This window comes from Polaromonas sp. P4_H1 (assembly GCF_056400945.1).
Window position 1 is genome coordinate 452,343 of sequence record NZ_JBFUKG010000001.1, and the last position, 112,821, is coordinate 565,163.

General features: G+C 63.5%; 110 protein-coding genes and 1 pseudogene (2 of these 111 running past the window's edge). 63 read left to right on the forward strand and 48 right to left on the reverse strand.

Translation table 11 applies throughout. The features are described from left to right. The 5 genes from AC1DS5_RS02040 to AC1DS5_RS02060 form a co-directional block, all read left to right on the forward strand. A protein-coding gene (locus AC1DS5_RS02040; RefSeq protein WP_477716575.1) for an enoyl-CoA hydratase-related protein crosses the window boundary here: on the forward strand, positions 1-7 show its 3' portion. It extends 773 nt beyond the left edge of the window; only the last 7 of its 780 coding nucleotides appear in the window; its start codon lies off the left edge, out of view; it ends in the stop codon at positions 5-7. A 1-nt stretch (position 8) separates the two neighbouring features. Continuing rightward, positions 9-1,205 carry a CaiB/BaiF CoA transferase family protein gene (locus AC1DS5_RS02045; RefSeq protein ID WP_477716576.1) on the forward strand — a complete coding sequence of 399 codons (1,197 nt, stop codon included), beginning with the start codon at positions 9-11 and terminating at the stop codon, positions 1,203-1,205. 81 nt (positions 1,206-1,286) lie between these two features. Beyond that, positions 1,287-2,255: a Bug family tripartite tricarboxylate transporter substrate binding protein gene (locus AC1DS5_RS02050; RefSeq protein ID WP_477716577.1), complete on the forward strand. Its 969-nt coding sequence runs from the start codon at positions 1,287-1,289 to the stop codon at positions 2,253-2,255. A gap of 103 nt (positions 2,256-2,358) precedes the next feature. Beyond that, complete coding sequence (locus AC1DS5_RS02055) at positions 2,359-2,832, forward strand: cupin domain-containing protein (RefSeq protein WP_477716578.1); 474 nt, start codon at positions 2,359-2,361, stop codon at positions 2,830-2,832. 72 nt (positions 2,833-2,904) lie between these two features. Further along, on the forward strand, positions 2,905-3,807 hold the full coding sequence (locus AC1DS5_RS02060) for an amidohydrolase family protein (RefSeq protein WP_477716579.1): 903 nt from the start codon (positions 2,905-2,907) through the stop codon (positions 3,805-3,807). Here the strand turns inward: AC1DS5_RS02060 and AC1DS5_RS02065 are convergent. Further along, entirely contained in the window at positions 3,795-4,739 is a 945-nt protein-coding gene (locus tag AC1DS5_RS02065) for a transcriptional regulator GcvA (protein ID WP_477716580.1), read from the reverse strand. The genes AC1DS5_RS02060 and AC1DS5_RS02065 overlap by 13 nt on opposite strands. A gap of 283 nt (positions 4,740-5,022) precedes the next feature. Between AC1DS5_RS02065 and AC1DS5_RS02070 the strand changes: the two genes are divergently transcribed. From AC1DS5_RS02070 to AC1DS5_RS02080, 3 genes are all read left to right on the forward strand, one after another. Further along, a complete protein-coding gene (locus tag AC1DS5_RS02070; RefSeq protein WP_477716581.1) occupies positions 5,023-5,433 on the forward strand; it encodes a thioesterase family protein in 411 nt (136 codons plus the stop codon). 84 nt (positions 5,434-5,517) lie between these two features. After that, positions 5,518-6,954 carry an aldehyde dehydrogenase family protein gene (locus AC1DS5_RS02075; RefSeq protein WP_477716582.1) on the forward strand — a complete coding sequence of 479 codons (1,437 nt, stop codon included), beginning with the start codon at positions 5,518-5,520 and terminating at the stop codon, positions 6,952-6,954. 176 nt (positions 6,955-7,130) lie between these two features. Next, entirely contained in the window at positions 7,131-7,601 is a 471-nt protein-coding gene (locus AC1DS5_RS02080) for a DM13 domain-containing protein (RefSeq protein ID WP_477716583.1), read from the forward strand. A gap of 117 nt (positions 7,602-7,718) precedes the next feature. Here the strand turns inward: AC1DS5_RS02080 and dkgB are convergent, their stop codons facing one another. Beyond that, positions 7,719-8,531, reverse strand: coding sequence for a 2,5-didehydrogluconate reductase DkgB (gene dkgB / locus AC1DS5_RS02085; RefSeq protein ID WP_477716584.1), 813 nt, complete (start codon positions 8,529-8,531; stop codon positions 7,719-7,721). 49 nt (positions 8,532-8,580) lie between these two features. Beyond that, complete coding sequence (locus AC1DS5_RS02090; protein WP_477716585.1) at positions 8,581-9,783, reverse strand: MFS transporter; 1,203 nt, start codon at positions 9,781-9,783, stop codon at positions 8,581-8,583. 150 nt (positions 9,784-9,933) lie between these two features. On the opposite strand from AC1DS5_RS02090, the gene AC1DS5_RS02095 reads away from it, so the two are divergent. After that, positions 9,934-10,818, forward strand: coding sequence for a LysR substrate-binding domain-containing protein (locus AC1DS5_RS02095; RefSeq protein WP_477716586.1), 885 nt, complete (start codon positions 9,934-9,936; stop codon positions 10,816-10,818). Positions 10,819-10,881: 63 nt separating this feature from the next. Here the strand turns inward: AC1DS5_RS02095 and AC1DS5_RS02100 are convergent. Next, a pseudogene (locus tag AC1DS5_RS02100) lies at positions 10,882-11,073 on the reverse strand (alpha/beta fold hydrolase); the annotation flags it as partial. Between the two features lie 325 nt (positions 11,074-11,398). Continuing rightward, entirely contained in the window at positions 11,399-12,166 is a 768-nt protein-coding gene (locus AC1DS5_RS02105) for a YoaK family protein (RefSeq protein ID WP_477716587.1), read from the reverse strand. A gap of 411 nt (positions 12,167-12,577) precedes the next feature. Here AC1DS5_RS02105 and AC1DS5_RS02110 point away from each other — a divergent pair, with 411 nt between their 5' ends. The 4 genes from AC1DS5_RS02110 to AC1DS5_RS02125 are packed head-to-tail and all read left to right on the forward strand — an operon-like array spanning position 12,578 to position 15,752. Beyond that, positions 12,578-12,979 carry a hypothetical protein gene (locus tag AC1DS5_RS02110; RefSeq protein ID WP_477716588.1) on the forward strand — a complete coding sequence of 134 codons (402 nt, stop codon included), beginning with the start codon at positions 12,578-12,580 and terminating at the stop codon, positions 12,977-12,979. Between the two features lie 27 nt (positions 12,980-13,006). Continuing rightward, entirely contained in the window at positions 13,007-13,618 is a 612-nt protein-coding gene (locus AC1DS5_RS02115) for a M17 family peptidase N-terminal domain-containing protein (RefSeq protein ID WP_477716589.1), read from the forward strand. Beyond that, positions 13,615-14,142 (forward strand): DUF421 domain-containing protein, encoded by a 528-nt coding sequence (locus AC1DS5_RS02120; RefSeq protein ID WP_477716590.1) that lies wholly within the window; start codon positions 13,615-13,617, stop codon positions 14,140-14,142. The genes AC1DS5_RS02115 and AC1DS5_RS02120 overlap by 4 nt, the downstream gene beginning before the upstream one ends. Beyond that, a complete protein-coding gene (locus AC1DS5_RS02125) occupies positions 14,139-15,752 on the forward strand; it encodes an MFS transporter (RefSeq protein ID WP_477716591.1) in 1,614 nt (537 codons plus the stop codon). Before AC1DS5_RS02120 ends, AC1DS5_RS02125 begins: the two co-directional genes overlap by 4 nt. Before the next feature lie 533 nt (positions 15,753-16,285). On the opposite strand, the gene AC1DS5_RS02130 is transcribed toward AC1DS5_RS02125, so the two are convergent. From AC1DS5_RS02130 to AC1DS5_RS02145, 4 genes are all read right to left on the reverse strand, one after another. Next, entirely contained in the window at positions 16,286-16,717 is a 432-nt protein-coding gene (locus tag AC1DS5_RS02130; RefSeq protein ID WP_477716592.1) for a DoxX family protein, read from the reverse strand. Between the two features lie 16 nt (positions 16,718-16,733). After that, a complete protein-coding gene (locus tag AC1DS5_RS02135) occupies positions 16,734-18,638 on the reverse strand; it encodes an amidohydrolase (RefSeq protein ID WP_477716593.1) in 1,905 nt (634 codons plus the stop codon). Between the two features lie 87 nt (positions 18,639-18,725). Further along, entirely contained in the window at positions 18,726-19,343 is a 618-nt protein-coding gene (locus tag AC1DS5_RS02140) for an antibiotic biosynthesis monooxygenase (protein ID WP_477716594.1), read from the reverse strand. A 9-nt stretch (positions 19,344-19,352) separates the two neighbouring features. Next, a complete protein-coding gene (locus AC1DS5_RS02145; protein WP_477716595.1) occupies positions 19,353-20,003 on the reverse strand; it encodes a hydrolase in 651 nt (216 codons plus the stop codon). A gap of 111 nt (positions 20,004-20,114) precedes the next feature. Here AC1DS5_RS02145 and AC1DS5_RS02150 point away from each other — a divergent pair, with 111 nt between their 5' ends. Beyond that, positions 20,115-21,020, forward strand: a complete 906-nt coding sequence (locus AC1DS5_RS02150; protein WP_477716596.1) for a LysR family transcriptional regulator — start codon at positions 20,115-20,117, stop codon at positions 21,018-21,020. Positions 21,021-21,611: 591 nt separating this feature from the next. Here the strand turns inward: AC1DS5_RS02150 and AC1DS5_RS02155 are convergent. The 3 genes from AC1DS5_RS02155 to AC1DS5_RS02165 form a co-directional block, all read right to left on the reverse strand. After that, on the reverse strand, positions 21,612-22,607 hold the full coding sequence (locus AC1DS5_RS02155; RefSeq protein WP_477716597.1) for an NAD(P)H-quinone oxidoreductase: 996 nt from the start codon (positions 22,605-22,607) through the stop codon (positions 21,612-21,614). Positions 22,608-22,738: 131 nt separating this feature from the next. Next, positions 22,739-23,827, reverse strand: a complete 1,089-nt coding sequence (locus AC1DS5_RS02160) for a maleylacetate reductase (RefSeq protein WP_477716598.1) — start codon at positions 23,825-23,827, stop codon at positions 22,739-22,741. After that, positions 23,824-24,831: a tripartite tricarboxylate transporter substrate binding protein gene (locus AC1DS5_RS02165; protein ID WP_477716599.1), complete on the reverse strand. Its 1,008-nt coding sequence runs from the start codon at positions 24,829-24,831 to the stop codon at positions 23,824-23,826. Before AC1DS5_RS02165 ends, AC1DS5_RS02160 begins: the two co-directional genes overlap by 4 nt. A gap of 99 nt (positions 24,832-24,930) precedes the next feature. On the opposite strand from AC1DS5_RS02165, the gene AC1DS5_RS02170 reads away from it, so the two are divergent. Next, positions 24,931-25,866: a LysR family transcriptional regulator gene (locus AC1DS5_RS02170; RefSeq protein ID WP_477716600.1), complete on the forward strand. Its 936-nt coding sequence runs from the start codon at positions 24,931-24,933 to the stop codon at positions 25,864-25,866. 81 nt (positions 25,867-25,947) lie between these two features. Further along, complete coding sequence (locus tag AC1DS5_RS02175) at positions 25,948-26,145, forward strand: hypothetical protein (RefSeq protein WP_477716601.1); 198 nt, start codon at positions 25,948-25,950, stop codon at positions 26,143-26,145. Positions 26,146-26,389: 244 nt separating this feature from the next. Here AC1DS5_RS02175 and AC1DS5_RS02180 read toward each other — a convergent pair whose 3' ends face one another. Next, complete coding sequence (locus AC1DS5_RS02180) at positions 26,390-27,592, reverse strand: acetamidase/formamidase family protein (RefSeq protein ID WP_477716602.1); 1,203 nt, start codon at positions 27,590-27,592, stop codon at positions 26,390-26,392. Positions 27,593-27,959: 367 nt separating this feature from the next. Between AC1DS5_RS02180 and AC1DS5_RS02185 the strand changes: the two genes are divergently transcribed. From AC1DS5_RS02185 to AC1DS5_RS02215, 7 genes are all read left to right on the forward strand, one after another. Then, positions 27,960-28,994 (forward strand): porin, encoded by a 1,035-nt coding sequence (locus tag AC1DS5_RS02185; protein WP_477716603.1) that lies wholly within the window; start codon positions 27,960-27,962, stop codon positions 28,992-28,994. Between the two features lie 69 nt (positions 28,995-29,063). Beyond that, complete coding sequence (locus AC1DS5_RS02190; protein WP_477716604.1) at positions 29,064-29,585, forward strand: GlcG/HbpS family heme-binding protein; 522 nt, start codon at positions 29,064-29,066, stop codon at positions 29,583-29,585. A gap of 32 nt (positions 29,586-29,617) precedes the next feature. Continuing rightward, positions 29,618-30,799 carry an acetamidase/formamidase family protein gene (locus AC1DS5_RS02195; RefSeq protein WP_477716605.1) on the forward strand — a complete coding sequence of 394 codons (1,182 nt, stop codon included), beginning with the start codon at positions 29,618-29,620 and terminating at the stop codon, positions 30,797-30,799. A 132-nt stretch (positions 30,800-30,931) separates the two neighbouring features. After that, a complete protein-coding gene (locus AC1DS5_RS02200; protein ID WP_477716742.1) occupies positions 30,932-31,678 on the forward strand; it encodes an ABC transporter ATP-binding protein in 747 nt (248 codons plus the stop codon). After that, the gene (locus tag AC1DS5_RS02205; protein ID WP_477716606.1) at positions 31,675-32,529 is read left to right on the forward strand and encodes an ABC transporter permease; all 855 of its coding nucleotides are present in this window, start codon (positions 31,675-31,677) and stop codon (positions 32,527-32,529) included. Before AC1DS5_RS02200 ends, AC1DS5_RS02205 begins: the two co-directional genes overlap by 4 nt. A 37-nt stretch (positions 32,530-32,566) precedes the next feature. Further along, positions 32,567-33,613, forward strand: coding sequence for an ABC transporter substrate-binding protein (locus tag AC1DS5_RS02210; RefSeq protein ID WP_477716607.1), 1,047 nt, complete (start codon positions 32,567-32,569; stop codon positions 33,611-33,613). 7 nt (positions 33,614-33,620) lie between these two features. Beyond that, positions 33,621-33,950, forward strand: a complete 330-nt coding sequence (locus tag AC1DS5_RS02215; RefSeq protein ID WP_477716608.1) for an NIPSNAP family protein — start codon at positions 33,621-33,623, stop codon at positions 33,948-33,950. On the opposite strand, the gene AC1DS5_RS02220 is transcribed toward AC1DS5_RS02215, so the two are convergent. Beyond that, positions 33,941-34,795 carry a helix-turn-helix domain-containing protein gene (locus AC1DS5_RS02220; protein WP_477716609.1) on the reverse strand — a complete coding sequence of 285 codons (855 nt, stop codon included), beginning with the start codon at positions 34,793-34,795 and terminating at the stop codon, positions 33,941-33,943. The two genes, AC1DS5_RS02215 and AC1DS5_RS02220, sit on opposite strands and share 10 nt — an antisense overlap. Before the next feature lie 181 nt (positions 34,796-34,976). Between AC1DS5_RS02220 and AC1DS5_RS02225 the strand changes: the two genes are divergently transcribed. The 7 genes from AC1DS5_RS02225 to AC1DS5_RS02255 all read left to right on the forward strand — a co-directional run bounded on the left by AC1DS5_RS02225 (position 34,977) and on the right by AC1DS5_RS02255 (position 41,525). After that, a complete protein-coding gene (locus AC1DS5_RS02225; protein ID WP_477716610.1) occupies positions 34,977-35,759 on the forward strand; it encodes an alpha/beta fold hydrolase in 783 nt (260 codons plus the stop codon). 6 nt (positions 35,760-35,765) lie between these two features. Continuing rightward, positions 35,766-36,683, forward strand: coding sequence for an alpha/beta hydrolase (locus AC1DS5_RS02230; RefSeq protein ID WP_477716611.1), 918 nt, complete (start codon positions 35,766-35,768; stop codon positions 36,681-36,683). Further along, positions 36,680-37,726: an Ldh family oxidoreductase gene (locus tag AC1DS5_RS02235; protein WP_477716612.1), complete on the forward strand. Its 1,047-nt coding sequence runs from the start codon at positions 36,680-36,682 to the stop codon at positions 37,724-37,726. The genes AC1DS5_RS02230 and AC1DS5_RS02235 overlap by 4 nt, the downstream gene beginning before the upstream one ends. A 36-nt stretch (positions 37,727-37,762) precedes the next feature. After that, positions 37,763-38,734: a Bug family tripartite tricarboxylate transporter substrate binding protein gene (locus AC1DS5_RS02240; RefSeq protein WP_477716613.1), complete on the forward strand. Its 972-nt coding sequence runs from the start codon at positions 37,763-37,765 to the stop codon at positions 38,732-38,734. Between the two features lie 60 nt (positions 38,735-38,794). Then, complete coding sequence (locus AC1DS5_RS02245; protein ID WP_477716614.1) at positions 38,795-39,574, forward strand: SDR family NAD(P)-dependent oxidoreductase; 780 nt, start codon at positions 38,795-38,797, stop codon at positions 39,572-39,574. Then, on the forward strand, positions 39,574-40,893 hold the full coding sequence (fahA, locus tag AC1DS5_RS02250) for a fumarylacetoacetase (protein WP_477716615.1): 1,320 nt from the start codon (positions 39,574-39,576) through the stop codon (positions 40,891-40,893). The genes AC1DS5_RS02245 and fahA overlap by 1 nt, the downstream gene beginning before the upstream one ends. A 77-nt stretch (positions 40,894-40,970) precedes the next feature. Next, a complete protein-coding gene (locus tag AC1DS5_RS02255) occupies positions 40,971-41,525 on the forward strand; it encodes a VOC family protein (protein WP_477716616.1) in 555 nt (184 codons plus the stop codon). Positions 41,526-41,595: 70 nt separating this feature from the next. Here AC1DS5_RS02255 and AC1DS5_RS02260 read toward each other — a convergent pair whose 3' ends face one another. Continuing rightward, entirely contained in the window at positions 41,596-42,519 is a 924-nt protein-coding gene (locus AC1DS5_RS02260) for a LysR family transcriptional regulator (RefSeq protein WP_477716617.1), read from the reverse strand. A 146-nt stretch (positions 42,520-42,665) separates the two neighbouring features. Here AC1DS5_RS02260 and AC1DS5_RS02265 point away from each other — a divergent pair, with 146 nt between their 5' ends. From AC1DS5_RS02265 to AC1DS5_RS02275, 3 genes are read left to right on the forward strand one after another with little or no spacing between them, the layout of a single operon-like run. Next, a complete protein-coding gene (locus AC1DS5_RS02265; RefSeq protein ID WP_477716618.1) occupies positions 42,666-44,120 on the forward strand; it encodes an N-acyl-D-amino-acid deacylase family protein in 1,455 nt (484 codons plus the stop codon). A 5-nt stretch (positions 44,121-44,125) separates the two neighbouring features. Then, complete coding sequence (locus AC1DS5_RS02270) at positions 44,126-45,268, forward strand: DSD1 family PLP-dependent enzyme (RefSeq protein ID WP_477716619.1); 1,143 nt, start codon at positions 44,126-44,128, stop codon at positions 45,266-45,268. 35 nt (positions 45,269-45,303) lie between these two features. Next, positions 45,304-45,681, forward strand: coding sequence for a RidA family protein (locus tag AC1DS5_RS02275; RefSeq protein WP_477716620.1), 378 nt, complete (start codon positions 45,304-45,306; stop codon positions 45,679-45,681). A gap of 27 nt (positions 45,682-45,708) precedes the next feature. Here the strand turns inward: AC1DS5_RS02275 and AC1DS5_RS02280 are convergent, their stop codons facing one another. Continuing rightward, on the reverse strand, positions 45,709-46,824 hold the full coding sequence (locus AC1DS5_RS02280; RefSeq protein ID WP_477716621.1) for a DSD1 family PLP-dependent enzyme: 1,116 nt from the start codon (positions 46,822-46,824) through the stop codon (positions 45,709-45,711). Positions 46,825-46,852: 28 nt separating this feature from the next. After that, positions 46,853-47,821 carry a Bug family tripartite tricarboxylate transporter substrate binding protein gene (locus AC1DS5_RS02285; protein WP_477716622.1) on the reverse strand — a complete coding sequence of 323 codons (969 nt, stop codon included), beginning with the start codon at positions 47,819-47,821 and terminating at the stop codon, positions 46,853-46,855. A 232-nt stretch (positions 47,822-48,053) separates the two neighbouring features. Between AC1DS5_RS02285 and AC1DS5_RS02290 the strand changes: the two genes are divergently transcribed. From AC1DS5_RS02290 to AC1DS5_RS02310, 5 genes are all read left to right on the forward strand, one after another. After that, positions 48,054-49,343, forward strand: coding sequence for a cytochrome-c peroxidase (locus AC1DS5_RS02290; protein ID WP_477716623.1), 1,290 nt, complete (start codon positions 48,054-48,056; stop codon positions 49,341-49,343). Positions 49,344-49,345: 2 nt separating this feature from the next. Continuing rightward, positions 49,346-51,139, forward strand: coding sequence for a DAHL domain-containing protein (locus AC1DS5_RS02295; protein ID WP_477716624.1), 1,794 nt, complete (start codon positions 49,346-49,348; stop codon positions 51,137-51,139). Between the two features lie 98 nt (positions 51,140-51,237). Beyond that, entirely contained in the window at positions 51,238-54,252 is a 3,015-nt protein-coding gene (locus AC1DS5_RS02300; protein WP_477716625.1) for an ATP-binding protein, read from the forward strand. Next, positions 54,249-55,544 carry a sensor histidine kinase gene (locus AC1DS5_RS02305; RefSeq protein WP_477716626.1) on the forward strand — a complete coding sequence of 432 codons (1,296 nt, stop codon included), beginning with the start codon at positions 54,249-54,251 and terminating at the stop codon, positions 55,542-55,544. Before AC1DS5_RS02300 ends, AC1DS5_RS02305 begins: the two co-directional genes overlap by 4 nt. After that, the gene (locus AC1DS5_RS02310; protein ID WP_477716627.1) at positions 55,541-57,940 is read left to right on the forward strand and encodes a response regulator; all 2,400 of its coding nucleotides are present in this window, start codon (positions 55,541-55,543) and stop codon (positions 57,938-57,940) included. The genes AC1DS5_RS02305 and AC1DS5_RS02310 overlap by 4 nt, the downstream gene beginning before the upstream one ends. Before the next feature lie 258 nt (positions 57,941-58,198). Here the strand turns inward: AC1DS5_RS02310 and gap are convergent, their stop codons facing one another. Both gap and tkt read right to left on the reverse strand, forming a co-directional pair. Continuing rightward, positions 58,199-59,197 carry a type I glyceraldehyde-3-phosphate dehydrogenase gene (gap, locus tag AC1DS5_RS02315; RefSeq protein ID WP_477716628.1) on the reverse strand — a complete coding sequence of 333 codons (999 nt, stop codon included), beginning with the start codon at positions 59,195-59,197 and terminating at the stop codon, positions 58,199-58,201. Positions 59,198-59,251: 54 nt separating this feature from the next. Continuing rightward, entirely contained in the window at positions 59,252-61,309 is a 2,058-nt protein-coding gene (gene tkt, locus AC1DS5_RS02320) for a transketolase (protein WP_477716629.1), read from the reverse strand. 271 nt (positions 61,310-61,580) lie between these two features. Between tkt and murU the strand changes: the two genes are divergently transcribed. The 6 genes from murU to AC1DS5_RS02350 all read left to right on the forward strand — a co-directional run bounded on the left by murU (position 61,581) and on the right by AC1DS5_RS02350 (position 66,545). Beyond that, positions 61,581-62,267 carry an N-acetylmuramate alpha-1-phosphate uridylyltransferase MurU gene (gene murU / locus AC1DS5_RS02325; RefSeq protein ID WP_477716630.1) on the forward strand — a complete coding sequence of 229 codons (687 nt, stop codon included), beginning with the start codon at positions 61,581-61,583 and terminating at the stop codon, positions 62,265-62,267. A 41-nt stretch (positions 62,268-62,308) separates the two neighbouring features. Beyond that, entirely contained in the window at positions 62,309-63,730 is a 1,422-nt protein-coding gene (locus AC1DS5_RS02330; protein WP_477716631.1) for an aminopeptidase P N-terminal domain-containing protein, read from the forward strand. Between the two features lie 32 nt (positions 63,731-63,762). Beyond that, positions 63,763-64,200: a ribonuclease HI family protein gene (locus AC1DS5_RS02335; RefSeq protein WP_477716632.1), complete on the forward strand. Its 438-nt coding sequence runs from the start codon at positions 63,763-63,765 to the stop codon at positions 64,198-64,200. Positions 64,201-64,905: 705 nt separating this feature from the next. Continuing rightward, positions 64,906-65,346 carry a hypothetical protein gene (locus AC1DS5_RS02340; RefSeq protein ID WP_477716633.1) on the forward strand — a complete coding sequence of 147 codons (441 nt, stop codon included), beginning with the start codon at positions 64,906-64,908 and terminating at the stop codon, positions 65,344-65,346. Positions 65,347-65,479: 133 nt separating this feature from the next. Then, the gene (locus AC1DS5_RS02345; protein WP_477716634.1) at positions 65,480-65,971 is read left to right on the forward strand and encodes a hypothetical protein; all 492 of its coding nucleotides are present in this window, start codon (positions 65,480-65,482) and stop codon (positions 65,969-65,971) included. A gap of 103 nt (positions 65,972-66,074) precedes the next feature. Beyond that, a complete protein-coding gene (locus AC1DS5_RS02350) occupies positions 66,075-66,545 on the forward strand; it encodes a hypothetical protein (RefSeq protein ID WP_477716635.1) in 471 nt (156 codons plus the stop codon). Positions 66,546-66,633: 88 nt separating this feature from the next. On the opposite strand, the gene AC1DS5_RS02355 is transcribed toward AC1DS5_RS02350, so the two are convergent. The 11 genes from AC1DS5_RS02355 to AC1DS5_RS02405 form a co-directional block, all read right to left on the reverse strand. Then, a complete protein-coding gene (locus tag AC1DS5_RS02355) occupies positions 66,634-67,032 on the reverse strand; it encodes a VOC family protein (RefSeq protein ID WP_477716636.1) in 399 nt (132 codons plus the stop codon). A 192-nt stretch (positions 67,033-67,224) separates the two neighbouring features. After that, entirely contained in the window at positions 67,225-67,629 is a 405-nt protein-coding gene (locus AC1DS5_RS02360; protein ID WP_477716637.1) for a nuclear transport factor 2 family protein, read from the reverse strand. A gap of 214 nt (positions 67,630-67,843) precedes the next feature. Beyond that, on the reverse strand, positions 67,844-68,314 hold the full coding sequence (locus AC1DS5_RS02365) for an anthrone oxygenase family protein (protein ID WP_477716638.1): 471 nt from the start codon (positions 68,312-68,314) through the stop codon (positions 67,844-67,846). A 116-nt stretch (positions 68,315-68,430) separates the two neighbouring features. Then, complete coding sequence (locus AC1DS5_RS02370) at positions 68,431-68,799, reverse strand: bleomycin resistance protein (RefSeq protein WP_477716639.1); 369 nt, start codon at positions 68,797-68,799, stop codon at positions 68,431-68,433. 224 nt (positions 68,800-69,023) lie between these two features. Further along, positions 69,024-70,460, reverse strand: a complete 1,437-nt coding sequence (locus AC1DS5_RS02375) for an aldehyde dehydrogenase family protein (protein WP_477716640.1) — start codon at positions 70,458-70,460, stop codon at positions 69,024-69,026. A gap of 120 nt (positions 70,461-70,580) precedes the next feature. Continuing rightward, positions 70,581-71,339, reverse strand: a complete 759-nt coding sequence (locus tag AC1DS5_RS02380; RefSeq protein WP_477716641.1) for an SDR family oxidoreductase — start codon at positions 71,337-71,339, stop codon at positions 70,581-70,583. Next, positions 71,326-72,363, reverse strand: a complete 1,038-nt coding sequence (locus tag AC1DS5_RS02385; RefSeq protein WP_477716642.1) for a 4-hydroxythreonine-4-phosphate dehydrogenase PdxA — start codon at positions 72,361-72,363, stop codon at positions 71,326-71,328. Before AC1DS5_RS02385 ends, AC1DS5_RS02380 begins: the two co-directional genes overlap by 14 nt. 12 nt (positions 72,364-72,375) lie before the next feature. Beyond that, entirely contained in the window at positions 72,376-73,548 is a 1,173-nt protein-coding gene (locus AC1DS5_RS02390; protein ID WP_477716643.1) for a fumarylacetoacetate hydrolase family protein, read from the reverse strand. Next, the gene (locus tag AC1DS5_RS02395) at positions 73,532-74,524 is read right to left on the reverse strand and encodes a 2-hydroxyacid dehydrogenase (RefSeq protein WP_477716644.1); all 993 of its coding nucleotides are present in this window, start codon (positions 74,522-74,524) and stop codon (positions 73,532-73,534) included. The genes AC1DS5_RS02390 and AC1DS5_RS02395 overlap by 17 nt, the downstream gene beginning before the upstream one ends. A gap of 30 nt (positions 74,525-74,554) precedes the next feature. Continuing rightward, a complete protein-coding gene (locus tag AC1DS5_RS02400) occupies positions 74,555-75,511 on the reverse strand; it encodes a Bug family tripartite tricarboxylate transporter substrate binding protein (RefSeq protein WP_477716743.1) in 957 nt (318 codons plus the stop codon). Positions 75,512-75,589: 78 nt separating this feature from the next. Then, the gene (locus AC1DS5_RS02405; RefSeq protein WP_477716645.1) at positions 75,590-76,891 is read right to left on the reverse strand and encodes an L-fuconate dehydratase; all 1,302 of its coding nucleotides are present in this window, start codon (positions 76,889-76,891) and stop codon (positions 75,590-75,592) included. A 104-nt stretch (positions 76,892-76,995) separates the two neighbouring features. Between AC1DS5_RS02405 and AC1DS5_RS02410 the strand changes: the two genes are divergently transcribed. Beyond that, positions 76,996-77,991 carry a LysR family transcriptional regulator gene (locus AC1DS5_RS02410; RefSeq protein ID WP_477716646.1) on the forward strand — a complete coding sequence of 332 codons (996 nt, stop codon included), beginning with the start codon at positions 76,996-76,998 and terminating at the stop codon, positions 77,989-77,991. A 5-nt stretch (positions 77,992-77,996) separates the two neighbouring features. Here the strand turns inward: AC1DS5_RS02410 and AC1DS5_RS02415 are convergent, their stop codons facing one another. Beyond that, entirely contained in the window at positions 77,997-78,980 is a 984-nt protein-coding gene (locus tag AC1DS5_RS02415) for a Bug family tripartite tricarboxylate transporter substrate binding protein (RefSeq protein ID WP_477716647.1), read from the reverse strand. Then, entirely contained in the window at positions 78,981-79,862 is an 882-nt protein-coding gene (locus tag AC1DS5_RS02420) for a fumarylacetoacetate hydrolase family protein (RefSeq protein WP_477716648.1), read from the reverse strand. 192 nt (positions 79,863-80,054) lie between these two features. Here AC1DS5_RS02420 and AC1DS5_RS02425 point away from each other — a divergent pair, with 192 nt between their 5' ends. Continuing rightward, complete coding sequence (locus AC1DS5_RS02425) at positions 80,055-80,726, forward strand: FadR/GntR family transcriptional regulator (RefSeq protein ID WP_477716649.1); 672 nt, start codon at positions 80,055-80,057, stop codon at positions 80,724-80,726. 36 nt (positions 80,727-80,762) lie between these two features. Here the strand turns inward: AC1DS5_RS02425 and AC1DS5_RS02430 are convergent, their stop codons facing one another. The 7 genes from AC1DS5_RS02430 to AC1DS5_RS02460 are packed head-to-tail and all read right to left on the reverse strand — an operon-like array spanning position 80,763 to position 86,541. Then, on the reverse strand, positions 80,763-81,668 hold the full coding sequence (locus AC1DS5_RS02430) for an amidohydrolase family protein (protein ID WP_477716650.1): 906 nt from the start codon (positions 81,666-81,668) through the stop codon (positions 80,763-80,765). A gap of 15 nt (positions 81,669-81,683) precedes the next feature. Then, a complete protein-coding gene (gene araD1, locus AC1DS5_RS02435; RefSeq protein ID WP_477716651.1) occupies positions 81,684-82,694 on the reverse strand; it encodes an AraD1 family protein in 1,011 nt (336 codons plus the stop codon). Positions 82,695-82,704: 10 nt separating this feature from the next. Next, positions 82,705-83,505 (reverse strand): transporter substrate-binding domain-containing protein, encoded by an 801-nt coding sequence (locus AC1DS5_RS02440; protein ID WP_477716652.1) that lies wholly within the window; start codon positions 83,503-83,505, stop codon positions 82,705-82,707. Between the two features lie 22 nt (positions 83,506-83,527). Beyond that, entirely contained in the window at positions 83,528-84,256 is a 729-nt protein-coding gene (locus AC1DS5_RS02445; protein ID WP_477716653.1) for an amino acid ABC transporter ATP-binding protein, read from the reverse strand. Next, positions 84,234-84,938, reverse strand: coding sequence for an amino acid ABC transporter permease (locus tag AC1DS5_RS02450; protein WP_477716654.1), 705 nt, complete (start codon positions 84,936-84,938; stop codon positions 84,234-84,236). Before AC1DS5_RS02450 ends, AC1DS5_RS02445 begins: the two co-directional genes overlap by 23 nt. Positions 84,939-84,953: 15 nt before the next feature. Then, positions 84,954-85,637, reverse strand: a complete 684-nt coding sequence (locus tag AC1DS5_RS02455) for an amino acid ABC transporter permease (RefSeq protein ID WP_477716655.1) — start codon at positions 85,635-85,637, stop codon at positions 84,954-84,956. A gap of 16 nt (positions 85,638-85,653) precedes the next feature. Further along, the gene (locus AC1DS5_RS02460) at positions 85,654-86,541 is read right to left on the reverse strand and encodes an NAD(P)-dependent oxidoreductase (protein ID WP_477716656.1); all 888 of its coding nucleotides are present in this window, start codon (positions 86,539-86,541) and stop codon (positions 85,654-85,656) included. 387 nt (positions 86,542-86,928) lie between these two features. Here AC1DS5_RS02460 and AC1DS5_RS02465 point away from each other — a divergent pair, with 387 nt between their 5' ends. Next, positions 86,929-87,588, forward strand: a complete 660-nt coding sequence (locus AC1DS5_RS02465) for a peroxiredoxin (protein WP_477716657.1) — start codon at positions 86,929-86,931, stop codon at positions 87,586-87,588. Beyond that, on the forward strand, positions 87,585-88,625 hold the full coding sequence (locus AC1DS5_RS02470; RefSeq protein ID WP_477716658.1) for an MBL fold metallo-hydrolase: 1,041 nt from the start codon (positions 87,585-87,587) through the stop codon (positions 88,623-88,625). The genes AC1DS5_RS02465 and AC1DS5_RS02470 overlap by 4 nt, the downstream gene beginning before the upstream one ends. Before the next feature lie 51 nt (positions 88,626-88,676). On the opposite strand, the gene AC1DS5_RS02475 is transcribed toward AC1DS5_RS02470, so the two are convergent. Together AC1DS5_RS02475 and AC1DS5_RS02480 are read right to left on the reverse strand one after the other, a co-directional pair. Beyond that, on the reverse strand, positions 88,677-89,297 hold the full coding sequence (locus AC1DS5_RS02475) for a class I SAM-dependent methyltransferase (RefSeq protein ID WP_477716659.1): 621 nt from the start codon (positions 89,295-89,297) through the stop codon (positions 88,677-88,679). Between the two features lie 120 nt (positions 89,298-89,417). Then, the gene (locus tag AC1DS5_RS02480; RefSeq protein WP_477716660.1) at positions 89,418-90,299 is read right to left on the reverse strand and encodes an MBL fold metallo-hydrolase; all 882 of its coding nucleotides are present in this window, start codon (positions 90,297-90,299) and stop codon (positions 89,418-89,420) included. 87 nt (positions 90,300-90,386) lie between these two features. Between AC1DS5_RS02480 and AC1DS5_RS02485 the strand changes: the two genes are divergently transcribed. The 10 genes from AC1DS5_RS02485 (at position 90,387) to AC1DS5_RS02530 (ending at position 97,937) form a co-directional block, all read left to right on the forward strand. After that, complete coding sequence (locus AC1DS5_RS02485; protein WP_477716661.1) at positions 90,387-90,767, forward strand: ArsR/SmtB family transcription factor; 381 nt, start codon at positions 90,387-90,389, stop codon at positions 90,765-90,767. Beyond that, complete coding sequence (locus tag AC1DS5_RS02490) at positions 90,767-91,201, forward strand: YeeE/YedE family protein (RefSeq protein WP_477716662.1); 435 nt, start codon at positions 90,767-90,769, stop codon at positions 91,199-91,201. Before AC1DS5_RS02485 ends, AC1DS5_RS02490 begins: the two co-directional genes overlap by 1 nt. A 26-nt stretch (positions 91,202-91,227) precedes the next feature. After that, positions 91,228-91,668 carry a DUF6691 family protein gene (locus AC1DS5_RS02495; protein ID WP_477716663.1) on the forward strand — a complete coding sequence of 147 codons (441 nt, stop codon included), beginning with the start codon at positions 91,228-91,230 and terminating at the stop codon, positions 91,666-91,668. A gap of 185 nt (positions 91,669-91,853) precedes the next feature. Then, the gene (locus AC1DS5_RS02500) at positions 91,854-92,351 is read left to right on the forward strand and encodes a rubrerythrin family protein (protein WP_477716664.1); all 498 of its coding nucleotides are present in this window, start codon (positions 91,854-91,856) and stop codon (positions 92,349-92,351) included. 215 nt (positions 92,352-92,566) lie between these two features. Next, positions 92,567-92,731 (forward strand): rubredoxin, encoded by a 165-nt coding sequence (locus AC1DS5_RS02505; RefSeq protein WP_477716665.1) that lies wholly within the window; start codon positions 92,567-92,569, stop codon positions 92,729-92,731. A gap of 79 nt (positions 92,732-92,810) precedes the next feature. Next, positions 92,811-93,071: a DUF2061 domain-containing protein gene (locus tag AC1DS5_RS02510; protein WP_477716666.1), complete on the forward strand. Its 261-nt coding sequence runs from the start codon at positions 92,811-92,813 to the stop codon at positions 93,069-93,071. Continuing rightward, on the forward strand, positions 93,068-94,267 hold the full coding sequence (locus AC1DS5_RS02515) for an FAD-dependent oxidoreductase (protein ID WP_477716667.1): 1,200 nt from the start codon (positions 93,068-93,070) through the stop codon (positions 94,265-94,267). Before AC1DS5_RS02510 ends, AC1DS5_RS02515 begins: the two co-directional genes overlap by 4 nt. Before the next feature lie 252 nt (positions 94,268-94,519). Beyond that, entirely contained in the window at positions 94,520-96,838 is a 2,319-nt protein-coding gene (locus AC1DS5_RS02520) for an NADP-dependent malic enzyme (protein ID WP_477716668.1), read from the forward strand. Between the two features lie 180 nt (positions 96,839-97,018). Further along, positions 97,019-97,447, forward strand: coding sequence for a guanyl-specific ribonuclease (locus AC1DS5_RS02525; protein WP_477716669.1), 429 nt, complete (start codon positions 97,019-97,021; stop codon positions 97,445-97,447). A 64-nt stretch (positions 97,448-97,511) separates the two neighbouring features. Beyond that, a complete protein-coding gene (locus AC1DS5_RS02530; protein ID WP_305634851.1) occupies positions 97,512-97,937 on the forward strand; it encodes a barstar family protein in 426 nt (141 codons plus the stop codon). 273 nt (positions 97,938-98,210) lie between these two features. On the opposite strand, the gene AC1DS5_RS02535 is transcribed toward AC1DS5_RS02530, so the two are convergent. From AC1DS5_RS02535 to AC1DS5_RS02545, 3 genes are all read right to left on the reverse strand, one after another. Next, entirely contained in the window at positions 98,211-99,236 is a 1,026-nt protein-coding gene (locus AC1DS5_RS02535; RefSeq protein WP_477716670.1) for a ribosomal RNA small subunit methyltransferase A, read from the reverse strand. 199 nt (positions 99,237-99,435) lie between these two features. Beyond that, the gene (locus tag AC1DS5_RS02540; protein WP_477716671.1) at positions 99,436-100,836 is read right to left on the reverse strand and encodes a peptidylprolyl isomerase; all 1,401 of its coding nucleotides are present in this window, start codon (positions 100,834-100,836) and stop codon (positions 99,436-99,438) included. Next, entirely contained in the window at positions 100,829-103,297 is a 2,469-nt protein-coding gene (locus tag AC1DS5_RS02545; RefSeq protein ID WP_477716672.1) for an LPS-assembly protein LptD, read from the reverse strand. The genes AC1DS5_RS02540 and AC1DS5_RS02545 overlap by 8 nt, the downstream gene beginning before the upstream one ends. A gap of 117 nt (positions 103,298-103,414) precedes the next feature. On the opposite strand from AC1DS5_RS02545, the gene AC1DS5_RS02550 reads away from it, so the two are divergent. From AC1DS5_RS02550 to AC1DS5_RS02560, 3 genes are all read left to right on the forward strand, one after another. After that, on the forward strand, positions 103,415-104,581 hold the full coding sequence (locus AC1DS5_RS02550; RefSeq protein WP_477716673.1) for an aminoglycoside phosphotransferase family protein: 1,167 nt from the start codon (positions 103,415-103,417) through the stop codon (positions 104,579-104,581). Between the two features lie 115 nt (positions 104,582-104,696). Further along, positions 104,697-105,467, forward strand: coding sequence for a 16S rRNA (uracil(1498)-N(3))-methyltransferase (locus AC1DS5_RS02555; protein ID WP_477716674.1), 771 nt, complete (start codon positions 104,697-104,699; stop codon positions 105,465-105,467). A gap of 392 nt (positions 105,468-105,859) precedes the next feature. Continuing rightward, positions 105,860-106,333: a YidB family protein gene (locus AC1DS5_RS02560; RefSeq protein WP_477716675.1), complete on the forward strand. Its 474-nt coding sequence runs from the start codon at positions 105,860-105,862 to the stop codon at positions 106,331-106,333. 79 nt (positions 106,334-106,412) lie between these two features. Here AC1DS5_RS02560 and AC1DS5_RS02565 read toward each other — a convergent pair whose 3' ends face one another. Then, entirely contained in the window at positions 106,413-107,399 is a 987-nt protein-coding gene (locus tag AC1DS5_RS02565; protein WP_477716676.1) for a lysophospholipase, read from the reverse strand. Positions 107,400-107,405: 6 nt separating this feature from the next. Then, positions 107,406-108,881, reverse strand: coding sequence for a M20 family metallopeptidase (locus tag AC1DS5_RS02570; RefSeq protein WP_477716677.1), 1,476 nt, complete (start codon positions 108,879-108,881; stop codon positions 107,406-107,408). Positions 108,882-109,075: 194 nt separating this feature from the next. Here AC1DS5_RS02570 and AC1DS5_RS02575 point away from each other — a divergent pair, with 194 nt between their 5' ends. Then, on the forward strand, positions 109,076-109,957 hold the full coding sequence (locus tag AC1DS5_RS02575) for a DUF72 domain-containing protein (RefSeq protein ID WP_477716678.1): 882 nt from the start codon (positions 109,076-109,078) through the stop codon (positions 109,955-109,957). 43 nt (positions 109,958-110,000) lie between these two features. Here the strand turns inward: AC1DS5_RS02575 and asd are convergent, their stop codons facing one another. Together asd and AC1DS5_RS02585 are read right to left on the reverse strand one after the other, a co-directional pair. Beyond that, a complete protein-coding gene (gene asd / locus AC1DS5_RS02580; RefSeq protein ID WP_477716744.1) occupies positions 110,001-110,855 on the reverse strand; it encodes an archaetidylserine decarboxylase in 855 nt (284 codons plus the stop codon). A 148-nt stretch (positions 110,856-111,003) separates the two neighbouring features. Continuing rightward, on the reverse strand, positions 111,004-111,201 hold the full coding sequence (locus tag AC1DS5_RS02585) for a heavy-metal-associated domain-containing protein (protein WP_477716679.1): 198 nt from the start codon (positions 111,199-111,201) through the stop codon (positions 111,004-111,006). Between the two features lie 234 nt (positions 111,202-111,435). Between AC1DS5_RS02585 and AC1DS5_RS02590 the strand changes: the two genes are divergently transcribed. Further along, positions 111,436-112,821 carry the 5' portion of a heavy metal translocating P-type ATPase gene (locus AC1DS5_RS02590; RefSeq protein WP_477716680.1) on the forward strand. The gene runs 1,065 nt beyond the window's last position, so only the first 1,386 of its 2,451 coding nucleotides appear in the window; its start codon is at positions 111,436-111,438; its stop codon lies off the right edge, out of view.

Sequence of the window (112,821 nt, forward strand, 5' to 3'; positions counted from 1 at the left end):
GAAGTGACATGGGACCGTTGCAAGGAATGAAGGTCATCGAACTGGCCCACATCATGTCGGGCCCGATTTGCGGGCTGATGCTCGCCGACATGGGCGCACAGGTCATCAAGGTTGAAAAGGTCCCCGGAGGCGATGACGCCAGGCGCTTCGCGCCTGTCCTGCCGTGCGGCGAGTCGGCAGCCTTCATGATCGTCAATCGCAACAAGCGGGGCATCGGCCTGAACCTGAAGACCGCAGGCGGCAAGGCGGTTCTGCTCAAGCTCCTGAAAGATGCGGACGTCGTGACCGAGAACTACCGCACCGGCACCATGGAAAAACTCGGGCTCGGGTATGAAACGCTGCGCGAGATCAACCCGGCGCTGATCTACTGCTCGATCTCCGGCTTTGGCCGCACGGGCCCCATGGCCGAGAGCGCCGGCTTTGACCTGGTGGCACAGGGCATGAGCGGCTTGATGAGCATGACGGGCGAGGAAGGCCAGGCGCCCATCAAGGCCGGATCGCCCGTGGCCGACATCAATGCCGGGATTCTGGCGGCACTGGGCATCGCCGCCGCCTATGCCCAAAGGCTGCGCACCGGCCTGGGTCAGAGCGTGGACACGTCGCTGTTCGAGGCCAGCCTGCACCAGATGTACTGGCCGGTGGCCAGTTACTTCACCGACGGGACCGTGCTGCCCAAGATGGGTTCGGCCAACGCGACCAGCTCACCCTACCAGGCTTTCCGCTCCAAGGATGGCTGGATCAACATCGGTGCGGCCAACCAGAGCAACTACGAACGCCTGCTCGAGGTGCTGGACGCACCGGCCCTGGCATCCGATCCGCGGTTCACCACCAACGCGGGCCGCATGGAGCACCGGCCGGAACTGGTGCGCCTGCTGACGGAGCAATTGACCCGGCGAACCACCGCGGAATGGATGGCGCTGTTCGACCGTGTCGGGCTGCCGGCCGGCCCCATTCTCGGCATCGCCGAGGCGGTCGCCCATCCCCAGACGATAGAGCGCGGAATGATCGTGGAGACCCGGCATCCCACGGCCGGCAGTGTGAAAGGGCTGGGCCTGCCCATCACGTTTTCAGAAGGGCGGGACCACAGCGGCCGGCCCGCCCCCCGCCTGGGCGAGCACACCGTCGAAGTGCTGCGCGAGTTCGAATTCTCCGATGAGGACATTCGCACGCTGCGTCAGGAGGGCGCGATCTTCGCCATGGAGTGAGCGCTCCGCCCCCGCATGAAAGAGTTTTTGTTCATGGATTCCGGCGCAAGTTGCGCCAACCATTCAACCCGAGGAGATACCGTGTCTGCATTCAACTTACGCAAATGGTTTATGGCCCTGTGTGCCGTCGGTCTCACGGCCGGCGCCGCAGCGCAGCCGGGCGGCTACCCCAGCCGCAGTATCGAACTGGTCGTGCCCTGGCAGGCAGGGGGTGGCGCGGACGTGGTTGCCCGCGCCTTTGCGGTCGCGGCGCAAAAGCACCTGCCCCAAAGCATCGTGGTGATCAACAAGCCCGGCGCCAGCGGCGTGCTGGGCATGACCGAAGTCTGGAAGGCCAAGCCCGATGGGTACCGGCTTCTGCTGGCCTCCAGCGAGATGACCTTCCTGAACCATCTTGGCCTGGCCAAGTTCTCGTATGAGGATTTCGCGCCGATTGCCCGACTGAACGCCGACCCGGCTACCGTCGCGGTTCGCGCCGATGCGCCTTATGCAACGCTCGAAGAGTTTCTGGAGGCCGCGCGCAAGCCGGGCTCGAACATCCGGGTCGGCAATGCGGGCCATGGCTCGACGTGGCATATGGCGGCGGTCGCTCTTGCAGACAAAACCCGTGCGGCCTTCAACCACATTCCTTACGCAGGAGGGGCGCCGGCGATTCTCGCGCTGCTGGGCGGCCACATCGACGCGGTCACCGTCAGCACGGCCGAGGTTTCCAGCCACGTTGCCACGGGCAAGCTCAAGGTCCTGGCGGTCATGGCCGACCGCCGCGTCAAGGGATTTGAATCGGTGCCGACGCTCAAGGAGCGCGGTATCGACGTGTCGCTTGGCATCTGGCGCGGCCTGGCCGCCCCCCGGGATACGCCGCCCGAGGTGCTGAAGGTCCTGCGCGCCGTCGTCGCGAAAACGGTCCAGGAGCCAACCCTGCGGGAAGCGCTTGAGAAGCTGAACTACAGCACCGACACCTACGCCGATGACGTGACCCTGCAGGCGGTCATGGCCCGTGAAAGCCTTTATTTCAAACAGCTGGCCGGCAAGCTTGAACCCAAGCCTTGAGGCTGCCGGCCAGCGTCACCCCTTGTATGGAGACGAAACGCAACCCTGCCGCCCGTCCCTGTGCATTTTTCGCCCTTAACTTTGAACTGACGAGGAGACATTCATGAAAACTACTGCATCGTACCTACGCGCTTTCTGCGGCGCTTCCCTGTTGGCCCTGGCCTGCATCCCGGCCGCGTGGTCCGCCGACGAGGTCGCGCCTCCCGATATATCGTTCAAGCCGGGCGACGTCCGCTACACCATGAACCCCGCCTCGCCCTCCCAGAGCGCGGTCCTGTTCGGTGACCCGAAACAGCCGGGCCTGTTCATCCTGCGCGTGCGCATCCCGGCGAACACCCGGTTGCCTGTGCACACCCATCCCGACAAGGTCAGGATCGTCTCCATCATTTCGGGCACCCTCTACTTCGGCTACGGCGACAAGTTTGACGAGTCCAAGCTGATCGCCTACCCTGCAGGATCGCTCTTCAAGGAACCCATCGAAGCACCCCACTATTCGTGGACCAAGGACGGGGACGTCGTCTGTGACGTGATCGGCATCGGCCCGTCGTTCACCACGCTGGTACCGCAAAAAAACTGACGGCCCCCGGGGCGAGCGACTGCTTCAACGCATGGTCACTCGCCCCGCCGCCCGCTGCAAGGAATCGCCGGCATGAACTTTGATGAACCCTTTATCGATGCCCACCAGCATTTTTGGAACCTGCGAAACAACCCCTACCCCTGGCTGCAGGGGGAAGATGTCAGCGGGTTCCGGTATGGCGACTATGCCGCACTCAAGCGCGACTACCTGCCCTGCGACCTGGCCCGAGACACCGAGGGCTTTCGGCCCGTCAAGACAGTTCACATAGAAGCCGAATGGGAGCGTGCGACGCCGCTGGGCGAAACGCAGTGGCTGACGCAGGTGGCCCGTCAGACGGGATGGCCTTCTGCCATCGTCGGGCACGCCAGGCTTGATGCACCGGATGTGGATGAAGTGCTCCGCGGGCAGGCTGGCTATGCGATGGTCCGTGGCATACGCCACAAGCCCGTGACCGCCGCACTGCGTGCCGAGGCCCGGCGCGGTTTGCCGGGCTCCATGGATGACGAGCAGTGGCGCAAGGGCTATGCATTGCTGGAGCGCCACGGTTTTTCCTTTGATCTGCAGGCGCCCTGGTGGAACCTCGACCAGGCGGCCGATCTGGCCCGTGATTTCCCCGCTACCCGGCTCATCATCAACCACACCGGACTGCCCGCAGACCGGAGTGCCGAAGGTCTGAGCGGCTGGCGCCGGGCCATGGAACAGGTCGCGCGCCAACCGAATGCCGCCGTGAAGATCTCTGGTTTGGGCCAGCAGGGTCAGCCCTGGACCCAGACGGCGAATGTGCCCATCATTCGCGACACGATTGCGATTTTCGGTGCGGATCGTTGCCTGTTCGCCAGCAATTTTCCGGTGGACAGCCTGGTGGCGACTTATGAAGACATTCTGGCGGGCTTTCTTGCCGCCATCGCGGACCGCCCGCCTGAAGAGCGCCGCATGCTGCTGCATGACAACGCACAGCGCATCTACCGCTTGTAGGCCGCCTCGGCATCTTTTGATTCAGCGGCATTGGCCAGGGCAACCTCGCTGCGAATCCATTCCGCGAAGAGCGTGATGCGCGGGTCGTTGATCCGCTCTTTCGGATACACCATGTAGTAGGAAAACTCGACCGGCAGGCTGATGTCGAACGGGCGCACCAGGCGACCTTGGGCCAGGTCGTGGAGCACCCAGTTCTTCTTTGCAAGGGCAACGCCCAAGCCGTCGATGGCGGCATTGATCACGAGATGGCTGGGCCAGAACGAGGGGCCACGCGTCGCGTCGACGCCGGTGACCCCTGCATGTGCCAGCCACATCGACCAGTCCGGATTGGAGACGTCGGTGTACTTGCTGTCGTCGTGCAGCAAGGTGTGATGTTTCAAATCTTCCGGCTTCAGCAACGGGTGCTCACCGCGCATGAGCGCGGGGCTGCACACCGGAAAGACTTCGACCGACAGGCACACCTCGGAATGCAGGCCGGGATAGTTGCCGCGGCCATAGCGGATCGCCAGGTCGTAGTCCTCGCGCTCGAAATCGACCATGCGCGCGGACGTTGAAATCTTGAGGTCGATGTCCGTGTGCGCTTTCATGAATCGGTCCATGCGCGGAATGAGCCACTTGACGGCAAAAGTCGGAGGAACGCTGACCCTGAGTGCCGGCAGATTCTGGGCATGCAGCTGTTGGGTCGCGGCGGCCAATTGCTGGAACGCTTGCTGCACGCCGGGCAGGTAAGCACGCCCCGCCGCCGTCAACGCGAGCGCCTTGGACTCGCGCACAAAAAGAACGACACCCAGGCTTTCTTCCAGCGCCTTGACCTGGTGGCTCACGGCTGAGGGCGTGACAAACAGCTCATCGGCCGCGCGGGTAAAGCTCAGATGACGCGCTGCCACCTCGAACGCCCTCAAGGGATTGAGGGGGGGAATCTGACGCGCCATCTCTTGTCTCTGTTGGTAATTCAGGCTCGAAGCGAGCCTTTTAATTCTTGGAACCCTGACGGTGAGTTTACTTGAAACACACCCCGGTGTCACATTCATGAGGCCGCTCCTCCGGCCACTGCGCTTGAGATTTCGCTTCGAGTTTCGCTTCAAGTTTTTCTCGTGTCGGGTTCAATTAAATGTCGCTTGTCCGGAGCACCCTGCGACCATAAACTTTGCCGCCATGGCCGCGATGAACGTTTTGCCGGTCGCAAACCTGGAACAAAAGAATGACGAGTAAAAAATGACGAATGACCTGAGCATCGGCACGGAGATATCCAGAACCATCACGGTGGACCTGCCCCGAACCGTGGACTTTCTCGGTGAAGAGCTTCGCGTGTACGCCACACCGGAGCTGGTACGGGACATCGAGCAAACCTGTCTCGACTTTCTCCTCACGCATGTCGGGCCCGGGGAGAATTCGGTGGGCATCGCGATTGATCTCAGCCACAGCGCGGCCACGCTGGTCGGCATGGCGGTGCAGATCACCGCCACGGTCATGGCCATGGAGGGACGCAAGGTGAGCTTCAAGGTCACGGTGGCCGATGGCATGGAAGAGATCTGCAGCGGAACACACAGCCGGTTCATCGTGGACGTGGCCAAACTCCGCGGGCGTGTTCACGACAAGGCCCAACGCGCCCTGGCGGTGCGCTGACCTTATTCCTTATCTCTTATCTCTTCCCGCCACATTCGTTCTGCTTCTTTTTTCTTTTTCTTTTTCTTTGTCTTCTGGATCCCCATGCAACGCTACAACAATCTGATTGCCAGCTGCTGGGTTGCCGGCGCAAGCTACGCACCCAATATCAATCCCTCCAACCTGGCCGATGTCCTGGGTGAGTACGCCCAGGCAGATGCCTCCCATGTCGACGCGGCGGTGGAGGCGGCACGCGCGGCGTTCCCGGCCTGGTCGACCTCGGGTATTCAGTTGCGCAGCGACGCGCTCGACCGGATCGGCACCGAAATCCTTGCGCGAAAGGAAGAACTTGGGACACTACTTTCGCGGGAGGAGGGGAAGACAAAAGCCGAAGGCATCGGCGAGGTCACCCGTGCTGGGCAGATTTTCAAATTTTTCGCGGGGGAATGCCTGCGCATGGCCGGCGAGAGCATGGCTTCCGTGAGGCCGGGCATCGGCGTGGAAGTCACGCGCGAACCCGTTGGCGTGGTGGGGCTGATCACCCCGTGGAACTTTCCGATCGCGATCCCGGCCTGGAAAATCGCACCGGCCCTGGCCTGGGGCAACTGTGTCGTCTTCAAGCCTGCCGACATCGTGCCTGGCTCTGCGTGGGCGCTGGCCGAGATCATCTCGCGCAGCGGCATCCCGGCCGGGGTGTTCAACCTGGTGATGGGCCGGGGCAGCGTGATCGGCGAGGCGCTGGTCCATCACGCCGGCATCGATGCCGTGAGTTTTACGGGCTCGGAGGGCGTGGGCCGGCGCATTGCGCAAGCCTGCGTTGCCAGCTTCAAGAAAATCCAGCTGGAGATGGGGGGCAAGAATCCGCAGGTCGTGCTCGACGACGCCGACCTGGCCCAGGCGGTGGAGCTCTGTGCTCAAAGCGCGTTTTATTCAACCGGTCAGCGTTGCACGGCCTCCAGCCGTTTGATCGTGACTCAGGGCATCTACGGCCAGTTCGTGGAAGCCCTGCAGGCGCGCATCGCCCGGATCAGGGTCGGGGACGCACTGGCCGCGGGAACCGACATGGGGCCGGTCTCGTCGCGGGCCCAGCTCGAGCAGAACCTCAGCTACGTGCAGATCGGGCAATCGGAAGGCGCGACGCTGGCGTTCGGCGGCGATCGCATGAAGGCTGACAAGGACGGCTTCTTCATGGCACCGGCGCTCTTCACCGACAGCACACCCTCCATGCGGATCAACCGCGAAGAAATTTTCGGACCCGTGGCCAGCGTGATTCGCGTGGCGAACTACGAGGAAGCGCTGGAGGTGGCCAACGACACGCCGTTCGGGCTCTCCGCCGGCATCGCGACCACCTCGCTGAAGTACGCCACCCATTTCAAACGCCACAGCCAGGCGGGCATGGTGATGGTGAACCTGCCGACGGCCGGAGTGGACTATCACGTGCCCTTCGGCGGCCGCAAGGGGTCAAGCTATGGGCCCCGCGAGCAGGGCCGGTACGCCCAGGAGTTTTTCACGACGGTGAAGACTTCCTACACGCTGGCCTGAGCGGCTCGACGGGCGCCCCGGCCGCCACCGGCCCTGGGGCATTGCCAGCGCGGGCGGTTGAGCCTTACACTGGTCCTGCAACCGTCATGGCGGCGGTTCAGTTCGACACGGCCGGTCATTCAGCGACGTACATTCACACGCGCCATTGCACGGCTAGCGCACGTTTGGGCCGTCTCATGAAAAAAACCCTGCTTCTCATCGCATCCTATGTCGTGGCGTTTGCCGCGGGCTTCGCTGCGGGCATCTATGCCTTGCCTGTCCTCACGGCGCCACCGGCACCCTCCGCCGCCGAAATCGCCTCCCAGACAAGCCAGGCCACATATACGGGTCAGTTCCGCCGGGACCTCAAAGACAGTGACCTGTTTCACTGGGGCGAGGGCACGGTCTCGGTCAGCCCGCAAAGCATTGCCCTGTCGGGAAGGCTTGCGCCGGGGCCGGACTACAAGCTGTATCTGTCGCCCGAGTTCGTCGAAACCGAGGCGGACTTCGCGCGCCTGAAGGCACGCATGATGCGCGTCGGGGACGTCAAAACCTTCGAGAATTTCGTGGTTCCAGTCCCGGGGTCGGTCGACATCTCACGCTACAACACGGTAATTGTCTGGTGTGAGTCTTTCAGCCAGTTCATCACGGCCGCCAGGTATCGCTAGACGCGGAAAACCGTGCACCGGTTCGCTGGCGCCGAGCGGTCACACAAGCGGTGGTTTTGACGAGGATGCCGGCAAGGCCACAGCCCGCATCTGCCCGGCGGCAGCGCTCTCAATCATTCAATCCCACTTTGGCGCGAGACCGTCCGGATTGGCCAGGCGCTCGCCGCGGTCGAGTGTCGCGATCTGTGCCATGTCCTCGTCGGTCAACCGCAGCTGCTGCGCCAGCAAATTGCCTTGCAGGTTGGCGCGCTGGGTGGACGACGGAATCACGGCGTAGCCCAGTTGCAAAGCCCAGGCCAGCGCCACCTGCGCGGCTGTGGCGCCATGCTGCTGCGCGATCTGCCGGATCACCGGGTCCTGCAACACCTTGCCGTAGGCCAGCGTCATGTACGAAGTAATGTGAATGCCCTGGCTGCGTGCGAAGTCAGCGAGCCGGCGGTTTTGCAGGTAGGGGCTGAGCTCGATCTGGAGCGTGGCGATGCTGGCCGCGCCCACCACCTCGATGGATTCCTGCAGCAAGGCGATGTTGAAGTTGGAGACGCCGATCTGTTTTGTCAGTCCTTGCGCCTGGGCCTGCATCAAGGCGCCCAGCGTGTCGGCCAGCGGCACCGCCTGGCCGGGAGACGGCCAGTGGATCAGCGTGAGGTCCACCTGGTCGGTGCGCAGTTTGGCCTGGCTGTCCTTGAGGCTGGGAATGACGCGGTCTCTGGCGAGGTGTTCGGTCCAGATCTTGGTGGTCAGGAACAGCTCACTGCGCGGCACGCCGCTGGCGGCAATGGCCTGGCCGACCTCGGCTTCGTTGCCATAAATCTGCGCGGTGTCAATGAGCCGGTAGCCGAGCTCCAGCGCGTTGCTGACGGAGTCGACAACGACCTGGTCTTTCAGGCGAAAGGTGCCGAGGCCGAATGCGGGAATGATGGGAAGGGTCATGTTGGTGTCCTTGTTTCTGCTGAATAAATGAATAAGTCAGTGTGATAAGTCAGTGGGCGGGCACCGGGCCCTGGCTGGCCGCGCGGGCCGGCACACCGTCGCGCACGTCGAGGCGGCCGCTCCAGAAGGTCAGCGCCAGCGCCACCAGTACCACCCCGGCGCCTATCCAGGGCGTGTGCATCAGGCCCAGGTGCGTGACCACCAGGCCGCCGGCCCAGGCCGCAAAGGCAATCCCCAGGTTGAAGGCGGCGATGTTCAGGCCCGAGGCCACGTCGATCGCCTGCGGTGTGTGGCGCTCCGCCTGGCTCACCACATACACCTGCAGGCCCGGCACATTGCCGAACGCCACGGCACCCCAGAGCAGCACGGTGGCCACCGCCAGCCACGAATGCGGCGCGGTGAATTGAAACAGCAGCAGCACGGCGGCCAGCAGCGCGAAGATGATCTTCAGCGCGGCAATCGGCCCACGGCGGTCGGCCAGGCGCCCGCCCCAGAGGTTGCCCGCAGCGACCGACACGCCGTACACCAGCATCACCCAGCCGACGGCGCCGGCGCTGAAGCCCGACTGCTGCAGGATGGGTGCGAGAAAGGTGAAGGGAATGAAGGAGCCGCCGTAGCCGATGGCCGTCTTGGCATAGACCAGCAGCAGGCGCGGCTGGGCCAGCACCTGGAACTGCTGCGCCAGCGATGCTGGTGGCGTGTGCTTGATGTTGCGCGGCACGAACAGCAGGCTCACCAGGAAGGCGATGGCGCCGAGAGCCGAGACGGCCAGGAAAGTCTCGCGCCAGCCGAAGTGCTGGCCGATGAAGGTGCCCAGTGGCACGCCAGTGACCAGCGCCACCGTCAGGCCGGTGAACATGATGGCAATGGCGCTGGCGGCTTTTTCCTTGGGCACCAGGCCGGTGGCGATGGTCGAGCCGATGGAGAAGAACACGCCGTGCGCGAGGCCCGTGAGAATGCGCGCGGCGATCAGCGAGTTATAGCCCGGCGCCTGCCAGGCCAGCAGGTTGCCCAGCGTGAACAGGGCCATCAGCCCGAGCAGCAGGGTTTTGCGCGGCAGTTTGCCGGTCAGGGCGGTGAGCACCGGCGCGCCGATGGCGACGCCCAGCGCATACAGGCTGACCAGCAGGCCGGCCGAGGGCAGGCTGATCTGCAGGTCGGCCGCCACCGTGGGCAGCAGGCCGACGATGACGAATTCCGTCGTTCCGATGGCGAAGGCGCTGATCGTCAGCGCCAGAAGGGCAATGGGCATGAGAGGCTCCGGAGGTTTCACGAAGCCTGCAGTGTGGGCTTTTTATCTTTGCAGAATAAGCCATGTACGCGCACAATATAGTTGACTTGAAATCAACAATGCCGTGCCCGTTGCACCCTGAAGTTACCCTGAAGTCACACCCTGAAAACCATGAAGACCACGATTGAAGAGCTGCTGGCCTTTCGCGCGGTGGTGGACACCGGCTCCATCACCGCGGCGGCCGACCAGCTGGGGCAAACCGTCTCGGGCATCAGCCGCGCGCTCGGCCGGCTGGAGAAAAAGCTGGCCACCACCCTGCTGCGCCGCACCACGCGGCGGCTGGAGCTAACCGAAGAGGGCCAAACCTTCCTGACCCGCACCCGCGCCATCCTGGACGCCATAGACGAGGCCGAGGACGAACTGGTGACGCGGCGCCAGCAACCGGCCGGGTTGCTGCGGGTCAATGCCGCCTCGCCCTTCATGCTGCACGGCATCGTGCCGCTGGTGCCGGCATTCAGTGCCCTGTTCCCCAAGATCAGCCTGGAGCTCAACACCGATGACCTCAACGTCGACCTCCTGGCCCAGCGCACCGACATCGCCATCCGCATCGGGCCGCTGCGCGACTCCACGCTGCACGCGCGGCCGCTGTGCAGCAGCCGCCTGCGCGTGCTGGCCAGCACGGCCTACCTTGAAAAACACGGCAGACCCAAACGTGTTGCAGACCTCGCCAGCCATGCGCTCATCGGCAACAGCCAGTTGCCGGCGCTGAACGAGTGGCCGCTGCGCGGGCCGCATGGCGACAGCTACGCCGCAGCCCTTGCTTTCAGCGCTTCCAGCGGTGAGACCATGCGGCACCTGGCGCTGGCGGGCATGGGCATCGTCTGTCTGGCCGACTTCATGACCGAAGCGGATCGCGCGGGCGGCAAGCTGGTGCAGCTGCTAGTGCGCGACACGGTCGAAGTGCGGCAGGCCGTCAACGCGGTCTACTACCGCAACACAGCGCTGTCGTCGCGCATCACGGCGTTTCTGGATTTCATCGCAGCGCGGCTGCGCTGACTCGACAACAGAACCCTGGCTGGGACTGAAATCACGCGGGCCCAGAGCAGCACGGCGCGTAACTTATCGTCCGCTGCCGAGGAACTTCCCAATCAACGCAACGGTCGCATCAGGGCTCTCCTCCATGAGCCAGTGCCCCGCCTTTTGCACCACCTCTTCCTGGACATTCGTCGCCGCGTTGCGCATCACAACGGCCATGGTTGCGCCGAATGATTTTTCGCCTCCGATGGCCAGCACGGGCATGGCCAGTTTGCTTTTGGACCAGGTGACTTCCGTTCCGACATGGCGAAGATCGACGTGCCAACGCTGGTCGTTCATGGCGACGATGACCAGGTTGTTCCATTCGAGGCCACCGGCAAACTCGCGGCCAGCATGATCAAGGGCCCTGCGCTCAAGGTCTATCCCGGCGCGCCGCGCGACCTGCGTCACGAACCAAGACGACATCAATAGGGAGCTGCTGGCCGTCATCAAAGGCTGAGCGTTTCAAGCGCGGTGGCCACAGCCCGGCCCTGCGCCGTTTTAGAAACCCACACATGCCCCACGCAAAAAAAGCCGGGCGCACCTTCCAGGTCAGTGATTTTTACGGAGCCGGGCTTGTTTGCGTCAGCGCGTTCAGCACCAGTGCGAGCGCCGCCACCGGCGCCAGGATGGCCCAAAATCCCATGGGCTTGAAAGCCAGCGCACCGCCGAGCGAGCCTATCGCGAAGGCCGTGATGGCCGGCCACATCGCGTGCACACGCGTCGCCGCAGCTGCGGATCCCGGCGCCTTGGTCAACAGGTCAATCAGGTCCATGGATATCTGGGTCACATTACCGGTCATCACGGTGGACGGACTCATCTTCGAGAAGGTGCTTCGCGACGCCGCGTTCTGCACCGACATGCCGAGCACGCCCAGCAAGCCCACCACGATCACCTGCCAGCCGTCCTGGTGCAGAAACGGCGTGGCGAGCACACCGCTGGCCATGAATGCCAGCAGCAGTAGCAGTTGCACAACCACCACCGCCACGCCAGACGCACGGCCCTCCCGCTCACAACGCAGTTGCCAGGCACGGGTCGCCACCACGCCGGCCACAAAGGCCGGCAGCGCCAGCAACTTGCCCAGCACGGCGGCGCTGCCGGCGCCCGCGATCGCCGCGCCTATAAGCACGAAGTTGCCGGTGACGTGAGCCGTGAACAGCCCAAACAGCGCGACAAACCCGAAGGTGTCTACGAAGCCCGCCGTGAACGAGAGCAGGATGCTCACACGCCGGCTGGCCAGGGGCCCGGAGGCGTCTGGCGTCGCCGGCGCGGGCGCAGGCGCGGAGGAAAACGCCTGCGGCGCGGTGGCGGTGGGATTGGTGGTACTCATGGATATGTCCTCGGGATGTGGAACGCCAGCGCCGGCGGCTTCAGGCCAAGCCTGCTCTTGCAGCAGACGGTGCCCTGCCCGTCGGCAACCCGGCGCCAGGAGTGAAGAGTCAAGAGCTTGTTTCTTGACTGATAGAGAATGGGCTTTCCAAGCCTCCCGGTTTGCGGCTTTTCTGCCCTCACACCGTCATTCTTCATAGATGCCGCGCGCAAAACCGGTACGCGGCAGCCAAAAATCGCACTTTTCAACAAGCCATTCCATGCAGGCTGTCCTATGATGCTAGCACTGTCACCTTTGCGCCGCCCTGCGCGCTGACGGACGTCGCCACGTGGTCATGCCCAAAACCGAATCGGCCACAGTGACGTCCACATCCGCCGGGGTCCTGCCCATATCCTGAGGAAGGAACCGACCATGCCAACATCCGGCGAACACATCGTAGTCAAAGCCCACGAATTCCAGTTGCTGGATGCGAACGGTCAGCAGCAAGCGCGCCTAGGCGCGACCGCTAACGGCGTGGCGCTGACCATGGGCAGCAGTGGCAGCGGACCACAGCTGTGGCTTGGCGCGGACGCGGGCGGAGACGCCGCCCTGCAACTCTTCGACCGGGACACCGGTGCGAAGCGCGTCGAGATCAGTCTGGACGCCAAAGGCACGCACGTGTTTTTGGCTGGTGAAGGCGGGCAGCAAAGCTACTTGTTCCTGAAAAACGGCGGGCCGACCGGCGTAGTGCTGACCGACCAGGCGGGCAAGCGCCGCGCCCAGGTGATGGTCGATGCTGCCGGAAAACCCGACATCAGCACCGATCCATCCTGACCCATTTGCACAACAAGGACCATTGCCATGACATCCACGCACCTCAATCCCGACAGCCCCGAAAGCTTCTCGCACGGGAAAGTAACGTTCAAGGCTGTAGCCATGAGCCCGTCAGCAACGGACACCGCCTTGCAGGTCGTCTGCTTTCCCGACCAGACGCTGAACCAGACCTACGGCGGCGGCACCGAGCTGATAGATGCAGGCTTCAAGGGCGCCATTCGAGACCTGCGCAGCGAGGATATTTTTCGCGGTGAACGGCTCGAAACGCTGCTGCTACAGCCCGCGCGCCAGCAGATCCCCGCGCGTAACCTGCTACTGATTGGCTTGGGCGACCCAACCATGCTGACACTGGACACACTCACAGCCGTGGGTCGTGTCGCCGCGCGCGAAGCCATCAAGCTCAACGTCTGGAGTTTTTGCTTCGCGCCCAGCCTGAAGGACGCGGGGCTCTCGCTGTTCGACGCGTCCGAGGTGTCTGTCGCGCTCGCACGCGGCATGACACAGGCCATTTCCTGGGCACAGACGCTGCATGCGCGAGGTCTGCAGCAAGACTTCCTTCTGGAGGAGGTCATATTCCTGGCAGGCACGCAACATCTCGAAAGCTCACTCAAGGGATTGAGGACCGCTTTCGGCAAATGACCGCATTCATGCTCTCGCCTCTATTCGAGCTGACGGTTTCCCCACTGGACCTGATCGTCCGTACGCTGGTCGTGTACGCGATCGTGTTGGTTCTATTGCGGATAGCCGGTCGCCGTCAGATCGCTCAGATGGGTCCCACCGAGTTGGTGGCGATGCTGCTGATCAGCAACGCCGTGCAGAACTCCATGGTTGGCGGGGACAGCTCGCTCGCTGGGGGCCTGATCTCCGCCGCCACGCTCGTCGTGTGCAGTCGCGCCATCCGCTACCTTACGTTTCACAGCCACGCCATGAGTGCCCTCATCGAAGGCAAGCCCATTACCGTGGTCATCGACGGAAAGATACTGGGCGCTGAACTCCGTAAGGTGCTGATGACAGCGCCGCAGCTCCGCGCATTGCTCATGCTGCAGGGTGTCGAAGACATGGCCGAAGTCCGGCGGGTGGTGCTCGACTCCGAGGGCCGGCTGATCGTCACCCACAAAGGCTCCCCCATCGAGTCGGAAATCGACAAACAAGAGTCGACATGAGCGCATCCAGCACAGCTACTCCCGGCAGCTGGGCGCCCTTGGCGGAACCACTGTTCCGCACCCTGTGGATCGCCACCCTGATCGCCAATACCGGTACCTGGACGCAGGACATGGCGGCCAGCTGGATGATGATATCGGCGACCGACTCGCCGCTGCTCGTATCACTAATGCAAGGCGCGGCCAGCCTGCCTTACTTGCTGTTCGCCTTCCCGGCAGGCGTACTTGCCGACAGCCTTAACCAGCGCACCATGCTTGTCACGGCGGCCTTCTTCGTGGCCTGCGTGTCGGCGCTCATGGCCGGTTTGTCGCTGGTAATGCCCATCGCGCCCTGGATGCTGCTTCTCTACGTTTTCGCCATGGGTGCGGGCGGTGCGTTCTACTATCCGGTCTGGAAAGGCGTGGTGCCACAACTCGTCAAGCCGGAACTGCAGACCTCGGCATTTGGCCTTGACGGCGTTTCCGTGAACCTTGCGCGTGCGTTGGGACCCGCCATAGCCGGTATCCTCATCGGCCTTCAAAGCCCATCGCTCGCGCTGGCCTTCAATGCGCTATCCTTCATCGCCTTGGCCTTGCTTCTGCTCCGCTGGACGCCCGAGGTGCGGACGGTCAAGCCCATCTCTGCCACAGCATTCGTCTCGTCATTGCGCACCGGCATCCAGTTCGCACGCTTTTCGCCTGCGGTGCTGCGCATCCTGAGCAGAAGCCTAATGTTCCTGTTACCGGCCAGCGTGATGTGGGCGCTGCTGCCGCTGATCGGACGTAAGGCCATGGGACTTTCATCGGGCGGATACGGCATGCTGGTGGGCAGCGTCGGTCTCGGCGCCATCGCCGTCATCGGACTGATGCCGCGGCTCAAGAGCCGACTGGGCACGGAAGGCATGATGTTCGCGGGCAACCTGTGCTTCATCGCCAACTTGGCGGCTCTCGCCTACATCCCGCATTTTGGGACCCTGTGCGCGACCATGGCGCTCGCCGGCGCCGGCTGGATACTGGTTCTCTCCAACTTGCAGGCAAGCCTCCTGCCGGCCACACCCACCTGGGTGCGCGGCCGCGTCATCGCCATTTACTCCTTGACGTTTTTTGGCGGTGTCAGCGCGGGCAGCATTGTCTGGGGCTTCATCGCCCAGCTCTCCAGCCCCCAGATTGCACTGACGATCGCGCTGCTTACGCTTGCAGTCACTGCTACCTGTGGTCTCTTTCTGACCCTGCCATCGACCGGCAGTGCCAGCGCCACACCATCGCCGCCGCTCCCCCTGGCCACGATGACGCCGGTCTTCAGCGAGACCCTCGATATACAGGGGGAAGGACCCATCGCCGTCTACAACGACTACCAGGTTCCGCCTCAGAACCGCGCGGAATTTCTCGAAAAAGTCATCATGCTCGGAAGGATCAGACGAAAAAACGGCGCCTACCAATGGGGCATTTTCGAAGACCTTGAGAACCCAGCGCTGCAAAAGGAACGATTCATGGTGTCGTCCCGGACTGAGTATGGGGACCAGAACGACCGGATCTCCGACGAAGACCAGGCCGTGTTGTCCGACATCATCCGGTTGACCGTGACCAGGCAGCCCCCAGCGCAGCGATACTTCAGACTGGAGGCCATCAATTGAGCATGGAGGCTGCCGGCCCCTTCGAGCCGGCGCTTGCACTTTTTACGACCGGGATGTCAACGCAAACCTGTATCAGACATTACCTTGACTCTTTTTTGGAGAACTCGACCATGTTCGCCACACCCAAAACGAATGAGCCAGTCACTCAGTCACTAGATTCTTTTGGGTGCATGTCAGGGCTATTGGGGAAAAATCAGGAACCTGGCTCTGGAATCAGATTTTTCCGTTGACAGGACCGCTCCAGGGCAAGTGCAAACGCCGGCGAGCGACCGAGGCTTCCTAACGGGAGTGTCGCCAGGCGCCACACCGCCGCCGGATTTTTCACGCACACCATGCCTTCGAGCATGACTTCGAGACGAGTTCTGTGTACCCGCGAACCATGACCCCGCAGCAGAACCGGCGCATTTTGCGGATCGACGACATGCCCTCGATCCATGAGGACTTTCTTGTCTTGGGTGTCCCAGCACGCCTTTGAGCGCGCCTTCGCTTTGCGCTTTCATCCAGGCGCAGATTTCTTTGTAGCTGGCTTCACCTTAACGCGCAGTGCGACGGTCCCAGCACAGCGCGGCCACGAGCAGGAGGCCGCCGACCAACCCCAGGTGTTCAAGAAAAGCATTGCGGTTGTGGAACTGCTCCATGCCGCTCATGGTCCAGAACGGGTGGCCGATGACCGTGGCGATCACGGTGAACCCGGCCAGCGCGAGCGCGCCCAGGGCCGACCACAGGCCGCGGCCCAGCAGCATCAGCGCCGCGCCGACCAGCTGCGTGGCGAGCGTCGCGGCGGCAAAGACCGGCGCCGGGCTCAGGCCGAAATGCTGGGCCTCGCCGATCGCTGCGTCAAAATTCAACAGCTTGGACACGCCGCTGTAGACGAAGGCGATCGCCAGCAGGACTTTGGCGGCCCAGAGCGCCTGTGTTGAAAATTGTGGGTTGTGGGTGTCCATGGCGTTGTCCGTGGTGACCATTCTTGTCATTCTTTATCTACAGCCAGCAGGCGCAGCCCAGCGCGCCCCAGAAGCTCTTCTCGTCCGACACCGGCGTGTTGGCCAGCCAGCTTTTCGTGTGCGCATGGCCATGAACGGCGCAAGGCTTGACGCAGCAATCGGCAAACGGCAGCAGGGCCTTGCGTTGCGTGGTTGGGGCGGCGCGGCCCGGCTGGTTGCCACCCAGTGCAGGTTCGCGCCAGTAGCCACCGTAGGCGTTGGTCGGCGCCCAGTCGTTGGCGGCTTTGGGCATCGGTGGCGCGAGCCTGGCGAAGTCGCCGTCGCCATGCACGATGCGGCCGCCAACCACTGTCAGGTGCGAGACCAGGTCCTTGATGTCGGCCTCTGGCACACCGAAGAAGTCGCGCGAGGGCACGATGAAATCGGCCAGCTGGCCGGCCTTGATCTGGCCCTTTTGCCCGTCGGCATTGGCGAACCAGGCGCTGCCGGTGGTCCACAGCCGCAGCGCGGTGTCGCGGTCGAGCAGGTTGTCGGGCCGGTACATCGTGGTGCCGCCGACGGTCTGGCCGGTGATCATCCAGTACAGGCAGATCCAGGGGTTATAGCTGGCGACGCGGGTCGCATCGGTGCCGCCACCGACGGGCAGACCCGCATCAAGCATCTTGCGGATCGGCGGCGCTTGCTCGGCGGCCCGGGCCCCATAACGCTCGATGAAATATTCGCCCTGGTAAGCCATGCGGTGCTGCACGGCGATGCCGCCGCCCAGCGCCTTGACGCGCTCGATGTTGCGCAGGCTGATGGTTTCGGCATGGTCGAAGAACCAGTGCAGGCCGTTGAAGGGAATGTCGCTGTTGACTTTCTCAAACGTATCGAGTGCGCGGCCTATCGATTCGTCGTAGGTCGCGTGCAGCCGGAAGGGCCAGCGCTTTTCGACCAGCAGGCGCACGACGCCTTCGAGCTCGTCCTCCATGCTCGCAGGCAGGTCGGGGCGCGGTTCGCGGAAGTCCTCGAAATCGGCAGCGGAGAACACCAGCATTTCGCCGGCGCCGTTGTGGCGGAACATGTCGCTGCCGGACAGCGGCGGCAACATGTCGGTCCACTGCCTGAAGTCGTCTATCTCCTGCTTGGGCCGCTGCGTGAACAGGTTGTAGCCGATGCGCACGGTGAGCTCATCCGCGTCACGCAGTTTCTCGATCACGCGGTAATCGTCGGGGTAGTTCTGAAAGCCGCCGCCGGCGTCGATCACCGAGGTGATGCCGAGTCGGTTGAGTTCGCGCATGAAGAGCCGGCTCGAGGCCTCCTGCGCGTCGGGGTCGAGCTTGGGGCCTTTGGCCAGCGTGGCGTAAAGAATCATCGCGTTCGGCTTGGCAAGCAGAAGGCCTGTCGGGTTGCCACTGGCGTCGCGCACGATCTCGCCGCCGGGCGGGTTCGGCGTGTCCTTGCCGTAACCGACGGCGCGCAGCGCCGCGCCGTTCAGCAACGCGCGGTCGTACAGGTGCAGGATGAAGACGGGGGTGTCGGGCGCGACGGCGTTGATTTCTTCCAGCGTCGGCAAGCGCTTTTCGGCGAACTGGTGCTCGGTGAAACCGCCGACCACGCGCACCCATTGCGGCGCCGGCGTGCGCGCCACCTGGGCCTTGAGCATCGCCATCGCATCGGCCAGCGAGGGCACACCGTCCCAGCGCAACTCCATGGTGTAGTTCAGGCCGCCGCGGATCAGGTGCGTGTGGCTGTCGTGCAGACCTGGCAGGGCAGCGCTGCCGCCCAGGTCAATCACCTGCGTCTTGCTGCCGGCGTGACGCATGACTTCTTCGCGGTCACCGACAGCGATGAACTTGCCGCCGGCGATGGCCACGGCCTGGGCCACCGGGTTCTGCCGGTCCAGGGTGGTGAAGCGGCCGTTGATGAAGATGATTTCAGCGGGGGTGATGGAAGCGGTCATGCGCGTCTCCAGGAGTTGGTCAAAGGAGGACCAGCAACAGAGTGCGTTCGCGCTGGCCAATTTTTGCGGGGGACTACTTGCGGGGGACTACTCTTTGCGGAATAACCAGTCGTGCACCAGCTCGGTGTAGCGCGGCATGATCAGCCAGACGACGATGGCGACGATGACGGCGGCAAGGATGCCGTGCGCGACTCCGTATGCACCCAGCACAGGAAAAGCTTTAAACACGGGTCCAAACGCCCACGGCACCACCATGGTCAGCGGCCAGATCACCGATGTGGTGATCAGCCACTGCTTCCACGCTGGTGGCTTCACCGCCGGCTCGCCGGCTGCAGGGGACTCGGGCTGGAACCAGTAATCGATGCCGGCGCCGACGCTGACCCGTTCGGCGGCCGCCAGATGAGGCTGCACGGCCTCGATCAGGCGTGCTCGCTCGGCCGACTGGTACCAGCGTGTCGCGTCGTCATGCGTGGCAAAGCTCACGATGATGGTGTAGTCGACGCCGCCCTCGGTCGGACGCACGACCTGCACCCCCTGGTGGCCCGGAAAGGCCGCGGCAGCCCCCATGGTCTCGACAAGCCAGGCCTCATACGCGGCGTGTGCGCCGGCGCGCACACGGTGACGCACGACGAAACTGACGCTGTCGGCGGACGCGCTGACCCGCTGGTCAGCGGCAGCAAGGGGGGTGCTCGCGACGCTGTTCATGGTGTGCTCTCAGCCAACCTTGCGCGCCGGCATCTTGTGCACATGCGTGATCGCGTAGTCGATGCCCGAGCCGTAGGCGCCGGAGTGCTCCACGACGATGCCGGTGGTGGCGGCGTAGGTTTCCTTGCGTGCCCAGTCACGCTGCATTTCCAGCAGGAACTGCTGCCAGGTGATTGGCACGGCGCCCGCCTGAATCATGCGCTGCACCGACATGTTGTGTGCCGCGACCGAGGTGCCGCCGGAGGCATCCTCTACAAAGTAGACCTCATAACCATCCGCCATCGCCTCGAGCGCCGGGAAGTTCAGGCAGACCTCCGTCCAGAGCGCAGCGAGCACCAGCTTTTTGCGGCCGAACTTCTTCAATTCAGCCTTCACGGCCTCGTCATCCCAGGTGTTCATGCTGGTGCGCTCGAAAATCTTGTTATTGGGCAGTACGGCGAGCAGTTCAGGCCAGATGTTGCCCGAGAAAGACTCGGTCTCCACCGAAGTCAGCACCGTCGGTACCTTGAAAGCCTGGGCCGCCTTGGCCAGGCCGATGACATTGTTCTTCAGCAATTGCCGGTCGATGTTGGCGACGCCGAATGTCATTTGCGGCTGGTGGTCGATCAAGACCAGCGCGCAGTTTTGCGGGGTCAGCAGTTCGAGTTTGCCTTGCGTCATGATGCTTCCTTCAGGGGGTGGTTTAAAACGAAATGAGCCTGAATCCTAGACTGCTTCCTATAAGATGACTAGTTAGCAATTTGGAACCAAACTGCATCCAAAGAGGAAACAATGGACCGACTCGACGCCTTGCAGGCGCTGGTACTTTCAAAACAGTTCGGCAGCTTTTCGGGGGCCGCGCGCGCATTGGGTGTGACGCGCTCGCACATCAGCAAGCTCATCGCTTCGCTGGAGGCGGAATACGGCGGCGCTCTCTTCGCCCGGTCGACCCGAGCCCTTGCCCTGACCAGCGCCGGTGCCACCCTGCACGACTACGCAGTGGACCTGCTGGCGATTGCCGCCGAGGCCCGCGAAGCCATGTCGGCCTTGCAGGGTACGGCGTCCGGGCCATTGCGGGTCAACGCGCCGATGTCGTTTGGCCAGCTGGTGCTGGCGCCGCTGCTACCGGGTTTTCTGGCGCAGCATCCCCAGATCGAGCTGCGCGTGGAACTGAACGACCGCGTGCTCGATCCGTTCGAGCATGGCTTTGATCTCACGCTGCGCATTGCAGAGCTGACGGACTCTTCACTGGCGGCGCGGCGCATGTGCGGCGTGCCCCGGGCCATCTATGCGGCCCCGAGTTACCTGCAGGCACATGGGGTGCCGGACTCGCCGCAGGCACTCAAGACGCACCGTTGCCTGAACTACGCACACGTCAACACGGGCCATGTGTGGCGCCTTGGCAAGGGCCGGGAAACCGCGCATGTCGCAGTTGGCGGACCGCTGTGCTCGAACAACGGCGAACTGCTGGTGGAGGCCGCCGTCGGGGGCGCCGGGCTGATATTGCAGCCCGGCTTCCTGGCGGCCGGGCACATCGCGGCGGGCCGGCTGGTGCCGGTGTTGCCGCAGTGGCAAGAGTCTCCGGAAATCGCGCTGTATGCGCTCTATCCCGCGGCCCGTCGCGTGTCCCTTGCGGTACGCGCCCTGATCGACTACTTGATCGAGGTGCTGCCCAACAAGGTGGCGTCAACGAATTAGTGCTTGCCCCGGCCTGGTGCCACCTGGCCTGCGATCCGGCATCGAGTCGGATCCACGAGAGCCCAGGAACGATGTGGTTATGCCACCGGCCTTGACCACATCGGCTTTGCGGACGCCGCCTATGGACCCGGTGGTCTTGGTCTGGCCGACAAATGCGTCTCGCGCACCGTACATGTCGACGCTGCTTTGTGCGAACACGTTTGCACAGACCGTCAATGCCATGGTTGAAACGATGGTCTGTGTTGGTTCCCTGGTGGCTGGTATACCAAATCCTGAGTCACGTCATGGACATCTGACGCAAAGATCGCACGCTGTCGAGGATAGTATTGGTCGGGCGCTTACCCCGGCGACATGTAGACAGCGACCGCCCGTAGCCTTGGCCGGGGCTGTCAAATCAAAGAGACTGGATACCAGGAACGGAAAGGCAGCCGGAAAAACAAGCCGTCAAAAATAAGAGTTCGCGGCACCACCGATCGATCATGATCGCCGGAATGCCGGTCACTCGGTCACGTGGACGGCGTATTGGTCCCGTTCGCCGGAATGCGCAACGCCACGGCAAGAGGACTCTTGGTTGCGGGCAGCCACTGGGCTTTAAGCGCCGTTTCCGAAGGGGATGAGAATAATCTTGCCGACGTTCAAGCTCGATTCCATCCGCCGATGCGCATCCGGCGCTTCTGACAGCGGAAAGACACTGTCGAGCACTGGCGCCAGGTCTCCGCGCCCGAAATGACGCAGCCACTGTTCGCTGAACCTGCGCACCATCGCCTGCTTGACCTGCGGCGGCCGGGATTTCATGACGGTTCCCATGATCTGCAGGTGTTTGTAAAGCAGCCGGTCCAGCGGCAGCGCGGCATTCTTGCCCCCGCCCAGCAGGCCGACCTGAACCAGGCGTCCGCCATCCGCAAGGCTCAGGAGGTTGCGCTCAAGGTAAGGCGCGCCGATAAAGTCGATGACCACATCGACACCGCGTCCGTCCGTGGCCCCGGCGATCACGGCGGCGAAGTCTTCGGTCTTGTAGTCGATGCCCCGGTCGGTGCCAAGTTGCTGGACGCGCTCAAGCTTGCTGGCATCGGCGGTCGCAAATACCTTCGCGCCGATGGCATGCGCCAGCTGCACCGCGGCCGAGCCGACACCGCCTGCCGCTGCATGAATCAGAACGGCATCGCCTGCCTGCAGGCGGCCCAGGTGAACCAATGCTTCGTGCGCCGTGACGAACACTTCTGGAATCGCTGCCGCATGGATGTAATCGAGGCTCTCGGGGATGGGCATGGCCATTCGGTAGTCGATGCGCGCGATTTCCGCATAAGCACCGCCGCCGACGATGCCCATGACGCGGTCACCGGTCTTGAACCCATCGACCTCGGCACCGACAGCGATGACTTCGCCCGCAATCTCCAGCCCCATGATGTCTGAATCGCCGAAGTTGGCACGGCCATAGCCGCCGCGCCTGTGCGTCAGGTCGGCGCGGTTGACGCCCACCGCGTGGTTGCACACGAGCAGGTCATGCGGGCGCAGCACCGGTTCGGGGGCGTCGCCCAGCTGCAATACATCGGCTTCGCCGAACTCCCTGAAATTGATGGCTTTCATGCTGATCCTTGCTGGTTTGATCGGGTAAAAAAACGCAGGTCGCCCAACGCGGCCGATGGCGCCCGGCCCCGCGTGAATTGCGTTGCCGGCAGCTCCAGCCGGATGCTGGACTGCTGGGCTGGCGTTGAATGTCAGGGGGCGGGAGGCGCGCCGTCGAAAGCGTCCTGCAGCAATTGCCGCAGTGCCTTGGCCAGCAACGGGCGCGGGTTCGGGTACTCGTTTTGCATCGTGATCGCACAGGCGCGGTCCAGGTCCGCCGCCTGCATGCCGATGTCCCTGAGCGCCAACGGCGCGCCGTTGGACTGCGCCAGCCGGTACACCGCCATCGCGGCGTTGTCGCCCTGCAAGGCCTTGGCGATGCGCTGCATCGCCGGCTGCGCGGCCGCGCTGTTATAGGCCAGCACATGGGGCAGCACGATGGTGTGTGTTTCGGCATGCGGCAGGTTGAAGCTGCCACCGAGCGTGTGGCACAGCTTGTGGTGCAGGCCCATGCCGACACTACCCAGCACCTTGCCGCAGAGCCATGTACCGTAGAGTGCGTCGGCCCGCGCCTGCAGGTCGCGTGGATACAGATGGATGGCCGGAAGCGCACGTCCCAGCGCAGCGATGCCTTCCTCGGCCAGCAGGCTCATGACCGGATTGCCGTCGGCGGCATACAGGCCCTCCGCCGCATGGGCGATGGCGTTGATGCCGCTGACCATCGACATGCCGACCGGCAATGCCAGCGTGAGTTCGGGATCGTAGATCACGGTTCGCGGCAGGACGCGCAAATCTCTTCCGGTGCGCTTCAGGCCGTTTTCGGTCAGGCCGTAGATCGGCGTCATCTCCGACCCCGCGTAGGTGGTGGGAATGGCGAGAACCGGTAGCCCGGAGTCCAGCGCAATCGCCTTGCCCAGGCCGATGGTCGAGCCGCCGCCGATGGCCACCGCGCAGTCGGCGCCGTGCTGCGCCGCAAACCGGCGCGCATCCTGCGCGCTGGCGAGCGGCACATGCATCACGGCCCCGTCGAAGATGCCGGCAGCGCGCGAGCCGAGCAGGTCGGCCAATTGCTCGGCTTGCGCCCGCTGCTGTGGGGTGCAAAGCAGGATGGCCCTGTGCGCCCCCATGGCATCGAGCTCGGCGCCAGTGCGCGCCAGCATGCCGGCACCGAACGCCACCCGCTGCGGCTGGCTGACGAAGGTGAAGTGCTGCAGGCCGCCCATGCGGTGATCGGCAGTCATTCGGCGACGATGTTGTGGCGCTTGATCACGCGGCCCCAGCGTTCGCTTTCGGACTTGACCAGGCGATTCATCTGTTCCCGCGAGCCTGCCACAACCTCGAAGCCATCATCGGTAAAGCGCTTGGCCACCGCCGGGTCATGCAAGGCCGCGCTCATGTCGGCGGCCAGGCGGTCCAGCACCGGCTCGGGCGTCTTGGCTGGCGCCACCATGCCGACCCACGAATAGACTTCGAAGCCCTTATAGCTCTCGGCCAATGCCGGCACGTTCGGCAGTGCGGGGGTGCGCTGCGTCGAAGTAACGGCCAGTGCGCGCAGCTTACCTCCCTGGACTTGTGGCAACACCAGTGGCAGGCTGGCAATCATCGAGTCCACATGACCGCCGATCAGGTCGGTCAAGGCAGGGCCGCCGCCCTTGAACGGGATATGCAGGCCGCTGGTTCCTGCAGTCTCATGGAAGAGCTCGGCCGCCAGGTGGTTCGAACTGCCTGCCCCCACCGACGCGTAGGACACCGCACGTTTCTGCTTCGCTGCCGCGACGTAATCCTGCAAGGTCTTGAACGGCGACGCAGCAGGCACCACCAGCACCATGGGCGAACGTGCGATGTAAGACACACCCGTGAAGTCGCGTGTGGTCACGTAAGGCAGCTTGGGGTAGATGTGTTGCTCCGTGGCGTACGAGTCGAACACCAGGGCCACCGTATAGCCGTCCGATACGCTCTTGGCCACGGCGGCCATCCCGATGGTGCCGCCCGCACCGCCCTTGTTCTCGATGATCAGTTGCTGGCCCAGCCGGGCGCGAAGCGGCTCCTGGATCTGGCGGGCGACCTTGTCTACCGTACCGCCGGCCGCAAAAGGGACGACCAGCGTGACCAGGCGGGAAGGATAGGCCGGCGTCTGCGCCCAGCTCGAGACACCCAGGCACAGCGCCATGCCGAGCGCCAGCCGGCGTGCCAGCGCAGCAGGGCGGCGAGCCTGGCCGTGGTGTTTTGTAGTGTTCAAATGCATCCGATGCTCCTTGGGTTGGGTACGGGCTGGATGCTAGCAGTTGCAAAATATAGTGACAATAACGTCCATACGCCAAACGCCTTTGCATAAAATGCACAAATGAAATCCGTTAAATTTGCAGAAAACCTGTCGATGTTCGTGGACGTGGCGCAGGCCGGGAGTTTCTCGGTCGTCGCGCGACGGCAGGGAATGGTGGCGTCATCGGTGGCACGCCAGATTGACGCACTGGAACTGGACCTGAAGGTCGCGCTCTTCACGCGTTCCACTCGCGCGCTCGTGATGACCGATGCCGGGCACCTGCTGTTTGACCGTGCCGTCAAGCTGTTAAGCGACATGACCGACGTGCGCGGCGAGGTGGTGTCGCTGGAGCAAAAGGTGCAAGGCGTGCTGCGCGTCAGCTGTGTGCCCGCTTTTGGCCGCCGCCATGTGGTGCCGCACCTCGGTTCGCTGTTCGAGAAGCATCCCGACTTGCGCGTGGAGCTGGAACTCACCGAGCGGGTGGTGGATGCGGTGCTCGAACGCTTCGATCTTGTCATTCGCGTCGGCCCTCAGCCTGACAGCAGCATGATCAGCCAGCGCATCGGCAACCAGCGCTACATCGTCGGGGCCTCCCCGGCCTACCTCGAACGCCATGGGCATCCCACGCACTTCGACGAACTGGCCCGGCACCGGCTGATCGACCGGCAGCACAACACCACTGCACGCGGCTGGCGGGAGCTCGTCGGCCACAGCGGTTTGGTACCGGCGCAGTTTGCTTTCGAGTGCGATGACTGCGATGCGCGCCGTCTGTCGGCGGCCCAGGGGCTCGGCATTGCCTTAATGCCCAACTGGGCCATCGGCGAAGACTTGGCGGCAGGGCGGCTCGTTGAACTTGAACTGGAGGGCCTTCCGGCGCAGCCGGTGGCGGGCATTTTCCTGATGCGGGCCGCGCCGCGCGCCAATTCAAAGACCCGGGCGTTCACGCAGCACCTGCTCGACAGTATCGGGCGCTCCGCGAGCTGGGTGCGCGATGCGGCGACGGCAATGCCGGCCTGACATCATCAGGACCTTCGCTTAGCGCTATCAGCATGGTTTGCGCCAGGCCCCAGCCAGCGGCAGAGAAATAGGGGCGCCGGGTTGATATTGCAGCCCGCGTTCCTGGCGGCCGGGCACATCGCGGCGGGCCGGCTGGTGCCGGTGCTGCCGCAGTGGCAAGAGTCTCCGGAAATCGCGCTGTATGCGCTCTATCCGGCTGCCCGCCGGGTGCCTGTCGCCGTGCGCGCCCTGATCGACTACCTGCTCACGACGCTGCCACGCGTAGTGGCCTCGGCGTGAGGGAGCCCGCCTTATCAAGAATCGAGCAAACTACCCTATCCGATATTCGCGTGGAGTTCGGTGGTTCAAGCAGGGACAGAGATTCGTAGTCGGGGGCAGTTTTAGTTAGGGCGGGTATTTTCAATCCGCCGGTCGGGGATACACCACATGATCGCCACGGCAACGTAAATCGCTGTAGCAATCCACGCATTCACAAACGAGAGTGGAGAGTGGGATTACCGCATCGTGCATTTAACTCATTCACTCATTGACTGCGTAGCGAATTTGCCAATCTGGCCTGAAGCTCCGGCGTGAACAGCGCTTTAGGCAGCATGCAATGCACCCCTTTGGGAGGTATCGAGCTGTAGACTGTTCCAGTCTGATGGGAATATTGTGTAATTCTAAAACTGGCTGCGACACTGCAGATCCCATAGCAATCTTCCAACGAAATTGCAGTTGCTCTTGACATCCACGCTATTAGCTGCCTTAGACAAGATACCAAAGCTGTTTCAAGACTCTCACCGAATCCCAGTCCTATCCAGTGGGTCGGAGTTTCAACCATAGGACTGTTCAAACCAGATTTTTTATGTAGGACGTACTGCACCTGCAAATCTTCCAGTGCGGTCTCAATTGCGGTCTGGTTTACAACACCATCGCCCTGCGCACCGTTGGAGTCACCCGTCCAGATTCTTGCTTTTGCAACTTGAACCGGAAGAAATAGCGAAGTTCCCGCTACTAACTCAGCAAGATCGAGGTTGCCACCATATGAGCCAGCCAATATCCCGCTCGTCGGTTTGTCTCCAACTGGTTGCGCAGCAAATACTCCCTGAAACGGGGCGAGTGGAATAGTGACCCCAGGTAAAAACTCTGCAGCTGTACGCTCTTTATTGAATTTCAGATAACGCAAGTATGGTTTCTGAAAATCTGCGGGCAATGCCCCGACCCCCTTTGGCGAGGAGTTCCAGCCCCAATCGATAGGACGCAGCTTTAGCATCCGGCACTCGACAACATCGCCAGGCATTGCGCCTTCAATTTCGATGGGTCCGATAAGTGAGTACGGACCCGCAGGATATTTCTTTCGGATCGGCTCGCGCTCCTCAAACGACATGCCGTACTTGGCCTCATTTCCCCATTGTGTCCATGTACCGTCATAGTGGACTACGTCACCGCTTCGAATGATGGCTGCGGCGGGCGCGCTTGGGTCCATCTGCCCCACGCGAACCGTGTCTTTGGACGGCACCACGCGATGAGTGCGTCCTGTCGGCGAGACCATTTTCCCCACTGTGTCTGAAGCTAATCCCGGGCTTGCCGATGCTGATGCTGATGCGCATCCTGGAAGGAAACTGATGAAGGGCGCCAAACCGGCTGCAGCAGAAATCTTGAAAAGCGCTCTGCGAACTTGCTGCTGATCGCTGCTGCCGCTTTCATAGGCATCGCCGGATGAACACCCACTGGAAGATTCGGGCATGCATGTCTCCTTTTTTTAATGTAATGAGCGAAATGATTGCTCTCGTCAAATATACGGGCCGACACGCCATGTGATCTGACCAAGCCATTCGACGAGTTACCACATCGTCCGATTTTCTAATTGGTGGCAGCAAGATTTCACGTTGTCCTGGACATACAGGCCGATAAACAAACGCGCCCGGCACAGTCGCGTCCGCTTAGCGGCGCCACACGCACCCGGTCGAAAGAATCGGACTCAGTGGTAACTGAGCGGAACTTCCGGTGCGCCCGGCTATGCAGGTCGCACCTATCCTTCAGCCCGTGACAAGTGAACGCATCGCCTGCATTTACTTGCCCATTCACAAATCATTCACAGGAGACAAGCAAGCATGTTTATCCGTTCAACCATCGTTTCAACCATCGCACTGGCGGCGTGTGCAAACGTGTTCGCACAAAGCAGCGTCGAGATGTACGGTGTGCTCGACGCATTCGTTGGTCAGATCAAAACCACCGCGGCCACGGGATCCACCACCAAAACCGGGGTAGTCAACTCCGGCGGCCTGACCACATCGTTCCTGGGCTTTCGCGGATCCGAAGACCTGGGTAGCGGCTACAAGGCCGTTTTTGCGCTAGAGAGCTATGTGCGCGTGGACACTGGCGCGACAGGGCGCAACGACACAGACCCGTTATTCGCGCGCGCATCGTTCGTCGGGATCCAAAGTCCGTACGGCCAGTTCAGCTTCGGGCGCATGCCCACGCCCTATTCACTGGCCACCACTAACTTCACGCCGCTCGTGGGCACCACCGGTGTCAGTCCGATTTTTGCCAACGCCTTCAAGAACAATGTGCTCGGCGATACTCGGATGAACAATTCGATCAAATACCAGTCGCCACGCATAAGCGGCTTCGAAGCTGACCTGCAACACAGCCTGGGCCGGGAAGAGCCACAGGGCGTCAACCACAAGCGTGAGGTGGCGACGGACGGCGCGGTGCGCTATTTCAACCAGCAGCTTTCCCTGGTTGTGGCGACACGCCAGATCAACCTCAACACCGCCAACGACGGGCACAAGCAAGATGTGTGGATGGTGGGCGGCACCTACGACTTCGGCGTGGCCAAGCTCAGCGCGCAATACCACAAGGTCCGGGAGACCTACCTGAACACCGCGCTCAATGCCACCCGCAAGGTAGGCGAGCTCGGTGTGAGCGTGCCCGTCGGCGCGGGCGCAATCCTGGCGGAGTACGCCACCACGCGGGCAGACGACCGCGTTGCCACGACGATCGATCGCCGCAAGTCTTTTGCCTTCGGCTACGACTACAACCTGTCGAAGCGCACCGACCTGTATACGATGTACTACTCGGATCAGTTGTACAAGCCGGATTCGAAGCAGACGACCGTTGCATTCGGCATTCGACATCGCTTCTGACCCTGATTGCGCGGGGCGAACGCCCCATCCTGCCCGCCCACGCGGCAAGTACGTACCGAGGAGACACGCATGACAAAAATCATTCCCACCATCTTGCTTCTGGGCCTGCAGCTAGTCGGCGCCATAGCGCACGCCCAACCCGAACGCGGCGTGATCGCCAACGCAAACCTGTCGCTGGAGCAGGCCACCGCATTGATGCAGTCAGCCTTCACCTTTGCAAGGCAGAAGAATACTGCCGTCACCGTGGTGGTGGTCGATTCCGGCGGCCATGTGATCACCGGAGCCAGGATGGACGGCATGCCTTTCGGCACCTTCGATGTAGCGCGCGGCAAAGCAATTGCCAGCGTTGCGACCGGAGGGGAGTCTGGAAAGGCGCTGATGGAGCGCTACAAGGCCAACCCGATCGTCTTCGGGCAGATCAGCTCGCTGAGCTACGGCGGCCCCATGTTTCCTTCGCAAGGCTCGTTGCCAATATTCATCAACGGCCTCCTCGTGGGCGCGGCGGCCGGCAGCGGCGCGTCGAGTCAGTTCGACGAAGACGCGGTTCGTGCTGGCATCGCTGCCATTGGCGCATCGTCAACCCGCCCCTGAACCCTACCAAGCCTCATCAAGCCATACCAACCATGCAAAGCCAAAGCTCTTGCGGCGTGTCTCAAGACACGCTTGAAAACGCAGCCCGCTCACTCGGCATTCCGGATACAGGACGACGCCACCTTCTGCGCGGCGCAGCGGCGGCACTTGTTACCCCTCTCGCCGGCTGCACCGCAGCCGGCCGTGCATCCCTGCTTATCGGCGAAGCGCCCACACCCGGCAAGACACACGTTGTTGAATCGAATTCAAGAACCGTTACCGTCGGCCTGCTCGACCCCAAAGCCGCCCCTGCGGCCCTCATCGATTCTGGCGACATCGTGTCTTATCCAAACACGTGGTTGAATTGGGCCAACGAGCCACGGTACGGCATGTCGTTCGCCGAGCGCGAACCGATCCGCCGCCGCTACCCCAACGGTCCATACTCGAACATCGGCCCCGTCATGATCCGCGGCGCCGAGCCTGGCGATTTGGTCGAAATCCGCACGGTACGTGCACGCCCCATCGAATGGGCATGGAATTCCTCGCCGGCCAACGTCGGCGCCATTCCCGAGGACTTCAACAAGCCTTACCTGAGATATTTCAAGTTCGACGCGGATCGCAAGAGCGTGGAGTTCGCGCCCGGCATCCGGCTTGAGTTGCATCCCGGTCAAGGGCTCTTTGCTACCCAGCCGCCCGGCGACAGCCCGGTCAGCGGCATCCTGAACGGTGCCTACGGCGGCAAACTCGGCCTGCACGAACTGGTCGAAGGCACCGCGCTGTTCCTGCCCGTGTTTCATCCAGGCGGCCGCTTGTGGACCGGCAACTCCCATGCCGTGCAAGGCGATGGCATGGTCAACCAGACCGCGATGGAAACTGCGATGGAAGACCTGCGCATCCAGTATGTGCTTCACAAGAAGGTGACCATCGGCCTGCCGCTGGCCGAAACACGGACACACTGGATAGGGGTGGGATTTGGCAAGACGCTGGACGACGCGCTTGTCAACGCGTTGCGCGGCATGCTCGATTGGGTCAGCACCGCACTGTCTATGGACCGCGCCGACGTCTATTCGCTGTTCAGCCTGGCAGGCAGCTTCCGGGCAACAAAGTTCGCGCGCCAGCGCGGCTCGGTTTATACCGAAATGCCGGCGCAGACCATGCACGCCATGCTGCCCAAAAGCATCCTGTCGGCGCCGCTGGCAGAGAAACTCTCCAGCTCATTGCGCAGGCACGCCTGATGTTCATCCCGGACGCCATGAACGCCGTGACACAAAACCCAGTGCCTCCACGCCAACTCCCGATGGCCGATCCGCGCGCGCGCGCCCGCGCGCACGCCGCAAATCATCGCCCGTCATCTCGGCAAGGAATTCATCTCCGGCGGCCGCAGCGTCGTTGCATTACAAGACGTCAACATCGTGATCGAGCAGGGCCAATTCTGCTGCATCGTCGGCCCCTCGGGCTGCGGCAAGACTACCCTGCTGCGTGTCGTCGCGGGCCTTGAGACGCATACGTCAGGCGAGCTCAGGCTCGCGCATTTCAACCAGACGAAGCCGCTTCTGTCGATGGTGTTCCAGGAACAGTCGATATTTCCGTGGATGACCGTCGAAGGCAATGTCGAGTATGGCTTGCGTATGCGCAAGGTGCCCAAGGCCGAGCGCCGGGACACAGTACGGCACTACCTCGACAAGGTAAGCCTCACACAGTTTGCCGGTTCATATCCCCACCAGTTGAGCGGCGGCATGAAGCAACGGGTCTCTATTGCCCGCGCGTTCGCCAATGACCCGGAAATCCTGTTGATGGACGAACCGTTCGCGGCACTGGACGAACAAAACAAGGCGATCCTCCAGGAAGAGCTGCTGCGCATCTGGGAAGAGTCGCGCAAAACGGTGCTTTTCATTACTCATTCGATCGACGAGGCGCTTGTACTCAGCGATCGTGCGCTGGTGATGACCGCACGGCCCGGAACGCTGAAGGCAGACATCGCCGTACCTCTGCAACGCCCGCGTGGCGCCTACGAGATTCGATCAAGCCCTGGCTACGCCGAACTGAATGAGCGGCTGTGGAAAGAACTGCGCGAGGAAGTGATGAACACCCGCCCACAAAAAGAAATCGCATGAGCACTTCAAAAATAATGGCCCTCCCGGCGTCAACCCCGCAGATCGAAGTGCGCGCATCGTCACGCCTGGTCGTTCGCAAGGTATCGCCGGCGGCCATCGAGCGCATGGTTGCCATTGTGGCTCCGCTGCTGCTGCTTGGATTGTGGGAAGCGCTGACCCGCTCCGATGTTCTGGACCAGCGTTTCTTTCCTGCGCCCTCTTCCATCATCGGCACGTTCTACCACATGACCTTCAACATGCCATGGGACAACTCGCTGACCTACCACGTACTGGTCAGCCTGTCGCGCGCGCTCATTGGCTTTCTTCTTGGGGCGATTCCGGCCATGGTGATCGGCGCGATCATGGGGCTGGTACCCATCGTACGGGCTGCCGTACAACCCATCGTCGGCGCGCTGTTTCCGATTCCAAAGGTAGCGATCCTGCCCTTGCTGATGCTGATCTTCGGTATCGGTGAAGAATCAAAGTGGGCCATCATCGCCATTGGTGTTTTTTTCCAGGTATTGATCGCGACCGCCGCTGGCGTCGCCAACATAGACCGCATCTATCTGGACGTCGGCGCCAATTTCAAGGCCGGGCGCATCGCCACCTACACCACGATCGCGTTTCCCGGTGCGCTGCCCCTGATCGTGGCAGGCCTGCGGCTGGGCTGGGGTTCTTCACTTTTGCTGCTGGTGACCGCCGAGATGGTGTCGAGCCAATCGGGTATCGGCTTTTTGATCTGGCGTGCCTGGCAACTGATGACGGTGGAAGACATGTACGTTGGCCTGGTCGTGATCGCATTCATCGGTATCACGTCGTTCTGGCTGATCGATGCACTCGAATCCCGCCTGCTTCCGTGGAAGCGCCGCTGAGGCGCCTGCAGTCAACAACGTCCTCAGGAGTCAAGACATGAACACCAACATGAACACGAAAGCGTTTTCACGCCGCACGCTGATGGCAGCATCGACGGCCGCGCTCGCGCTTTCACATCTTTCCCTTCGGGCTCAGGCTGTCACGCGCACCCCGCTTTCGCCACCGGTCAAGCTGCGCGTGGGCATCATTGCCGCGATGTTCGATGCCGTCTCGATCATCGCGGCCGAGAAGGGGTACTTTCGCGAGGAAGGCCTGGACGTCGAGATCAAGGCCTTTCCTGGCTCGGGTGAAGCCGCCCAGGCGCTGGCCATCGGTGCACTTGACGCGTTGGCGAGCGGCCCCAATCCCATGATCTTCAACTCGCGCAGCCGCAACATCGATCTCACCATTGTCGCGACGGCCGGCCAGCATTCGCCGAACCACGGCTCCATCAGCTTCGTCATGCGGCGCGACCATGTCGAGAGCGGTCGTTACAAGACACCTGCAGACTTGAAGGGTATGAAGCTGGCATCGGGCCTGGCCGCGCCCAGCAGCTGGTTCGTCTCGCAACTTGCACTGCAATCCGGCGTGACCGAGAAGGAATTCGACATTGTCCAGTTGGGCCTGCCCAATGTCATCGCCGCGCTGGGCAACAAGTCGATAGACGCCGCATGCATCAACGAGCCGCATGCCACTCTGGTGCTCAAGCGGATCAATGGCGTGCGCATCATGTCCATGGACAAGTTCCGCCCGAACTTCCCTAACGGCTATCTGATCTATGGACCTTCATTGATGAAGACCAACCGCGAGGCCGGGCGTCGCTACATGGTGGCGTACATGCGCGCGCTACGCGACTATCGCCAGGCCTTCATCGAACCGGGCGCGAAAGGCTCGCCCGAAATTACGGCACAACTGAAAAAATACAACATGGAGATGTTGCCCGAAACACCAATGCTCGACTTCCCCGCGAGCGGCGCCCCATCGTTCGTCGCGGTGGACGAACTGATCCAGTGGCACCTGAAGATGGGGAATATTCGCGCCGTCCCGGACCTGAAGGCACTCACGGACGAAAGCTTCCTGCAATACGCTCGCACACAGGCTTGAGATCGACATGCTGATCGAACAACGCACATACACCCTGGAGCCTGGCAAGATGCGCCAATACCTGGCGACCTACGAGAAGGAAGGGTTGGAAATACAAAAAACCATTCTGGGCCACTGGCACGGTTGCATGGTGACCGAAATCGGCCCGCTGAACCAGGTGATCCATCTCTGGGGATTCGACAGTTTCGAGGACCGCCTGGCACGCCGTGCGCGGCTCATGGCCGATCCCACATGGCAGGGCTACCTCGCCAAGGTCGCGGGGCTTGCCGTGCACCAGGAAAACCGCATCCTGCTTCCTGCGGCGTTCTGGAACCCGCCGGCCGCGGCTCAGGCCTGATCGGGCGAAGCCTGGCTCAGCATCCCGCGCTTGAAGTCGCTCGGCGGAAAACCGATGTGCTGCGCGAAGAAGCGGGCGAAGTGGCTCGGCGCCGAAAACCCCAGCTCATCCGAGACTTGGGTGACCCGTGAATTCGGATCGGACAGCATGCGGGTGGCCAGCGTCATGCGTTCCCAGTCCAGGTATTGCTGCGGCGAAGCGCCCAGGCAATTCTTGAACTGCTCGAAAAAGCGCGAGCGCGACAGGCCTACATGCGCGGCCACGTCTTCCAGGCTCGGGTTGCTGGCCGCATTCTCACGCATGAAGCGCGTGGCGCGCATGATGCGCGCGTCCATGGGCCGCTCGGCCAACAGGGCCTTCTTCGAAAACTCCTGGTCGCAATAGGCCACAGCCACTGCACGAACGAGATCCCGCAGAATAGGCGTGCGTTCCTCATCCGACATTTCGAGGCCCGACGTCATGCTGATCGCAATGCGCACGACGCATTCGCGCACCTCTGGCGACAGTTGCACCAAAGGGGACGGAAACATCTTTGCGCGCGGCGGTGATTGCACGCCCAGTACCTGCGACATCCACGGCCCGTTCAGCAGCGCCGTCAACACCAGCGTGGCGGCGCCGTGGCTGTTGAGCTTGGCATGCGGCTCCCAGGGATTCACAAAGATGGCGTTATCGTCGCTCAGTTCGAATGTCGCGCCATTGACCTTGAACCCCGTGTCGCCACCGCCAATTTTGAAGATGAAGTTGTATTCCGAATGCGCGTGTTCGACCAGGTCGCGCGCGGTAAGGTTCAACGTGATGCGGCCGAACTCGCCCTGCATAACCGACGACTGGCGTGCGTCTTTCATCTCGATCTCCTGCGCGGGAGAAAAGAATCGGACGATTTGGTAGAACGCCGGCATGGCGCGTTGTGCATTTTGGGCTTTCTCTGACTACAGTACGTAGCTCAACGAACTGAGGCCGACATTCTAGGCATGCGGCCACCCACAGGTCAATGCGGGAATACGTGAGACAACAAGCGAGGAAGATATGGCGAACAGCGTCGTAACGGTGGGCAACGGGCCAGTCAAGGTCCTGGCCCTTCATGGCTGGTTTGGTTGCGCGGAAGGATGGGGACCCTTCGTCGAGGTGATCGACAAACGGAAATTCACCTATGCATTCATGGATTGCCGCGGCTACGGCGGATCGATGCACCTGCAGGGCAACTACACGATCGCGGAGATTGCGTCGGACGCCATCGCGGTTGCGGACCAGCTGCAATGGGACCGCTTCTCGCTGCTCGGCCACTCCATGGGCGGCAGTGCAATACAGCACGTGCTCGCAGATGCAACGCCGCGAGTGCGCGCCCTGGTGGCCGTGACGCCGGTGCCGGCCAGTGGCGTGCCCTTCGACGAAGAAACCTGGAGTCTCTTCTGCAGCGCGGCGGCCAACCCGCAGGCACGACGGGCCATCCTGGACGGCAGCACCGGCGGGCGCCTGTCGGGCCACTGGCTCGACAGCATGGTGCAGCGCTCATGGGAACGCTCGAACCAGGACGCATTCGCGGCCTACCTGAACTCGTGGGCCAGGACCGACTTCTCTAGCCGGATCGCGGGCGCGAAGCAGCCCATCAAGGTCATCGTCGGCGAAAACGATCCCGGCCTGACCGAGGAGGTCATGCAGCAAACCTATCTGCGCTGGTATCCCAACGCCGAGCTTCAGGTCATGGGCAACGCCGGGCATTACCCGATGGATGAGACGCCCGTCGCCCTGGTTACGAGCATCGAAGAATTTCTCTCACGCACTAATGCAACTAATGCAGCTAATGCATAGGTACCCATGCAGCAAAACATCCACTTCCCATCCGACGGCTTGATGCTGTCGGGAATTCTCAGTATGCCGGGCGAGCAGGCCAACGACGTGCCATGTACCGCTCATCCCATCGTGGTGCTGCTACACGGATTTGGCGCCAACAAGGAGGATCAAGTCCTGGCGATCACACACGCCCTGCTCGACAAGCTCGGTTATGCCACCCTGCGCTTCGACATGCGTGGCTGCGGCGAAAGCGAAGGCGAGCGGGCCAGGGTGTTGTGCGAGGACCAGGTGCGTGACACGCACAACGCCGTCACATGGCTGCTCTCAAACACCAACGTCGATGCCAGCCGCATTGTTGTGCTCGGCCACAGTTTCGGCGCAGCCATCGCCGTGTACGCGGCGGCCACCGACAAACGGATTGCTGCCTGCGTCTCATCTGCGGGCTGGGGCGATGGTGCGAGCAAATTCCGCGAGCAACATCCCTCGCCCCAGGCATGGGCGAAGTTCACTTCGATGATGGAGGAGGGCCGCGCGCGAAGTCGGGCCGGCGAGTCCATGCGCGTCTCGCGTTTCGACATCGTACCCATCCCGCCGCACATGCGCGCAGGGCTGCCGCCGGGCGCGTTCCTGGATTTTCCGTACGAGGTCGTCGAAAGCATGTTCCGCTTCCGGCCCAACGATGTTGTGGCACAGATCGCTCCCAGACCCTTGCTGCTGTTGCATCCGTCGTTTGACTCGGTCACACCGACCACCCAGTCGATCGAGCTGTTCCGGCACGCCAAGATGCCCGTCGACCTTCACCTGTTTGCAGGCATCGACCATTTCATTTTTGACGATGAGAACGCCATGACATTTAATCTCCTGCGCGACTGGCTTGCGAAGAACGTGGCCGGGCAAAACGAGACCCACCAAGTGCTGACCAGCGAAGGCAGTGGGCAATGACCACCCCCGCTCAGGTGGATCACCGCAGGCTGCATCACTTCGCCGCCACACTTCTCGGGGCAGCCGGGCTGGATCCTGTGCAGGCCACACAGGTCGCGGACGTGCTCATCTGGGCGGACTTGCGCGGCACCGGCTCACACGGCGTGTCCAGGCTGCCCCTCTACTTACATTGGCTCGCGTCTGGCGAGATGCGACGCGACGCAAGTGTCGAAGTGGTGCTGCGGTTGCCCGCCCTTGCCGTGCTCGACGCGGGCCGGGGCCCCGGTGCCGCGGGCATGGCAAAGGCCGTCGAGCAATCCACCGAGCTGGCGCGCGACTGCGGAGCGGGCGTTGCAATCCTTCGCAACACAACGCACACCGGTGCGCTGGGCTACTACACCCACGCCATCGCAACGCAGGGTTTGGTGGGATTGGCCGTCGCGGCGTCCGGCCCGATGATGGGCTACCACGGCGCTGCAAGGCCAGCGGTTTCCACGAGCCCGATCTCCGTGGCTGCCCCGAGGGGAGACGGCCTTGCACCGCTCGTTTTCGACATGGCAACCAGTGTGGTCTCGCTTGGCAAGCTGATGCAGGCACGCAAGGTCGGCCAGCCTATACCGATGGGTTGGGCGCTCGACGCCTACGGCCAACTCACTACCGATGCCGATGCGGCCGTGACGCCGGCACCCCTTGGCGGCCCGAAGGGTTCCGGGCTCGCGCTGATGGTCGAAGTGCTGGCCAGCGTGCTTTCAGGAAACCCGATTCTCGCGCCCGCGCTCTCGGCGCCCCCGGGTTCGCAGCCTCATTTTCAGAATGCATTCGTGCTCGCACTCGATGTGGCGCGCATCGACGTCGGCGGCCACTTCTTCGGCAACATGGATGAGCTGGTTGCGCAGATCAAGAAGCTGCCAGTGGCCGATGGCGCGTCCGAGGTATTGCTGCCAGGCGAACGCGGCACCAGTGAATCCCGGAGCCGGCAGGCTGGCGGCATTGCGCTGCCATTGGCCGTGCGAGATGAACTGGCACTTGCCGCACGCGGCCTCGGCGTTGAGGTGCCTTGGTAGGCATTCGCGTCTTCTTCATTTTTTCAGGTCACCATCATGCATTCCATAGTCTTGCTCTCCCGTCCGCTAAAGGCCGCATGTGTTTCGCTGGCGATCGCCGTTTGTGCATGCGCCTCGGCCCAGACGTTTCCGATCAAGCCCCTGCGAATCATTGTGCCCTTCCCCGCTGGCGGGGCGCAGGACATTCTCGCTCGCACACTGGCGGATGGCCTGTCTACACGCTTGAAGCAACCGGTCATCGTGGAAAACCGTTCAGGCGCAGCGGGCAACATCGGTGCGGAGGCGCTGGCAAAGGCTTCGCCTGATGGATACACGCTGGGCATCCTCAGTGGCGTGCATAGCGCCAACGCCGCCTTCTACCGCAAGCTGCCGTACAGCTTCGAGCGCGATTTCGTCCCGGTCAGCGCCATTGGCGACTCGGCCGTGCTTCTTGTCGCGTCCAACCAGGCACCGTTCAAAACCGTGGGCGAAATGCTGGCGTACGGCAAAGCCAACCCCGGCAAGATAAATTTCGGCAGCACGACAAGCCTCACCATGGACTTGCTGAAAGTGCAGACCGGCGTGGACGTGACGATGATCACCTACAAGGGTCTGGGCGAGGTGTTGCAAGACCTGATGGGAGGGCGGATAGAACTCGGCGCGGGTCCATCACCGCAACTTATTCCCCTGATCAAGGAAGGAAAAATCAGGGCGCTCGGATTGGCGAGTAGAAAACGCATCACCGAACTGCCCGGCGTTGCCACCGTGGCTGAAACCATCGGGGGTTATGACGCGGGCATGTGGTATGGCCTGTTCGCTCCAGTTGGCACGCCCGCTGCGCTGGTGTCGCGCATTGCGCACGAAACCGGGCAGGTACTTTCCTCCAAATCCACCCGCGAAAAGCTGCTCACGCAAGGAATTGACCCCGACTTTTCGGTGGCATCGCCGCAGGTCATTGGTGACCGCATCCAGACCGAAATTGCACGTTGGCGCAGAGTTGCTGCGGCAACAGGCAACTATGCAAATTAATGCATTACCTCCATCCGATGCCAATTCACAAAAAAAAAAGCAGATGCAGGAAGCGAAGCCATGAGCATTTCAGAATTTAAAGTACCTCAAAGGCTGGACGGTAAGGTTGCCGTCGTCACAGGAGGAAGCAGCGGCATTGGCGCAGCCTGTGTTCAAGCGTTGGCCGCTGAGGGTGCCAGCGTCGTGATCGGCTACCACCTGGGTCGAGACCGGGCTGAGGCACTGCGTGCGCAATTGCCAACGCAAGGCCCTGAACAGGTGCACAGCTTGCTGCACATTCCCCTTGGTGACAGTACTGCGCACGCTGAAGTCGCGAGCGTCCTGCGATCCACAGTAGGCAAGGTAGATATCCTGGTCAACTCCGCAGGGTTCACCCGGCGGATTGCGCATGCGGACCTGGATACCCTCGATGACGTGCTGTTCAACGAGATTCTCATTGCCAATGCCGGAGGGCCGTTTTCCATTATCCGTGCACTGCTGCCACTGTTGCGTGGGTCAGGAAATGGGCTGGTGGTCAACGTGTCATCGATATCGGCCTTCACCGGATCGGGCAGCAACATTGCCTATTGCGCAGCCAAGGCGGCGCTGGACACCATGACAGTCTCACTGGCACGCGCGTTTGGACCTGCCGTGCGCTTTCTCTGCGTGTCCCCAGCGGCCGTGGATACAGGCTTTGTCGAAGGCAGAAGCCACGCGGAACTGGAGAAAAAAGCAGCCCAGACGCCACTCGGGCGCATTGTGACGCCCGAAGATGTGGCACTAGCCGTGCTCGCCTGCGCGACACACCTCAAGACAGCAACCGGTACGCGCATCATTGTGGACGGAGGGCATAGGCTGTGATGAGCCTGAACCGTACCCATGATCCCGCCTTGCGCAGTTGGGTGGCTTCAGCCAACATCGAAGGCGTTGACTTCCCTGTCCAGAACCTGCCATTTTGCGTATTCCGCAAAGAAGAAGACGAGCCCGCGCGTTGCGGTGTGGGCATTGGCGACAGCATCCTGGACATTGGCCGTTGTGCAGACTTGTTCGAGGGTGCTGCGTCGCAGGCTGCGGTAGCCTGCCAGGCATCCTCGCTCAACGCCTTGATGGCGCTTGGCCTTGATCCCGCCTCCGCGTTGCGCGCCAGGTTGTCGGAGCTCTTGAGCACAGGCCACACCATGCATCGCGACTTGCTGACCAGAGCGCTGCTGCCCATTGCAGCCGTAGACCTGGTTTTACCGGTGCGGATTGGCGGCTTCACGGACTTCTTCGCCTCTGTGCACCACGCAACCAATGCGGGCCGCTTGTTCCGGCCGGACATGCCACTCTTGCCAAACTACAAGTATGTGCCGATCGCCTACAACGGCCGCGCGAACAGCGTCCGAGCCAGCGGAATTCCTGTACACAGGCCGCGCGGCCAAATCAAAATTCCCGACCAAGCCGTGCCAGTCTTCGCACCGGCACAGCGGTTGGACTATGAGGTGGAGCTCGGGATGTACATCGGTGAAGCGTCGGAGGTGGGAAAGCCGGTCAACGTGAAACGCGCACCGTGCCACATCTTTGGTTTTTCGCTGCTCAACGACTGGTCAGCCCGTGACATCCAGGCCTGGGAATACCAGCCGCTCGGCCCATTCCTGGCCAAGAGTTTCGCGACCACCGTGTCGCCCTGGGTGATCACGGCCGAGGCCTTGGTACCGTTTCGCACGCCGACGCTGGTGCGCGCCGCGGATGACCCGCAGCCACTGCCGTACCTGTACGACGCGCAGGACCAGCGCGAAGGCGCGTTGGATATCCAGATCGATGCCCACCTGCGCACCGCGCAGATGGCGGCTCGGGGTTTGCCTGCCAGGCGGCTGTCCCGCTCCAACGCGTCAACGCTGTACTGGACATTCGCCCAAATGGTAGCGCACCACACCAGCAATGGCAGCGCACTGGATACCGGCGACCTGCTTGGCTCCGGAACGATTTCAGGCGCAACGGACGACGCGCTGGGCAGCCTGCTGGAGATCACGTCAGGCGGCGCAAAACCCTTTGCACTGGACACGGGCGAGCAGCGGACCTTCCTTGGCGATGGCGACGAGATCGTGCTCACCGGCTGCTGCGAGCGGCCAGGGTACGCACGTATCGGTTTCGGCGAGTGCCGGGCCACATTGCTGGCGTGCACACCCGAACAGCATTAAGCCTCCGAAGAGTCCAAGACCACGACCACGACCAATCGAAACAACGGATCCCGTCACACACTTCAAAGGAGATCACTATGCTATGCAAAAAACTTCACCACGCGGCTTTCCGCTGCAGGGATGCAGCCGAGACAACCGCTTTCTATACCGAGGTTCTCGGCCTCAAGTTTGCGCACGCCATGGGTGAGGACCATGTGCCATCCACTGGCAAATACAGTCCCCACGTGCACATTTTTTTTGAAATGGAAGACGGCAGCAATATTGCCTTTTTTGAATGCCCGCAGGATCCCGGGAACATGAAGGACCTTGCTTCGCCAGACTGGATTCAGCACTTTGCCTTCGAGGTTGAAAACGTGCAGGCCCTCAATGACGCCAAGTCCAGGCTCGAAGCCCATGGACTGACCGTTGTCGGGCCCACCAACCATGACGACATCATGCTGTCGATCTATTTCTTTGATCCGTCCGGGCACAGGCTCGAATTGACTGTCCGTACCTGCGATCCGGCGCGGGCGGCGAGCTTTGAAGTCGAGGCACCGAAGGTGCTGCAAATCTGGAGCCAGACGCACGACTGGTCGCAGCGAGATAAGGCCTTTGGTTCGATGACAGGTTATGCACGTCAGATTGGGCCGTGACGGTTCGAGGTCAACTTTTCAACCTGGTCGCGCTACCGCCCGCCATGGCTACGGCCGTGCCCTGAAGGGTTCACCCCACGCGCGCCGCCTTGCGCCAGGGCGGCACGGGCTGAAAGCGTGCCTGCAGGAAGGCCAGAAACAACTTCACGCGCGCAGACACGCCGTGGCGCTGCGGAATCAGGGCGACGATGTCGGCGTCGGGCAGGCGCCAGCCGTCGAGCAGGCGCACCAGGCGGCCCGATGCGAGGTGTTCGGCCACGTCCCATTCCGAACGCATGATGATGCCCTTGCCTGTCAGCGCCCACTGCCGCGTGACATCGCCGTCGTTGCTGCTCATCGCCGGCGCGATGCGTACCGCCGCGTCGGTGCGGCCCTTGCGGAAGCGCCAGAGCGAAACATCCTCTTCGTTTTCCCGCAGCACGAGGCACTGGTGGCCGGTCAATTCTTCCGGCCGCTGCAGCGGCGCATGGCGGGCCAGATAGTCGGGCGAGGCGCAGAGGATGCGGGTGTTGGGCGCAATCGGGTAGGCGACCATGCTGGAGTTGGCCAGATCGCCGATGTGCACGATCAGGTCGAACCGGTCGGCCTCGGCGGCGGGGGGCACATCACTGAGCGTCAGCGCGACCACCAGTTTCGGGTGTTGCGCATGAAAGTCGGCAAGCGCCCCGGCCAGATGCTGCCTGCCAAAGCCCAGAGGGCCGCGCACGTGCAAGGTGCCGGCCACATCGCCGGAACGCGCGCGCAGGCTGTCAATCAGCGCATCCAGCTCGGCCAGCAGGGTGAGGGCCTTGGTGTAGAACAGCTCGCCCTCATCGGTCAGGCTGAAGCGCCGGGTGCTGCGCTGGACCAGCTGCACGCCGAGGCGGTTTTCGAGCTGCCGCAAGCGCTGCGAAACAGCCGACGCGGTGACGTCCATGCGCCTTGCCGCTTCGGCCAGCGCGCCGCTTTCAGTCAGCGTGACAAAAAATCGCAGGTCGGTGGTGTCGCTCGACATTCGTTAAAGCGTTCGTTAATGCATCCGTTGACGCACCGCTGAAGCATTCGTTAAAACTTCTTAGGGCAAGTGTTAGCACTGTTCAGTAATTCTACGCAATAGTGCTACTAAACTGAAGTCTCCGCAACCCCGCGCCGAGGCAAGACATGAGCGAGCATTACGACATCCTGATCCGCAACGCCGCCATTGTTGACGGAACCGGCGCCGCCCGTTTCAGTGGCGATGTGGGCATTCACGGCGACCGCATTGCGCGCATTGGCGACCTGCGCGGCGCCAGCGCCAGCACCGAAATCGATGCCACCGGCATGGTGCTGGCCCCCGGCTTCATCGACGCCCACACCCACGACGACCGGCTCATGCTCTCCGGCGGCGACATGGCGCCCAAGGTCAGCCAGGGCATCACGACGGTGGTCGGCGGCAACTGCGGCGTGTCGCTGGCGCCCATGCCGCGGCCCATTCCCGACCCGGTGACACCGCCGCTGAACCTGCTGGACGCAACCGGCGCGTGGTTCCGCTTCCCCGATTTCGCCAGCTACCTGGACGCCTTGCGTGCCCAGCCGGCCGCCACCAACTGCGCCATGCTGGTGGGCCACACCACGCTGCGCGTGGCCACCATGGACGACCTGACTCAACCGGCCAGCGCCGACGAGATCGACGCGATGCGCGCGCTGGTCGAGGAAGCCATGCAGGCCGGCGCCATTGGCGTGTCGACCGGCTTGTTTTACGAGCCGTCGATTGCCGCCCCGACCGAAGAGGTGATTGCCATCTGTGAGCCGCTGCGCGCGCATGGCGGCGTGTACTGCACCCACATGCGCAACGAGGGCGACGACGTCATCAAGTCGCTCACCGAGACCTTCCGCATTGGCCGCGAGGTGGATGTGCCGGTGGTGATCTCGCACCACAAGGTGGTCGGCGTGAAGAACTATGGCCGGTCGACCGAGACGCTGAAGTTCATTGCCGACAACATGGCGCTTCAGCCAATCTGCCTGGACTGCTACCCCTACCCGGCCTCGTCCACCATTTTGTCGGCGCACCGCGCGGTCAATGCCACGCGCGTGACCGTGACCTGGTCGGAGCCCATGCCGGAATGCGCCGGCATGGACCTGGCCGACATCGTGGCACAGCAGGGCGGCACACTGGAGGAAGTGGTGGACCGCCTGACCCCGGCCGGCGCGATCTACTACATGATGGACGACCGCGATGTGCAGCGCATCCTGCAGTTCGACCAGACCATGATCGGCTCGGACGGCCTGCCGCACGACGAGGCGCCGCATCCGCGCCTGTGGGGCAGCTTTCCGCGCGTGCTGGGCCATTACGGCCGCACGCTGGGCCTGTTCACACTGGAAACGGCCATCCACAAGATGACGGGCCTGACCGCCAAGAACTTTGGCCTGGCGGGGCGCGGCCTGGTCCAGGAGGGCGCATTTGCCGACCTCACGCTGCTCAACCCGGACACGGTGAACGAAGGCGCGACCTTCAAAAAACCCATTGCCCCGGCCATCGGGATCGACACTGTGCTGGTGAACGGCCAGATCGTCTGGCGCAACGGCCAGCCCAGCGGCGCCCGGCCGGGCCGGGTGCTCAAACGCGAAACCACGTGATACACATGAACACCAGCCCCTTTGAGAACCTCGAAACCCCCGCGCTGCTGCTGGACACAGCGCGCATGGACCGCAACATCGAGCGCATGCGCGGGCGCATGACGCGCCACGGCGTGCACTTCCGTCCGCATGTCAAGACCAACAAGTGCATGGACGTGACGCAGCGCCTGCTTGACGCCGGTGCGCGCGGCATCACCGTTTCCACCCTGCGCGAGGCCGAATATTTCAGCGAGCGCGGCATCACCGACATCCTGTATGCGGTGTGCCTGTCGCCCAACAAGCTGGCGCATGCACTGCGCCTGCGCCGGCAGGGCATCCGGCTGACGGTGATCGTGGACAGCGTGGAAATGGCGCTGCAGCTCAACCCGGAAGGGATTCAGGGAGACGAGCGTCTGGACGTGCTGATCGAGATCGACTGCGACGGACACCGCTCCGGCGTTCAGCCCGACTCGCCCGCGCTGCTGGCCATTGCCGACGCGCTGCAGTCACAGGGACTGGCCGTGGGCGGCGTGATGACCCACGCCGGCGACTCCTACATCTGCCGCAGCACCGAGGCCATCGTGGCCATGGCCGAGCAGGAACGCGCCGGCGCCGTGCAGGCGGCGAGGCGCCTGCGCGCGGCCGGCCATGCCTGCCCGGTGGTCAGCGTGGGCTCCACGCCGACCGCGCTGTTTGCCGAAAACCTCGACGGCGTGACTGAAGTGCGCGCCGGCGTGTTTGTCTTTTTTGACCTCGTGATGGCCGGCCTCGGCGTCTGCCGCACCGACGAGATTGCCCTGTCGGTGCTGACCACGGTGATCGGCCACCAGAAGGACAAGGGCTGGACGGTGACCGACGCAGGCTGGATGGCCATGTCGCGTGACCGGGGCACGTCCCGGCAAAGCCTTGACCAGGGCTACGGCGTGGTCTGCGGCGTGGACGGCGCTCCGCTGGAAGACCTGATCATGGTCGATGCCAACCAGGAGCACGGCATCATCGCCCGCCGGCCGGGCAGCACGGCGGGCCCGGCACCCTTCCTGCCGATTGGCAGCCAGCTCCGCATCCTGCCCAACCATGCCTGCGCCACGGCGGCACAGTTTCCCTGTTACCAGGCTCTGGACGGGGCGCAGCGGCTCGCCGGCACCTGGCAACGCTTTTACGGCTGGTAGGCGACGGCAAGTGAAAAGGAAAAAAGGAGACTGCGATGAAACTCATTTCCTCTGCGCAGGTGCCGGCGCCCGGTGGCCACTATTCACATGCGGTGGAAGCCGGCGGCCTGGTGTTTGTCTCGGGCATGCTGCCGTCCGGCAACAACCAGCCGCCCGCGCCCTTCGAAGCCCAGGTGCAGTCGGCGCTGGACCACTGCAGCGCCGTGCTGGCTGCGGCGGGCTGCGGTTTCGATGATGTGGTGCAGGCCACGGTGTACCTGGTGGGCGTGGAGCACTGGCCGGCCTTCAACCAGCTGTATGCCGAGCGCATGGGCAGCCACCGCCCGGCGCGGGCCGTGGTGCCGGTGCCGGCGCTGCACCACGGTTTCCTGGTCGAGATCCAGATGGTGGCCGAGCGGCCCGGCCGGGGCTGAGCCCAGCTCGCGCCTGACGGACTCATTTCAGAGCAGCGCACCGCGCGCGGCGACCGGCCACAGCGCCTCGACGCGCTGGCCGCGCACACACACCAGTTCGTCGTAGAGGTTGACGGTCGGGTCGCAATGGCCGGGCACCAGCCACAGCGTGTCGCCCAGGGACAGGGCGGCGGTATCCGGCGTGAGGATGACACCGTGCTCGTCGGCGGCCTTGGCGTAATGCAGCTCGGGCCTTTTCCAGACCACGGGCAGGCCCGAATCGACGCTGGACGCCTTGAGGCCGCTGTCGACCACGGCGCGCTCGGCGGTGGGCCGGCTCATCACGGAGGTCTTGATGAACAGCGCATGTTCAAACGCGACATCGCCTTCGCCACGCTGGTTGTCACCATAGTCGCGGTCCATGAACACATAGGAGCCGGCCTGCAGTTCGTTGTAGACGCCCGAATCCCGCTCGTGCAGGAAGGTGCCGGTGCCTGCGCCGGTGACACACTTCACGGCAATGCCGCAGGCCTCAATCGCCGCCAGCGTCTGGCGAACCCGCTGGACGGCCTCCCCAATGGCCTGGGCACGTTCGCGCGGCGTGCGCAGATGCTGCGCAGGGCCGTGGTAACACTGCAGGCCGGCAAAGCGCAAGGGCGGCGACGCGGCCACCAGCCTGGCCAGCTGCGCGGCCTCGGCCCCAGGCGCCGCGCCGCAGCGGTGCGCGCCTACATCCACTTCCACATACACATCCAGCATGACGTCGTGCGCTCGCGCGGCCACCGCCAGCGGCGCTACCTGCGACGGGTGATCGACCAGCACGCCCAGGTGCGCGGCGCGCGCCAGCTCCATCAGGCGGCCGATCTTGGCCGGGCCGACCAACTCGTTGGTGATCAGCACGTCGCGCACACCGGCCGCGACAAACACCGCCGCCTCGCTGACTTTCTGGCAGCAGACGCCGACGGCACCCAGCGCGATCTGGCGCAGCGCAATCTCGGGACACTTGTGGCTCTTGGCGTGCGGACGCAGGCGCACCTTGCTGCCCTTGAGCGCATCTGCCATGCGGTGCAGGTTGCGTTCGAACGCATCCAGGTCCAGTACCAGCGCGGGCGTGTCCACCGCGTCCAGCGAATCGCCGGGCCGTGCAGCCTTCCATGGCGTCATGGGTTTCTTTCCGGGCGGGCAGCAGGCATCAATCCACCTTCGCGCCGGAGAACTTGATCACGCGGGCCCACTTCTCGGTTTCACGCCGGGACAGCTCGCGGAACTCCTCGGGCGTGCTGGGGTCGGTCTCCGAGCCCAGTACCCTGAAGCGCTCCTTGACGGCCGGGTTGGCCAGCGCCGTGCGGATCTCGGTGTTGAGGCGGGTGACGATGTCTTTGGGCATGTTGGCCGGCCCGATCAGGCCGCCCCAGGCCACCACCTCGAAGCCCGGCACGGCTTCCGCGATGGTCGGGATCTGCGGGTAGGTGCTGGAACGCCGGTTGTCCGAAATGCCCAGCGCCCGCACACGGCCGGCCTGGGCGTGCGGTCCGGCCACCGGCGAGTTGATCATCATCAGCTGCACGCCGCCGCCGATCAGGTCGGTGACGGCCGACGTCGCGGCCTTGTACGGCACATGCAGCATGTAGGTGTTGGTCATCGACTTGAACAGCTCCACGCCAAGGTGGGCCGTGGTGCCGTTGCCGTCCGAGGCAAAGGCCAGCTTGCCCGGGTTTTTCTTCGCGTAGGCGATCAGTTCCGGCACGGTGCTGGCCGGCACGCTGTTGTTCACCACCATCAGGTTGACCACGCGCACCGCGTTGGAGATCAGGGTCAGGTCCTTGTCAATGTCATAGGGAATGTTCGGCAGCAGCGAGCGGTTGGTGGCCAGGGACACCACGTTGCCGTAGGCCAGCGTGTAACCATCCGCCGGCGAGCGCACCAGGTCCATCGTGCCGATCACATAGGAGGCGCCCGGCTTGTTGTCGATCACGAACGGCACGCCCATCTGGACCGACAGCTGCTGGGCCAGCGCCCGCATCAGCACGTCGGGAGCGCCCCCCGGCGCCGACGGCACGATCAGGCGGATAGGCTTGTCCGGGTAGGCGGCCTGGCCGGGCAGGGCGAAGGCCGCGAGCACGGCGAAGAAGATGCTGGCTAACAGGGATTGGCGACGCATTGTTCGGACTCCAGGAGGTGAAAGCAGGGCTGATGCAGCAGGCTGGAAAGCCGCATGGGCACAGGCTTTTCAGGCGAATTCATTCTAGGACCGCGTCTTCCGAATGTCGCTTACCCAGGCTACAGCTAGAGTTAAGCAGGGCTTAGCAATGCGCCCGCTTGGGGGGCGTGCATGCATTCAGTTCGATTCAATTCGATTCAGTTCGGTGCGTGGACACGGACCGCGAGCGATCATGTCGGCCAGCCTTTCCCCACCCCACATCAGCGGCATGCGAGTGCTGAAACAGGGTTGTTTGGGCCAGGATTTTGTCCAAATCGGTTTCAAATCGGCTTTTTACCCAAGGAAGGCAGGCACAAGGAAACGTTTTCTTGCACAATGTTCGCAAATTGCTCGCAAATACAGCCAGGCAGAAAACTGCTTATCAAGTACACGGCTGATAAGCCGTGAAGTGTGTTTGATCCGTATTGAAGACGACGCCAGCAAAACTGGCAAGGCAATAGGGATGGAAAAAAAAAGAACGACGACCATGTCTGCGGTCCGTACATCCATGCAAACCACGACATCGAGCATGTTGAAGCTCGTGATCGTCATGGTCGTCATGGTCGTCTGGGCATCCCACCCCGCCGCTGCGGCCTTGCTCGATGAGCCGATCCAACCGATTCCGCCGACCCTGAAACAGGACCCGGCTCGCGCCGACATCGGACGCCTGCTGTTTCGCGATACGCGCCTGTCCGGCAATGGCAGTGTGTCTTGCGCCAGCTGCCACGATCTGGGTAAGGGCGGCGTCGATGGGCGCGCGCATTCGATTGGACTGAATCGCGGACTGACCGACGTCAACGCCCCGACCGTGCTCAATGCCGCGCTCAATTTCAAGCAGTTCTGGAATGGCCGTGCCGACTCGCTGGAAGCACAGATAGATCACGTCATGCAGAGCCCGGTTGAGATGGGTTCGAAATGGGAAGACGTCGTCCAGAAAGTGTCGCAGGACGCCGGGTACAAGCGCGCATTTGCGGCTGCCTACAAGGACGGGGTCACCAAGGCGAATATCCAGAATGCCATCGCGACTTTCGAGCGAACCCTGATCACGCCAAATTCGCGCTTTGACAAATTTCTGCGTGGTGACGCCAATGCCATTTCCGCCGCCGAGAAAACCGGATACGCAAAATTCAAGCAGTATGGATGCGTCGCCTGCCATCAGGGCGTGAATGTGGGCGGCAACATGTTTCAGAAGTTTGGCGTCATGGGCAACTACTTCGAGAAGCGCGGCAATCCGACGCAGGCCGATCTTGGCCGTTATCTCGTCACCAAGGTGGAAAGTGACAGGTACGTCTTCAAGGTGCCCAGCCTGCGCAACGTCGCGCTGACCGCGCCCTATTTCCACGATGCCTCGGCGAAGACGCTGGAAGATGCCGTTGACATCATGTTCAGGTACCAGCTCGGCCGCGTCGCCTCCAGGGAGGACAAGGATTCCATCGTCAGGTTTCTGGGCACACTGACCGGCGAACTGGACGCAAAGCCGTGAGAGTGTCCAAACCATTGACCTGGTTACCGATGGCGGCTGTGACCGCCATCCTGATGTTTGTTCTGGTTTTCCTCTATGAGAAAACGCAAAGCTTTGGTGGACCCGATTACTTTGAGAATGTCGTCCTGCTAAGGCATCTCAAGCAACTGGATGCCGAATGGGAATTGGACGTTCTGAAGTCCAAAGTCGGCATCAACACGCACTACGATCCCCTGGCTGGCTCCCTGGTTGAATTAAACCGGCTGCTGGAAAAACTCAAGGCGGACATGGAGACCCAGCAACACGCCGAAGCTGCTACGCTGGAGAAGAACCGTGCGGCGCTGTTCCGCGTCATCCAGGAAAAAGCCGTCCTGATCGAACAGTTCAAATCGAACAACTCGGTGCTGCGTAACTCGCTGGTCTTCCTGCCGACTGCGGCAGCGGACGTCGAACAGTCGGTAGGGCAAACCAGTGCAAGCGCACAGTCAGCCGCCAGACGCGCCTTGATCAGCGTGAACAAGCTGCTGCTCGCCAGCCTGCTGTACAGCCAGAGCGCATCGGATGACAAGGGTTCTGAAATCCAGGCCGAGTTGAGCCAGCTTGATGCCGGTTTGCATAACCTTCCACCGGATATCCGGGAGAGGCTGGATATTTTCGGCGTGCATGTCCGCACCATCCTGCGCGAGCAAAAGACTGTCAATCAGCTTCTCGGCCGTATTATTGCCGTGCCAACGGCAGCAATGATCGATGAGATCAACAACGCGATGACCGTTGAACACCAACAAGCTGAAGTGCAGCTCGACCAGCATCGTGCGTACCTGCTGATTTTCTCGGCGGTGCTGGTGGCGCTTCTCGTGTATGCGGCGATTCGCCTGGTGCGCAGTCACGCCGTGATCAACCGCGTCAACGAGGAGCTCCAGGACGTCAATGAAAATCTGGAGCTACGGGTTCAGGAACTGCACCAGACGCAAAGTGAACTGGTCGCCACGGCGCGCCAGGCCGGCATGGCGGAGATGGCCACCAACGTGCTGCACAACGTGGGCAACATCCTGAACAGCGTCAACGTCTCCGCCGACCTGGTCGGCAGCACGCTGCGCACCTCCAGGACCCATGGTTTGACGCGGGCCGTGCAATTGATGAACGAGCACGCGGCGGACCTGGGCGATTTTTTGACCCTTGACGACAAGGGCAAGATGCTGCCCGACTACCTGAGCGGGATTGCGCGAGCCCTGGCGCAGGAGCAGCAAGACATGCTCAAGGAACTAGGGCACCTCACCCGAAGCATCGATCACATCAAGGACGTGGTGGCCACCCAGCAATCCTACGCAGGGGTGTCCAGCGTCATCGTGCCGGTCCAGATATGCGATCTGGCGGAGGATGCCTTGCGCATGAACGGCGGAGCACTCGCGCGCCATCAGGTGACCGTGGTCAAGGAGTTTGCAGAGGTACCGGTGGTGCGGCTCGACCGGGCGCGCGTGCTGCAGATCCTGGTGAACCTGATCAGCAACGCCAAGAACGCCATGGCGGGCATGACGGGCGGATCGCACCGGATCACGCTGCGTGTGGACGTCGCCGCCGGCTCCAGTTTGCGGGTATCCGTCAAGGATGAGGGCGAGGGCATCACGGAGGAGAACCTGACGCGGATCTTCGCGCACGGATTCACCACCCGCAAGGCAGGCCACGGCTTCGGGCTGCACAGCTGCGCGCTGGCGGCCCGGCAGATGGGCGGCGCCCTCACGGCCCACAGCGACGGCCCCGGCAAGGGCGCGACCTTCACGCTGGAACTCCCGATCAACGCCGCGCAGGCCGAGTCATGAAAGCGCAGCACCCGCCGGAGTCCCTCATCAGCCCCGCCCCTGCGGCCCGGAAAACCGGGCTCGCAGAGAAAGGCCGATTCTCGTGGCTTGACGCGTCCATGAACGGATTTGGCATCAGAGCCAAAGTCGCCGCGCTGACTGGTTTTTGTCTTGTGTTTGCGCTGATTTCCACACTGGTTCTTCTGTCGTGGATGCAGGTGAATGTCAATCGCGACCGTGAGGTTCTTGCCTCGTACATGCGCTGGATGGAGTTGGCGAGAGTCCAGCAGGTGAATTTCAAAAAACAGGTGCAGGAATGGAACAACATCCTGTTAAGAGGCCATCGCCCGGAGGATTTCGAGCGCCACCGTCGATTGTTTTTGGTGCAGGAACGCCTGGTTCAGGAAAACGGGAAAGCCTTGACAGGCATGCTCACCCAACCCGCCCTCCGCGCCAGGGAGGACGAATTTTTGAAAGTGCATGAAGAACTTGGCCGTCGCTATCGAAACGCCCTGGGGGTCTTCGAGCAAAGCGGAAGACTGAATTTTCAGGCGGTGGATCGCCTGGTTCGCGGGATGGATCACGTGCCGACCGACTTGATCGACGGGCTCGTGGCATCGATCGCCAACGACTTTGACCAATACAAAACCTCCCTTGCTGCCGTCCTTCTCGATGAACAGCGTTACGCGGTAGGGGCGGCCCTCAGCGTGTTCCTGGGACTCATGCTGGCGAGCCATCTGCTTGCCAGGCGCATCACCAGGTCCATTCATGACCTGACGCAGACGGTAGCCAGAGTTTCGGCCGAGAAAGACTATTCGCTCCGCGCGCAACGAAGCAGCCGCGATGAGCTGGGCCTGCTCACGGACGGGTTCAACGAAATGCTCGCCCAAATTCAACAAAAGAATGCCACTTTGCAGCAGTCCCACGACGATCTCGCGGCACGGGTCGCCGAGCGCGACCACGCCGAAGAAGCGTTGCTGGTGTCGCAGGCGCTCTATCACTCGCTGGTCGTGCAGCTGCCGGTCGGGATTTTTCGCAAGGACGCCGCCGGGCGACACGTTTTCGTCAACCCCCGGTTTTGCGAGCTCAAACACATGCCGGCGGATCAGATTCTGGGCTGGACCGCGCCGGAGATTTGCGCGCGCGAATCACAGAACGCGACCAGCATGTGGCTCCCTGAACTGGCCGGCCAGGGGACGATCCACCACGAGCAGATCATGCGAAACGGGCAGCCGGTCGCACTGGAGGAAACCTACACTGGCCCGGACGGCCAGCCGCAGCACTGGCAGGTTGTCAAATCGGCGGTGTTTGGGCCTGACCAGGCCATCATTGGCAGCCAGGGCGTCGTGCTTGACATCACCGAGCGCAAGCGGACGGAGCGAGCCCTGCGCGAGAGCGAAGAGCATTTTCGCTTTCTGAACGATCTGGCCAAAGCAACGCGCGCGCTGGCCGATCCGGAGCAGATCATGGCAGTGACGGCGCGCATGCTGGGCGAGCACCTGGGCGCCTCCCGCTGCGCCTACGCAGACGTGGAAAAGGACGGCGAACAGTTCGCCATCCTGCACGACTACACCGACGGCTGCATGAGCACCGTGGGCAATTACCAGCTTTCGCTCTTTGGTGCGCGGCCCGTGGCCAAGCTCCAAAGCGGGCAGACACTGATCATTCGCAATGTGGAGGCGGAGCTTTTGCCGGGCGATGGGGCAGAGATGTTCAATGCCATCGGCATCCAGGCGATCATCACCTGCCCGCTGGTCAAGGATGGCATTCTTCGCGCCATGATGGCCGTACACCAGACGACACCGCGCGACTGGACCCCGGGCGAAGTCGCCATCGTTCAGGAAGTCGTCGAACGTTGCTGGGCGACGATAGAGCGCAGGGCCGCGGAGGAAAGCCTTCGCCAGAGCGAAGCCCTGCTCCGTATTGCCGGCCACACCGCCCGGCTGGGCGGCTGGACCGTTGACCTGCCGGAAGCCCGCATCACCTGGTCGGATGAGATATGCGCCATCCACGACGTGGCACCCGGCACCGCGCCTGGACTTGAGCTGGCCTTGAGTTTCTACGCCCCGCAGTCGCGTGAGTCCATCCAGAAAGCCTATGAGGCCTGCGTCCGGGAGGGCACGCCCTTCGATCTCGAAGCGGAACTCATCACCGCCAAAGGACGGCATGTCTGGGTTCGCGCCATCGGCGAGGCCGAACGCCATGCCGCCGGCACGATCACGCGGGTGCAAGGGGCGCTTCAGGACATCACCGCACGCAGGCAGGCGGCGCTTGAGCTGGAGCAGGCCCACACTCAACTGTTGGCAGCATCCCTCAAGGCCGACATGGCGGAATTCGCCACCGGAATCCTGCACGACATCGGCAATGTGCTCAACAGCGCCAATGTCGCGTCTTTTTGCGTGGCTGACAGCCTCAGAAAATCGAAGGCCGCCAATTTGTCCAAAGTGGTCGCGCTGCTGCGGGAGCATGAGAACGATTTGGGCGACTTCTTCACCAACAGCCCCAAAGGCAGGCAGGTGCCGGTTTACCTGGCGCAACTGGCCGGGCAACTGGCCGAAGAGCAAGCCGGCGCGCTCGAGGAACTGGCGCAACTGCAAAAGAACCTCGAACACATCAAGGAGGTTGTGTCGAGGCAGCAGGGCCTGGCCAGAACGCCCGGCGCGACGGAAACCGTCAACGTGCCCGAGTTGGTGGAAGACGCCCTGCGGATGAACCTGAGCGGGGTGGCGCAGCGCGACATTGAAGTCATCAGGGATTTCAAGGCCGTACCGCCTGTCAGGGTGGAAAAACACAAGGTACTGCAAATCCTGGTCAACCTGGTTCGCAACGCCAAACAATCCTGTGAAGTTTCAGGCCGCCAGGAGAAAAAATTGGGCATCCATACGGCCCGTGACAATGATCACGTTCGAATCGCGGTCAGTGACAACGGTGTGGGCATACCGCCCGAAAACCTGGCGCGAATCTTTTCCCACGGCTTCACCACCAAAAAGGACGGCCACGGCTTCGGGTTGCACAGCTGCGCACTGGCGGCCGCGGAGATGGGTGGCACCCTCACGACCCACAGCGACGGGATCGGCCGGGGCGCGACCTTCACACTCGAACTTCCGATCAACGCCGCGCAGGACCAGCCATGAACCCGCTGCAAAACCGGCACATCTTGCTGGTCGATGACATGCCCTCGATCCATGAGGACTTCCGCAAGATCCTCGTGGCCAAGCCGGGGGCGCGCGATCTGGACGATGTCGAAGCGGCCCTGTTTGGCCAGGCCGCATCGCCGTCCGATGACGGCTTCGAACTGGACTCGGCCTACCAGGGGCAGGAAGGCGTGGCCAAGGTCGAAGCCTCCGTTCAAGCCGGCCGTCCTTATGCCATGGCCTTTGTGGACATGCGCATGCCCCCGGGCTGGGATGGTGTGGAGACGATTGAGCGGCTCTGGCGCATCGACCCGCAGGTGCAGGTCGTGATCTGCACGGCCTACTCCGACTATCCGTGGGAGGAAGTGCTGGCGCGGCTGGACGTGCAGGATCGCCTGCTCATCGTCAAGAAGCCGTTCGACATGATCGAGGTCAGCCAGCTGGCCAGGACGCTGACCGCCAAATGGGAACTGGCGCGCCAGGCGGCGTTGCAGATGAACAGCCTGGAAGGCGCCGTGCGGGAGCTCACGGCAACCGAAGCGGCCCTGCGCCAATCCAACAAGGAGCTCGAGGCGTTTGCGTACGCCGTTTCGCATGATCTGCGCACGCCGCTGAGCATCATGAATGCGTTCAGCAATCTGCTGGCCAAGGAACTGGACGGCCATGCCAGCGAGACGGTGCTGCACTACCTGTCCAGAATTCAGGCCAGTGCCGTGGTGGGGTCGCAACTGATCGAAGCCCTGTTGTCCCTGGCGCAGGCATCGCGTGTCGAGCTGCACATGGAGCCCGTCGATCTGAGCGCCATCGCGCGCGAGCTCCTGGACGAATGCCGCAGCGTTGCTCCGCCGCGCGAGGCGTCCATCACCGTTCAAGATGGCTTGTGGGTCCACGGCGACCAACGCTTGATCCGGACCGCGATGCAGCACCTGCTGCACAACGCATGGAAGTTCTCGTCCCTGCGGAGCCATACCGAGATCGAGGTCGGCCGGCTGGACGGCGCTGACGACGAGGCGGTGTTCTTCGTGCGAGACAATGGTTGCGGTTTCGACATGGCTTACGCCGGCAAGCTGTTCGGCACCTTCCAGCGACTCCATGCCGTCCATGAGTTTCCCGGAACCGGTGCGGGGCTGGTCACCGTGAGCCGGATTGTCGGCCGGCACGGCGGCCGGGTCTGGGCCGATTCCAGACCTGACGAAGGCGCCACGTTTTACTTCACGCTCCCTTCAGCCGCCCGGCAAGGCCCGCTCCGTGAAAGCCGCATCGAACCACAAGAAAGCAGGAGCGCGCCATGACCACGCAGCAGAACCGGCACATTTTGCTGGTCGACGACATGCCCTCCATCCATGAGGACTTCCGCAAGATCCTCGCGGTCAGGCCGGGGGGGCGCGATCTGGACGAAGTCGAAGCAGCCCTGTTTGGCCCGCCCGCATCGCCGTCCGGTGAGGGCTTCGAGCTGGACTCGGCCTACCAGGGGCTCGAAGGGGTGGCCAGGGTCGAAGCCTCCATTCAGGCCGGCCGTCCTTATGCCATGGCCTTTGTGGACATGCGCATGCCTCCGGGCCTGGATGGCGTGGAGACGATCGAGCGGCTCTGGCGCATTGACCCGCAGATGCAGATCGTGATCTGCACGGCCTACTCCGACTACCCCTGGGAGGAAGTGCTGGCGCGCCTGGATGCGCAGGATCGCCTGCTCATCATCAAGAAGCCGTTCGACATGATCGAGGTCAGCCAGCTGGCCAGGACGCTGACCACCAAATGGGAACTGGCGCGCCAGGCGACGTTGCAGATGAGCGGCCTGGAGGACGCCATAGAGGAGCGCGCCAGGGCGATGCGCGCCAGCGAATCGCAGTTGCGCCAGATCACGGACACCGTGCCGGCCCTGATTGCCTATGTCGACGCTGAACAGCGCTTTCAGTTTCACAACCTGGCCTACGAAGAAGGCTTTGGCCTGAAGCGCGATCAGATCCACGGCAAGACCATGCGCGAGATGATGGGTGATGCGCTTTACGAAAAAGAACGCAGCAAGATTGAAGAAGTCCTGTCGGGTTACGCGGTGCAGTATGACCGCGCGCAGAAAACCGCAGATGGCCAGCTGCGCGACTACGTCATGCAGTACTTTCCGCGCTATGGCGAAGGCGAGGATGAAGGCAAGGTGGTGGGCTTTTTCTCGCTGGGCACCGATGTGACCGAACTCAGGCGCATCGACCGCATGAAGAGTGAATTTGTCTCCACCGTCAGCCATGAGCTGCGCACGCCGCTGACCTCCATCCGCGGCTCGCTGGGCCTGATGGCCGGTGGTGTTGCCGGAGAGCTGCCGGTCATGGCCAAGAACCTGGTCGGTATTGCCGCCAATAACTGCGAGCGCCTGATCAGGCTCATCAACGACATTCTTGACAGCGAAAAAATCGAGTCGGGCAAGATGCGCTTTGAGCTGCAGCAGGTGGAGCTGCAGCCCCTGCTGGCGCAGGCCCTGGCGGCCAATGAAGGCTTTGCAGGCCAGCACAACGTCAAACTGGCCCTCGATGCCCCGACAGCCGCGGTGAGGGTCAACGTCGACAGCGACCGGCTCACCCAGGTCGTCACCAACCTGCTGTCCAATGCCGTGAAATTTTCACCGCCGGCGTCCTGCGTACATATCAGGCTGCTGTGCAGCGGCGGGCGGGTCCGGGTTGAAGTGGCCGACAGCGGCCCCGGCATCCCCGAAGAGTTTCGCAAACGCATCTTCCAGAAATTCTCGCAAGCCGACACCTCGGACACCCGGCAAAAGGGTGGCACGGGCCTGGGCCTGAGTATCTCGCGCGCCATCGTGGAGCAGATGGGCGGCAGCATGGGATTTACCACCAAGACCGGGATAGGGACCGTTTTTCACTTTGAGCTGCCCGAAGCGGTGCCGCTGCCGGTTGAAGACCGGGACAGTGCCGCGCCGCGGCCCCGTGTCCTGATTTGCGAAGACGACCCCGACATTGCCCGGCTGATCAACCTGATGCTTGAAAAGGGCGGCTTTGATTCGGACATCGTGCACAACGCCGCGCAAGCGCTGGAACAGGTGACGCGCTGGCCTTACGCCGCCATGACGGTCGATCTGAACCTGCCCGACCTGGACGGGATCTGCGTGATCCGTGCGCTGCGCCGCGAAAGCCGCACGCGGAACCTGCCCATTGTGGTGGTGTCGGCCAACGCCGAAGAAGGCGAACTCGAATTCAACACCCAGCCGCTGGCAGTGTCGACCTGGCTGGAAAAGCCTATCGACGAAAACCTGCTGATCCTGAGTTTGCGCCGCGCCATTGACAACATGGCTGAAGGCAAGCCGCGCATTCTGCACGTCGAGGACGACCTGGACATTCAGCGCATTGCCGCGGCCATTGCCCAGGACTTCGCAACCTTTGAATTCGCCTGTACCCTGCAGGAAGCGAGGGACCAGCTGGCCAGCCATCATTACGATCTGGTACTGCTTGACCTGACGCTCCAGGACGGTTCGGGCTGGGAGCTGTTAGACACCATCGAAGCGCTGGACCCCGCACCACCGGTCGTCGTGTTCTCTGCCAGCGATCTGAACATGACGGAAAGCCAGCGCGCAGAAGCGGTGCTGGTGAAAGCGAACACCTCCAACGCGGAGCTGATCCAGACCTTGCAGCGGGTGCTCGACGACAGCCTGTGGGGCACAACCCATCCACCCCTGAGTACCTAGAACTTTGACTTGTCATTGCGGGCCTGACCCGCAATCCATGGATCCCGGATCAAGTCCGGGATGACAAACCAGGGGGCAAGGGCTTGACTGAACCGTATTGCGCCTGGGCCTGGGCCCGAATCCATCGCTTTCATTGTGTTCCGATACCTCTGTGTCGAAGTACTAGAACTTGCCCGTGAATAATTTGGGGTCGTGCAACCGCCAACCCCATAAAAAAACGCGCCCGAAGGCGCGTTTTTTGTGGAAAGTGAAAGCGAATTACTTCGCCACCACCCGCACCATCTCCAGGCACTTGTTCGAATAGCCCCATTCGTTGTCATACCAGGCCACGACCTTGATGAAGGTGCCGTCGAGCGCAATGCTGGCGTCGGCGTCGAAGATCGACGTGCGGGCATCGCCGCGGAAGTCGGTGGCCACCACCTTGTCTTCGGTGTAGCCGAGCACGCCCTTGAGCGCGCCTTCACTTTGCGCTTTCATTTCGGCGCAGATTTCCTTCAGCGTGGCTTCCTTGCTCAGCTCGCAGGTCAGGTCCACCACCGAGACGTCGGAGGTGGGCACACGGAAGGACATGCCGGTGAGTTTTTTGTTGAGCTCGGGAATCACCACGCCCACGGCCTTGGCGGCGCCGGTGGACGACGGGATGATGTTTTCCAGGATGCCGCGGCCGCCGCGCCAGTCTTTGTTGCTCGGGCCGTCCACGGTCTTCTGCGTGGCAGTCGCTGCGTGCACGGTGGTCATCAGGCCGCGCTTGATGCCCCATTTGTCGTTGAGCACCTTGGCGACGGGCGCCAGGCAGTTGGTGGTGCAGCTGGCATTGGAGATGACGGCTTCGCCCTTGTAGGTCTTGTCATTCACGCCGAAGACGAACATGGGGGTGTCGTCTTTCGAAGGGGCGGAAATGATAACCTTCTTGGCGCCGGCCGCCAGGTGCTTTTCAGCCGATGCCTTGTCGAGGAAGAGGCCGGTGGATTCGATCACGACCTGCGCGCCGACGTCATTCCATTTCAGGTTTGCAGGATCGCGCTCCTGCGTGAGGCGGATTTTCTTGCCGTTGACGATCAACGTGTTGCCGTCGACTGACACCTCGCCCTTGAAGCGGCCATGCACCGAGTCGTACTGCAGCATGTAAGCCAGGTACTCGGGCTCAAGCAAATCATTGATGCCCACGATTTCAATGTCGCTGAAGCTCTGCACCGCCGAACGGAACACATTGCGGCCGATGCGGCCAAAACCATTAATGCCTACCTTGATCGTCATGCTCGTTTCTCCAGAAAAGTTAATATCAAAAACCGGTTCTTGCCGAATACTGATTTATTTCTTCAACACCTTGCGCACGGTGTCGGCCACGTTCTCGGGCGTGAAGCCAAAGTGCTTGAACAACGCCGCAGCGGGCGCCGACTCGCCGTAGGTGTCGATGCCGACCACGGCGGCGCAGCCGTATTTCCACCAGCCGTCGGTCACACCCATCTCGACCGCGATGCGCGGAATGCCGGCCGGCAGCACGGACGTCTTGTACGCGGTGCTTTGCTTGTCAAAGGTGGTCGTGCTGGGCATGGAAACCACGCGAACCGCGATCTTTTTGCCGGCCAGCAGTTCCTGCGCCTTGAGCGCCAGCTGCACTTCGGAGCCGGTGGCGATGATGACGGCCTGGGCCTTTTTGTTCAGCCCCACTTCGGCGGGCTCGGCCAGCACGTAAGCACCCTTGCTGATCTCGCCAAGGTCGTTCTTCGGCGCGTACGGCAGGTTCTGGCGGCTCAGCAACAAGGCGGTGGGCTTGTTGCTGTTTTGCAGCGCCACGGCCCAGGCCACGGCGGTTTCGGCCGTGTCGCCCGGACGCCAGACGTCGAGGTTGGGAATCAAACGCAGGCTGGCGGCGTGCTCGATCGACTGGTGCGTCGGGCCGTCTTCGCCCAGGCCGATGGAGTCGTGCGTGAACACATGCACCACGCGCAGCTTCATCAGCGCGGCCATGCGGATGGCGTTGCGGCTGTAGTCGCTGAAGGTCAGGAAGGTGCCGCCGTAAGGGATGTAGCCGCCATGCAGCGCCACACCGTTCATGATGGCGGCCATGCCGAATTCGCGCACGCCGTAGTTGATGTGACGGCCGCCGACCTGGCTGCCGTTGGCGGCTTCGGTCTGCACCACCTCGCCGTTCAGGTCAAAGCGCAGGCTGGGCGTTGACTTGGTGTTGGTGAGGTTGGAGCCGGTCAGGTCGGCCGAGCCGCCCAGCATCTCGGGCAGGCCGGCGGTAAAGGATTCCAGCGCAATCTGCGAGGCCTTGCGCGACGCCACGGTTTCGGCCCGGGTGTGCGCGCCAATCACCGTATCGACGGCCAGCTGCGAAAAACGTTTGGGCAGTTCGCCCTTCATGCGGCGTGTGAATTCCGCGGCAAGTTCCGGATAGGCGGCCTTGTAAGCGGCAAATTTCACATCCCAGGCCGTCTCTGCGGCCAGGCCGGCGGCCTTGGCGTCCCAGGCGTCATAGCTTTCCTTGGGCACTTCGAACGGGGTGTGCGGCCAGTTCAGTTCGTCGCGCGTGAGCTTGATTTCTTCGGCGCCCAGCGGCTCGCCATGGGCCTTGGCGGTGTTGGCGCGGTTGGGGCTGCCTTTGCCGATGTGGGTTTTGCAGACAATCAGCGTGGGCTTGTCGGTACTCTCTTTTGCTTCCGCAATCGCGGCCGACACGGCCTCCGCGTCGTGCCCGTCGAGGGGGCCGATCACGTTCCAGCCATAGGCGGCGAAGCGCAGCGGCGTGTTGTCGATAAACCAGGGGGTGACCGGGCCGTCAATCGAAATGCCGTTGTCGTCGTACAGGGCAATCAGCTTGCCCAGCTTCCAGGCGCCGGCGAGGGCGGCGGCTTCGTGGCTGATGCCTTCCATCAGGCAGCCATCGCCCATGAAAACATAGGTGTGGTGGTCGACCACGCTGTGGCCGTCACGGTTGAACTCCTTGGCGAGCAGCTTTTCGGCCAGCGCCATGCCCACGGCATTGGTCAGGCCCTGGCCCAGGGGGCCGGTGGTGGTTTCCACGCCGGGGGTGTAGCCGTGCTCGGGGTGGCCGGGGGTTTTGCTGTGCAGCTGGCGGAAGTTTTTCAGCTCACTCATCGGCAGCTTGTAGCCGGTCAGGTGCAGCAGCGCATAGAGCAGCATGGAGCCGTGGCCGTTGGACAGCACGAAGCGGTCGCGGTCAAACCACTGCGGATTGTGCGGGCTGTGCTTGAGGTGGCGGCCCCACAAGGCAACGGCGATATCGGCCATGCCCATGGGCGCGCCAGGGTGGCCGGAGTTGGCCTGCTGCACGGCATCCATGGCCAGCGCACGAATGGAATTGGCCATGAGGGATGGGGAGGTGTCAGCCAGTGCAGTCATTGACGTAAGGTCCAGGGTAGGTGAAGGTCGCGCCCGGCAACTGGCTTGGCATTACGGAAAAACCAGCAAGCGCGGGAAAACCCGTGATTTTACGGGATGTGCCCGGTCGGCAGGCCGGGCGACCGGGCGCGCCCCCGGGCCCCGGCGGTGTTTCAGCGTCGGGCGGGAGCCGTGGCAGCGCCAGCAGCTATCAAATCCATAGCTCGTTGTGCCCGCATAAAGCTGGCTGCAGCCCGGTTTTCTGCTTAAAAAGGCCATAATCGCAGCCTGTATGACCACCCAAGCCCTGATTCTGGCCGCCGGTCGCGGTGAACGCATGCGCCCGCTGACCGACACCTGCCCCAAGCCCTTGCTCACTGTGCAGGGCAAACCACTGATCGTCTGGCATCTTGAGGACCTGGCACGCGCCGGGGTGACCGACGTGGTGATCAACACTGCCTGGCTGGAGGAGCAGTTTCCCGCCGCGCTCGGCGATGGCCGCGCATGGGGCCTGCGCATCCGCTACTCGCACGAAGGCGCGCGCTTTGGCGGCGCGCTGGAAACCGCCGGCGGCATTGCCACCGCCCTGGCGCTGCTGGCCGATGCGCCGTTCTGGCTGATGGCGGGCGATGTCTACACGCCCGGGTTTGAGTTTTCGCCCGCCGCTGCCACACGGTTCGCCGCGTCTGATTCACTGGCCCATCTTTACCTGGTGCCGAATCCGCCGCACCACCCCCAGGGCGACTTCGGCCTCTCGGCCGACGGCCTGGCGCTGGACGAGGCCGCGGAAAAGTTCACCTACAGCACCCTGGGCCTGTACCGCCCGGCGCTTTTCAACCACACGCCGGCCGGGCAGAAGGCCGCACTGGCGCCGCTGCTGCGCCAGGCCATGCGGCGCGGCCTCGTCTCGGCGGCGCTATATTCAGGCCCATGGACCGATGTGGGAACGCCAGAGCGCCTCACTGAACTCAACGAGTAACTCCACGAGCCCAACCAACCCCGCCGACCGGCAACACCACCATGACCACCAGCATTTACCAGAAGCGTCGCGCCACCATTGCCCGCGCCCTCAAAGCGGCCGGCGGCGGCATCGCCCTGCTGCCCACCGCCCCCGAAGTGCCGCGCAACCGCGACAGCGACTTCCCGTATCGCCACGACAGCTACTTTTACTACCTGACCGGCTTCAGCGAGCCCGACAGCTGGCTGGTGATTGAGGCCAGCGGCCAGACGACGAAGACCACGCTGTTTTGCCGGCCCAAGGACCTGGAACGCGAGATCTGGGACGGCATTCGCCTGGGCCCCAAGGCCGCGCCGGCCGGCCTGGGGGTGGATGCCGCCTTCAGCGTCGAGACACTGGACGAGAAAATGCCGGCGCTGCTGGCCAACCAGAAGGCCGTGTGGTTTCCGTTTGCCACGCACAAGGGCCTGGAAAGCCAGGTCGATGGCTGGCTGAACAGCGTGCGCGCGCGCGTGCGCTTTGGCGCCGAATGCCCGCAAAGCCAGCACGACCTGTGCAAGCTGCTCGATGAAATGCGGCTGATGAAAGACAGCCACGAGATTGCCATTTTGCGACGCGCCGGCAAGATCTCCGCCGCTGCCCATGTGCGCGCCATGCAGACCTCGGCGGCCATGCTGCGCAATGGTGCAAACGGTGGAATCAAGGGCGGCCTGCCCAATGGGTTAAGGGAGTACCACCTGGAAGCCGAACTGCTGCACGAGTTCCGCCGCCAGGGCTCGCAGTTCCCGGCCTACGGCAGCATCGTCGCAGCGGGCGCCAACGCCTGCATACTGCACTACCGCGCGGGCGACACCGAGCTCAAGCCCGGCCAGTTGTGCCTGATCGATGCCGGCTGCGAACTCGACGGTTACGCCAGCGACATCACGCGCACCTTCCCGGCCGATGGCAAGTTCACCCCGGCCCAGCGCACGCTCTATGACATCGTGCAGGCCGCCCAGGAGGCGGCGGTGCAGGTCACCAGACCGGGCAAGCGCTTTCTGGACCCGCACGAAGCGGCCACACGGGTGCTGGTCGAAGGCATGCTGGACACCGGCCTGCTGCCCAAAGCCAAGCACGGCAAGGTCGACGACGTGCTGGAGTCGGGCGCCTACCGCCAGTTCTACATGCACCGCACCGGCCACTGGATGGGCATGGACGTGCACGACTGCGGCGACTACACCGAACCTTCGGCCAAGCCACGCGAAGAAAAAGACGCGCTGGGCCAGACCGTGATGCGCAAGCCCTCGCGCATCCTGAAGCCCGGCATGGTGCTGACGATCGAGCCGGGCATTTACGTGCGCCCCGCCAAGGGCGTGCCCAAGGAGTTCTGGAACATCGGCATCCGCATTGAAGACGACGCGCTGGTCACCGCCAAAGGCTGCGAGCTGATGACGCGCGGCGTGCCGGTCAAGGCCGATGAGATTGAGGCCTTGATGCGTGGGTGAAGGCCGGCTACGGCCAACAACGAACCTTGCACATGAACCCCTGGGTTGTCTACTGTGACGGCAGCGCCGTGCCCAACCCCGGTCGTATCGGCCTTGGCGCAGTGTTTACCGAGCCTGATGGCACGCGCCACACGCTTTCGCAAGCGGCGCATGAGAACGGCTGCAACAATGAAGCGGAGCTAAGGGCTCTGCTGGCAACGCTTCGGGAACTGAAATTGCGTGGTGCGGACATACTTCTCATACACTGCGACAACAGCGTCGTTGTCGAACAGGTCGGCGGCGGCACAGCAAAGCCGATAGCCCGGCTGGCCTCCTTGTTTGATGAAGCGCGAGCATTGCTCCATTCGTTCGCCCAGGCCAACCTGGTGTGGATACCGCGCCATCGCAACAGCGAAGCCGATGCTCTGGCTCGTGCTGCATTAGGGATTGCTGAAAAGCGCGTTGTCAAAATAGCCAGGAAGCGGCGTTAATTCCAGACGAGCTGAGGCTGCAGCCGGCCAGAACCGGTAGTAGACCGCTATCTGCTTCCGGCTTCGAATCAAACCTGAATTTAAATGACGTCAAGCAACCGTTCATTAGCGATTAGGGGCTTAGGCTGGGTTAGTTGCAACCCGGCGTTCCAGCTTATCCAGTCGGATAAACTGGATTCCCAGAATATCCGACGATCTACATCACGTTAGACGCCTCTCAACCCGTCGCCGCGCGTCTCGCCCGTACATTCACAGAGGGAACGGAAAATGAACAGGCCTTTCACCCTTGTCGCAGTCGTCGTCTTTTCGCTGGTCTCCGTGCTGCAGTTGCTTCGGCTTCTACTGGGCTGGGACATAACGATCAACGGAATAACGATTCCGCTCTGGGCGAGCGGGGTCGCCGTTGTAGTGGCCGCGGGTCTCGCAGCGATGGTATGGCGGGAGCGGCGCTCGTGATCCGAAGGCAAGGCTGCAAGCGTGGGCAAGAACTTTTCGTTGTGAAGCGCTTCCGCCCACTACCGCCCTCAGCGCGGAGTTGCATCGCCAGTAAGTTTGCAGGTGGCGCCGCTTGTCCGTCCGGGGCAGCAGCCGAGGCAGCCGTCAAGGCCTCTGTAGCGCACAACTCGCAGGCGTCAAACCATTCGTTCGAGCCGACAACCACCGGCAAGCCGGCGTCCGCGGCTCAACTTAAACGTTAAACATCAGATGGTGCGCGTACCAGTCTCAGCCACCGACGACGAGCTCCTGGCTCTCGTACGAACATGGCTCGACGCCCTCGCGGCGGAGAGGTACGAGCTCCTATTCGAAGAGCTTGGCTACGCGATGGCATACGACGGAGGCGCCACAGCCATTCGCCGAGACATCGAGAGGTATCGCTCGAGTCGGTATTTTCCGGGTGTCGACAGCTTCCGAGTTTCCGATTGGAGGACCGCCCTCGGAGGTAACCCTAAACCGACCGCGCTCGTGCGCAGGTACGCCTTCAATCCGCAGCTTCCCATCATCGCGACCGTGGAGGTCGATCTTCCACTCAACGGGAAATGGAGTGATCTTGAGGCTGACTTTGTCGTGACTGTCCAAGGCCCTGCAGAGCGCGAGGGTGTGCTCTGCCTGGAAGACATCTCGGCGCCTGGGGACTCTGATGCTTAACATGTCAATCGACACGGACCCACAACAGCAGGAGGCGGCTTCGCCGCAGGTGTTGGTGGTCCGATCATTTTTACGTTAGGCGTCGGAAGTGCCACTCGCGCGAATCGCTGTCAAAGCAGAGTTGGAGCCGCAGTTGCGCCTCTACCGCCGCCTTTGGCTGTCGCGCATTGATCTGCACGAGGCAAAGGCGAGCATCACAGAGATCCTCAAGTCAAACCTACCCTTCCCTCGTCGCAGGGAACCCAGCGCGCTCCTTGTCGCGCTCACAACAGCGTTGGTGGTTTCGTACGCACGCCCCTTCGTGAATGCGCGGGGCCATTCAGCAGTCGCCGAGCGAACCGTCCCGGGAAAATTGCTTCGTGTATTCACTTCACGGGAGCGAGAGCTGCATGAAGCGCTCGTTGAGATGAGGAATCGAGAAGTCGCTCACTCAGACGCAGATGTGCTCGAAATGTCGATTGAGCTATTTCCCGGAGGCGACGGTGGCATATGTCGAGCAGCACGCCATCCTCTGCGTCGAATCGAACTGCGCGCACTTGATCGCATGCTCGAAAAGCTGCTGGCCCAAATCGAGCGCCGGTGCGAGGAGCTTCGGAAGGAGTTGCCGCAGAATGTCTGGCTGTAGGGAGCGTGAATCAAATGCCGACGCCTAACCCTTCCATCGAGGGGACGTCCACAAGCAAGCTTCGCTTGCTTGCGGCCGCCCCTCATGTCAAACGTTAGCCCTCATGCTCATAGCTCACTCCGAATCGGCATTCCGACAGTTCCTGGCGGACGCCGGGAAGACCCCGGAGTTGTTGCTGCCGGAAGAGTTGCTCGAGGCTGGAATTTCATTCTTCCGAACGGTTCGCGCCACAGACGCCTTACCGGTGGGGGACGACTCGTTCGGCGACGCTTTGCTCTTTCAATGGGGTACACGAGACGCGCTGCCGCCTCACTATGGAGCCTGCTATTACTTCGACCTGACACGTCAGTTCATTTCGCAGCAGGGAGAAGACGACGACGCCATGTTTCAACTCACGTGTCAGTTGCAGTATGAGCTCTCACCGCGACTGCGCGCGGTCGAAACAGGCAACCGATGGTGCAGCAATCTACAAGCGCTTCCCGAATTCGAGGCATTCGCGTTTGGCCATCCAGCCCTCTTGGCGGTGGCGGGTCAGCGGGCTAACAAGATAGAGTTCTACCTCACGCCCGTATGACGGCTAGCAGGTCAGTCAAGAGCGGGCCGCCTACGGCGTTCGCTCATGTCAAACATTAGGCTACAGTCCAAAATCCTCCGCACTCACTTTACTTCGCAGAGTCAGACGCAGGCTCAAAAAGCTCCACCGGATTGCCAGACGGATCCTCAATCAGAATCTGCCGCCCGCCTGGGCCAGCGACGATGTCGTTGCGGAACTCAACTCCGGCTTTTCTCAGAACTTCCACATCGCCCTCAAGGTTGCTGCTTTGTACGATTATCCGATTCCACCCACCCGGCGCAGGTCTGCGGCCGTCCGGCATCGGTTGCGATCCCCCGCCTGGTCCTCGAGGTGGACTCAACACGAGCTGCAAATTCTCCCGCGCGAGAATCGCGAAATATGGACCCGATTGGGCAGAGACGCGAAACCCCAAATGATGGGTGTAGAAGGCAATTGCTTCGTCGACATCGTTCACGATGTAGCGAACCATTAGCGCGTTCAGTTTCATGCTGAAATTCCTTTCTCTGGCAAGGTGTCAGTGACAAGCCAACAAGGTGACAATATTTATGCCTTCGAGTTGTCGGTCAAGGCCAAGGCATGTTGTGAAACTCAAACCGCCTAACCCCTTCGTCATGGGACGTCCGCAAGCGAGCCGCCCCTTACCTGGAACGGTAGGTCCCGAGTCTGACTCTGGATACTTCTAGTGTCGGCCGAACGGGTCTCCGGCGAGAGACTCCGTATGAATGACGCATTCCCATTCGCCGTTGCGCTTCATCCACACGCTCGCGTCGAATGCCTCCAGTTCAACCGGTTTTCCCTCAACCGTTAGCTGCTCTTTGACTTTATAGGCGACGGCGACGACGTCCTCCCTGACGTGGCGAACGTGCACATCATCGAACGAAAATGTATTGAGTTCATATCCCGCGGTCTGCAGCATCTTCGTGAGCGTTTTTTTGTCGAACTCGCCTATGCCTTGCGCGCCCACGACCACGCAGGGGTCGCCGCTCAGCGAAGCTGCTGTTTTTGCATCCTTATTCTTGATCGCATTCCAGTATTGCCGTTCCAAGCCCATCAGTTCCTTTGCTACCAGTTCGTTGCTTTTCATAGCTCGCTCCTTAACACCACTTTGCGGTGGATCAATATGTGCATTCACAATATGCGCTTCAGCAGCATCGCTATGCATCGGACAGGGCGGCAGACAGATGTAAGGCTGTTCTTACGGCGAGTGGCGAGGCCTAGCCCATCCATTAAGCGGACGCGCTAAAGCGCGCCCCTTATGTCAAACCTTGGGCATCATTGGCGACACGCTGCAGCGCGATTCAGGCTGCCAACGAGGCGGCGCTGCACGCAGCCGATGCCAGCGATGCCACGGTCCGGACGTGATTCCAGCTTGACCATTCGCGCACATAAGCTGGCCAGTACTCCGTGGCCTGCGATGAGCCGCTGTTGAGACGGGCGAGCCGTTCGTTCATGGGGACGTTGAACCTCACGGTGACGAAGAAGGAGCCCACAACATAGAGGATGCCCGCAGCGAGCAGCAGTGGCGACCGTGGTGCAGCCCAAGGGAAGAGCGTTGCGACGGACAAACCGCCCGCCAGGAGCGCTGAACCCATGAACACGCCCAGGAAGACCGGATTGAGCACGACTTTGTTGATTCGCTGCATGGCAGCGACACCTTGGCTCGCTGGCAGCTGAGCGAGCGCCTTCATGACGAACGAGGAGAAGGCAAAGAACACGCCGCCAACAGCTCCGGCGCCGATGCATGAAACAAGGACAAGCGTTGCGAACATGAACAGAATGTACCGGAGGCGGCGGGCTCTATGACGTCCAACGCTGGAGATGACCGGACCACAACATACGCCGCGAAGCGGCCTCGTGCCGTTGTGGGTCCGTGCCGTTTGACATATCAGACGTCGGTGTTTTCATAGAACGTGACCAGGTTTCCGTCAGGGTCGAGGATGGCGAACTCTTTGCTTCCCCATGGCTTGGTCTCGAGCGGAGCCTTTGGGTGAACCATGTCATGTTCTTCGCACTGGTGGTAAAGGCGTTCAATCGCCCGCACTTGTACCCTGCAGCTTGTGGCTTGCGCTATGTGCCGTTCTGTGCAGGCCCAGAAGTGAATTTGGACTGGGCCGTTGGCAACGATGCCATAGACACCTTGAGCCACATGAACCTTCGTGAAGCCCAGCTTGCCAGCGAAGAACTCCGCACTTCGCCCGATATCAAGCGATGCGAGGATGGGAACGGCGGCAAGGTACTCAGCGGGTGCGCTCATGAGGGGCCTGACGAATGAACGGGGCCTTCCCCGTCCCGAGCTGGCCACGCAGTTGCGGCAAACGGCAACTCAGTGCCACGATGGGAAGTGCAAAGTCTCATCCTCTCATCCTCTCACCCGAAAGGGAAAGTCCATCGCTACTATTGTCACCGTTGGAATCAATCTCGCCAAGAACGTCTTTGCCGTGCATGGCGTGGACACTACAGGCAGCGTCCTGTCGCCGCTCAGGCCAGCGTGTAAGCCGTCTTCACCGTGGTGTAGAACTCCTGCGCATAACGGCCCTGCTCGCGCGGCCCGTAGCTGGAACCCTTGCGACCGCCGAAGGGCACGTGGTAGTCGACCCCGGCGGTGGGCAGGTTGACCATCACCATGCCGGCCTGGCTGTGGCGCTTGAAGTGCGTCGCGTATTTCAGCGAGGTGGTGGCAATGCCGGCGGACAGGCCAAACGGCGTGTCGTTGGCTGTGGCCAGCGCCTCTTCATAGTCCCTGACCTGGATGATGCTGGCCACCGGCCCGAAGATTTCTTCGCGGTTGATGCGCATGGAGGCCACGCTTTCGCTGAACAGTGCCGGTGCCATGTAAAAACCATCCAGGGCCAGCTTCAGGCGTTGGCCGCCGGCCGCCAGCAGCGCGCCCTCGGCCTGGCCGATGTCCACATAACTCAGGTCCTGCTCGAGCTGGCTCTGGCTGGACACCGGGCCGATGTCGATGCCGGCCTCCAGCGCATCGCCCACCTTGAGCGTGGCCATGCGCTTTTTCATGGCGTCGATGAACTTCGGGTAAATGCCTTCGGTGACGATCAGCCGGCTGGACGCGGTGCAGCGCTGGCCGGTGGAGAAGAAGGCGCTTTGCACGCTCAGCTCGACCGCGGTCTGGAGGTCGGCGTCGTCGAGCACGACTTGCGGGTTCTTGCCGCCCATTTCGAGCTGCACCTTCTTGAGGCTTTGGGCGCAGGCTTGCGCGATGCGGGCACCGACACCCTGGCTGCCCGTGAAACTGATGGCGTCGATGCCGGGGTGATTCACCAGCGCGTCGCCGATGACGCTGCCGCGGCCCATGACGAGGTTGAACACACCGGCCGGAATGCCCGAGCGGCTGATGATGTCGGCCAGTGCCCAGGCGCAGCCGGGCACAAGGTCGGCGGGTTTGAAGACCACGCCATTGCCGTGAGCCAGGGCCGGGGCGATTTTCCAGGCGGGAATGGCCAGCGGAAAGTTCCACGGCGTGATCAGGCCAACCACGCCGACGGGCTCGCGGGTGATTTCCACGCCGATGCCTGGACGCACCGACGGCAGGGTTTCGCCGCCCAGGCGCAGGCATTCGCCGGCGAAAAATTTGAAGATGTTGCCGGCGCGTGCGGCTTCGCCCATGCCCTCGGCGCGGGTCTTGCCTTCTTCACGCGCCAACAAGGTGCCAAGCTCCTCCTTGCGCGCCAGTATCTCGTTGCCGATCTTGTCCAGGGCATCGGCCCTGGCCTGGATGCCTGACACCGACCAGGCGACAAAGGCGCTGCGAGCCGCCTGCACGGCTTCGTCCACCTGCGCGGCGTCGCCCTGGGTGTAGTGGCCGATCACGTCGGCCAGGTTCGAGGGGTTGAGGTTGGGCGAGTAGCTGTTGCCGGCCAGCCATTGGCCATTGATGAGGTTGTCGTGTTGCGTCATGTTTTTTTCAGAAAGTGTTATTCCATGTCTAATTCGATGCGAGATTAGGCGTACCACCGCAGACAGTGCTGTAACGGCCAAGGTGTGGCAACGACATATCGTATTGAAGTAGAAATGGGATTAGCCGCGGCCGATAAAGGGCATGGTGGTCGCCATCACGGTCAGGAAGGGCACGTTGGCATCGAGCGGCAGGCTGGCCATGTAGGCGACGGCGCTGCCGACATGCCGGGCGTCCATGGTCGGTTCCACGGCGAGCGTGCCGTCGGCCTGCAGCACGCCGGTTTTCATGCGTTCGGTCCGGTCGGTGGCCGCATTGCCCACGTCGATCTGGCCGCAGGCGATGTTGAAGGCGCGGCCTTCGAGCGAAGCGGCCTTGGTCAACCCGGTGACCGCGTGTTTGGCGGCAGCATAGGCAGCGGCATGCGGGCGCGGGCTGGTGGCGGCGATCGAGCCATTGTTGATGATGCGGCCACCACCGGGGGTCTGCGCCTTCATGATGCGGAAGGCTTCCTGCGTGCAGAGAAACACGCCGCTCAGGTTGATGGCTATGGCCTTGTTCCAGTCCTCGTAGCTCAGCGCTTCGAGCGGCACCTCCGGCGACGAAATACCCGCGTTATTGACCAGCAGGTCCAGCCGGCCAAAGGCCTCGAGCGCACGGGCGAACAACGCCTTGACCGAAACCGGATCGCTGACGTCGGCCGTCACCACCAGCGACCTTGTGCCGCTCGCTGCGCCTTCTTGCGCCACCCTGTCCAGCGGCTCCCGGCGCCGACCGGCCAGTACCACCGAAAAGCCGCTTTGCATGAGTGCCAGCGCCACCTGCTTGCCGATGCCGGTGCCGGCGCCCGTCACCAGCGCAATTTTTTCAGGCGAGGGCATGGCGGGCTTCCTGTTCACGACGGGCGAGGGCCATGCGGCAGGCCAGCTGAAAAGCCTGCAGCATCGCGCCCGGATTGGCAACGCCCTGGCCCGCAATGTCAAACGCCGTGCCGTGCGCGGGTGTCAGGATGGGAAATGGCAGGCCGCCCTGCACGGTGATGCCGCGCCAAAAGCCCATGAGTTTCATGGCGATCTGGCCCTGGTCGTGGTACATGGTGACCACGGCGTCGTACTGGCGCTGCTCGCCCTGCACTTTCAGGAAAATCGTGTCTGCCGCGAACGGGCCTTCAACCGGGATGCCGCGCGCCCGCGCCGCTTCTACCGCCGGACCGATGATGTCGATCTCTTCCCGGCCGAACGAGCCGTTGTCGCCGTTGTGCGGGTTCAGGCCGCAGACCGCGATGCGCGGATGGGCCACGCCGCTGCGCAGCAGTTCGCCGTGGATCAATTCAATGCCCTGTGTCACGCCTTGGTGCGTGATCTGGTCCGCCACCTCGCGGTGCGCAATGTGAGAGGTGACGCGCGAAGTCCACAGGCCATCGAGCACATTGAACTCGCACACCGGCCCGTCGAAACCGAGCTGCTCAACGAACCAGTGCAGCTCGTCGCTGGTGTGCATGCCGGCCTGGTGCAGCGAGTGTTTGTTCAGCGGCGCGAACAGGATGGCATCAGCCTGCCCATGCCGGGTGGCTTGCAGCGCCATGGACAGCGTGTCCAGGCAGTAGCGACCGCCCTTGGCGCTGGATACACCGCGTTCAAATTCGCCTTCAGTCTCTCCGCGGTAATCCACCAGCACCGGTTTGCCGTGCGAGAAGTCGGCCTCGTTCATCGAAGCCGCCTGCACATAGGGCGTGCGGCAACCCGCCACCGCCATGCCGCGCTCCAGTTCGGCCCGGTCGGCGATCAGCAGCAGCTCCGCCGACTGCGCGGTGGCCGGGTCGGCCAGCAGCCGGGCGACCAGCTCGGGCCCGATGCCGGCCGGGTCGCCCAGCACCATAGCGATACGAGGTTTGCATGGGTTCATGAATTCCTTTGCTTAGCGGCTGGGCAGCAGGCCGCGCGCCACCAGGTTGGTGAAAAAGGCCTGCAACCCGAAGGTCCACGGCGCGATGCGATCACTCAGGTTCACCGTGTTGACCAGGCGGCCGAGCTTGGGGCTGGAGATGCTGACCACGTCGCCCACCTGGTGGGTGAAACCACTGCCCGCCGCGCCGCGGTCCTGCGTGGGCGCGAACATGGTGCCCAGGAAGAGCATGAAGCCGTCGGGGTACTGGTGGTGGGCGCCCACGGTCTGGCGCACCAGGTCCAGCGGGTCGCGGCTGATCTGCGACATCGAGCTCTCGCCGCGCAGCACAAAACCGTCGGGGCCCTGCACGTCGAGGCTCACGGTGCAGCGCCGCACGTCGTCGAGCGAAAAACTGGCGTCGAACAGGCGGATGAACGGGCCGATAGCGCAGGAGGCATTGTTGTCCTTGGCCTTGCCGAGCAGCAGGGCGCTGCGGCCCTCGAAGTCGCGCAGGTTGACGTCATTGCCCAGCGTCGCGCCCTGGACTTCGCCGCGGCTGTTGACGGCCAGCACCACTTCCGGCTCGGGATTGTTCCAGGCCGAACCGGGATGGAGGCCGATCTCGGCCCCGGTGCCCACGGCAGACAACACCGGCCCCTTGGTAAACACTTCGGCGTCGGGGCCGATGCCGACCTCGAGGTATTGCGACCACAGCCCTTGCCGCACCAGCAGTTCCTTGAGCTGCTCCGCCTTGGCCGAACCGGGCACTATGCTGGCCAGCGAGCCGCCCAGCAGCTCCAGCACCCGGCCACGAATCACCTCGGCCTGGCTGGCATCGCCCTTGGCCTGCTCTTCGATCACGCGTTCCACCAGGCTGGAGGCAAAGGTGACCCCTGCCGCCTTGATGACCTGCAGGTCGCAGGGCGCCAAAAAGTAAGGCGCCTCGACGTTTGTCCGCTGGCTGTTCTGGAACAGGCTGTCGGCGCTGCCAATGTAGCGGCCCGGCGTGGCGCGCACCCGCGCGGCCGGGTCGGCCGACTCGAGCAGGCCGCTCATGGTGGGCACGGCCTGCGACAGGTCAAAGACGCCACCCTCGCGCAGGGCCACGACGCTCGGGCCGGCGGGCTGGCCCGCGCCCTCGCCCGGAATCCAGGCGCGGCCGACCAGCGTGCCGGTCATCTTGTCTTCAGGCAACCACTCCATTAAGCACCTCCGGATTCACTGCGTTTGTCGGTCCGTCACCCCAGAAAAAACCGATCAGGTTGTCTGCGGCCAGGTTGGCCATGGCCAGGCGCGTCGGTCCGGTCGCGCTGCCGATGTGCGGCGTCAGCACGACGTTGGGCACCTCGAGCAGGCCCGGGTGAAGCGTGGGCTCGCCCTCGTACACGTCCAGGCCGGCAGCGGCGATGCGCTTGTCGCGCAGCGCCTGGGCCAGTGCCGCGTCATCGACGATGCCGCCGCGTGCGATGTTGACCAGCGTCGCGGTCGGTTTCATCAGCGCCAGCTCGGCCGCGCCGATGGCATGGTGCGAGGTTTTCGAGTACGGCAGCACCAGCACCAGGTGGTCGGCAGTGCGCAGCAACTCTTCCTTGCTGACATAGCGGGCGCCGGTTTCGCGCTCGACGCTGTCCCCGAGCCGGGAGCGGTTGTGGTAAATCACCTGCATGCCGAAGCCGAAGTGGCCGCGGCGGGCCAGGGCCTGGCCGATGCGGCCCATGCCCAGAATGCCCAGTGTCGAGCCGTGAACGTCGGAGCCGACCAGCGTGTTGTATTGCCAACGGCTCCACTGCCCGGCGCGCAGGTAGCGCTCGCCTTCCGACACCCGCCGCGCCGCGGCCAGCAGCAGGGCGAAGCCGAAATCAGCCGTGGTGTCGGTCAGCACACCGGGCGCGTTGGTGCCGACCACGCCGTGCGCGGTCATGGCCTCGACATCAAAGTTGTTGAAACCCACCGACATGTTGGCGCAGATGCGCAGGTCCGGGCAGGCCTGCAGCAGCGCGGCATCGATGCGCTCGCTGCCAGTGGCAAAGAGCGCCTGCCGGCCTTGCAGCGCTTCAATCAACTGCGCGGGAGACCAGGGCTCATCCGCCTGGTTGGCCCGCAGCTCGAAATGCGGCTCGAGCCGGGCGATCACCTCGGGCGCGATCGCCCGGCAGACCAGAAGGGAGGGCTTGCTCATGCCTTTGACCTTTGACCTTTGACCTTTGACCTACTGCTTCAGGCCGAGCTTGTTGATCAGGCCTTTGTAAAAAGCATGATCCCTGGCCATGACGGCGCCAAAGGCCTCGCCGTCCGCATAGGCATAGCCCATGTTCTGGCGGTCCAGCGCGTCACGCAGGCTTTGTTCGGTCACGATTTTCGCGGTCGCTGCGCGCAGCACATTGACAACTTCGGGTGGCGTGCCCTTGGTCACGGCGAGGCCGCGCCAGGTGCCGATGGAAATGTCGATGTTGCGTTCCTTGAGCGTCGGCACTTTCTCGAAGCCCTTGATGCGCTGCTCGGACATCACCGCCAGCGTTTTCAGCTTGCCCGTCGAGGTGTAGGCATAGACTTCCGCCGCGCTCACCGTGATGGCCTCGATGTGGCCGCCCAGCAGGGACAGCGCGGCCGGTGCCGCGCCGGCAAACGGAATGTGGTTGAACTTCACCCCGGTCTTGTCTTCCACGGCCGCGGCGGCAAGATGCCAGGTCGAGCCGTTGCCGCCGTTGCCCACGCGGAAGTCGCCCTGTTTCGCAGCCGCCAGGAATTCCTCGACGGTGTTCCACGGCGCATCAGCGCGCACCGTGATCGCTGCCGGGTCGTAGTTCAGGCGGGCGATGGGGATGAAATCCTCATAGGTGATTTTGGTCAGGCCCATGTTGGGCTGGGTCATCAGGTCGGTCGCCAGCAGGGCGACCTTGTAGCCCTCCGGCTTGCCATTGATGACGTCGGCCCAGCCAATCGCGCCGCTGGCGCCGGGCTTGTTGACCACGATCAGGTTCTGCGGCAGGTGCTTGACCGACGCCAGCGCGAAGGCCCGGCCCAGCACGTCGGTGCCGCCGCCGGCCGGGTAGGGCACGATCAGCTCAATCGGCCGGTTCGGGTAGGCGGCCTGGGCCAGCACGGCGGCAGGCAGGGCCAGGGTGCACAGCAGGCCGGCCAGGATGCGGGAAGCAAATGTTTTCATGGTCTTCATGGTTGTCTCTCTTTGTTGGCAGGAATAGGGATGTCGTGATGATTTGAAGGAACGTGAAGCTCAGGACCTTCAGGACCAGGCAGGGCCGTTCGGAAACTCGAATTCCTTGAGCGTCGCGGCATGCATCTCGATGCTGTAGCCCGGGCGCTGCGGCGGCATGTAGCGGCCCTTGCGGATGACCACCGGGTCGAGGAAATGCTCGTGCAGGTGGTCCACGTATTCCAGCACACGGTTTTCCAGCGAGGCGGACACCGCGATGTAGTCAAACAGCGAGATGTTCTGCACGTACTCGCACAGGCCCACACCACCGGCGTGCGGGCACACCGGCACACCGAACTTGGCGGCCATCAGCAGCACCACCAGCACCTCGTTCAGGCCACCGAGGCGGGCCGCGTCAACCTGGCAGAAGTCAATGGCCTTGGCCTGCAGCAGCTGTTTGAACATCACCCGGTTGTGGCAATGCTCGCCGGTCGCCATGCCGATGGGCGCAATGCGCTCGCGGATGGTGGCATGCCCCAGGATGTCGTCCGGGTTGGTCGGCTCTTCGATCCACCAGGGTTCGAAGGCGGCCAGGCGGCGCATGTTGACGACGGCCTCGTCCACTTCCCACACCTGGTTGGCGTCCATCATCAATTTACGGTCCCAGCCGATCTCTTCGCGCAGGATGGCGGCGCGGCGCATGTCTTCCTCGATGCTGCCGCCGACCTTCTGCTTGAAGTGTGTCCAGCCCTCGGCCACGCCTTCGCGGGCCAGACGGCGCATTTTTTCCTCGGAATAACCCAGCCAGCCGGCCGAGGTGGTGTAGCCGGGGTAGCCCTGCTCCAGCATTTCCTGCTCGCGCGCGGCCTTGCCGCCGGCGTTGCGGCGCAGGATGGCCAGCGCCTCCTCGGGCGTGAGCGCGTCGGTGACGAAACGGAAGTCCAGGCAGCGCACCAGCTCCTCCGGGCTCATGTCGGCCAGCAGCTTCCAGACCGGCTTGCCTTCGGACTTGGCCCACAGGTCCCAGACGGCATTGACGATGGCGGCCGTGGCCAGGTGGATCACACCTTTGTCCGGGCCCAGCCAGCGCAGCTGGCTGTCGCCGCTGGTGATGTTGCGCCAGAACGCGCCCATGTTGCCCGTGATCTCTTCGAGCGTGTGGCCCACCACGAACGAAGCCAGCGAGTGGACGGCCGCCACGCAGATTTCATTGCCGCGGCCAATCGTGAAGGTCAGCCCATGGCCTTCCAGCGCCGAGGGGGCGTCGGTGTGCAGGACGACGTAGGTGGCGGAATAGTCGGGCGCTGCGTTCATGGCGTCCGAGCCGTCAAGCGAGCGCGAGGTGGGGAAACGGATGTCGCGAACCGAGAGGTGGGTGATGGTGGTCGGCACTTCTGTCTTTCAAAGGGAGTGAAAAGATAGCGAAGCTTATGCCGATTGGCGATCCCCATCCAATCGTTATTTGGTATATTTCGATTCACATTTTTGGATCACTCATGGACGATGCCAACGGCACCCCCGCCACCCCCGCCGCTCCCTCGCCTCCCGCCCCTCCGGCCAACCTGTTCCGCCGGCTGCGCATCAAGAGCCGGCAGGTCATGCTGCTGGACGCCCTCGACGAGCACCGCAACCTGCGGCGCGCGGCGGCGGCCATCCACACGACCCAGCCCGCCGCCACGGCGCTGCTGCAGCAGCTGGAAGAAGGGCTGGGCGTGCTGCTGTTCGAGCGCCATGCGCGCGGCATGGAGCCCACGGTGTATGGCGAGGTGATGATTCGCTACGCGCGCGGCGTGCTGCACGACTTCGCCCACGCCGGCGACGAGATGGCCGCCCTGGCCGCGGGCGCGTCCGGGCTGGTGCGCATTGGCAGCGTCATGGGCGCCACGCCGGTCCTGCTCACCCAGGGCCTGGCGCGCTTCAAGGCCGGCAATCCGCGGGTGCGCGTTTCCCTGCAGGTGGACACCAGCGACCTGCTGATGCCGGCCCTGCTGCGCGGTGACCTCGACGTGGTGCTGGGACGCCTGCCGGACCAGTTCTATGACGAAGACCTGGAGATCGAGCAGCTGGAGGGCGAGCCGATGAGCGTGGTGGCGCGGCCGGGCCATCCGCTGTTTGGCCTCGCCAAGGTGACGCTGGCCGACCTGGTCGCGCAGACCTGGATCCTGCATCCGCTGGGCAGCCCGATGCGGCGCCGCGTCGAGCAGGCGCTGCAACACGCCAGCCTGTCGGCGCCGCCCGACATCGTCGAGACCTCGTCCATCCTCGCCACCACCTCGCTGCTGGAGGCCAGCGACATGATCTCGGTCGTGCCGCTGGATGTGGCACAGCACTATGCGAACTATGGGATGGTCGCGATCCTGCCGGTGGACCTGCCGATGCCCATGGCCAACCTGGGCATCATCACGCGCAAGAAAAAAGACCTGTCGCCCGCGGTGAAGGGCTTTTTGCATGCCCTGCGCGACAGCATGCTGGAACGGCAGATCGCGCGCTAGCCGCGTTACTCGACGCGCCCGATGCGCTGCACCAGCGCCGCCATCTGGCGGGCGTCGGCTTGCACGAAGTGCTCGAACTCGGGCTTGTCCTGGTACTGGAAATAGCTGCCCGCCGAGGCCAGCGCCTGGATCGCACGCGGGTCCTCGGCGACGAACTTCGCCGCCTGGCGCAGCCGCATCACCACGGGCTCGGGTGTGGCGGCGGGCACGAAAAGGCCCGACCACTGCGAGTAAGAGATGGGCACGCCCAGTTCCTTGAAGCTCGGCACGTCGGGCAGCGCCGCGAGCTTGGTCTCGCCCCAATGCGCCAGGGCACGCAGCGTGCCGGCACGAATGTGCTGCATCACGCTGGACGGGCCGGTCGCGATGGCATCGACCTGCCCCATCAGAACCGACAACACCGCCGGTCCTGCGCCGGTGTACGGCACGTGCAGCATGAAGCTGTTGGTGGCGGCCTTGAGCTGCTCCATCGGCACGTGCATGGTGCCGTAGTTGCCGGACGAGCCGAAGGTGATCGCACCGGGCTTGGCCTTGACGGCGGCGATGAAGTCCTTGTAGGTTTTCCACGGGCTGTCGGCCTTCACGATCAGCACAGTGGGGTCGGCGGTGAAGCGCGCGATCGGCTTCAGCTGGTCCAGCGTGTACATCGGCGTGCGCTTGAGCACCTTGTCGGCTTCGGGCAGCACGACGACCGACGACAGCGACATGAGCATGGTGTAGCCATCGGCCTTGGCCTTGGCGACCTGGCCCATGCCGATGCCGCCACCGGCGCCACCGCGGTTTTCCACGATCACGGATTGATTGAGCGCACGGCCCATCGCCTCAGCCACGGGGCGACCCACGGTGTCGGCCACGCCGCCAGGCGGGAACGGGACCGTCATGGTCAGGGGGTGGGCGGGGAATCCATGCTGCGCCCACGCGGGGGCAGACAGCAGGCCCGGCACAGCCGAAGAGGCCAGGAATTGAAGTACGTTACGGCGATCGATCATTTACAGGGTCTCCACACGGTTGTTGAGTTCACCCAGGCCGGTCACGGCGACGCGGACCTGGTCGCCATGGCGAAGGAATTTGGGGGGCGTGAAGCCGATGCCGACGCCGACGGGCGTGCCGGTGGCGATGATGTCGCCGGGCTGCAGCGTCATGGCGCGCGACAGGGTTTCGACCAGGGTCGCCACGTCGAAGATCAGCTGCGAAATATGCGCATCCTGGCGCAGTTCGCCGTTGACCCAGGTCTGCACGCGCAGCGAATCGATCGGCGCGTCGTCCTGCGTGGCGATCCACGGGCCGAGCGGGCAGAAGCCGTCGAGCGACTTGCCCAGGAACCACTGCGCATGGTTCTTCTGCAGGTCGCGGGCGGTGACGTCGTTCAGCGCGACGAAGCCGAACACCTTGCTCAAGGCGTCGGCCTTCGAGACGTTGCGGCAGGGCGCGCCGATGACCACGCCGATCTCGCCTTCGTAGTCGACCGACGAGGTGTGCTTGCTGTCAAAACGGATGGCGTCGTTGGGGCCGGCCAGCGTCGTGGTCGCCTTGGTGAAGATCTGCGGAAACGCCGGAATGGCCGAAGCGCCGCTGGTCGCGTTGAAACCGCTCTTGTCGAACTCCATCGCATGGTCGTGGTAGTTCTTGCCCACCGCGATGACGTTGCGCACGAAGGCCGACAGCGGCGGCAGGAACTTGACTTCGGCCAGCGGCGCACGGTCGGTGGCGGCGGACTTCAGGTCGTTCGCCGTCAGGCCCTGCTCGATCACGGCCAGAACGGGGTTGGGATGGGAAGCGAGGCCGCCCTCGATGAACAGGACCTCCTGCTTCTGCTCGTCGATCAAGGCAAGGCGGGTCTTGCCGGCCCAGGTGGCGCGTCCGATCTTCATGAAATCTCCAGTAAAGGTGAAAGAAAGTGAAAGCACCAATTGGTACTTATTGGGTTGATTTGGTTAACTTGGTTGAATTCTAGTTCAACTCGATATTCCACTCAATAACCGACCAAAGCTGATGTGTATTCATGCAATTGGTTTGATTTGGTACGATGCAGGCTGAGTCCTTCCAACCACCCGGAGCCTTTCATGGACAGTGCAGCCCAGTTGCGGGAAACCATCGTCAAGAACCTGAAGTCCGGCACCTGGCGGGCCGGGCACCGCATTCCCACCGAGCGCGAGCTGTGCGACCAGTTCGGCATCGGCCGTTCCACGGTGCGGCGCGTGCTGGCGCAACTGAAGGACGCGCAGCTCATCACGCAGACCGTCGGCAGCGGGACCTATGTCACCGATGGCGTCAACGGCGCGCTGGCCCGCATGGCGAAGGGCGGCCCCGCCCAGGCCACCAGCCCGGCGGAATTGATGGAAGCCCGGCTGGCGCTGGAGCCGGCGATCGTGGAGATGGTGATCCGCAACGCGACGTCGGCCGATTTCGAGCGCATGCAAGCGTGCTGCGACAAGGCCGAGGCCGCCGCCTCGCTGGAAGAGTTCGAGCGCTGGGACGGCATGCTGCACGAGGTCATCGCGGAAGCCGCCCACAACACCTTCGTCACCAACGTCTTCCGCCTCATGAACGAGGCGCGCGAGCAAGGCGAGTGGGGAATGCTCAAGCGCAAGAGCGTCACGCCGGAGCGCCGCGCCGAGTACCAGCGCGAGCACAGGGAACTGGTCGCGGCATTCCAGGACCGCGACCTGGCCACCGCCACCGCGCGCACCCGCGACCACCTGCTGCGCGTGCGGCGCAACCTGCTGGGAATCTAGTCCCGCAACGACAAGGCCGCGCGGGACGCGGCCGGTTCAGCGGCGCATGTCGTAGAGGCGCAGCGCGTTGTCGTGGAACAGCTGGCGCTGCTCCGTCGCCGACAGATCCGCGACCATGCCCGCGAAGCCGCGGAAGATGTCCTCGAACGAGGCGCAGAGGCTGTCCACCGGAAAGTTGCTGCCGAACATGCAGCGGTCGGCACCGAAGATCTCGATGGTGTCGCGAACCACCGGGCGGTTGGCTTGCACCGACCAGCGCCGCCCGGCCAGGCCGATGCCGCTGAGTTTGACAAAAACGTTCGGGCACTGCGCCACGCACCGCATGGCCTCTCGCCAGGCCGCAAGCCCTTCGCTGCTGCGATCAGAGGGCATGCCCGTGTGGTTGATGATGAGGGGGGTGTCCGGAAAGTCCCGCGCCAGGGCTGCGGCCTCGTGCAAATGCCAAAAGGGTGTTTGCAGCTCGAAATGCAGGCCGTGGCGCGCCAGCAGGCCATAGTTGTGCCGCCACGCGGGGTCGGCCATGCCACCCGCGGCCGTGTCGGCTGGCGATTCGTTGGCGCGCGGCTTGTGGCGAATGCCGCGCACAAAGCCGAAGGCGGCCAGTTGCTCCAGCGTGTGCTGCGCATCGGGCTGGTCCAGCCAGGCTTTGCCAACCGCCACCGTGGGCCAACCGCTTTGCTGGCGCAGGCCCGCGATGTAGCGCATCTCGCCGATGGGGTCGCGCGAATCCCAATCGGCCTCGATGTAGACACTGCCGGCCAGCCTGAACGCCGCGGTATCCCGGAGGTAGTCGACCGGCAGGTAGGGGCGGGCGATCGACTGGTGATCGCCATACCGGTGCGGCGGACGGTCGCTGTCGCACAGCCACGGGTAGTAGTTCAGAACGGGATCCCAGAAATGTTGGTGGGCATCGATGATGGGAAACCCCAGCGCTTCGGTCATGGCAGGTCCTGAAGGTCAGGCAGCTTTCATGCTGCCGTAGCGAAAAGCGTTGTTGACGCGGCGAATGCCGTTGACCAGCGCCCGGCCGAATGGTGGCGCGGAGATTTCGAAGCGGCAGGCACTGTCGACCTTGATGCCTTCGGCGAACGACAGTGTGGCGGTGCCGAAGTAGTGCACGTGCACGTCGCCCGGCACCAGGAACTGGTCGTACTTGAAATGGTGGAACTCGATGTTGCCGATGGAGTGCGACATGTTGTCCTCCCCGGTGAAAAAGGGTTTTTCCCAACGCGGGCGGCCCTTGCGCACAATGCGCGACAGGCCGGTGATGCTCGGCGGCAATTCGTTGAGCAACAGCTCCGGGCCGAAAGAGCTGCCGCCCAGCTTGGCGTGCGACACCAGGCCGCTGTTGCTGCGCTCGGTGACATGGTCGGACAGCTCGTTGGCGAGGGCAAAACCGACGCGGCGCGGCGTGCGGTCGGCGGCTATCAGGTACAGGCCGGCCAGTTCGGGCTCTTCGCTGGCGTCTTCGGCGAAGGCCGCAACCGGAAAATCCTGGTAGGGATGGACCACCGAATGGCCACTGCCCTTGAAGTGCCATTCGGGGGCGACGCCCGGCGGGCCATTGCCATCGGGACGCCCGCCTTCCAGGCCCAGCTTGAACAGCCGCAATGAATCGCTGAGCGTGGTCTGGCCGGCGTGCAGTGCGCGCCGCAGGTGGTCGCGTGTGCGTTCGCTGCCCAGGTGTGTCAGGCCCGAGCTGCTGACCAGCATGTGGGCCGGGTCCGGGTGGTCGAACGGCACCAGCACGGCCTGGCGTTCGACCAGCCCGTCGTAGTCAACCCGTTCGGCGGAAACCCGTTTTTTGACCAGCCGTGCCAGTGGCATCTTTTCTGCCAGCGCCTGCTGGACCAGCGCATACGTGCTGTCGCAGCCGGCCAGCACCCGCACGGTATCGGCCGCTTCGACCAGGCCGACGGCGCGCTCGCCGTCGGCGCGCAGGAACTGCAGCAGGCGCAACGCGGCCATCAGGCAAGCCTTACTTCAGCCACTTCTCGAGCGCCTCGGCTGGGATCTCCGCGCCGTGGTACTTCTTGAAGATCTCGCCCAGCTTGCCGTTCTTGTGGTTGGCCCGCACCCAGTCGTTCACCCAGGCCAGAATGCGCGTGTCGTCCTTGCGCACGCCGATGCCGAGGTCATTGGTACGCAGGATGAACTTGGGCTCCAGCTGTCGGTTCGGCGCCTTCTGCATCATCGTCTGGAACAGCGCGTTCGAGGTGCCCACCAGGTCGGCCTGGCCGGTGACGACGGCAGTGATCACGCCGGCATCGTCGTCATACCGCACCACGGTGGCGCCCTTGGCGTTCTGCGTGATGTCGCTGTCCTGCGTGGTGCTGCGGTTCACCGCCACGCTCTTGCCGGCGAGGTCCGCCATGCTCTTGACCTGGACGCCCTTGATGCCGCCCACCAGCGAGATCTGCGGGGCATAGGGCACCGAGTAGTCGATCACCTTGGCGCGATCGGCCGTCCAGGCCAGGGTGGAGATGATGATGTCGGCCTTGCCGGTCTGCAGGTTGGGGATGCGCGTGGCGCCGACGGTGGGCACCACTTCCAGGGCGACGCCGAGGTCCTTGGCCAGCAGCACCGCCACGTCATAGTCGGAGCCGGTGGGTTTCATGTTGCCGTCGGTCATGCCCGAGGGCGGTACCGCGAGGTCGACCGAGATGCGGATCTTCTTGGCCGCGCGGATGCTGTCCAGCGTGTCGGCCTGGGCGGCGAAGCCCGTGGCAACCACGGCCAGCACCAGGGCGCTGCGGGAGAGGATGGAGGTCAGTTTCATGGTGAGGTTTCCTTTTTTGGGGTTACAAGCCGTTGTCGACAAATTGCTGCAGTTCGGCGGTCTGCGGGTTGAGCAGCATGTCGCCGGTTCCGGTTTCCCAGATCCGGCCTTCATGCATGAAGATCACGACGTCGGCCACCTTGCGGGCAAACGCCATTTCATGGGTCACCAGCACCATGGTCATGCCGCCGGCGGCCAGCTCCTCGATGACCTTGAGCACTTCGCCCGTCAGCTGCGGATCGAGCGCCGAGGTGACCTCGTCGAACAGCATGACCTGCGGCTCCATCGCCAGCGAGCGGGCGATTGCCACGCGCTGTTGCTGGCCGCCCGACAGCTGCTCGGGGTAGGCCTGCGCCTTGTCCGCCAGGCCGACCTGGCGCAGCACCGTCCGGGCGAGTTCCAGCGCCTCGGCCCGGCTCTTGCCCTTGGCGGCACGTGGGGCGAGCGTGATGTTCTCTTCCACCGTGAGATGCGGAAACAGGTTGTAGCTCTGGAACACGATGCCGACGTCGCGGCGCAGGCCGCGCAGATCGATGGCCGGGTCGCTCACCCGGTGGCCGCAGACTTCGATCAGGCCGCTGTCGATGGCTTCCAGCCGGTTGATGCAGCGCAGCGCCGTGCTCTTGCCCGAGCCGCTGCGGCCAATGATGGCCACCACCTGGCCCTTCTTGACCTGGAACGACACCCCCTTGAGCACGTTCAGGCTGCCGAAGCTCTTGTGCACGTTTTCAAGATTCACAATATTGGACATTGCCGATTCCTTTCTTCAGTTCCGGCTCGGGCTTGCGGCCAGCGAGCAATCTGTTTTCGAGTTTGCGGGCCCACCAGGACAGCGGGAAACACAGCAAAAAGTACAGGCCAGCGACCAGCATGTAGACCACGAAGGGCTCGAACAGCGAGTTGTTGATGATCTGGCCGGCGCGCGCCAGCTCAACGAAGCCGACGACGGAGGCGAGTGAGGTGTTTTTGACGATCTGCACCATGAAGCCCACGGTGGGTGGCGTGGCGATGCGCAGCGCCTGCGGCAGGATCACCATGAACAGCCGCTGGGTGCGGGTCAGCGCCAGGCATTCGGCGGCTTCCCACTGGGTTTTGGGAACTGCTTCGATGCAGCCGCGCCAGATCTCGCCGATGTAGGCGCTGACGTAGATGGTCATCGACAGCCCGGCGGCCACGATCGCGGGCAGGCTCAGGCCCATGATGCTCAGGCCGAAATACGACAGGAACATCAGGATCAGCAGCGGCGTGCCCTGCACCAGCTGCACAAACCCAAGCGCCAGCCAGCGCAGCGTGCGGCTGCGCGAAATACGTGCCAGCGCGACGCCAAAGCCCAGCAGGCCACCGCCGGCAAAAGCCATCAGCGACAGGATGACGGTCCAGCCCACGCCTTGCACCAGGAAGTAGAGATGGTTGAGGTTGAATTCGTTGTTCATGGCTTGCTCCCGCGCTTACAGGGGGGTGCCGAGCCGGCGACGGCGCGTGAAAACGGCCTGGCCGATGGCCCAGAAACCGAGGCGCATCAGCAGCGACAGCATCAGGTAGAACACGGCCACCACGATGTAGGTCTCGAAGGAGCGGTAGGTGTCGGACTGGACGCGGTTGGCAATTGCCGTCAGTTCCTCCGCGGAGATTTGCGACGTGATGGACGAGGCCAGCATCAGCAGCACGAACTGGCTGGTCAGCGCCGGGTAGACGCGTTCCATGGCGGGACGCAGGACCACATGCCAGTAGACCTGCAGCTTGGACAGCGCCAGGCACTCGGCGGCCTCGAGCTGCCCCTTGTGGATGGAGTCGATGCCGGCGCGCATGATCTCGGTGGTGTAGGCGCCGACGTTGATGACCAGCGCCGCAATCGCCGCCACGTAGGCCGGCACCTTGAACCCCAGGCTGGACAGCCCGAAGTAGACGATGAAGATCTGCACCAGCAGGGGCGTGTTGCGGATGGTCTCCACGTAGAGGCTGCAGGCCTGCGCGATCCAGCCGTTGCGGCTGCCGCGGCCGAAGGCGCACAGCGTGCCGATCAGGAAACCCAGCAGCGTGGCGATCACTGCAAGCTGGATCGTCAGCCAGGCGCCATGCAGAAACAGCGGCCACTGGGCCAGCACGGCGGAGAAGTCGAATTTGTAAGTCATGTTGTCGCCGGCAGGTTCAGGCCGCGGGCCGGTACGAGTTGACGATGGAGGCCGTGTCCTTCATGCCGTTGCCCTGCTCGACATAGTCGGTGTAGCGCCGTGTCGCGGCCTCGAGCATGGGCAGGCTGAGCTGGAGCGCGTGCGCGTACTCCTTCACGGCTTTGAGGTCCTTCAGCAGTTGCCGGGCATAACTGCGCGGCGGCTCAAACGCGCGCGCCTGCATCTGCGGGTAGAGCTGCTTCAGGAGGCTGCTGTCGGCATGGCCGCCAGCCAGGCACTGCGGCAGCACCTGCGCATTGATGCCGGCCGCTTCGGCCAGGGTCAGGGCCTCGGCCAGCACCACATAACCGCTGCCGACAATCAGCTGGTTGATCATCTTGGCGGTCTGGCCCGCGCCGCTCGGGCCGATGTGGGTGAAGTTGGCGGCCAGGTCGGCCATCACGGCGCGGATGGACTCGATGTCGCTGGCTTCGCCGCCGGCCATCACCGTCAGCGTGCCGGCACGCGATTGCAGCGGGCCACCGCTCACGGGAGCATCGACCCAGCGCATGCCGGTCTTCCCCTGCAGTTGCTGCGCCATGCTGCGCGTTGCCGCGGGGTCGATGGTGGAATGGTCGATCAGGGTCTTGCCGGCCGCCGCCGTCTGGGCAATGCCCTGCGCCCCGAAGACACAGCTGCGCACCGCCTCGGTATGCAGCACGCACAGGATCACGATGTCGCTGGCAGCGGTGACGGCCGCCGGTGAAGGCGCGCTCACGGCGCCGGCCGCAACCAGGGGCAGCACCCGCTCGGGCTCGAGGTTCCAGACCGTGACCGGCCAGCCCTGTTCAAGCAGGCGCAGGGTCATCGCCGTGCCCATGATGCCTAAGCCTATGAACCCGATACGGGCCTTTTCAACTGCCATGCTTGTCTCCAGTGCCACTGTGTTTGACGTGGTGACGAAGCATACGAAGGGTAGCGATCCTCATCCAATCGTATTTCGTGATCTATCGATATGGGTTTTTGAATCAGTACGGAAGCCATGCGGAACTCTGGTCGATGCTCCTGGAATCCGCCTCTGCCGGCCGGACCGGCAACAGGGAGGGCGGCTCGCAGCACAGGCAGCAGCTACGGTCCTGGCGCGGATGAAAGGACTGGCCGTTTTCTCCGTGGCCGACCAGCGGTCATCGCGCGCTCGACCTGCGGCGGGCTAGCTGCTACTATTTCTAGTTCTTCCAACGTATTCCAGGGTGGCTCTGCGCCAGAGCGCCGGGCGAGTCGCCGCCAACCAACAGGCGCTGAAGGAGTAGTCATGTCTTTGCGCATCAACGACACCGCCCCTGACTTCACAGCCGAGACCACTCAGGGCAAGATCCGCTTTCACGAATGGATAGGGGACGGATGGGCGATCCTGTTCTCGCACCCGAAGGACTTCACGCCCGTCTGCACGACGGAACTCGGTTACATGGCGAAGATTGAGCCCGAGTTCACGCGCCGCAACTGCAAGCTGATCGGCCTGTCGGTGGATCCGGTGGACAACCACACGCGCTGGGCCAGCGACATCGAAGAGACCCAGGGCCATCGGCCGAAATACCCGATGATCGGCGACACCGACCTGGCGGTCGCCAAGCTCTACAACATGCTGCCGGCGGACGAGCCCGGCACCGCCGAGGGCCGCACCGCGGCCACGAACGCCACCGTCCGCTCGGTTTTTGTCATTGGCCCCGACAAGAAGATCAAGCTGATGATGACCTACCCGATGACCACTGGCCGCAACTTCGACGAGATCCTGCGCGTGCTCGACTCGATGCAGATGACGGCCAAGCACAAGGTGGCCACGCCGGTGAACTGGAAGCAGGGCGAGGACGTGATCATCGCCGGCTCGGTGTCCGACGACGATGCGAAGACGCTGTTCCCGCAGGGCTGGAAAGCGCCCAAACCCTACCTGCGCATCGTCAAGCAACCGTCATGATCTTCGAGCAGGTCGCCGTCGGAGGCTGCCAGTCCTACCTGCTGGGTTGTGCTGACACCTGCGCCGGAGCGCTGATCGATCCCGAGGTCAGCCAGGTCGACCGTTACCTGGCGCTGGCGTCGCGCGACGCGCTGCGCATCCACTTCGTGATCGACACGCACACGCACGCCGATCACTTCTCGGCCGCGCGCCAGCTGGCCGACCGCCTCGGCGCGATGACCGTCATGCACCGGGCCAGCCCGGCGCCCGGCGTGGACCTGCGCGTCGATGACGGCGAGATGATCGTGCTCGGCAAGCTGCGGCTGCAGGTGCTGTACACGCCTGGGCACACCGTGGACTCGATGTGCCTGGTCTCGGGCGACCGCGTCTTCACCGGCGACACGCTGCTCATCGGCGGCACCGGGCGCACCGACCTTCCCACCGGCGATCCCGAAGCGCTGTACGACAGCCTGTTCGGGCGGCTCCTGAAGCTCGACCCGGCGCTGCTGGTGTACCCGGCCCACGACTACAAGGGCCGCAGCCACTCGACCATCGGCGATGAAATCGCCACCAACCCACGTCTGCAGCGGACGGACCGGGCGGCGTTCGTGGAGATGATGAAGAGTCTTGACCTGTCCATGCCCACCCACCTCACGGAAGCCCTGCGCACCAACATGAGCGGTGGCAAGACCGTGGCGCAGATGCTGGCCGAGGCTGCCGCTTGCGTGCCCTTCATGTCCATGGCCGAATTGCGAAGCCGTGTCGAGGCGCCGTCGGCCGATCTGATCGTCCTCGATGTGCGCGAGCGCGATGCCTACGAGGCCGGGCACATTCCCGGCGCGCGGCTGCTGCCGCGCGGCCAACTGGAGCTGCGCGTCGACAGCGAGCTGCCGGACCCGACGACCCGCATCGTCACCTGTTGCGAGTTCGGCCGTGTCTCGACGCTGGCCGCGGCCACGCTGCGCACCATGGGCTTTCAGCGCGTGGTTGCGCTTGACGGCGGCATGAAGAGCTGGCGCGAGGCGGGCTACCCGGTGCGTGCGGGGCCGGCGGCCTGACGGCGACCGCGTTGCTGTGGGTTGCGAGGAGATGCAGGCGGCGGTCCTGCATCACCCAGGCGCCTTGACGCAGTAGCAATAGATGAACTGCTGCGTTGTCCCGGATGGGGTTTCATGGACTTCAGTGGCGCTTTCGACGAGCTGGAAAGCTGCGCCAAATTCCCCGTGCAGCCCCTGCGCGTCATAGCGGACCACGTCAAGACCGCTGCACTGGGCCGGCCCCTCCGGCCCAAAGGTGGCGACGATGACATGGCCGCCCGGCTTGACGGCCCGCATGACCTGCCGCACATAGGCATCGCGTTGCCCGGCGTCGGTCAGGAAGTGGAAAACCGCCCTGTCGTGCCACACGTCGTAGCGTGCTGCGGGTAGGGCCACCTGGGTGACGTCACCGACCCACCACGTCACCGCCTGGCCGGCGGGGCCGAGCCGTTGCCGGGTGGCATCAATGGCCGCCTGCGAAATATCGAGCACGCTGACGTCGCGGTAGCCCGCCGCCAGCAGATCATCGACCAGCGTCGACTCGCCGCCGCCGACGTCAATGACGGACATGGCACGGCCGGGGGCCGCTTTTTCGATCAGCGACAGGGATCGCTCCAGATGCGGGCGAAACCAGCTGACCGCGTCTGCTGCCTTGTGTTGATAGACCTGTTCCCAATGATGCCGGGTGTTCATTCCTGCTCTTTCACAAAGACGCCAAAGTAATCCGGTGGGGCCCTGATCACCGGGCAACGCCTGTTTGCGACCCCAGCGCGTTGCCGAAGCGCTTTCCGTTACTTTCGGTTATGAAGCACTTTATCCCGTTTGCGCACCCAGCGTGTTGACCGGAATTTTCAGATACCGGATGCCGTTGTCCTCGGGCGGCGGCATGTCGCCGGCGCGGACGTTGACCTGGATGGACGGAAGAATAAGGGTGGGCATGTCCAGCGCGGCGTCGCGGGCGGTCCGCATGGTGACGAAGGCCTCTTCGGAGACGCCGTCGTGCACGTGAATGTTGCGGGCACGCTGTTCGCCCACGGTGGTCTGCCATAGCGGCGCCCGCGACGCGGGGGGATAGTCGTGGCACACATACATCCTGGTCTTGGCCGGCAAAGCCAGCAGGGTGCGGATGGAGCGATACAGCGCACGGACGTCGCCACCGGGGAAGTCGGCCCGCGCCGTGCCCACGTCGGGCATGAACAGCGTGTCACCTACAAACACCGCGTCGTCCACCCGGTACGCCATGTCCGCGGGGGTGTGGCCGGGAACCAGGAGCGCGGTGGCCTCGACACCCCCGATGCTGAAAGTCTCGCCGTCCTTGAACAAATGGTCGAACTGGCTGCCGTCGGGCAGGAAGGCGCGCTCCAGGTTAAAGACCGTCTTGAAGGTGGACTGGACCACCCGGATGTTCTCGCCGATAGCAATGCGCCCACCCACATGGTCCTTCAAGTAGCGGGCTGCCGACAGGTGGTCGGCATGGGCGTGGGTCTCCAGAATCCAATCGATGTACAGCCGGTGCTCCGCCACATGGGCCAGCACCCGGTCTGCCGAGGTCGTACTGGTGCGTCCGGCCTTGAAGTCGTAGTCCAGCACCGGGTCGATGATGGCCGCGTGCCGGGTGCTGGTGTCGGCCACCACGTAGGTGACCGTCCCGGTGGGGCTGTCAAAAAAAGCTTGGACCGTGGTGCGGGCACTCATGGCTGACTCTGTGGGTTCACTTCAATATATTCGCAAATAATATATTTATTGATATAATGTTGTCAAGTAACCCGCCAGACCGATCCCATGAAGCACGCCCATCCCGTCCACCCCGTGATAGACCCCCAGCTGCTGCGCGGCGCGACCGCGCAAGCGGTTGGCGTGCTGAAACTGCTGGCCAATGAGGACCGGCTGCTGCTGCTGTGCCAGTTGTCGCAGGGCGAACGCTGCGTCAGCGAGCTGGAGGGCGGGCTGGGCATCCGCCAGCCCACGCTGTCGCAACAACTCGGCGTGTTGCGCAATGAAGGCGTCGTCAACACACGCCGGCAGGGCAAGAACATTTACTACAGCGTAGCCGATCCGGCCCTGCTGGAAATCCTGGCGGTGCTGTATCGCCTCTATTGCCCCGAGAACCCCAAAAAACCCCAAGACGCCCACCCCCCCGAAAGCCCCGAAGGAGCAACCTGATGTCCATCGACTGGAATGCCTTCACGCCCTGGTCCGCCCTGCTGGGCGGCATGCTGATCGGCCTGGCCGCCGCCCTGTTCGTGCTGCTCAATGGACGCATCGCGGGCATCAGCGGTGTTCTGGGCGGCCTGTTGAAGCCCGCGCGGGGCGATGTGGGCTGGCGTGCCGCCTTCATCGCGGGACTGGTGGGCGCGCCGCTGGTGTACGCGGCATTCTCCGCACTGCCTGCCGTGCAGATTGACGCCGGCTACGGCGCGCTGGTCGCGGCGGGTCTGCTGGTGGGCGTAGGCACCCGCTACGGCTCCGGCTGCACCAGCGGCCACGGCGTCTGCGGCCTCTCCAGGTTCTCGCTGCGGTCGCTGGCGGCAACGGTCACCTTCATGGGCACAGGTTTCGTGACGGTGTTCGTGCTGCGCCACCTCTTCAGTCGTTAACCGCCAAGTAGTCAAGGAGCAGATTCATGTTTTTTGTCCTGACGTCGCTACTCGCCGGCCTGCTGTTCGGCCTGGGGCTCATGGTGTCCGGCATGGCCAATCCGGCCAAGGTAGTTGGTTTCCTGGACCTGGCGGGCCGGTGGGACCCCTCGCTGGCACTGGTCATGGCGGGGGCCATCGCGGTGGGCTCTGCCGCCTTCCTGCTGGCGAAAAACCGGACTCGCTCGCTTCTGGGCGCCGATATGAAACTGCCCACCGCCAGCCGTATAGACCGCCGGCTGGTGATGGGCAGTGCGCTGTTCGGCATGGGCTGGGGCATTGCCGGGTTCTGCCCGGGTCCCGGCCTGGTGGCCCTCGGCATGGGCGAGTCCAAAGCGCTGGTGTTTGTCGCCGCGATGCTCACCGGCATGGCGGTGTTCGAGGTGCTGGAAAAGCGCCGGCAGGCGCTGACGCATCGCACCGCGTGAGCAAGCGCCGATGGGCGCGGCCGCGTTGGCTACCCACGCACCACTGACCGCACCGGCTCTTCCCCGGCAGACCGTCATTGCTTCTATCAATCGTTTAGGCAAAACCAATTGGCCCATGCTATAGCTTGTATATATCATTTCTCCTGTCCCGATAATTTATAGCTATCAACACGCAGGAGTTCACGATGAGCACAACGCAACGCCCCGAAATCAAGACCATGGCCAACCTGGAAGCCGCCTTCGCTGGCGAATCCATGGCGCACATCAAGTACCGCTATTTCGCCAAACTGGCCCGCGAGGCCGGTGACGAAGCCACGGCGCGCACCTTTGAAGAAACCGCCGACCAGGAAGTGATGCACGCCTTCGGCCACCTGGACCTGCTCTACCCCAAGGCGACCATGACGCCCGCCCGGGCGCTGCAGATCGCCATCGACGGCGAAACCTACGAGTACACCGAGATGTACCCCGGCTTCCGCGCCACCGCTGAAGCCGAAGGCAACGCGGCGGCCGTGGCTGAAATGGACGAGCAGATCGAGGAATCCAAAGTGCATGCCGCACAGTTCAAGGCCACCCTGGAAAAGGCCCAGAAGCGTTTTGCCGCCCTGGCCCGGGTGGAAGAGCGCCATGCCAACCATTACCAGGCGCGGCTGAACGTCGTCAAAGAAGGCGCCGCTGCGGCTTGAACAGGCGGGCCCGCAGGGCTGACCCTGCAGGGGCTGTAAGACGCGCGCAGCGATACCGACTGACAATGGACAGTTCGGCACCAAATAAACAGCAGCGCAGGGTTCAAGCAGCCGGGTGTCCTTCCGGCCGCCCCTGACGCCCTTCACTTGAGAGCTGGCGACCCCTATACAAAGGGGTCAGAGGCACATTAACTTTAGAAACTGAAAGAAACCCGATGAAAACCTATCTCTGTATCGTTTGCGGCTTTGTGTACGATGAGGCGGCTGGCCGTCCTGAAGACGGCATCGCAGCCGGCACCCGCTGGGCCGATGTGCCTGCAAGCTGGGCATGCCCGGACTGCGGCGTTGCCAAGGCCGATTTTGAATTGGTCGAAATTTAAGAAATCCGCAGCCCTGCCGCCGCCGGCCCGTCATGGTGGCGCGGCCGGCCCTTGTTTTACCGAATTTGTGGAGTCCGTGATGGCCAAACTTGCCCGCGCCAACTTGCCTACCCTGAAGAAGACTGCCAGCTACTACGTGCTGCATGTCACCGTCGCCGCCTTGGTGGCCTACGCTGTCACGGGCAATTTTTTGCTGGCCATGACGCTGAGCCTGCTGGAGCCCACGGTTCAGGCCTTTGCCTTTTTCTTCCATGAGAAAGCCTGGGAACGCTGGGGCGGACAGCGCAGGGCGCTGAGCTCCATGCCAGCGATGCCCTTGACGGCAGGAGCTGCGGCATGAGCCGGCCCGTGCTGGTCATTGGCGCCGGGCTGGCCGGTTGGACCACGGTGCGCGAGTTCCGCAAGCTGGACAGCAGCACGCCCGTGGTGATGATCACCGCGGACAGCGGCGACTTCTACGCCAAGCCGTCCTTATCAAACGCCTTCGCGCAGGGCCGGCTGCCGGCGCAGCTCATCAGCACCCCCGCCGCCAAAATGGCCGAATCGCTGAATGTGACGCTGATGCCCCACACACGGGTGGAGGCGCTCGATGTGGCCGCCAAAACCGTCAGCACGTCTGCCGGGACGGTGGCCTACCGCGATCTGGTGCTGGCCACCGGCGCGCAGCCGATTCGCGTGCCGCTCGAGGGCCAGGCCGCGGACCGCGTGGTCAGCGTCAATTCGCTCGAAGACTTCGCCCGTTTTCACGCGGAGCTGCAGCCGGCGGGCGACGCCGCAGGCAACCGCGGCCGGCACGTGCTGGTCATGGGTGCCGGGCTGATTGGCTGTGAGTTTGCCAATGACCTGGCCCAAGCCGGCTACCGCGTCAGCGTGGTCGATCCCGGCGCCCGCCCGCTGGCCGCCCTGCTGCCGGAAGCGGCCAGCGCGGCCCTGCAGCAGGCGCTGGAAGCCCTGGGCGTCCGCTTTTATCTCGGCACCACGGTGCGCGCGGTGGATCCAGCCGCGTCACAGCCGGCAGGCGCCGATTCGCTGGCGGTTTCGCTGGCCAGCGGGGAAGTCATTGACGCCGGCTGCGTATTGAGCGCAATCGGCCTGAGAGCCGACACGGCCCTGGCCCGGGCGGTAGGCCTGACGGTAGACCGCGCCATTGTGGTCAATACCCGCCTGCAAACCAGCGCCGAGGGCGTGTACGCGCTGGGCGACAGCGCCCAGTACGCCAGCGCGGCCTCAAAACTGTCGGTGCATGGCTGCGCGCTGCCTTACGTGATGCCCATCATGGCTGCGGCCAAGGCGCTGGCGGCCAACCTGGCGGGCACGCCGGCAGAAGTGGTTTTCCCGCTGATGCCGGTTTCCGTGAAAACCCCCGCACTGCCGCTGGTGGTGGCGCCGCCGCAGCCCGGCACAGACGGCCAATGGCACATGCCGGAAGCAGGCCTGTGGCAATGGGTTGACGAAGCGGGCCTGCAACGCGGCTTTGTACTGGCGGGCACGCAGACCGCCCAGCGCATGGTGCAGTCCAAGCGAGTTGCACTCTAGGGCCTGAACGCGTCCTGGACGCGGGAGGCCGTTGTCGGCCGGCCCGCCATCGCCCCCAAACCCGGCGACGTTTCCCTGGCTGGCTATTGACCGGGGAGGCCGTGACCGGCCGGTTCCTTGGTAAAAAGTCAAAAGCGCAACACCTGATTTGCGTAGATTCACTGACTGGGGTTTTCCCACGCAACGGCCTACAATCGCAGACCTTACAAGAAATTGACGGTCATACCGACCGTTTCTGCTGGAGACCCCTAGATGCCGACACCACCCGCCGCGACGCCCGACAACCGTGACGAAAGACGCGCAGAACTGCGCCGCGCCGCGCTCGAATACCACGAGTTTCCGACCCCCGGCAAGCTGGCCATCGCGGCCACCAAGCAGCTGACCAACCAGCGCGACCTGGCGCTGGCCTATTCGCCCGGCGTGGCGGCGCCCTGCGAGGAAATCGTCAAGGACCCGAACGCGGCCTTCAAATACACCAGCCGCGGCAATCTGGTGGCCGTGGTGACCAACGGCACCGCCGTGCTGGGCCTGGGCGACATCGGCCCGCTGGCGTCCAAGCCGGTGATGGAAGGCAAGGCGGTTTTATTCAAGAAGTTTGCCGGTGTCGATGTGTTCGACATCGAAATCGACGAAAAGGACCCGGCCAAACTGGTCGACATCATCGCCGCGCTGGAGCCGACCTTTGGCGCCATCAACCTGGAAGACATCAAGGCGCCCGACTGCTTTTACGTGGAACGTGAGCTGCGCAAGCGGATGAAGATTCCCGTGTTCCACGACGACCAGCATGGCACGGCCATCACGGTGGGCGCGGCGGTGCTGAATGCGCTCAAGGTCGTGGGCAAGGACCTGAAACAGGTCAAGCTGGTGACCTCGGGCGCGGGCGCGGCGGCGCTGGCCTGCCTCGGGCTGCTGATCAAACTCGGCATTCCACGCGAGAACATCTATGTGACCGACCTGGCCGGCGTGGTCTATGAAGGCCGCACCGAGCTGATGGATGAAGACAAGATCCAGTTTGCGCAAAAAACGTCGGCCCGCACCCTCGGCGAAATCATCGAAGACGCCGACATCTTTTTGGGCCTTTCGGCCGGCGGCGTGCTCAAGAAGGAGATGGTCAAGAAGATGGCGGCCAAGCCCATCATTTTGGCCCTGGCCAATCCCAATCCGGAGATATCGCCAGAAGACGTCAAATCGGTGCGTGATGACGCCATCATGGCAACAGGTCGGACTGACTACCCGAACCAGGTCAACAACGTACTGTGCTTTCCCTATATTTTCCGGGGGGCCCTGGACGCCGGCGCATCGACCATCACCATCGAGATGGAAATTGCCGCGGTGCACGCGATTGCCGAGCTGGCGCAGGCCGAGCAGAGCGAGGTGGTGGCCGCCGCTTACGTGGGCGAAAAGCTCACCTTCGGCCCGGAATACCTGATTCCCAAGCCCTTCGATCCGCGCCTCATGATGAAGATTGCGCCTGCCGTGGCCAAGGCGGCCGCCGACAGCGGCGTGGCCCTGCGCCCCATCCAGGACCTGGACGCCTACCGCGAGAAGCTGCAAAGCTTTGTCTATGCCTCCGGCACCGTGATGAAACCGATCTTTGCTTCGGCCAAGACGGCGGCCCGCAAGCGCGTGGCCTATGCCGAGGGCGAGGAAGAACGCGTGCTGCGCGCCTGCCAGATCGTGGTAGACGAAAACCTGGCGCGCCCGACCCTGATCGGCCGGCCCGCGATCATTGCCCAGCGCATTGAAAAGTTTGGCCTGCGCCTGAAGGAGGATCTCGATTACGACGTGGTGAATGTCGAGCAGGATCACCGCTACCGCGACTTCTGGCAGACCTACCACCGCATGACGGAGCGCCGCGGCGTGACCGTGCAGATGGCCAAGATCGAAATGCGCCGCCGCCTCACACTGATCGCCGGCATGCTGCTGCACAAGGGCGATGTGGACGGGCTGATTTGCGGCACCTGGGGCACCACCGCCCACCACCTGGACTACCTGGACCAGGTGATTGGCAAGCGTGACGGCGTGTGCACCTACGCCTGCATGAATGGCCTGCTGCTGCCCGGACGCCAGGTGTTTCTGCTCGATACCCATGTGAACTACGACCCGACGGCGGAGCAGCTGGCCGAAATCACCACCATGGCGGCCGAGGAAATGCTGCGCTTTGGCATCAAACCCAAGGCTGCCTTGCTGTCGCACTCCAACTTTGGCTCGTCCAACCAGCCCAGCGCCCTGAAGATGCGCCGCACGCTGGAACTGTTGCGCGACAAAGCGCCCTGGCTGGAAGTCGATGGCGAAATGCACGGCGACATGGCGCTGGACGCCGGTACCCGCGGCGTCATCATGCCCAACTGCACGCTGACAGGTGAAGCCAATTTGCTGGTGCTGCCCAACATCGATGCGGCCAATATTGCCTACAACCTGCTCAAGACCGCCGCCGGTGGCAACATTACCATCGGCCCCGTGTTGCTGGGCGCCAACAAGCCCATGCACATCCTGACTCCGACGGCCACGGTGCGCCGCATTGTCAATATGACAGCCCTCACCGTAGCGGACGCAAACGCAGCCAGATAACGGAAATTTAGATAGCTAGCACCAACTTACTAGCGGCTTATCCCCCGCAGTTGGTGCCTAAATTTTCAGCAGCCACTTGCGTTTTCTGCCCATATGCGGCAAACTACGCCTCTTGAAATTTAAGGGTTAACCCGAAAAAAATTTGGGGGTTAATACCTGAATTCAAGAAAGGCATTTTTCATGTTGCGCAAGACTGGGCGCGGTGAGTGGGGTTGCTGGCGGGCGGCGGTAGCCGCCGGGTTGTGGGTCCTGTCGACGAGCCTGGCAGGGTTAAGCCCCGATGTGGTGCACGCCAGAAGCCTGGTTGATCCGGGCCCGGTGGCAACGATTTCGGCAACCCAGCTGCCCCCTCAAGGGCGCGACATGATGAGGCTGATTTACCAGGGTGGGCCGTTCAGGTACGACAAGGACGGCACGGTGTTTGGCAACCGGGAACGGATTCTTCCCGCCAACAATCGCGGCTACTACCGTGAGTACACCGTCCGGACACCCGGTGAGCAGAGCCGGGGAGCCCGGCGCATTATTTGTGGTGGCTTGAAACCCACCGCACCTGATGCCTGTTATTACACCGATAACCACTATGCGAGTTTTCGCAAGATTACTCCTTGAAGTCCGATAAATTGGATTGTGGTTGTTAATTCGAGTTTTTGACTTAAGAGAAAGAGAAGCGGAGATGGATACACCACTTCGTCGGGACAACGAAACGCCCTTGCGTGGCGTGCGGCCCAATATCGTGCAGTCCATACGCGCATTCCGCGTACAGGACCTGCAGGATGCGGCCACACAGCTGAACCAGCACTTCCTGTATGCCAACCTGGGCAATGCCCAGAGCAAACAGGACATTCTGGACATGATCGCGGCGCAATACACCTTCCCGGCACATTTCGGCAAGAATTTCGATGCGCTATACGACTGCATGACGGACCTGGTCCACAAATCAGGCCCGCAGCCCGGCTTCATCGTCGTGCTCGAGCAGATTCCGGCCAACGCCAAGTTTGACAAGGAAGCGCGGGAGCAACTGCTCGACATCTTCAGGGATGCCGCGGACTACTGGGCGGATCGAAAGATCCCGTTCAGATGTTTCTATTCTTTTCTGTAGCCCGCTCCCCAGACATTGGCCAAGGGGATCGGGCGAATGAGGCCCAGCAAGCAGTTGCAGACGGTGAAGAACCTATGCCTACCGACAAACTGGTAGACGTGTCACCGCTGGCTCTGCGTATGAGCAGTCCGTTCAACGCGGGCTACTGGCTCGCAGCCGCCTGACACCCCGGTTTCAGGCGAAAAGACAAAAGGCCGTCATCCGACGGCCTTTTTTCATGGTGCAAGCTCCAGCAGGCGCCCACATGGCCACGGCACGGCCATGGCACGGCTACTACACGGCCACGGCAGCCACCTGCTGCGCCAGCGCCACATACTCGGCCACCGGCACCTCCTCGGCCCGGCGCTGCACGTCAAAGCTTCCCGGGAAGCCCCGCGCCGTCAGCCACTGGCCCAGGGTATGGCGCAGCAGCTTGCGGCGCTGGCTGAAAGCCACCTGCACGAGCTGGCTCAGCAGTTTGACGTCCAGCGCCGCAGGGTGGGCGTGCGGCACCATGCGCACGACCGCGCTGTCCACCCGCGGCGGCGGGTCAAAGCTCTGCGGCGGCACAAACAGCACGTTTTCCATCGCGTAGCGCCACTGCAGCATCACGCTGAGCCGGCCATAGTCGCTCGTGGAGGGCGCCGCCACCATGCGGTCAATCACCTCCTTTTGCAGCATGAAGTGCTGGTCTTCAATCACGTCCACGGCGTCCAGCAGGTGGAACAAAATGGGCGTGGAGATGTTGTAGGGCAGGTTGCCGACCACGCGGAGCTTATGAGCCCCCACGCTTGTCACTGCGTGTACTGCGCTGCCCCCCGAGGGGGCTGAACTTGCTTGGGGCGGCCCGGCGCTGCGTTCGTTGGCCCCCACGCTTGTCACTGCGTGTACTGCGCTGCCCCCCGAGGGGGCCGCTGCGCCTGCAGTCTGGCGAAGCCAGTCCCGCGGCCCCTGCTGGGATGAAGAGCCCGCAGGCTCCAGCCCCTTGGGAGCTGTTTCGGCTTGGGGCAGCCCTGCGCTGCGCACGGGGCCGTGTTGCAAGCGCTCTGCCAGTTGGCGAAAGTCCACCTTCAGCACATCCGACTCCACCACCGTCAGCTGCGGATGCGCGCGCAGCTGCTGCGCCAGATCACGGTCCAGTTCAATCACCGTGAGATGTCCCAGCCGCTCGACCAGCGGCTGCGTCAGCGCCGCAAGACCGGGCCCAATCTCCACCACCGCCTGGCCCGCCTTGGGCGCAATCGCCTGGACGATGCCTTCAATAATGCCCCGGTCCGTCAGGAAATGCTGGCCAAAGCGCTTGCGCGGGATATGTTTCACGATCAGTTACGCCCGCCAAAGTTGGGGCCGCGCTCCGACAGGCTCAAGCCATTTTCCGCCAGGCCGCTACCCACTGTGAGCGAGCGTGGGGGCTCTTCATCCCAGCAGGGGCCGCGGAACCGGCTTTGCCGGGCCGCAGGCGCAGCGGCCCCCTCGGGGGGCAGCGCAGTACACGCAGTGACAAGCGTGGGGGCTACATTCACTGCGGCGATTCGCGGTATTCCACATAGGCACGGCCGCGGACTTCCTGCGCCCACAGGGCATAGGCTTCGTCCTGCTTTTTCCCGCGCAGGACGTTGCGCGCCATCTCGCGCTGGTCGCGCGGGGACATCTGCGCCTCGCGCCGCTCCAGCACCTGGATCAGGTGCACACCGAAGCGCGACACCAGCGGCTCGGAAATCTGGTTGGGCGCCAGGCCGTTCATGACCTTCTCGAACTCGGGCACAAACATGCCGGGGTTGGCCCAGCCCAGATCACCGCCTTGTTTGGCGGAACCATCTTCACTGTTTTCGCGCGCCAGGGCGGCAAAATCGGCCTGGCCGGCCAGGATGCGCTTCCTGAACGCGGCCAGCTTCTCGGTGGCAGCGGCTTCGCCCTGCTTGGGGGACAGCCGCAGCAGGATGTGGCGGGCATGGGTTTGCGGAATCACAGAGCCGGGCATGCCGGCCTGCCTTTTTTCAATCACTTTCAGGACGTGAAAACCGGCACCGCTGCGGATCGGGCCGGCGAGCCCGCCCACCTTCAGGCTCTTGGTGCTCTCCACAAAAAGCGGCGGGTAGCGGTCTGCCTCGCGCAAGCCCATCAGCCCGCCGGTGCCGCGGGTGGGGGAGTCGGAGAACTCATTGGCCAGGGCGGCAAAGTCAGCTCCCCCGCGCGCCTTATCCATCACCTGCTGGGCCTTGGCCTGCAGGGCTGCCACCTGCGCGGGCGTGGCATTTTCCGGGACGGCCACCAGAATCTGGGCCAGGTTGAGGGCCAGCGAGGACAGCTCGGAAGCACCTTCCTGTTCGCGCAGGAACTGGTCAATGTCCTGTTCGGTCACGGTCACCCGGGACTCGACCTCGCGCTGGCGCAGGCGGCTGACCAGCAGCTCGTCGCGCAAGTCGGACTCGAACTGGCTGTAGGCGATGCCATCGGCCTTCAGGCGACGGCGCAACTCATCCACGCTGATCTGATTTTGCCGGGCAACCGTCTGCACGGCGGCTTCGAGGGCGTTGTCGTCGACGCGCACGCCGCTCGATCGGGCCAGCTGCAGTTGCGCCTTGTCGCTGATCAAACGCTCCAGCACCTGCGGGAGCAGCTCTCTCCGGGGGGGCAGGGTCGCACCCTGCTGGATGATTTGCTGCTCGGTGCGGGCCAGCTTGGTACGCACCTCGCTGTTGGTGATGGGTTCCGAATTCACGACAGCGACGATGAAGTCAGCCTGCCGCTGGCCCGCAGCGCTGGCGGCGGGGCTGGGAAGCCGCAAGCCGCCGGACGGCCGCAGGCTTTGGGCCTGCACCCCGATCAGGGGCAGGGTGAGCAGAAGCGCCAGCGCGGCAGCCAGGGGCCGGTCGGGGAGCCGTCCGGCGAGCCCGGCGAAAAAACGGTGATTAGTCATAGGTGGTAAAACGGCTTGGGGTGTTGATTTTCTCACGCAGGTATTGGTAGCGTGGAACGTTGGACTTGAGAGTTTCCAGAGGGTTCGCGCCAATGCGCGAAAAGCCGACCAGTTCAAGCTGGAACAGGATCCGGGTGTCGGACGTTGCCGTGCCGTTTTGCGTGCGCTGCAGCATCACCCGGCCAATCCAGCAGCAGCCGTCGTACTCCACGCCGACGATCGCATCCACCAGCTTCCGGTCGGGTACGCTGTAATTCAGGCGGCCAACCGCATAGTAACGCCCCCCGCCCTGACCCTGCCCCGCACCCAGGTCGCGCCCCTTGTCGCCCCACAGGTCATTGATGGGCCACTGCCAGCCTACGTCAATCTGCTCGCTGATATTGCGCTGGCGCCGGTACGCGGCACTGATCACACGGTAATTGCTGGGGTTGTAGCGCACCCCGATCGAGCTGCGTTCGGAATTCTGGGTCTTGGGGTTGTACTGAATGGTGCTGTCAAAAGACCATTGCGGCACCCAGTTGACCGACGCACCCACCAGCAAATCGCTGATACGGTCCGTGATCGGCAGGCCGCCCGGCAAGGTCACTTTCTGGTCGGCAAAACGCAGCCGCTGCGCGACGCCCACGCGGACCGCCTCGGCGCCGGTGGCGGGGTCCAGCAAACGGGAGGTCACGCCCAGGGTGAGCAGGTTCGCGTCTGAAATGCGGTCGTTGCCGACAAAGGCGTTCTCGGTGAACACCGTCGCAAAGTTGAAGTCGTTGGCGCCCGAGTCGTAGTTGGGCAGCAGGCTCTGGTTGCGGTAGGGCGTGCGCACATAAAAAGCCCGCGGCTCCAGCGTCTGGGTAAAACTGCGGCCCAGGAAGCCGGCCTGGCGCTCGAACTGCAGGCCGCTGTCGAGGCTGAAGGTGGGAACGGTGCGCGAGGCTGACCGCGCGCCATTGGCCAGCGGTGCGTCAAACTGGTAGCTGGTGGCGTGCAGCTGCAGCTTGGGGGTGATGAAGCCGGCCGGCATCAGCCAGGGGCGGCTGACCTGGGCCCGGGTGAAGGCGCGGTTGCTGTTGGGCTGCAAGGTGAGCAGCCTGTCGGCAGAAAAGCGGGTGTAGTCGCCCTCGACAGACCAGTCGAAGCCGTTGCCCAGGCCCAGCAGCGGCGCGTCCACCCGGGTGTAATTGGCGGTGAACTGGGGCAGGCGGTCGTAGGGGGGAACGATGGGCGCGTTCAGGTCCTGCAGCGTCTGCCACTTGAGGGTGCGCACGGCCGCGGCAAAGAACCCACGGTTCCAGCTCACGGTAGCGTCCTGGGGCAGCAGGCGCTGCGTGGTCGATGTCGTGGCTATGGGGAAATCGCGCCAGTAGTCGTTGTCGCTGACGCGGTTCAAATTGAGGTTGACCCCCAGATTGCCGATGGCCGACACGCCGCTGTCGATGGTGCCGCTGTGCAGGTAACCGTAGGACCAGCGGTCGCGGTTGCGCAGCTTGTCGCCGGGCAGGATATTGGCGCGCAGCTCGCCCTTGTAGGTCGGCTCCAGGTAGCGAAACTCGCCGGCCAGGTCCACGCCGCGCTTGGTCATGACGGCGGGCGAAAACGTCGCATCGCGGTTCGGGGCAATGTCGAAATAATAGGGTTGCCGCACTTCAACACCGTTGACCGAACTCACGTTGAGGGTCGGCGGCAGCAGGCCCGACTTGCGTTTGTCGCTCAGCGGAAAACTGAATTTGGGAAACCCCAGAATGGGCACGTCCTTGAAGCGCAGCACCGCGCCGTTGGCCACGCCGACTTCCTCGTCAAAATCAAATTCAAAGCTTCGGGCGCGCAATTCCCAGGCGGGCTTCCAGCTGGCTTCGTTGTCGCGCTCGCAGGTGGTGTAGCTGGCTTTGTGCGCCGTGAGGTGCTTGTCGTCGATGAAGTCAACCCGCTCGGCCTGGCCATTGCCGCCATTGCTCAGAAAGCGGTAGCGCGGCTGGGTGAAAAAGCCCTCAAACCGGTCCAGCGTGATTTCCAACTCGGGGCCTTCAAATCTGTTGCCGGCGTTGTTGATGCGCACGTTGCCGCGGCTTTTGACGCGATCTTCGGGCTGGTAATACTCGATCCGGTCGGCGCGCATGCTGGTGGCGCCGCGGCGCAGTTCCGCATTGCCATCGATCACGGTTTCCAGATTGGGGCGGCCCGAGACCCGATCGCCGAACACAAAGGTCGGCCCTTCATCACCGGGCCCCTTCGGTACCTCCTCGGTCAGCATGGGAGAGCTTTTCAGCTTGACCGGGCTTTCCTGCTGCGCCGCAACGGGCGCAGAAGCGGGCGGGCGGGCTCCCGGCGGGACTTCGGAGCCCTCCACAGGCGCCGGCACCTGGGCATGCCCGCCCCCGGCGTACGTCCAGCCCAGCGTGGCGCACAGCACCAGACGGGAGACAGCATGAGCCACCGGGGAAAGAATAAAGGGGGAGCGGGATGCGCGGCGCATCGTTTATGTGAGATAAACCCGTTTGTAAAATCAAGGCCGATTATCCATGACCCTCCACTCCACCCTTGGCGCCGCAAAGCAGCGCCTGGCCGCCGCCCTGACGAAGGCCCGCCAATCATGATTTCTTCCCCTGTCGTCTGGGCCGATCCGGCGCGTGCCAGCGCCTTTAACCACTGGCTGGCCGCCATGGCCGGGCAGCACCGCCTGCGGGCTGAGAGCGTGAGACTGGCTTCCGCCGACGCCAGCTTCCGTCGTTATCTGCGGGTAGACCGGGCAGACGGTGCCGGCAGTTTCATCATCATGGATGCGCCACCAGCCCAGGAAGACTGCAAGCCCTTTGTGAAGGTGGCCGGACTGATGCAGGACGCGGGCTTGAATGCGCCTCGCGTCCTGTCCTGGGATGAGCCCCTGGGCTTCATGCTGCTCACGGACCTGGGCACGCAGACCATGCTCGACGTGATCGGCCCACCCCAGGCCGCCGATGCCCTCGCCAGCCCGACGTCCGCACACCATGAGCTGTACATGGACGCGGCGGATGCGCTGGTGCGCTGGCAGCTCGCCTCCCGGCCGGACGTGCTGCCACCCTATGACGACGCGCTGCTGTCGCGCGAACTCGCGCTCTTCCCCGACTGGTATGTCGCCCGGCACCGCGGCATGGCACTGGAGACCGGCCTGCAGGGCAAGCTCGATGGCCTGTTTGCGCAGATCAAGGCCAGCAACCTGCAGTCGCTGGGCGGCGCGCGCGTCTACGTACATCGCGACTTCATGCCCCGAAATTTGATGGCCCCCACGCTTGTCGCTTCGCGTACTGCACTGCCCCCCGAGGGGGCTGTTTCGCCTTGGGGCGGCCCGGCGGCGAAACCTCATGGTGAGTCCGGCACGCGCTTGGGCATCCTGGACTTCCAGGATGCGGTGTACGGTCCCATCACCTATGACATTGCCAGCCTGATGCGCGACGCGTTCCTGAGCTGGGATGAGGATTTCGTGCTCGACGTCACCGTGCGCTACTGGCAAAAGGCGCGCACGGCCGGCCTGCCGGTCGGTGATGATTTCGGCGAGTTTTACCGCGCCGTGGAGTGGATGGGCCTGCAGCGCCACCTCAAGGTACTCGGCATCTTTGCGCGGCTCACGCTGCGCGACGGCAAGCCCAAATACCTGGCGGACACGCCGCGCTTCATCCGGTATGCGCGCCATACCGCCGCCCGCTACCGGCAGCTCGGGCCGCTGATGGTGCTGCTCGACGAGATTGAAGGCAACGAAACCCGCGTGGGCTACACTTTCTGATGCAAACCCAGGCATCAGCCCTTACACACCGCCAGCCTGCCGCTATTGTTTTTGCAGCAGCTGCAGCCATCGCAACCATTGCAGCCAGTCTCGCAGTCAACCGCCTCCCGCTACCGTGACCGCCCGTTTCCACGCCGACCTCGCACTGGTGCCCGGCAGTTCCGTCAGCCTGCCCGATCAGGCCGCCCGCCATGTGCAGGTCCTGCGCCTGCAACCCGGCGATACCATCACGCTGTTCAACGGCCAGGGCAACGGCGAGCCCGGCAGTGAAGGCGAGTTTGACGCCACCATTGAACGCATGGGCCGCAGCGATGTGCAGGTCACCATTGGGGCCTACACCGCAACACGGCGTGAAGCAGACCGTGCCGTCCATCTGGTGCTGGGCATGCCCGCCAATGAACGCATGGACTGGCTGATCGAGAAGGCAACCGAACTGGGCGTGGCCAGCATCCGCCCGCTGATGAGCGAGCGCACCGTGCTGCGTATCAAGGGCGAACGCGCCGGGAAAAAGCTCGCGCACTGGCGCGGCGTGGCCGTGGCGGCCTGCGAACAATGCGGCCGTAACCGCATCCCGGTGATCCACGAAGTCACCGGCCTGGATGAGTGGCTGAAGAACGACCTGGCGCAAGCGCCTGCCGCCGCTACGGGCACACGGCTGCTGCTGTCACTGCGCGAGGGCACGCAGCCGCTGGCCAGGGCCGTCGCCAGCACGGGCGCGCTGACATTTCTCAGTGGCCCGGAGGGTGGCCTGAACGCGGCCGAAGAAGCCGCGGCCATCGCCTGCGGCTTTGCCCCGGTCACCCTGGGCCCGCGCGTGCTGCGCGCCGAGACGGCGCCGCTGGCCTGCCTGTCGCTGCTGACGCTTTTGCCGCCAGTGCAGACCTGAGAACCTGTTTACGATCTAAACGAGGCCGCGTTGGGGTGCAATCGGGATGAGTGGGGCGCCCGGGTCCGCCGCATGGGCTAATGCCCATGCAAGGGCTCGGGTGGCTCAATCGCCCGATTTCACCCCAACCCGAAGGGCAAGCGCCTTCTCGGGCGGTCTGCGGCGTTGCGGCGCTTGCCCATAGCCCGAGCTATGGGCGGCGCACCGCGCCTTGCATCCCATCCCGAGAAGGTGCTTGCGCGGCCCCCGTTTAGATCGCAAACAGGTTCTTAGGCGGCGCAGCTTGCAGCGACGCGGCGCAAACACCACAATCAGGGCCACGTAGCCGGCCAGGTGTTTGGGGCCTGTGCCGCTTTTCCGGGTTCTTTTTTTTCCAACTTTGAAAGCACACCATGGGTTTATTTGATTCAGTGTTGGGCGCGGTCATGAACGGGCAGCAGCCCCCAAGCGGTGACAACGCCGCCAGCGGTGGTCTGGGTGGCCTGATCGGCCTGGTGGCCAGCAATCCGCAATTGCTGCAAGCCATCACGGGCATGTTGAGCAACGACGGCGCGCAGGGCGGTTTGGGCGGCCTGGTGGCCAGGTTTCAGCAGGCCGGCCTGGGTGACGTGATTGGCTCCTGGGTCAGCAGCGGGCAGAACCAGGCCATCTCGGGCGAACAGCTGAGCGATGTGCTGGGCCCGGACGCGCTCTCCGGCCTGGCCGAGAAACTGGGGGTTAGCGAGGGTGATGCGGCGAGCCAGCTGTCCAGCATCCTGCCCGGCCTGATTGACCGGCTCACCCCGCAAGGCCAGGCACCGGCAGATGGCCTGGGCAACTCGGATGACCTGATGGGCATGCTCGGCGGCCTGCTGCAAAAAGGCTGAGCAGTGGCTCAGGCTCCATCATTGCTATTGATTCGATAGCTGACGATGGCGACAGAGCACGGGCTGTGGTCTGTTTTCTCTAAAATCTGGCGTCCAGCCAGTCCTTCAGGGTGTCAAACACCGACCCCGCATCCACCTCGTTGAAAATCTCGTGATAGAAGCCCTCGAAGCACTTGCTGGTCACAGTGCCGGGCGCCACGGTCGATGAACTGGCGGCAGCTTGCGCAAAAGCGCGGCTGCCCGCGGGGTTGACGAGGCGGTCGGCGCCGGCGTACATCAACAAGGTGGGCGTGCTCCAGCCGGCGGCGGCCGCCACCGTGGCCGGGCCACCGGTGGCAATGAACTCACCCAGCCGGGCGGAAATCTTGCTGTGCACCAGCCGATCCGCAAGGTATTTTTGAACCACCAGGTCATCGTGGGACAGGCCATAAGGGTCCAGCCCATTGCCGACGCACAGATTGGGTGCCAGCCTGGGCATCACGGCCAGCAACAGTTTTTGCAGCGCATTGAGCCCCGGGTCCAGTGCCGGCGACGACATCACCAGACCATCCACCGGCCGCATATTGAGCGCGACGAAGCGGCTCACAACCAGGCCACCCAGGCTGTGACCCAACAGGATCAGGGGCAGGGGTTGCGGCTCCTGCTGCGCCGCGCTGCTGACAGGCTGCAGCCGCCGGCAGTGCAGCCGCATGTCATCGACCATCTCCGCCAAGTCTTCGAGCAGGGCCGTGTCGTCGGGCAGCACACCGCGCGCGCCACCCGACCGCCCGTGGCCGCGCTGGTCGTAGGCCCGCACTTCAAAACCCCATTCAAGCAGCCGGCGGGCCACAGGCGCATAGCGGCCGGCATGCTCGCCCAGGCCGTGAACCATCAGCACCACCGCGCGGGGTGGCCGCCTGATCCGGCCCATGGCATTGGCCCAGTCATCCAGCGGCCATTCGTACAGGGCGAGGTTTTCACCATCGCGGGCGGTGAAGGGCACGACCACCGTGGAGGGTGTGTGGTGAGATTTCGATTTGGGGAAAACGACTTTGGGCGCAGGCCGGTTGAAAGAAAAAACAGCCATGCGCATTCAACCCGGCATCCGGGCCATGACATGCGCCACCGCTGCGGTCAGCTTCTTGGCATAGGGCACGTTCAGGAATTCGTTGGGCCCATGGGCATTGCTCTTGGGGCCCAGCACGCCGCACACCATCATCTGCGCCTTGGGAAAGCCCTGGCTCAGCATGTTCATGAGCGGGATCGTGCCGCCCTGGCCAATGGTGCCGCAGGGCGCGCCAAAGAAACTCTGCGAGGCATCGTTCAGCGCCTGCTCAAACCATGGCACGGTACCGGGGGCGTTCCAGCCGGTGGCGCCGCCGCTGCTTTCAAAGGTGACCCGGGCCTGGTAGGGAGCATTGTCTTCGAGCAAGGTTTTCAGTTCCTGCACGGCGGCGCTGGCGTCAATCAGCGGCGGAAAGCGCAGCGAGAGCTTGAAGGCGGTACAGGGACGCAGCACATTGCCCGCATCCTTGAGCGCCGGAAAACCTTCCGCGCCGGTCACGCTCAGGGTGGGTCGCCACGTGCGGTTGAGCAGCGCCTCGACCGGGTCGGTGGTGGTCGGCAGGGCCAGGGTGCTTGAACCTTCGCAGTCGTAGTGGGCCCACGGAAAGCGCTTGTAGATTTCATCGCCCAGAATTTTGGCGGTGGCCTGCGCCTGGGCCAGCCGGTCGGCCGGAATTTCGCAATGAAAGCTCTGCGGCAGCAGGCGCCCGGTCTTGCTGTCCTCCAGGCGGTCCAGCACCTGCCGCATGATGCGAAAGCTCGACGGCACCAGTCCGCTGGCGTCGCCCGAGTGCACGCCTTCGGTCAGCACCTCGACCTTGAGCACGCCGGCCGCATTGCCGCGCAGGCTGGTGGTGAGCCAGAGCTGGTCGTAATTGCCGGCACCCGAATCGAGGCAGACCACCAGCGCAACGTCGCCGAGGCGCTCACGCAGGGCGTTCACGTAAGGCAGCAGGTCGTAAGAGCCGCTTTCTTCACAGGTTTCAATCAGGCCGACGATGCGCGGATGCGCCACGCCCTGCGCCTTGAGGGCCTGCACCGCGGCAATGCTGGCGTAGACCGCATAGCCATCATCGGCACCGCCGCGACCATAGAGCTTGCCGTCGATGTATTTCGGCGTCCACGGGCCGAGGTCGGTGCGCCAGCCGGTGAACTCGGGCTGCTTGTCGAGGTGGCCGTACATCAACACTGTTTGCGTGGAGTCGGCGCGCGTCGCCGGAATCTCAAAAAACAGCACCGGCGTGCGCCCTTCCAGCCGCACGATTTCCAGCGTCAGGCCTTCGACTTTTTGCGCCTCCACCCAGCTGGCGGCGTTGCGCATGACGGTGTCGATAAAACCATGCTGCGCCCAGTCGCTGTCAAACGTGGGCGACTTGGCGGGAATGGCGATGTAGTCGGTGATCTGTTGGACGATGTCGCTGTCCCACTGGGCAGACACCTGCGACAGGGCCTGGGCGGCGTTGAGGACGCTGGCGGGAATTTCGCGGTGCAGGGGGGCATTCATGGGGACAGACTCCGGGAACGAAAAGTGCGCGCTGGGCAATGGCTGCTACTTTACGCTGACCTTAAAAATCGCGCCACTGAATACTGTCGCAGAATGCGACTTACAGCTGCAGTTGCGGCCCCGGCCTGTTTGATCGGTGATTTCTGGCCCAACTATCTCCTTCATTTAGAGGAGATCCCGCACATGGAGACCTCATGATCCATCCATCCCGTCCATCCAGCGAACGACTGCAAGCTTCATCCGACCCTGTTACCGCGCAAGCCCCGACATCCATCCGTGTCGGTGTGGGTGGCTGGACCTATGAACCCTGGCGCAGCAACTTCTTTCCGGACGGCCTGCCGCACAGCCGGGAGCTGGCCTATGCGAGCCGCCAGCTCAGCGCCATCGAGGTCAATGGCACCTACTACGGCACGCTCAAGCCGGCCAGCTTCAAAAAGTGGCACGACGAAACGCCCGATGATTTCGTTTTTTCACTGAAGGCCTCACGTTATGCCACCAACCGCCGCGTGCTGGCCGAGGCGGGCGACTCGATCACCCGCTTTGTAGAGAGCGGCATCAGTGAACTGGGCCGCAAGCTCGGCCCCATCGTCTGGCAGTTCATGCCCGGCAAGGTGTTTGAGGCGCAGGATTTCGAGGCTTTTCTGGCGTTGTTGCCAACCCAGGTCGATGGGCGGGCGCTGCGCCATGTGGTGGATGTGCGCCATGAAAGCTTCATGGACCCGGCCTACCTGGCGCTGGCGCGGCGTTACCGGGTAGCCACTGTGTTCACCGATGCCGACAAATTTCCCTGGTTCGCCGACCTGACCGGCGACATCGTCTATGCCCGGCTGATGATGAGCGATGCCGCACTGGCCACCGGCTACGCGGAGGCGGCACTGGACGCCTGGGCGGAGCGCGCCCGCCGCTGGGCCGCTGGCGAGACGCCGGAAGACCTGCCGGCCCTGGAGGCGTCACCAGCCCCCGTTCGGCCGCGCGAAGTGTTTGTTTACTTCATCAATGGCGCGAAGGAAAGGGCTCCCGCGGCGGCGATGGCCTTGCTGGCACGCCTGGGCTTCCGGCCAACGCCCGCACCCTGAAGTAGAAGGCCGGATTGTTAAAACCCGACCTCTTCAAACCTCTTCAGGCGTAATTGGCCATGGCTTCGCCCAGCCGGATGAGGCGGCCGGGCGCCCAGTCGGGATTGAAGTGCAGCGGTCCGGCGGGAAAGAGCATGACGACCGTCGAGCCGAGCAAAAAGCGGCCCATCTCCTCGCCCCGCCGCAGCACAACGGCGGACTCGGCCTTGGGGTCGTAATCCCAGGCGCGCACCTGCTTGCCGCGCGGTGGATTCACCACGCCATGCCACACCGTGGCCATGCTGCCCACAATGGTGGCGCCGACCAGGACCAACACAAACGGTCCGCGGGGCGACTCGAACACGCACACCACACGCTCGTTGCGCGCAAACAGCCCGGGCACACCGCGCGCGGTGATCGGGTTGACGGAAAACAGCTCGCCGGGCACGTGGACCATGCGCGTCAGGCGCCCGTCACACGGCATGTGAATGCGGTGGTAATCCTTGGGGCTCAGGTACAGCGTGGCAAAGCTGCCGTTCTGGAACTGCGCGGCCAGCGCTGCGTCACCGCCGACCAGCGCCGTGGTGGAGTAACTGTGACCCTTGGCTTGGAAAATCTGGTCATGCTCAATCTGGCCAAACTGGCTGATCGCGCCGTCGACCGGCGAGATCAGGTCGGCGTCCGCCAAGGGCCGCACACCGGGCTTGAGCGCCCGCGTGAAAAAATCATTGAATGTCAGGTAGCTGGCGATGTCGGCGCGGGCGGCTTCCTCCATGTTCACCTGGTATTTGGCGACAAAGCGCCGAATGATTTCGGTGGTGACCCAGCCACGCTCCCTCGATGCAACGAAACCTGCGAAAGCAGTCAGCGCCTGCTTGGGCAGCAGGTATTGGGGCAGTACGGAAAAGCGGTCGGACACAGGCGCGGGCGGTAGTGAGGGAAGATTCATTCTATCGGTGCGCAAGAGGCGCTCGCCGAGGCCACTGCGGCGACGCGCGCGCGGCTTATGCGCGGCTTGTGCGCCTACCCCCGCCACCCCACAGGATGCGCAGGGTGATGCGTGTGGCTCAATGGGTGGGATAACCGGCTTCCGACAGCGCCGCCGCGATCTTTTGCCGGTCTTCCGTGGTCCGGACGGTGACTTTTTTGCGGTCCAGGTCCACGCTGACCTCCGCGCCGGGGTCCAGCCCCTTCAGCGTCTGGGTGATCGCGCTGGCGCAATGCCCGCAGCTCATCGAGGGGACGTCGAATTCCTTGAGTTCCATGAAAGCTCCTTGAACGGTGAAAGCTGGTGCAACAAGCCGGTGCAACACTGCACCCATAGTCTGAACCTTCCCACGGGGGCAGGGTCAAGCCGTCCGGCGCAAAGTCCCGGCGATGGAAGGGTTATAGACGACGCGCGCTTGACCCTGCCATGGTGGTAAGGTTCACACTGCAACCATGGTTCCTCCTGTCCTGTCCTGTCCTCACTCCAGCAGTCCGCCCCCGGAAGCCCGCCCATGAGCATCGCCGATACCCTGAAAATCCCCGACACCCCCCAGGTCCTGAACGAATGGCGCTTTGCCGTGCAGGGCATGACCTGCGCGTCATGTGTCGCCCGGGTGGAGCGGGCCCTGCGCGGCATCGCGGGGGTGCTGGAGGTCGACGTCAATTTTGCGACCGAGCAGGCTGCCGTCAAGGCGCGCCGCGACGTCGGCATGGGCGCGCTGAAGGCCGCGGTGGAAAAGGCGGGCTATGCCGTCAGTGAGCAGCCCCTGCGGCTCGGCATCGAGGGCATGACCTGCGCGTCCTGCGTTTCGCGCGTGGAGAAGGCGCTCAGGCAGCTGCCCGGCGTGCTGTCGGCCGACGTCAATCTGGCCACCGAGACGGCCGAGGTCAAGCTGGTGGGTGGCACGCTCTCGGCGGCCCAGCTCATCGCCGCGGTGAACAAGGCGGGCTACCAGGCCCACGAAATGCAGGCCCACGGCGACAGCCTGGCCGATCAGACCTGCGCCGCCACCAAAGTCGGCGCGCCGTGGTGGCCGGTCGCCCTGGCAGCGGCCCTGTCGGCGCCGCTGATGCTGCCCATGCTGGGTGCGCTGGCTGGCCGGCACTGGATGCTGGACGGCTGGCTGCAGTGGGCGCTCGCCACGCCGGTGCAGTTCTGGCTGGGGGCGCGTTTTTACCGCGCGGGTTTCAAGGCCCTGCGCGCCGGGACCGGCAACATGGACCTGCTGGTGGCCATCGGCACGTCCGCCGCCTATGGCCTCAGTGTTTATCAGTTGCTGGTGCACGGCGAACACGCCATGGATCACCTGTATTTCGAGGCCTCGGCCGTCGTGATCACGCTGGTGCTGCTGGGCAAGTGGATGGAAGCGCGCGCCAAACGCCAGACCACCGAGGCGATCCGCGCGCTCAATGCGCTGCGGCCGGAAACCGCACGCCGGCGCCGCGAAGGCCATGACGAAGAGGTCGCCATCTCCGAGGTGCGGGTGGGCGACCTGGTCGTGGTGCGCCCCGGCGAACGCATCGCCGTCGACGGTGAAGTCACCGAAGGCGCCACCCAGGTCGACGAGTCGCTGATCACGGGTGAAAGCCTGCCCGTCAGCAAACACGCGGGCGACCGCGTCACCGGCGGCGCCATCAACGCCGAAGGCTTGATCGTGGTGCGCACCGCGGCCGTCGGGGCTGAATCGACACTGGCCCGCATTGTGCGCATGGTGGAATCGGCGCAGGCTCGCAAAGCCCCCATACAGCGGCTGGTGGACCAGGTCAGCGCGGTGTTCGTGCCGGTGGTCATGGCCATCGCAGCGGTGACGCTGCTGGGCTGGGGCCTGCTCACCGGCCAGTGGGAGGCCGCCATCCTGCACGCCGTGGCCGTGCTGGTGATTGCCTGCCCCTGTGCG

Coding starts and splice junctions, on each gene's coding strand:
- AC1DS5_RS02475 (WP_477716659.1), bottom strand. CDS start 89,297: ATGAACACCCGGCATCATTGGGAACAGGTCTATCAACACAAGGCAGCA.
- AC1DS5_RS02170 (WP_477716600.1), top strand. CDS start 24,931: ATGAAATCCGTTAAATTTGCAGAAAACCTGTCGATGTTCGTGGACGTG.
- AC1DS5_RS02350 (WP_477716635.1), top strand. CDS start 66,075: ATGCTCATAGCTCACTCCGAATCGGCATTCCGACAGTTCCTGGCGGAC.
- AC1DS5_RS02300 (WP_477716625.1), top strand. CDS start 51,238: ATGAACGGATTTGGCATCAGAGCCAAAGTCGCCGCGCTGACTGGTTTT.
- AC1DS5_RS02305 (WP_477716626.1), top strand. CDS start 54,249: ATGAACCCGCTGCAAAACCGGCACATCTTGCTGGTCGATGACATGCCC.
- AC1DS5_RS02400 (WP_477716743.1), bottom strand. CDS start 75,511: ATGAAAACATTTGCTTCCCGCATCCTGGCCGGCCTGCTGTGCACCCTG.
- AC1DS5_RS02570 (WP_477716677.1), bottom strand. CDS start 108,881: ATGAATGCCCCCCTGCACCGCGAAATTCCCGCCAGCGTCCTCAACGCC.
- AC1DS5_RS02425 (WP_477716649.1), top strand. CDS start 80,055: ATGGACAGTGCAGCCCAGTTGCGGGAAACCATCGTCAAGAACCTGAAG.
- AC1DS5_RS02215 (WP_477716608.1), top strand. CDS start 33,621: ATGCTGATCGAACAACGCACATACACCCTGGAGCCTGGCAAGATGCGC.
- AC1DS5_RS02225 (WP_477716610.1), top strand. CDS start 34,977: ATGGCGAACAGCGTCGTAACGGTGGGCAACGGGCCAGTCAAGGTCCTG.
- AC1DS5_RS02180 (WP_477716602.1), bottom strand. CDS start 27,592: ATGCCCGAATCTTCCAGTGGGTGTTCATCCGGCGATGCCTATGAAAGC.
- AC1DS5_RS02160 (WP_477716598.1), bottom strand. CDS start 23,827: ATGACTGCCGATCACCGCATGGGCGGCCTGCAGCACTTCACCTTCGTC.
- AC1DS5_RS02335 (WP_477716632.1), top strand. CDS start 63,763: ATGAACCCCTGGGTTGTCTACTGTGACGGCAGCGCCGTGCCCAACCCC.
- AC1DS5_RS02565 (WP_477716676.1), bottom strand. CDS start 107,399: ATGGCTGTTTTTTCTTTCAACCGGCCTGCGCCCAAAGTCGTTTTCCCC.
- AC1DS5_RS02095 (WP_477716586.1), top strand. CDS start 9,934: ATGAAGACCACGATTGAAGAGCTGCTGGCCTTTCGCGCGGTGGTGGAC.
- AC1DS5_RS02355 (WP_477716636.1), bottom strand. CDS start 67,032: ATGAAACTGAACGCGCTAATGGTTCGCTACATCGTGAACGATGTCGAC.
- araD1 (WP_477716651.1), bottom strand. CDS start 82,694: ATGGCCGCGTTGCGCCTGCTGCAGTTCCTGCGCGCCGACGGCGAGCGC.
- AC1DS5_RS02385 (WP_477716642.1), bottom strand. CDS start 72,363: ATGAACCCATGCAAACCTCGTATCGCTATGGTGCTGGGCGACCCGGCC.
- AC1DS5_RS02290 (WP_477716623.1), top strand. CDS start 48,054: ATGTCGGCCAGCCTTTCCCCACCCCACATCAGCGGCATGCGAGTGCTG.
- AC1DS5_RS02115 (WP_477716589.1), top strand. CDS start 13,007: ATGACATCCACGCACCTCAATCCCGACAGCCCCGAAAGCTTCTCGCAC.
- AC1DS5_RS02240 (WP_477716613.1), top strand. CDS start 37,763: ATGCATTCCATAGTCTTGCTCTCCCGTCCGCTAAAGGCCGCATGTGTT.
- AC1DS5_RS02205 (WP_477716606.1), top strand. CDS start 31,675: ATGAGCACTTCAAAAATAATGGCCCTCCCGGCGTCAACCCCGCAGATC.
- AC1DS5_RS02220 (WP_477716609.1), bottom strand. CDS start 34,795: ATGAAAGACGCACGCCAGTCGTCGGTTATGCAGGGCGAGTTCGGCCGC.
- AC1DS5_RS02380 (WP_477716641.1), bottom strand. CDS start 71,339: ATGCCCTCGCCTGAAAAAATTGCGCTGGTGACGGGCGCCGGCACCGGC.
- dkgB (WP_477716584.1), bottom strand. CDS start 8,531: ATGACCCTTCCCATCATTCCCGCATTCGGCCTCGGCACCTTTCGCCTG.
- AC1DS5_RS02185 (WP_477716603.1), top strand. CDS start 27,960: ATGTTTATCCGTTCAACCATCGTTTCAACCATCGCACTGGCGGCGTGT.
- AC1DS5_RS02360 (WP_477716637.1), bottom strand. CDS start 67,629: ATGAAAAGCAACGAACTGGTAGCAAAGGAACTGATGGGCTTGGAACGG.
- AC1DS5_RS02390 (WP_477716643.1), bottom strand. CDS start 73,548: ATGGAGTGGTTGCCTGAAGACAAGATGACCGGCACGCTGGTCGGCCGC.
- gap (WP_477716628.1), bottom strand. CDS start 59,197: ATGACGATCAAGGTAGGCATTAATGGTTTTGGCCGCATCGGCCGCAAT.
- AC1DS5_RS02525 (WP_477716669.1), top strand. CDS start 97,019: ATGTTGCGCAAGACTGGGCGCGGTGAGTGGGGTTGCTGGCGGGCGGCG.
- AC1DS5_RS02370 (WP_477716639.1), bottom strand. CDS start 68,799: ATGAGCGCACCCGCTGAGTACCTTGCCGCCGTTCCCATCCTCGCATCG.
- AC1DS5_RS02520 (WP_477716668.1), top strand. CDS start 94,520: ATGCCGACACCACCCGCCGCGACGCCCGACAACCGTGACGAAAGACGC.
- AC1DS5_RS02120 (WP_477716590.1), top strand. CDS start 13,615: ATGACCGCATTCATGCTCTCGCCTCTATTCGAGCTGACGGTTTCCCCA.
- AC1DS5_RS02530 (WP_305634851.1), top strand. CDS start 97,512: ATGGATACACCACTTCGTCGGGACAACGAAACGCCCTTGCGTGGCGTG.
- AC1DS5_RS02165 (WP_477716599.1), bottom strand. CDS start 24,831: ATGCATTTGAACACTACAAAACACCACGGCCAGGCTCGCCGCCCTGCT.
- AC1DS5_RS02375 (WP_477716640.1), bottom strand. CDS start 70,460: ATGACGCAACACGACAACCTCATCAATGGCCAATGGCTGGCCGGCAAC.
- AC1DS5_RS02415 (WP_477716647.1), bottom strand. CDS start 78,980: ATGATCGATCGCCGTAACGTACTTCAATTCCTGGCCTCTTCGGCTGTG.
- AC1DS5_RS02560 (WP_477716675.1), top strand. CDS start 105,860: ATGGGTTTATTTGATTCAGTGTTGGGCGCGGTCATGAACGGGCAGCAG.
- AC1DS5_RS02550 (WP_477716673.1), top strand. CDS start 103,415: ATGATTTCTTCCCCTGTCGTCTGGGCCGATCCGGCGCGTGCCAGCGCC.
- AC1DS5_RS02125 (WP_477716591.1), top strand. CDS start 14,139: ATGAGCGCATCCAGCACAGCTACTCCCGGCAGCTGGGCGCCCTTGGCG.
- AC1DS5_RS02230 (WP_477716611.1), top strand. CDS start 35,766: ATGCAGCAAAACATCCACTTCCCATCCGACGGCTTGATGCTGTCGGGA.
- AC1DS5_RS02090 (WP_477716585.1), bottom strand. CDS start 9,783: ATGCCCATTGCCCTTCTGGCGCTGACGATCAGCGCCTTCGCCATCGGA.
- AC1DS5_RS02210 (WP_477716607.1), top strand. CDS start 32,567: ATGAACACCAACATGAACACGAAAGCGTTTTCACGCCGCACGCTGATG.
- AC1DS5_RS02275 (WP_477716620.1), top strand. CDS start 45,304: ATGAAACTCATTTCCTCTGCGCAGGTGCCGGCGCCCGGTGGCCACTAT.
- AC1DS5_RS02045 (WP_477716576.1), top strand. CDS start 9: ATGGGACCGTTGCAAGGAATGAAGGTCATCGAACTGGCCCACATCATG.
- AC1DS5_RS02105 (WP_477716587.1), bottom strand. CDS start 12,166: ATGAGTACCACCAATCCCACCGCCACCGCGCCGCAGGCGTTTTCCTCC.
- AC1DS5_RS02140 (WP_477716594.1), bottom strand. CDS start 19,343: ATGAACAGCGTCGCGAGCACCCCCCTTGCTGCCGCTGACCAGCGGGTC.
- AC1DS5_RS02310 (WP_477716627.1), top strand. CDS start 55,541: ATGACCACGCAGCAGAACCGGCACATTTTGCTGGTCGACGACATGCCC.
- AC1DS5_RS02495 (WP_477716663.1), top strand. CDS start 91,228: ATGTTTTTTGTCCTGACGTCGCTACTCGCCGGCCTGCTGTTCGGCCTG.
- AC1DS5_RS02455 (WP_477716655.1), bottom strand. CDS start 85,637: ATGACTTACAAATTCGACTTCTCCGCCGTGCTGGCCCAGTGGCCGCTG.
- AC1DS5_RS02575 (WP_477716678.1), top strand. CDS start 109,076: ATGATCCATCCATCCCGTCCATCCAGCGAACGACTGCAAGCTTCATCC.
- AC1DS5_RS02445 (WP_477716653.1), bottom strand. CDS start 84,256: ATGTCCAATATTGTGAATCTTGAAAACGTGCACAAGAGCTTCGGCAGC.
- AC1DS5_RS02190 (WP_477716604.1), top strand. CDS start 29,064: ATGACAAAAATCATTCCCACCATCTTGCTTCTGGGCCTGCAGCTAGTC.
- AC1DS5_RS02265 (WP_477716618.1), top strand. CDS start 42,666: ATGAGCGAGCATTACGACATCCTGATCCGCAACGCCGCCATTGTTGAC.
- AC1DS5_RS02145 (WP_477716595.1), bottom strand. CDS start 20,003: ATGACGCAAGGCAAACTCGAACTGCTGACCCCGCAAAACTGCGCGCTG.
- AC1DS5_RS02460 (WP_477716656.1), bottom strand. CDS start 86,541: ATGGCAGTTGAAAAGGCCCGTATCGGGTTCATAGGCTTAGGCATCATG.
- AC1DS5_RS02285 (WP_477716622.1), bottom strand. CDS start 47,821: ATGCGTCGCCAATCCCTGTTAGCCAGCATCTTCTTCGCCGTGCTCGCG.
- AC1DS5_RS02330 (WP_477716631.1), top strand. CDS start 62,309: ATGACCACCAGCATTTACCAGAAGCGTCGCGCCACCATTGCCCGCGCC.
- AC1DS5_RS02075 (WP_477716582.1), top strand. CDS start 5,518: ATGCAACGCTACAACAATCTGATTGCCAGCTGCTGGGTTGCCGGCGCA.
- AC1DS5_RS02130 (WP_477716592.1), bottom strand. CDS start 16,717: ATGGTCACCACGGACAACGCCATGGACACCCACAACCCACAATTTTCA.
- AC1DS5_RS02070 (WP_477716581.1), top strand. CDS start 5,023: ATGACGAATGACCTGAGCATCGGCACGGAGATATCCAGAACCATCACG.
- AC1DS5_RS02540 (WP_477716671.1), bottom strand. CDS start 100,836: ATGACTAATCACCGTTTTTTCGCCGGGCTCGCCGGACGGCTCCCCGAC.
- AC1DS5_RS02470 (WP_477716658.1), top strand. CDS start 87,585: ATGATCTTCGAGCAGGTCGCCGTCGGAGGCTGCCAGTCCTACCTGCTG.
- AC1DS5_RS02505 (WP_477716665.1), top strand. CDS start 92,567: ATGAAAACCTATCTCTGTATCGTTTGCGGCTTTGTGTACGATGAGGCG.
- AC1DS5_RS02195 (WP_477716605.1), top strand. CDS start 29,618: ATGCAAAGCCAAAGCTCTTGCGGCGTGTCTCAAGACACGCTTGAAAAC.
- AC1DS5_RS02245 (WP_477716614.1), top strand. CDS start 38,795: ATGAGCATTTCAGAATTTAAAGTACCTCAAAGGCTGGACGGTAAGGTT.
- AC1DS5_RS02440 (WP_477716652.1), bottom strand. CDS start 83,505: ATGAAACTGACCTCCATCCTCTCCCGCAGCGCCCTGGTGCTGGCCGTG.
- AC1DS5_RS02340 (WP_477716633.1), top strand. CDS start 64,906: ATGGTGCGCGTACCAGTCTCAGCCACCGACGACGAGCTCCTGGCTCTC.
- AC1DS5_RS02480 (WP_477716660.1), bottom strand. CDS start 90,299: ATGAGTGCCCGCACCACGGTCCAAGCTTTTTTTGACAGCCCCACCGGG.
- AC1DS5_RS02135 (WP_477716593.1), bottom strand. CDS start 18,638: ATGACCGCTTCCATCACCCCCGCTGAAATCATCTTCATCAACGGCCGC.
- AC1DS5_RS02080 (WP_477716583.1), top strand. CDS start 7,131: ATGAAAAAAACCCTGCTTCTCATCGCATCCTATGTCGTGGCGTTTGCC.
- AC1DS5_RS02485 (WP_477716661.1), top strand. CDS start 90,387: ATGAAGCACGCCCATCCCGTCCACCCCGTGATAGACCCCCAGCTGCTG.
- AC1DS5_RS02490 (WP_477716662.1), top strand. CDS start 90,767: ATGTCCATCGACTGGAATGCCTTCACGCCCTGGTCCGCCCTGCTGGGC.
- tkt (WP_477716629.1), bottom strand. CDS start 61,309: ATGACTGCACTGGCTGACACCTCCCCATCCCTCATGGCCAATTCCATT.
- AC1DS5_RS02155 (WP_477716597.1), bottom strand. CDS start 22,607: ATGAAAGCCATCAATTTCAGGGAGTTCGGCGAAGCCGATGTATTGCAG.
- AC1DS5_RS02410 (WP_477716646.1), top strand. CDS start 76,996: ATGGACGATGCCAACGGCACCCCCGCCACCCCCGCCGCTCCCTCGCCT.
- AC1DS5_RS02260 (WP_477716617.1), bottom strand. CDS start 42,519: ATGTCGAGCGACACCACCGACCTGCGATTTTTTGTCACGCTGACTGAA.
- AC1DS5_RS02270 (WP_477716619.1), top strand. CDS start 44,126: ATGAACACCAGCCCCTTTGAGAACCTCGAAACCCCCGCGCTGCTGCTG.
- AC1DS5_RS02420 (WP_477716648.1), bottom strand. CDS start 79,862: ATGAAGATCGGACGCGCCACCTGGGCCGGCAAGACCCGCCTTGCCTTG.
- murU (WP_477716630.1), top strand. CDS start 61,581: ATGACCACCCAAGCCCTGATTCTGGCCGCCGGTCGCGGTGAACGCATG.
- AC1DS5_RS02450 (WP_477716654.1), bottom strand. CDS start 84,938: ATGAACAACGAATTCAACCTCAACCATCTCTACTTCCTGGTGCAAGGC.
- AC1DS5_RS02545 (WP_477716672.1), bottom strand. CDS start 103,297: ATGCGCCGCGCATCCCGCTCCCCCTTTATTCTTTCCCCGGTGGCTCAT.
- AC1DS5_RS02465 (WP_477716657.1), top strand. CDS start 86,929: ATGTCTTTGCGCATCAACGACACCGCCCCTGACTTCACAGCCGAGACC.
- AC1DS5_RS02065 (WP_477716580.1), bottom strand. CDS start 4,739: ATGGCGCGTCAGATTCCCCCCCTCAATCCCTTGAGGGCGTTCGAGGTG.
- AC1DS5_RS02060 (WP_477716579.1), top strand. CDS start 2,905: ATGAACTTTGATGAACCCTTTATCGATGCCCACCAGCATTTTTGGAAC.
- AC1DS5_RS02395 (WP_477716644.1), bottom strand. CDS start 74,524: ATGAGCAAGCCCTCCCTTCTGGTCTGCCGGGCGATCGCGCCCGAGGTG.
- AC1DS5_RS02110 (WP_477716588.1), top strand. CDS start 12,578: ATGCCAACATCCGGCGAACACATCGTAGTCAAAGCCCACGAATTCCAG.
- AC1DS5_RS02510 (WP_477716666.1), top strand. CDS start 92,811: ATGGCCAAACTTGCCCGCGCCAACTTGCCTACCCTGAAGAAGACTGCC.
- AC1DS5_RS02585 (WP_477716679.1), bottom strand. CDS start 111,201: ATGGAACTCAAGGAATTCGACGTCCCCTCGATGAGCTGCGGGCATTGC.
- AC1DS5_RS02255 (WP_477716616.1), top strand. CDS start 40,971: ATGCTATGCAAAAAACTTCACCACGCGGCTTTCCGCTGCAGGGATGCA.
- AC1DS5_RS02365 (WP_477716638.1), bottom strand. CDS start 68,314: ATGTTCGCAACGCTTGTCCTTGTTTCATGCATCGGCGCCGGAGCTGTT.
- AC1DS5_RS02280 (WP_477716621.1), bottom strand. CDS start 46,824: ATGACGCCATGGAAGGCTGCACGGCCCGGCGATTCGCTGGACGCGGTG.
- AC1DS5_RS02235 (WP_477716612.1), top strand. CDS start 36,680: ATGACCACCCCCGCTCAGGTGGATCACCGCAGGCTGCATCACTTCGCC.
- AC1DS5_RS02150 (WP_477716596.1), top strand. CDS start 20,115: ATGGACCGACTCGACGCCTTGCAGGCGCTGGTACTTTCAAAACAGTTC.
- AC1DS5_RS02515 (WP_477716667.1), top strand. CDS start 93,068: ATGAGCCGGCCCGTGCTGGTCATTGGCGCCGGGCTGGCCGGTTGGACC.
- AC1DS5_RS02055 (WP_477716578.1), top strand. CDS start 2,359: ATGAAAACTACTGCATCGTACCTACGCGCTTTCTGCGGCGCTTCCCTG.
- AC1DS5_RS02500 (WP_477716664.1), top strand. CDS start 91,854: ATGAGCACAACGCAACGCCCCGAAATCAAGACCATGGCCAACCTGGAA.
- fahA (WP_477716615.1), top strand. CDS start 39,574: ATGAGCCTGAACCGTACCCATGATCCCGCCTTGCGCAGTTGGGTGGCT.
- AC1DS5_RS02430 (WP_477716650.1), bottom strand. CDS start 81,668: ATGACCGAAGCGCTGGGGTTTCCCATCATCGATGCCCACCAACATTTC.